Annotated in this window: 100 protein-coding genes and 1 riboswitch (1 of these 101 running past the window's edge); of the genes, 58 read left to right on the top strand and 42 right to left on the bottom strand. The window is 66.8% G+C overall.

Annotation, left to right across the window (positions count from 1 at the left end):
• Positions 1-125: the 5' portion of an EI24 domain-containing protein gene (locus tag AC6LJW_RS05935; protein WP_427984313.1), read on the bottom strand. Its footprint begins 685 nt before the window's first position; only the first 125 of its 810 coding nucleotides appear in the window; it begins with the start codon at positions 123-125; the stop codon falls past the left edge of the window.
• A gap of 63 nt (positions 126-188) precedes the next feature.
• Between AC6LJW_RS05935 and AC6LJW_RS05930 the strand changes: the two genes are divergently transcribed.
• Positions 189-572 (top strand): thioredoxin family protein, encoded by a 384-nt coding sequence (locus AC6LJW_RS05930; protein ID WP_056568796.1) that lies wholly within the window; start codon positions 189-191, stop codon positions 570-572.
• Positions 573-652: 80 nt separating this feature from the next.
• On the opposite strand, the gene AC6LJW_RS05925 is transcribed toward AC6LJW_RS05930, so the two are convergent.
• The 3 genes from AC6LJW_RS05925 to AC6LJW_RS05915 form a co-directional block, all read right to left on the bottom strand.
• Positions 653-2,140 (bottom strand): DEAD/DEAH box helicase, encoded by a 1,488-nt coding sequence (locus AC6LJW_RS05925; RefSeq protein ID WP_156395236.1) that lies wholly within the window; start codon positions 2,138-2,140, stop codon positions 653-655.
• Positions 2,141-2,423: 283 nt separating this feature from the next.
• Positions 2,424-2,759 (bottom strand): AzlD domain-containing protein, encoded by a 336-nt coding sequence (locus AC6LJW_RS05920; RefSeq protein ID WP_056568802.1) that lies wholly within the window; start codon positions 2,757-2,759, stop codon positions 2,424-2,426.
• The gene (locus tag AC6LJW_RS05915) at positions 2,756-3,505 is read right to left on the bottom strand and encodes an AzlC family ABC transporter permease (RefSeq protein WP_056568805.1); all 750 of its coding nucleotides are present in this window, start codon (positions 3,503-3,505) and stop codon (positions 2,756-2,758) included. The genes AC6LJW_RS05920 and AC6LJW_RS05915 overlap by 4 nt, the downstream gene beginning before the upstream one ends.
• Positions 3,506-3,738: 233 nt before the next feature.
• Between AC6LJW_RS05915 and AC6LJW_RS05910 the strand changes: the two genes are divergently transcribed.
• The 4 genes from AC6LJW_RS05910 (at position 3,739) to AC6LJW_RS05895 (ending at position 6,541) form a co-directional block, all read left to right on the top strand.
• A complete protein-coding gene (locus AC6LJW_RS05910) occupies positions 3,739-4,659 on the top strand; it encodes a branched-chain amino acid transaminase (protein ID WP_056568808.1) in 921 nt (306 codons plus the stop codon).
• 83 nt (positions 4,660-4,742) lie between these two features.
• Entirely contained in the window at positions 4,743-4,961 is a 219-nt protein-coding gene (locus AC6LJW_RS05905; protein WP_056568810.1) for a zinc-finger domain-containing protein, read from the top strand.
• A 39-nt stretch (positions 4,962-5,000) separates the two neighbouring features.
• Positions 5,001-5,423, top strand: coding sequence for a YybH family protein (locus AC6LJW_RS05900; RefSeq protein WP_056568813.1), 423 nt, complete (start codon positions 5,001-5,003; stop codon positions 5,421-5,423).
• A 17-nt stretch (positions 5,424-5,440) separates the two neighbouring features.
• Positions 5,441-6,541 carry a YheT family hydrolase gene (locus AC6LJW_RS05895; RefSeq protein WP_056568815.1) on the top strand — a complete coding sequence of 367 codons (1,101 nt, stop codon included), beginning with the start codon at positions 5,441-5,443 and terminating at the stop codon, positions 6,539-6,541.
• Between the two features lie 20 nt (positions 6,542-6,561).
• On the opposite strand, the gene AC6LJW_RS05890 is transcribed toward AC6LJW_RS05895, so the two are convergent.
• The gene (locus AC6LJW_RS05890; protein WP_498086765.1) at positions 6,562-8,085 is read right to left on the bottom strand and encodes a M48 family metalloprotease; all 1,524 of its coding nucleotides are present in this window, start codon (positions 8,083-8,085) and stop codon (positions 6,562-6,564) included.
• Between the two features lie 56 nt (positions 8,086-8,141).
• Between AC6LJW_RS05890 and galU the strand changes: the two genes are divergently transcribed.
• Positions 8,142-8,993, top strand: a complete 852-nt coding sequence (gene galU / locus AC6LJW_RS05885; RefSeq protein ID WP_056569515.1) for a UTP--glucose-1-phosphate uridylyltransferase GalU — start codon at positions 8,142-8,144, stop codon at positions 8,991-8,993.
• Positions 8,994-9,045: 52 nt separating this feature from the next.
• On the opposite strand, the gene AC6LJW_RS05880 is transcribed toward galU, so the two are convergent.
• The 5 genes from AC6LJW_RS05880 to AC6LJW_RS05860 all read right to left on the bottom strand — a co-directional run bounded on the left by AC6LJW_RS05880 (position 9,046) and on the right by AC6LJW_RS05860 (position 16,213).
• On the bottom strand, positions 9,046-9,918 hold the full coding sequence (locus AC6LJW_RS05880) for a cytochrome c oxidase assembly protein (RefSeq protein ID WP_156395237.1): 873 nt from the start codon (positions 9,916-9,918) through the stop codon (positions 9,046-9,048).
• Positions 9,919-10,026: 108 nt separating this feature from the next.
• Positions 10,027-11,130 (bottom strand): porin, encoded by a 1,104-nt coding sequence (locus AC6LJW_RS05875; protein WP_498086764.1) that lies wholly within the window; start codon positions 11,128-11,130, stop codon positions 10,027-10,029.
• Positions 11,131-11,181: 51 nt separating this feature from the next.
• Positions 11,182-14,010, bottom strand: coding sequence for a magnesium-translocating P-type ATPase (mgtA, locus tag AC6LJW_RS05870; RefSeq protein WP_498086763.1), 2,829 nt, complete (start codon positions 14,008-14,010; stop codon positions 11,182-11,184).
• 428 nt (positions 14,011-14,438) lie between these two features.
• Positions 14,439-14,771 (bottom strand): hypothetical protein, encoded by a 333-nt coding sequence (locus tag AC6LJW_RS05865; RefSeq protein WP_056568831.1) that lies wholly within the window; start codon positions 14,769-14,771, stop codon positions 14,439-14,441.
• A gap of 437 nt (positions 14,772-15,208) precedes the next feature.
• Complete coding sequence (locus tag AC6LJW_RS05860) at positions 15,209-16,213, bottom strand: sodium:calcium antiporter (protein WP_056568833.1); 1,005 nt, start codon at positions 16,211-16,213, stop codon at positions 15,209-15,211.
• A 43-nt stretch (positions 16,214-16,256) separates the two neighbouring features.
• Positions 16,257-16,448: riboswitch (yybP-ykoY riboswitch) on the bottom strand.
• Positions 16,449-16,595: 147 nt separating this feature from the next.
• Between AC6LJW_RS05860 and AC6LJW_RS05855 the strand changes: the two genes are divergently transcribed.
• Positions 16,596-17,939: an aminopeptidase P N-terminal domain-containing protein gene (locus AC6LJW_RS05855; protein WP_498086762.1), complete on the top strand. Its 1,344-nt coding sequence runs from the start codon at positions 16,596-16,598 to the stop codon at positions 17,937-17,939.
• A 14-nt stretch (positions 17,940-17,953) separates the two neighbouring features.
• Here AC6LJW_RS05855 and AC6LJW_RS05850 read toward each other — a convergent pair whose 3' ends face one another.
• A complete protein-coding gene (locus AC6LJW_RS05850; protein ID WP_498086761.1) occupies positions 17,954-18,418 on the bottom strand; it encodes an NINE protein in 465 nt (154 codons plus the stop codon).
• A 78-nt stretch (positions 18,419-18,496) separates the two neighbouring features.
• On the opposite strand from AC6LJW_RS05850, the gene AC6LJW_RS05845 reads away from it, so the two are divergent.
• The 6 genes from AC6LJW_RS05845 to ruvA all read left to right on the top strand — a co-directional run bounded on the left by AC6LJW_RS05845 (position 18,497) and on the right by ruvA (position 23,979).
• Positions 18,497-19,678, top strand: a complete 1,182-nt coding sequence (locus AC6LJW_RS05845; protein ID WP_498086760.1) for a UbiH/UbiF/VisC/COQ6 family ubiquinone biosynthesis hydroxylase — start codon at positions 18,497-18,499, stop codon at positions 19,676-19,678.
• A 116-nt stretch (positions 19,679-19,794) separates the two neighbouring features.
• Positions 19,795-20,820: a tRNA dihydrouridine synthase DusB gene (gene dusB / locus AC6LJW_RS05840; RefSeq protein WP_056568844.1), complete on the top strand. Its 1,026-nt coding sequence runs from the start codon at positions 19,795-19,797 to the stop codon at positions 20,818-20,820.
• A gap of 36 nt (positions 20,821-20,856) precedes the next feature.
• Positions 20,857-21,096: a helix-turn-helix domain-containing protein gene (locus tag AC6LJW_RS05835; protein ID WP_006217670.1), complete on the top strand. Its 240-nt coding sequence runs from the start codon at positions 20,857-20,859 to the stop codon at positions 21,094-21,096.
• Between the two features lie 101 nt (positions 21,097-21,197).
• On the top strand, positions 21,198-22,787 hold the full coding sequence (gene purH, locus AC6LJW_RS05830) for a bifunctional phosphoribosylaminoimidazolecarboxamide formyltransferase/IMP cyclohydrolase (protein WP_498086759.1): 1,590 nt from the start codon (positions 21,198-21,200) through the stop codon (positions 22,785-22,787).
• The gene (gene ruvC / locus AC6LJW_RS05825) at positions 22,787-23,335 is read left to right on the top strand and encodes a crossover junction endodeoxyribonuclease RuvC (RefSeq protein ID WP_056568849.1); all 549 of its coding nucleotides are present in this window, start codon (positions 22,787-22,789) and stop codon (positions 23,333-23,335) included. Before purH ends, ruvC begins: the two co-directional genes overlap by 1 nt.
• 71 nt (positions 23,336-23,406) lie before the next feature.
• A complete protein-coding gene (ruvA, locus tag AC6LJW_RS05820) occupies positions 23,407-23,979 on the top strand; it encodes a Holliday junction branch migration protein RuvA (RefSeq protein WP_056568851.1) in 573 nt (190 codons plus the stop codon).
• Here ruvA and AC6LJW_RS05815 read toward each other — a convergent pair.
• From AC6LJW_RS05815 to AC6LJW_RS05795, 5 genes are all read right to left on the bottom strand, one after another.
• Positions 23,976-24,911 carry a complex I NDUFA9 subunit family protein gene (locus AC6LJW_RS05815; RefSeq protein WP_056568853.1) on the bottom strand — a complete coding sequence of 312 codons (936 nt, stop codon included), beginning with the start codon at positions 24,909-24,911 and terminating at the stop codon, positions 23,976-23,978. The two genes, ruvA and AC6LJW_RS05815, sit on opposite strands and share 4 nt — an antisense overlap.
• Before the next feature lie 104 nt (positions 24,912-25,015).
• The gene (locus tag AC6LJW_RS05810; protein ID WP_056568855.1) at positions 25,016-25,981 is read right to left on the bottom strand and encodes a threo-3-hydroxy-L-aspartate ammonia-lyase; all 966 of its coding nucleotides are present in this window, start codon (positions 25,979-25,981) and stop codon (positions 25,016-25,018) included.
• A 103-nt stretch (positions 25,982-26,084) separates the two neighbouring features.
• On the bottom strand, positions 26,085-27,158 hold the full coding sequence (gene ruvB / locus AC6LJW_RS05805; protein ID WP_056568858.1) for a Holliday junction branch migration DNA helicase RuvB: 1,074 nt from the start codon (positions 27,156-27,158) through the stop codon (positions 26,085-26,087).
• A 100-nt stretch (positions 27,159-27,258) separates the two neighbouring features.
• Positions 27,259-28,845, bottom strand: a complete 1,587-nt coding sequence (locus AC6LJW_RS05800; RefSeq protein WP_056568861.1) for a sensor histidine kinase — start codon at positions 28,843-28,845, stop codon at positions 27,259-27,261.
• Positions 28,845-29,546 (bottom strand): response regulator, encoded by a 702-nt coding sequence (locus AC6LJW_RS05795; protein WP_008158717.1) that lies wholly within the window; start codon positions 29,544-29,546, stop codon positions 28,845-28,847. Before AC6LJW_RS05795 ends, AC6LJW_RS05800 begins: the two co-directional genes overlap by 1 nt.
• Positions 29,547-29,765: 219 nt before the next feature.
• Between AC6LJW_RS05795 and AC6LJW_RS05790 the strand changes: the two genes are divergently transcribed.
• Together AC6LJW_RS05790 and recQ are read left to right on the top strand one after the other, a co-directional pair.
• Positions 29,766-31,103 (top strand): fimbrial protein, encoded by a 1,338-nt coding sequence (locus tag AC6LJW_RS05790; protein ID WP_498086758.1) that lies wholly within the window; start codon positions 29,766-29,768, stop codon positions 31,101-31,103.
• Positions 31,104-31,195: 92 nt separating this feature from the next.
• Positions 31,196-33,025 (top strand): DNA helicase RecQ, encoded by a 1,830-nt coding sequence (gene recQ / locus AC6LJW_RS05785; protein ID WP_056568865.1) that lies wholly within the window; start codon positions 31,196-31,198, stop codon positions 33,023-33,025.
• Here the strand turns inward: recQ and AC6LJW_RS05780 are convergent.
• Positions 33,022-34,077, bottom strand: a complete 1,056-nt coding sequence (locus tag AC6LJW_RS05780) for a cytochrome d ubiquinol oxidase subunit II (protein ID WP_056568868.1) — start codon at positions 34,075-34,077, stop codon at positions 33,022-33,024. The genes recQ and AC6LJW_RS05780 overlap by 4 nt on opposite strands.
• Entirely contained in the window at positions 34,074-35,417 is a 1,344-nt protein-coding gene (locus AC6LJW_RS05775; protein WP_498086757.1) for a cytochrome ubiquinol oxidase subunit I, read from the bottom strand. Before AC6LJW_RS05775 ends, AC6LJW_RS05780 begins: the two co-directional genes overlap by 4 nt.
• Before the next feature lie 136 nt (positions 35,418-35,553).
• Here AC6LJW_RS05775 and AC6LJW_RS05770 point away from each other — a divergent pair, with 136 nt between their 5' ends.
• From AC6LJW_RS05770 to minE, 4 genes are all read left to right on the top strand, one after another.
• On the top strand, positions 35,554-37,320 hold the full coding sequence (locus tag AC6LJW_RS05770; RefSeq protein ID WP_056568873.1) for a glutamine--tRNA ligase/YqeY domain fusion protein: 1,767 nt from the start codon (positions 35,554-35,556) through the stop codon (positions 37,318-37,320).
• A gap of 160 nt (positions 37,321-37,480) precedes the next feature.
• Positions 37,481-38,425, top strand: coding sequence for a septum site-determining protein MinC (minC, locus tag AC6LJW_RS05765; RefSeq protein ID WP_498086756.1), 945 nt, complete (start codon positions 37,481-37,483; stop codon positions 38,423-38,425).
• A 142-nt stretch (positions 38,426-38,567) separates the two neighbouring features.
• Entirely contained in the window at positions 38,568-39,383 is an 816-nt protein-coding gene (gene minD / locus AC6LJW_RS05760) for a septum site-determining protein MinD (protein WP_056569518.1), read from the top strand.
• 3 nt (positions 39,384-39,386) lie between these two features.
• Positions 39,387-39,644 carry a cell division topological specificity factor MinE gene (gene minE, locus AC6LJW_RS05755; RefSeq protein WP_006217654.1) on the top strand — a complete coding sequence of 86 codons (258 nt, stop codon included), beginning with the start codon at positions 39,387-39,389 and terminating at the stop codon, positions 39,642-39,644.
• Positions 39,645-39,733: 89 nt separating this feature from the next.
• Here the strand turns inward: minE and AC6LJW_RS05750 are convergent, their stop codons facing one another.
• The 4 genes from AC6LJW_RS05750 to AC6LJW_RS05735 form a co-directional block, all read right to left on the bottom strand.
• Complete coding sequence (locus AC6LJW_RS05750) at positions 39,734-39,958, bottom strand: YMGG-like glycine zipper-containing protein (protein WP_056321146.1); 225 nt, start codon at positions 39,956-39,958, stop codon at positions 39,734-39,736.
• A gap of 191 nt (positions 39,959-40,149) precedes the next feature.
• The gene (locus AC6LJW_RS05745) at positions 40,150-40,683 is read right to left on the bottom strand and encodes an isochorismatase family protein (protein WP_056568878.1); all 534 of its coding nucleotides are present in this window, start codon (positions 40,681-40,683) and stop codon (positions 40,150-40,152) included.
• A 303-nt stretch (positions 40,684-40,986) separates the two neighbouring features.
• Entirely contained in the window at positions 40,987-42,660 is a 1,674-nt protein-coding gene (ettA, locus tag AC6LJW_RS05740; protein ID WP_056568880.1) for an energy-dependent translational throttle protein EttA, read from the bottom strand.
• Between the two features lie 115 nt (positions 42,661-42,775).
• Positions 42,776-43,699 carry a DMT family transporter gene (locus AC6LJW_RS05735; protein WP_427984892.1) on the bottom strand — a complete coding sequence of 308 codons (924 nt, stop codon included), beginning with the start codon at positions 43,697-43,699 and terminating at the stop codon, positions 42,776-42,778.
• 218 nt (positions 43,700-43,917) lie between these two features.
• On the opposite strand from AC6LJW_RS05735, the gene AC6LJW_RS05730 reads away from it, so the two are divergent.
• The gene (locus tag AC6LJW_RS05730; protein WP_498086755.1) at positions 43,918-44,436 is read left to right on the top strand and encodes a hypothetical protein; all 519 of its coding nucleotides are present in this window, start codon (positions 43,918-43,920) and stop codon (positions 44,434-44,436) included.
• Positions 44,437-44,485: 49 nt separating this feature from the next.
• Here AC6LJW_RS05730 and AC6LJW_RS05725 read toward each other — a convergent pair whose 3' ends face one another.
• From AC6LJW_RS05725 to AC6LJW_RS05700, 6 genes are all read right to left on the bottom strand, one after another.
• Entirely contained in the window at positions 44,486-45,481 is a 996-nt protein-coding gene (locus tag AC6LJW_RS05725) for an ABC transporter ATP-binding protein (protein ID WP_056568889.1), read from the bottom strand.
• Complete coding sequence (locus AC6LJW_RS05720; RefSeq protein WP_498086753.1) at positions 45,478-46,464, bottom strand: ABC transporter ATP-binding protein; 987 nt, start codon at positions 46,462-46,464, stop codon at positions 45,478-45,480. The genes AC6LJW_RS05725 and AC6LJW_RS05720 overlap by 4 nt, the downstream gene beginning before the upstream one ends.
• 8 nt (positions 46,465-46,472) lie before the next feature.
• Positions 46,473-47,387, bottom strand: a complete 915-nt coding sequence (locus AC6LJW_RS05715; RefSeq protein WP_056568895.1) for an ABC transporter permease — start codon at positions 47,385-47,387, stop codon at positions 46,473-46,475.
• The gene (locus tag AC6LJW_RS05710) at positions 47,387-48,376 is read right to left on the bottom strand and encodes an ABC transporter permease (protein WP_498086751.1); all 990 of its coding nucleotides are present in this window, start codon (positions 48,374-48,376) and stop codon (positions 47,387-47,389) included. The genes AC6LJW_RS05715 and AC6LJW_RS05710 overlap by 1 nt, the downstream gene beginning before the upstream one ends.
• Before the next feature lie 58 nt (positions 48,377-48,434).
• A complete protein-coding gene (locus tag AC6LJW_RS05705) occupies positions 48,435-50,006 on the bottom strand; it encodes an ABC transporter substrate-binding protein (RefSeq protein WP_056568898.1) in 1,572 nt (523 codons plus the stop codon).
• A 187-nt stretch (positions 50,007-50,193) separates the two neighbouring features.
• Complete coding sequence (locus tag AC6LJW_RS05700; protein ID WP_056569521.1) at positions 50,194-50,691, bottom strand: MarR family winged helix-turn-helix transcriptional regulator; 498 nt, start codon at positions 50,689-50,691, stop codon at positions 50,194-50,196.
• 366 nt (positions 50,692-51,057) lie between these two features.
• Between AC6LJW_RS05700 and AC6LJW_RS05695 the strand changes: the two genes are divergently transcribed.
• The 14 genes from AC6LJW_RS05695 (at position 51,058) to AC6LJW_RS05630 (ending at position 68,479) form a co-directional block, all read left to right on the top strand.
• Positions 51,058-53,289 (top strand): thiamine pyrophosphate-dependent enzyme, encoded by a 2,232-nt coding sequence (locus AC6LJW_RS05695; RefSeq protein ID WP_498086749.1) that lies wholly within the window; start codon positions 51,058-51,060, stop codon positions 53,287-53,289.
• Positions 53,290-53,302: 13 nt separating this feature from the next.
• Positions 53,303-54,847: an indolepyruvate oxidoreductase subunit beta family protein gene (locus AC6LJW_RS05690; protein ID WP_498086747.1), complete on the top strand. Its 1,545-nt coding sequence runs from the start codon at positions 53,303-53,305 to the stop codon at positions 54,845-54,847.
• Between the two features lie 27 nt (positions 54,848-54,874).
• Positions 54,875-55,852 carry a PDR/VanB family oxidoreductase gene (locus tag AC6LJW_RS05685; protein ID WP_498086745.1) on the top strand — a complete coding sequence of 326 codons (978 nt, stop codon included), beginning with the start codon at positions 54,875-54,877 and terminating at the stop codon, positions 55,850-55,852.
• 19 nt (positions 55,853-55,871) lie between these two features.
• Positions 55,872-57,191, top strand: coding sequence for an aromatic ring-hydroxylating dioxygenase subunit alpha (locus AC6LJW_RS05680; protein ID WP_056568907.1), 1,320 nt, complete (start codon positions 55,872-55,874; stop codon positions 57,189-57,191).
• A complete protein-coding gene (locus AC6LJW_RS05675) occupies positions 57,188-57,679 on the top strand; it encodes an aromatic-ring-hydroxylating dioxygenase subunit beta (protein ID WP_498086743.1) in 492 nt (163 codons plus the stop codon). Before AC6LJW_RS05680 ends, AC6LJW_RS05675 begins: the two co-directional genes overlap by 4 nt.
• Positions 57,680-57,688: 9 nt before the next feature.
• Positions 57,689-59,329, top strand: a complete 1,641-nt coding sequence (locus tag AC6LJW_RS05670) for an AMP-binding protein (RefSeq protein WP_498086741.1) — start codon at positions 57,689-57,691, stop codon at positions 59,327-59,329.
• Positions 59,326-60,495, top strand: coding sequence for a thiolase family protein (locus AC6LJW_RS05665; RefSeq protein ID WP_498086739.1), 1,170 nt, complete (start codon positions 59,326-59,328; stop codon positions 60,493-60,495). The genes AC6LJW_RS05670 and AC6LJW_RS05665 overlap by 4 nt, the downstream gene beginning before the upstream one ends.
• Positions 60,492-61,739 carry an SDR family NAD(P)-dependent oxidoreductase gene (locus AC6LJW_RS05660; RefSeq protein ID WP_498086737.1) on the top strand — a complete coding sequence of 416 codons (1,248 nt, stop codon included), beginning with the start codon at positions 60,492-60,494 and terminating at the stop codon, positions 61,737-61,739. Before AC6LJW_RS05665 ends, AC6LJW_RS05660 begins: the two co-directional genes overlap by 4 nt.
• 139 nt (positions 61,740-61,878) lie before the next feature.
• On the top strand, positions 61,879-62,664 hold the full coding sequence (locus tag AC6LJW_RS05655; RefSeq protein ID WP_498086735.1) for a cyclase family protein: 786 nt from the start codon (positions 61,879-61,881) through the stop codon (positions 62,662-62,664).
• Between the two features lie 37 nt (positions 62,665-62,701).
• Positions 62,702-63,430: an SDR family NAD(P)-dependent oxidoreductase gene (locus tag AC6LJW_RS05650; protein WP_175123223.1), complete on the top strand. Its 729-nt coding sequence runs from the start codon at positions 62,702-62,704 to the stop codon at positions 63,428-63,430.
• Positions 63,431-63,596: 166 nt separating this feature from the next.
• Positions 63,597-64,748 (top strand): ABC transporter substrate-binding protein, encoded by a 1,152-nt coding sequence (locus AC6LJW_RS05645; protein WP_056568929.1) that lies wholly within the window; start codon positions 63,597-63,599, stop codon positions 64,746-64,748.
• A 163-nt stretch (positions 64,749-64,911) separates the two neighbouring features.
• Positions 64,912-65,952: a branched-chain amino acid ABC transporter permease gene (locus AC6LJW_RS05640; protein WP_056568932.1), complete on the top strand. Its 1,041-nt coding sequence runs from the start codon at positions 64,912-64,914 to the stop codon at positions 65,950-65,952.
• Positions 65,949-67,745 (top strand): branched-chain amino acid ABC transporter ATP-binding protein/permease, encoded by a 1,797-nt coding sequence (locus tag AC6LJW_RS05635; RefSeq protein ID WP_056568933.1) that lies wholly within the window; start codon positions 65,949-65,951, stop codon positions 67,743-67,745. Before AC6LJW_RS05640 ends, AC6LJW_RS05635 begins: the two co-directional genes overlap by 4 nt.
• Positions 67,742-68,479, top strand: coding sequence for an ABC transporter ATP-binding protein (locus AC6LJW_RS05630; protein WP_498086733.1), 738 nt, complete (start codon positions 67,742-67,744; stop codon positions 68,477-68,479). The genes AC6LJW_RS05635 and AC6LJW_RS05630 overlap by 4 nt, the downstream gene beginning before the upstream one ends.
• Before the next feature lie 27 nt (positions 68,480-68,506).
• Here AC6LJW_RS05630 and AC6LJW_RS05625 read toward each other — a convergent pair whose 3' ends face one another.
• Positions 68,507-69,442: a glycosyltransferase family 2 protein gene (locus AC6LJW_RS05625; protein ID WP_427986203.1), complete on the bottom strand. Its 936-nt coding sequence runs from the start codon at positions 69,440-69,442 to the stop codon at positions 68,507-68,509.
• Between the two features lie 224 nt (positions 69,443-69,666).
• Here AC6LJW_RS05625 and AC6LJW_RS05620 point away from each other — a divergent pair, with 224 nt between their 5' ends.
• Positions 69,667-70,626 carry a LysR family transcriptional regulator gene (locus AC6LJW_RS05620; RefSeq protein WP_056568942.1) on the top strand — a complete coding sequence of 320 codons (960 nt, stop codon included), beginning with the start codon at positions 69,667-69,669 and terminating at the stop codon, positions 70,624-70,626.
• Positions 70,627-70,719: 93 nt separating this feature from the next.
• Here the strand turns inward: AC6LJW_RS05620 and AC6LJW_RS05615 are convergent, their stop codons facing one another.
• The 4 genes from AC6LJW_RS05615 to AC6LJW_RS05600 all read right to left on the bottom strand — a co-directional run bounded on the left by AC6LJW_RS05615 (position 70,720) and on the right by AC6LJW_RS05600 (position 73,362).
• Positions 70,720-70,848, bottom strand: coding sequence for a hypothetical protein (locus AC6LJW_RS05615; protein ID WP_006226408.1), 129 nt, complete (start codon positions 70,846-70,848; stop codon positions 70,720-70,722).
• A 130-nt stretch (positions 70,849-70,978) separates the two neighbouring features.
• Positions 70,979-71,911, bottom strand: coding sequence for a sugar kinase (locus tag AC6LJW_RS05610; RefSeq protein ID WP_498086731.1), 933 nt, complete (start codon positions 71,909-71,911; stop codon positions 70,979-70,981).
• Positions 71,904-72,554: a bifunctional 4-hydroxy-2-oxoglutarate aldolase/2-dehydro-3-deoxy-phosphogluconate aldolase gene (locus tag AC6LJW_RS05605; RefSeq protein ID WP_056568947.1), complete on the bottom strand. Its 651-nt coding sequence runs from the start codon at positions 72,552-72,554 to the stop codon at positions 71,904-71,906. The genes AC6LJW_RS05610 and AC6LJW_RS05605 overlap by 8 nt, the downstream gene beginning before the upstream one ends.
• Positions 72,555-72,576: 22 nt before the next feature.
• A complete protein-coding gene (locus AC6LJW_RS05600; protein WP_498086729.1) occupies positions 72,577-73,362 on the bottom strand; it encodes an IclR family transcriptional regulator in 786 nt (261 codons plus the stop codon).
• 228 nt (positions 73,363-73,590) lie between these two features.
• Here AC6LJW_RS05600 and uvrA point away from each other — a divergent pair, with 228 nt between their 5' ends.
• The 6 genes from uvrA (at position 73,591) to AC6LJW_RS05570 (ending at position 85,361) form a co-directional block, all read left to right on the top strand.
• A complete protein-coding gene (uvrA, locus tag AC6LJW_RS05595; protein ID WP_498086727.1) occupies positions 73,591-79,386 on the top strand; it encodes an excinuclease ABC subunit UvrA in 5,796 nt (1,931 codons plus the stop codon).
• Between the two features lie 6 nt (positions 79,387-79,392).
• Positions 79,393-80,529, top strand: a complete 1,137-nt coding sequence (locus tag AC6LJW_RS05590; RefSeq protein WP_498086725.1) for an aminodeoxychorismate synthase component I — start codon at positions 79,393-79,395, stop codon at positions 80,527-80,529.
• A 120-nt stretch (positions 80,530-80,649) separates the two neighbouring features.
• On the top strand, positions 80,650-81,282 hold the full coding sequence (locus AC6LJW_RS05585) for an aminotransferase class IV family protein (RefSeq protein WP_427987267.1): 633 nt from the start codon (positions 80,650-80,652) through the stop codon (positions 81,280-81,282).
• A 92-nt stretch (positions 81,283-81,374) separates the two neighbouring features.
• Positions 81,375-81,890, top strand: a complete 516-nt coding sequence (locus tag AC6LJW_RS05580; RefSeq protein WP_056568959.1) for a sigma-70 family RNA polymerase sigma factor — start codon at positions 81,375-81,377, stop codon at positions 81,888-81,890.
• Positions 81,887-82,867: a FecR domain-containing protein gene (locus tag AC6LJW_RS05575; protein ID WP_498086723.1), complete on the top strand. Its 981-nt coding sequence runs from the start codon at positions 81,887-81,889 to the stop codon at positions 82,865-82,867. The genes AC6LJW_RS05580 and AC6LJW_RS05575 overlap by 4 nt, the downstream gene beginning before the upstream one ends.
• 103 nt (positions 82,868-82,970) lie before the next feature.
• Positions 82,971-85,361 carry a TonB-dependent siderophore receptor gene (locus AC6LJW_RS05570; protein WP_498086721.1) on the top strand — a complete coding sequence of 797 codons (2,391 nt, stop codon included), beginning with the start codon at positions 82,971-82,973 and terminating at the stop codon, positions 85,359-85,361.
• Positions 85,362-85,371: 10 nt separating this feature from the next.
• Here the strand turns inward: AC6LJW_RS05570 and AC6LJW_RS05565 are convergent, their stop codons facing one another.
• A complete protein-coding gene (locus AC6LJW_RS05565) occupies positions 85,372-86,274 on the bottom strand; it encodes a LysR family transcriptional regulator (protein ID WP_498086719.1) in 903 nt (300 codons plus the stop codon).
• Positions 86,275-86,487: 213 nt separating this feature from the next.
• Between AC6LJW_RS05565 and AC6LJW_RS05560 the strand changes: the two genes are divergently transcribed.
• Genes AC6LJW_RS05560 through AC6LJW_RS05550 form a run of 3 tightly spaced genes read left to right on the top strand, consistent with a single transcriptional unit; the run spans position 86,488 to position 88,548 of the window.
• Entirely contained in the window at positions 86,488-87,747 is a 1,260-nt protein-coding gene (locus tag AC6LJW_RS05560; protein ID WP_056568967.1) for an aromatic ring-hydroxylating dioxygenase subunit alpha, read from the top strand.
• 1 nt (position 87,748) lies between these two features.
• Positions 87,749-88,222 carry an aromatic-ring-hydroxylating dioxygenase subunit beta gene (locus tag AC6LJW_RS05555; RefSeq protein WP_056568969.1) on the top strand — a complete coding sequence of 158 codons (474 nt, stop codon included), beginning with the start codon at positions 87,749-87,751 and terminating at the stop codon, positions 88,220-88,222.
• A 14-nt stretch (positions 88,223-88,236) separates the two neighbouring features.
• Entirely contained in the window at positions 88,237-88,548 is a 312-nt protein-coding gene (locus AC6LJW_RS05550) for a non-heme iron oxygenase ferredoxin subunit (protein WP_498086717.1), read from the top strand.
• 4 nt (positions 88,549-88,552) lie between these two features.
• On the opposite strand, the gene AC6LJW_RS05545 is transcribed toward AC6LJW_RS05550, so the two are convergent.
• From AC6LJW_RS05545 to AC6LJW_RS05530, 4 genes are all read right to left on the bottom strand, one after another.
• Complete coding sequence (locus AC6LJW_RS05545) at positions 88,553-89,401, bottom strand: tRNA threonylcarbamoyladenosine dehydratase (RefSeq protein ID WP_498086715.1); 849 nt, start codon at positions 89,399-89,401, stop codon at positions 88,553-88,555.
• Positions 89,402-89,813: 412 nt separating this feature from the next.
• On the bottom strand, positions 89,814-91,202 hold the full coding sequence (locus tag AC6LJW_RS05540) for an efflux transporter outer membrane subunit (protein WP_498086713.1): 1,389 nt from the start codon (positions 91,200-91,202) through the stop codon (positions 89,814-89,816).
• 5 nt (positions 91,203-91,207) lie between these two features.
• The gene (locus AC6LJW_RS05535) at positions 91,208-93,166 is read right to left on the bottom strand and encodes a MacB family efflux pump subunit (protein WP_427984056.1); all 1,959 of its coding nucleotides are present in this window, start codon (positions 93,164-93,166) and stop codon (positions 91,208-91,210) included.
• 1 nt (position 93,167) lies between these two features.
• The gene (locus AC6LJW_RS05530; RefSeq protein WP_056568980.1) at positions 93,168-94,352 is read right to left on the bottom strand and encodes an efflux RND transporter periplasmic adaptor subunit; all 1,185 of its coding nucleotides are present in this window, start codon (positions 94,350-94,352) and stop codon (positions 93,168-93,170) included.
• Between the two features lie 313 nt (positions 94,353-94,665).
• Here AC6LJW_RS05530 and AC6LJW_RS05525 point away from each other — a divergent pair, with 313 nt between their 5' ends.
• From AC6LJW_RS05525 to purU, 6 genes are all read left to right on the top strand, one after another.
• Positions 94,666-95,874: an MFS transporter gene (locus AC6LJW_RS05525; protein ID WP_498086711.1), complete on the top strand. Its 1,209-nt coding sequence runs from the start codon at positions 94,666-94,668 to the stop codon at positions 95,872-95,874.
• A 2-nt stretch (positions 95,875-95,876) separates the two neighbouring features.
• On the top strand, positions 95,877-96,533 hold the full coding sequence (locus AC6LJW_RS05520; protein ID WP_498086709.1) for a gamma-glutamylcyclotransferase: 657 nt from the start codon (positions 95,877-95,879) through the stop codon (positions 96,531-96,533).
• Between the two features lie 115 nt (positions 96,534-96,648).
• The gene (gene pdxH, locus AC6LJW_RS05515; RefSeq protein ID WP_056568987.1) at positions 96,649-97,278 is read left to right on the top strand and encodes a pyridoxamine 5'-phosphate oxidase; all 630 of its coding nucleotides are present in this window, start codon (positions 96,649-96,651) and stop codon (positions 97,276-97,278) included.
• A 68-nt stretch (positions 97,279-97,346) separates the two neighbouring features.
• Positions 97,347-97,871 carry a flavin reductase family protein gene (locus AC6LJW_RS05510; protein ID WP_056568991.1) on the top strand — a complete coding sequence of 175 codons (525 nt, stop codon included), beginning with the start codon at positions 97,347-97,349 and terminating at the stop codon, positions 97,869-97,871.
• Complete coding sequence (locus AC6LJW_RS05505) at positions 97,868-98,977, top strand: NAD(P)/FAD-dependent oxidoreductase (RefSeq protein ID WP_498086707.1); 1,110 nt, start codon at positions 97,868-97,870, stop codon at positions 98,975-98,977. Before AC6LJW_RS05510 ends, AC6LJW_RS05505 begins: the two co-directional genes overlap by 4 nt.
• Positions 98,978-99,019: 42 nt before the next feature.
• Positions 99,020-99,874, top strand: a complete 855-nt coding sequence (gene purU / locus AC6LJW_RS05500; RefSeq protein WP_056568997.1) for a formyltetrahydrofolate deformylase — start codon at positions 99,020-99,022, stop codon at positions 99,872-99,874.
• A 9-nt stretch (positions 99,875-99,883) separates the two neighbouring features.
• Here the strand turns inward: purU and AC6LJW_RS05495 are convergent, their stop codons facing one another.
• Positions 99,884-100,798, bottom strand: a complete 915-nt coding sequence (locus AC6LJW_RS05495; RefSeq protein WP_056569000.1) for a LysR family transcriptional regulator — start codon at positions 100,796-100,798, stop codon at positions 99,884-99,886.
• A gap of 121 nt (positions 100,799-100,919) precedes the next feature.
• Between AC6LJW_RS05495 and AC6LJW_RS05490 the strand changes: the two genes are divergently transcribed.
• The 4 genes from AC6LJW_RS05490 to AC6LJW_RS05475 all read left to right on the top strand — a co-directional run bounded on the left by AC6LJW_RS05490 (position 100,920) and on the right by AC6LJW_RS05475 (position 106,792).
• Positions 100,920-102,620, top strand: a complete 1,701-nt coding sequence (locus AC6LJW_RS05490) for an acyl-CoA dehydrogenase family protein (RefSeq protein WP_498086705.1) — start codon at positions 100,920-100,922, stop codon at positions 102,618-102,620.
• Positions 102,621-102,689: 69 nt separating this feature from the next.
• Positions 102,690-103,670 (top strand): Bug family tripartite tricarboxylate transporter substrate binding protein, encoded by a 981-nt coding sequence (locus AC6LJW_RS05485; RefSeq protein WP_498086703.1) that lies wholly within the window; start codon positions 102,690-102,692, stop codon positions 103,668-103,670.
• Between the two features lie 14 nt (positions 103,671-103,684).
• Entirely contained in the window at positions 103,685-104,812 is a 1,128-nt protein-coding gene (locus tag AC6LJW_RS05480; protein ID WP_498086701.1) for a CaiB/BaiF CoA transferase family protein, read from the top strand.
• A 588-nt stretch (positions 104,813-105,400) separates the two neighbouring features.
• A complete protein-coding gene (locus tag AC6LJW_RS05475) occupies positions 105,401-106,792 on the top strand; it encodes an APC family permease (RefSeq protein WP_056569012.1) in 1,392 nt (463 codons plus the stop codon).
• 77 nt (positions 106,793-106,869) lie between these two features.
• Here the strand turns inward: AC6LJW_RS05475 and ggt are convergent, their stop codons facing one another.
• A complete protein-coding gene (ggt, locus tag AC6LJW_RS05470; RefSeq protein WP_056569015.1) occupies positions 106,870-108,633 on the bottom strand; it encodes a gamma-glutamyltransferase in 1,764 nt (587 codons plus the stop codon).
• Positions 108,634-108,768: 135 nt separating this feature from the next.
• On the opposite strand from ggt, the gene AC6LJW_RS05465 reads away from it, so the two are divergent.
• On the top strand, positions 108,769-109,689 hold the full coding sequence (locus AC6LJW_RS05465; RefSeq protein WP_056569018.1) for a LysR family transcriptional regulator: 921 nt from the start codon (positions 108,769-108,771) through the stop codon (positions 109,687-109,689).
• Between the two features lie 90 nt (positions 109,690-109,779).
• On the opposite strand, the gene AC6LJW_RS05460 is transcribed toward AC6LJW_RS05465, so the two are convergent.
• On the bottom strand, positions 109,780-110,772 hold the full coding sequence (locus AC6LJW_RS05460) for a tripartite tricarboxylate transporter substrate binding protein BugE (protein WP_056569019.1): 993 nt from the start codon (positions 110,770-110,772) through the stop codon (positions 109,780-109,782).
• A 242-nt stretch (positions 110,773-111,014) separates the two neighbouring features.
• Between AC6LJW_RS05460 and AC6LJW_RS05455 the strand changes: the two genes are divergently transcribed.
• Positions 111,015-111,914, top strand: a complete 900-nt coding sequence (locus AC6LJW_RS05455) for an AEC family transporter (RefSeq protein WP_056569022.1) — start codon at positions 111,015-111,017, stop codon at positions 111,912-111,914.
• 70 nt (positions 111,915-111,984) lie between these two features.
• Here the strand turns inward: AC6LJW_RS05455 and fumC are convergent, their stop codons facing one another.
• A complete protein-coding gene (gene fumC / locus AC6LJW_RS05450; RefSeq protein ID WP_056569025.1) occupies positions 111,985-113,382 on the bottom strand; it encodes a class II fumarate hydratase in 1,398 nt (465 codons plus the stop codon).
• Between the two features lie 161 nt (positions 113,383-113,543).
• Here fumC and tsaE point away from each other — a divergent pair, with 161 nt between their 5' ends.
• Together tsaE and AC6LJW_RS05440 are read left to right on the top strand one after the other, a co-directional pair.
• Positions 113,544-114,083, top strand: coding sequence for a tRNA (adenosine(37)-N6)-threonylcarbamoyltransferase complex ATPase subunit type 1 TsaE (gene tsaE, locus AC6LJW_RS05445; protein ID WP_427987193.1), 540 nt, complete (start codon positions 113,544-113,546; stop codon positions 114,081-114,083).
• On the top strand, positions 114,011-114,623 hold a 613-nt coding region (locus tag AC6LJW_RS05440; RefSeq protein ID WP_498086699.1), incomplete at its 3' end, for an AMIN domain-containing protein. The genes tsaE and AC6LJW_RS05440, both read left to right, overlap by 73 nt.

Genomic DNA, 114,623 nt, shown 5'->3' with positions numbered 1-114,623 from the left:
ATGGTCGGGTGGCACTGCGACACGAGCGCGCGCTTGAACGCCTGCCCCACGCTTACGGCGCCCGCGCCGGCGCCGGCCAGGCGGCCGTTCCCGGGGGTGGGAGGATCAGTACGCAGAACGGTCATGGCAATCAAATTGAGGGGTGAACAACCCGGGTATGATAGTCAAACCCGCCCCGATCCGCTCACATGTCACTGCTTACCCCCGGTACTGATCTCGCCCCGCTGCGCACGCGCCTGGGCGCCACGCCCAACGCCTGGCTCATCGCGTGTTTCTGCGCCGCCTGGTGCGACACCTGCGAAGAATACAAGCCCAAATTGCAGGCACTGGCCAGCGCGTTGCCGCAACACGTCTTTGCGTGGGTCGACATCGAGGATCACGCCGAATTGCTGGGCGACGTAGACGTCGAGAACTTCCCCACGCTGCTGGTGCAGATCGGCGATCGTGTCGTGTTCTACGGCCCCATGCTGCCGCACATCGGCCACCTCGAGCGCCTGCTGGAAAGCCTTAATGAAGACAGCGCGGCCGTGAACACCGCCCTGCCCGATCTGCCGCGAATGCTGGCCGCCTGACATCGCGGCGCGCCCAACAAAAAACCCGCAACGCCTGAGAAGGCCTTGCGGGTTTTTGTTGGGATCGACGCGCGGGGCGATCAGGGCTTGCGGCTACCGCCGAGCAGGACGGCAAGCTGGCGCTTGGGCGCCGACGACGGCGACGCATTGCTGCGCGACTCCTGTTCGTCGGCGGGCGCGGCAGCCGACGAGGGCTCGTAAGGCTTAAGGAAGAAGTCATCCACCGGTTGGCGCGAGCCGCCGGCATGATGGCTGGATCGGCGGTCCGAAGAACGGCCGCGGTCGCCGCGATCGCCTCGGCTTTCGCGGCCGCCCTCGCGCCCTTCGCGCGAATGCGAGCTGCCATCGCTGCGGCGATGGCTGCGCGCAATCAGGTCGGCCGGCACATCGAGCGTGCCACGCGGCACTTCGCGCTTGATGAGCTTTTCGATGTCGAGCAGGAAGCGCTCTTCGTCGGCGGTGAACAGGGCAATGGCTTCGCCCGACGCACCCGCGCGGCCCGTGCGGCCAATGCGGTGCACGTAGTCTTCGGCGTTGTACGGCAGGTCGTAGTTGATGACGCAGGGCACGCCCGCCACGTCCAGACCGCGCGCGGCCACGTCGGTCGCGACCAGCACTTCGAGTTCGCCCGCCTTGAAGGCTTCCAGGGCCTTCATGCGATCGGCCTGGGTCTTGTCGCCGTGGATCGATTCGGCCTTGACGCCGTCGCGTTCCAGTTCGCGCGCCAGACGCGCGGTGCCAATCTTGGTGTTCGAGAAAACGATGACCTGGTTCAGGCCGCGCGACTTCACCAGATGCACGACGGCGGCACGCTTGGCGTCGCTGGTCATCTTGTAGGCGATCTGCGTGATGGTCGTGGCAGTGGCATTGCGCGCCGCCACTTCGATTTCCACAGGCTGGTTCAGGTACGAACGGCCCAGCTTGCGGATTTCGTTGCTGAACGTGGCCGAGAACAGCAGGCCCTGGCGTTGCGCGGGCAGCAGCCGGATGATGCGTTCGAGATCCGGCAGGAAACCCATGTCGAGCATGCGGTCCGCTTCGTCCAGCACCAGGATGCCGACCTGGCTGAGGTTCACGTTCTTTTGTTCGACGTGGTCGAGCAGGCGGCCCGGCGTGGCGACCAGCACCTCGCAGCCGCGGCGCAGCGCTTCTTTCTGCGGACCGATATCCACGCCCCCGAACACGACGGCTGAGCGCAGCGGCGTCTTCTTGCTGTAGCGCTTGACGCTCTCGAAGACCTGGTCCGCCAGTTCACGCGTGGGCGCCAGGATCAGCGCGCGCACCGGATGCCGGGCGGGCGAGGCACTGGTGTTGGCCAGCGGCATCAGGCGATGCAGGATCGGGACCGTGAAGGCCGCCGTCTTGCCGGTACCGGTCTGCGCGGCGCCCATGACGTCACGACCCGACACCACAACGGGAATGGCCTGCGCCTGGATGGGCGTGGGGGTGGTGTAGCCGGTTTCGGCGATGGACTGCAACAACAGAGGGTGCAATCCGAAATCGTCGAACGTCGGCGCGGGCGCGGGCGCGTCAGCGGTGGGTGCTGCGGTTTGAGTGGTTTCAGTCATCAGGGGTTAGGCAAGTACCGGGACCAGTGAAAAAGAACAAAACGAGAGTGCTGCATGCACTGCTACATAAGGCATCGGGGCATCCATGCTGGATTCGATACTTATGAGGGCAGTACCAGGCCCGGATTGCTGTGGATTGATGAATTTTAGCGCAGCCGCCTTATCACACGGTCAAACGGTCCGTTTGAGGGCCGGTCAGCCGCATGATCGAACCGCCCGTCGAGGCGAAAAAAGCTCCCGGCGTGTCCGCCAGGTGGACGAAGCAACCGTTGAATTGCGGCCGTCAGCTGGCCAGCCAGCGTAATCCCCAGAGCACCAGCATGCCCACCACGATCACCAGTACCGCGCTGCGCGTGCGCAGGAACACCAATATGGCGACCAGACCGGCGACCAGCTTGTAGTCGAAGACCGGACCGAGCCCGGCTTTCCAGGGCAGCAGGTCCGGGACCACGATGGCCGTCAGCGCCGCGGCGGGTGCGTAGCGCAAGGCGCGGCGCACATTGTCGGACAGCGGAATGTAGTCGCCAAACAGCATGAAGCCCGCGCGCGTCAATACGCTGCACAGGGCAAGCAGCAGGATGGCCGAATAGACGTAGAGTTCCCAGGACCAATCCGTCATGAACGTGCCTTGAAGAAGCGTTCGGCCCACATGCCGGCAATGACTCCGGAGATGACCGCTGCGGCCAGCCCGAGGCGCAGGGGCATTGCCTGCCCTACCCAGGCGACGACGCCGGCCGCCAGCATGGACACCAGCATGGGCTTGGAGCTGGCCAGCGGCACCGTGATGGCCAGCAGCGCCAGCACGGCGGCAAAATCCAGGGACCAATCGGTGGGGACCTGCGCGCCCAGGTAAATACCCACGATTGACGACGACTGCCAGACCAGCCAGCCCGGCACGATGGAGCCCAGGAAGAACCAGAGCTGCTCGCGCGTGCCGCGTTCGACCGAGTCGCCAAAACGGGGCATGAACAGCACGAAGCCCATGTCGGTCGTGAAATAGCCGAGCCCCAGGCGCTTGGGCCAGGACAGGTGGCGGAAATACGGCTGCAAGGCCGCGCCGAAGATGATGAAGCGCAGGTTCACGACGCAGCCGGCGGCAAAGATCAGCCAGAGCGGCGCACCGGCGGCGATGAGGGGTAACGAGGTGAGCTGGGCCGAACCGGCGTACAGGAGCAGCGTCATGGCGAGCGCCATGGATTCGGTCAGTCCGGACTTGACCATCGCCACGCCGGTGACCAGCCCCCATGTCGCCGTGGCGATCAGGGCGGGCACGATGGCATGGACGCCGGCACGGAAGGCGGTCACGCGTTCCTGGCGGACCAGGACTGGGTCTTCGGATTCAGGAAGCGCGGATTCAGAGGACAACGGCTGGCCCCTGGCGATTCAGACAGGACGACATGGATACTCGATGGGAATGAACACGCGACAGCCCGTTCGCCCGCCGGCATCAAGCTGCGCGAGGGCCTTGGCCCCGCACCGGTGCGCGAATAGGCCCGTATTGTAACCTCGACGCTTGATACAATAGCGCCCTCAAGATTCTTGGCCACCATGGCCTGGCGCGCTGCGGCAGGTCTGGCGCGCACTGTGTGGAGAAGACCATGTCGATGGCTGACCGTGACGGTTTCATCTGGTATGACGGCAAGCTCGTTCCATGGCGAGACGCGACGACGCATGTCCTGACGCATTCACTGCACTATGGGCTGTCCGTCTTCGAAGGCGTGCGCGCCTACCGCTCCACCCTTGGCACCGCCATCTTCCGCCTTGAAGACCACACCAACCGGCTCTTCAATTCGGCGCACATCTACCAGATCCCCATGCCGTTCGATCGCGACACGATCAACGAAGCCCAGCGGCTGGTCGTGCGCGAAAACCAGCTTGAGTCCGGCTATCTGCGCCCCCTCGTGTTCTACGGTCCCGAAAAAATGGGCGTGTCGCCCAAGGGCGCGCGTGTGCACGTGGCCATCGCGGCGTGGCCCTGGGGCGCCTATCTGGGCGAAGAGGCGCTCTCCGGCGGCATCCGCGTGAAGGTATCGTCGTTTGCGCGCCAGCACGTGAATGTCACGATGCCGCGCGCCAAGGTCGCCACCACCTACGCCAATTCCATCCTGGCCAATACCGAAGCTCTGCAAGACGGCTACGACGAAGCCCTGCTGCTGGACACTGACGGCTTCGTGGCCGAAGGCGCCGGCGAAAATCTTTTTCTGGTCAAGGACGGGGTGCTCTGCGAGCCCGAGATCGCTTCCGCGCTGACCGGCATCACCCGCTCGACCATTCACGCCCTGGCGGCCGACCTCGGCCTGCGCGTGGTCACCAAGCGGCTGACGCGCGACGACGTCTACATCGCGGACGAAGCGTTCTTTACCGGCACGGCCGCCGAAGTCACGCCCATCCGCGAGGTCGACAACCGCCAGATCGGCTCCGGCCGGCGCGGTCCGGTCACCGAACTATTGCAGAACGCGTTTTTTGACGTGGTGAATGGCCGCAACCCGAAGTACCATCACTGGCTAAGCAAAGTCTGAAGTCCGATTCGCGCGGTTTTGCGAAGCAAGACCGCATCATTGTTTCAACCTGCCGTATATCGGTTCTTTTTTCAGGAATATCCATGACCGCTGCTGCTCCGGCCGCCGTCTCCCGCGCTAACGAAGTCATCGAGGTCGGCGCCGAAGACCTTCCCGTTTTCTGTCCCGGCCCCAAGGCCCCGCTCTGGAGCATGCACCCCCGCGTCTTCCTGGACGTGGCTCGCACCGGATCCGCAAGCTGCGCCTACTGTGGCGCCGAGTACCGCCTGAAGGCCGGCACGGTGCTGCACGGCCACCACTGAGCCACCCCGCCCATAACACGCTTAACCGTTTCAGCAGCCATGTTCGCCACGCCCGAAGAAGCAGAACACGCGTTCTACGAAGCCCTTGAGCAGGCGGACGCTGTCCGCCTGATGCAGGTCTGGGCCGACGACGAGGAAGTCGTATGTATCCATCCGGGAGGCCTGCGTATCGTCGGCCATTCCGCGGTGCACGAGTCCTGGCAACAGGTGCTGTCCAACGGTCCGCTGCATGTGCGTCCGCTGCGCCCGCTCGTCATGCTCAGCATGATGTGCGCGGTGCACGTGCTGGTCGAACAGGTGGCGGTGCGCACACGTGAGGGCACGCAGTTCGCCAACTGCTACGCCACCAACATCTACCACAAGGGCCCCACCGGCTGGCGCATGGTCATGCACCATGCCTCGCAGGCGCCCTCTGAAGCCGGGGTGCTCGACCTGCACGACGTGCCCGACATGCTTCATTGATCGGGGTGGATTCCCAGTTGGCCGCTGCTCGTCTTGATACAACGCCCTGCCCCGTCCCTCCCTGGCTTCCCGGGGGCGACAGCCAGACGGTTTACGCCGCCCTGTTCGCGCAGTATCACCGCATCGCGTTCGTGCGCGACCGCGTCGACACGCCCGATACGGACTTCGTCGACTTCGACTGGACCGGCCCCGGACTGTTTCCGCACAAGGCCGCCGACGGGGCGCCGGTAAGCGGCCAACGCCCGGTCGGCAATGGCAAGACCGCCGCGGCCCGCTGGATGACGGACGCCGACTGGAAGTCGCTGCCGCAAACCCCCGACACCCCTGCCCTGATCCTGTTCCATGGCCTGGAAGGCGGCAGCAACAGCCGCTACGCGCAATCTGTTGCGCATTACTTCCGGGCGCGCGGCTGGATCGTGGTGATCGCGCACTTCCGGGGGTGCTCGGGCGTGCCCAACCGCCTGGCCCGAGCGTATTACTCCGGCGATTCGGCCGAGGTCGGTTTCCTGCTGAACACCGTACGCCAGCGCATCCCGCACGCGCGCTGGCATGCCGTCGGCGTATCGCTGGGCGGCAACGCGCTGCTGAAATATCTGGGGGAACACCAGGAAGACACCACGTGGCTGACCGCCTGCGCCGGCGTGTCGGCGCCGCTGGATCTGGTCGCCTGCGGCAAGACGCTATCCACCGGCATCTTCAACCGGCGCGTCTACACGGCGCACTTCCTGAAGACGCTCAAGCACAAGGTGCTGGAAAAGGCGCACCGCTTTCCGGGTTCCATCGACGTCATGCGCATCGCGCACGCACACGACCTGCGTGAGTTCGACGATACCTATACCGCGCCGATGCACGGCTTTCGCAATGCACTGGACTACTGGACGCGCGCGTCCAGCAAGCCGTGGCTGCCCAAGATCGCCGTGCCGACGCTGGTGCTGAACGCGCGCAACGATCCCTTCATCCCTGCCGCCTCGCTGCCCAAGCCCGACGAATGCGCGCCGGGCATCCTGCTGCATCAGCCTTCCGATGGCGGACATGCGGGCTTTCCGACGGGCAGCTTTCCAGGGCATCTGAACTGGCTGCCCCAGCGGCTGGGGCGGTTCTTCGAAACCGGGCTGTAAAGGCGCGGCCAGCTCTTGTATTAACCCGACTTGAAGCGCTCGAGCAGCCGCCGCTCTTCAGCCAGCTTGTCCTTCACTTCCTTGATCTGCACGTCGATCTGCGACTGCTCGTAGAAATCCTTGGACAGGCCGCGCGCCTGCTGAAGCTGCGATTCCGCGGCGGCGTACGCGCCCGTCATGACGTAGTAGCGCGCCAGGTCGCGGCGCGCCTGCACGGGCTTGCCGTTGCGCTCTTCGCTTTGCGCCAGCATCTGGTAGAGGCTGGGCTCGTCGCTGCCCCACTGCTTGATCTTGGCGCGCAGGTAGTCCTGCGCCTCGGCATGCCGCCCATTGCCCTGCAGCGCCTGGGCGTATGCGATGCCCAGCGCGCGGTGGTCCGGATAGCGTTTGGTGCCCGCCTGGGCCAACGACAGCGCCTGCGGAAAATCCTTGCGCGCCAGGGCAATGTCGACGGCCAGCTTGGTCAGCTGGGGCGAACTGCGGCCATCGGCGGACGCCAGATTCCAATAGCGTTCCGCTTCCGCAAGATTGTTGCGCTGATAGTTCTGCAGGGACAGCCCGTAATAGGCGGCAGACTGGCGCACGCCCGAGAGGGCCTGAGCTTCGTCCTGCAATTGCTGCCCGGCCGTGCGCAGACCGACCGTATCGCGGCCCTGCACCACGCGCATCTTGGCGCGGATGTACCAGAAGTCGTCGCTGTCCAGATGGCGCGTTGCCGGCAGCGCGCGGGCGCGGTTTTGCACGTCGGACATGCGCTCGATCGACAGCGGGTGAGTGCTGGCCCACGATCCACCGCCCGCGCCTTCGTTCAGGCGCGACGCGTTCATCAGGCGCGCAAACATCTGCGACATGCCGTCGGCGTCGTAGCCTGCCTTGGTCAGCATCTGCAACCCGGCACGATCGGCCTCGCGTTCGGCGTCTCGCGAAAAGCCCAACTGGCGGTTGATGGCCGCCGCCTGGCCGAAGGCGGCCACGCCCATTGACAAGTTGCCGCCGCCGCCCGCCAGCGCCGCGAGCAGCGCGCCCGCGAGGCTGGCCAGCATGAGCATGCCGTTCTGATTCTGCTGGGTCATGCCGCGCGCGATGTGACGCTGCACGACGTGGCCGATTTCGTGGGCCACCACGGCCGCAAGCTCGGACTCGCTGGCCGACGATACGATCAGGCCCGTATTGATCCCGATGAAGCCGCCCGGCATCGCGAACGCGTTGATCTCGGGATCGCGTACGCCGAACATCTCGACCTCGGGCACGCCGCCGGGCGCAAATTGCGCCAGCTTGCGCCCCATCGTGGTGAGGTACTGGCTGAGTTCGGAGTCGTCGATATAGGAAGGGTCGCGGCGGCCCTGCGACATGATCGCTTCGCCCAGCGTGCGCTCCAGCATCGGCGACAGGTCTGACGACGAGGCGGCGCCCATGGATGGCAGCCCGACCGGCTGCGCCCATGCGGTGACGGGAGCAACGGGAATGGCGAGCGCCGCACAAAGGCTTGCGATCGCGCCCCGTTTCGCAATCGAGCAAATGGATGGCATTTTCCTGCGGTTCATAAGCCTATGATAGCGATGAGCTTAAAATGTTTCATCGAATCCTCAACGAGGTCTCAATGCGTCCCGTCCGTAAAGCCGTTTTCCCTGTCGCCGGCATGGGCACACGCTTCCTGCCCGCCACCAAGGCGATGCCCAAGGAAATGCTGCCCGTGGTCGACAAGCCCCTGATTCAATATGCGGTGGAAGAAGCCGTTGCCGCGGGGATTACCGATCTCATATTCGTGACAGGCCGAAACAAGCGCGCCATCGAAGACCATTTCGATTCCGCGCCTGAGCTGGAGTCCGACCTGGAAAGCAAGGGCAAGCACGAACTCCTGGCGATGGTGCGGGGCATTCTACCCGCGCACGTCAATTGCCTCTATATCCGCCAATCCGCCCCGCTGGGCCTGGGCCATGCCGTGCTGTCGGCCGCGCCCGCCGTGGGCGATGAACCCTTTGCCGTGCTGCTGGCTGATGACCTGATCGACGCCGATACGCCCGCCATGAAGCAGCTGGTGGATGTGGCCGTGGCGCGCAACGCCAGCGTGCTCGGTGTGCAGGATGTGCCGCGCGCCGACACGCGCAAGTACGGCATCGTGGCGACCCACACGGGCGAGACGCCCGCCGACGGCCGCACCGAGCGCGTCACGCACATTGTGGAAAAGCCCGATCCCGAAGTCGCGCCGTCGACGCTGGCCGTCGTAGGCCGCTACGTGCTGGAAGCCGCGATCTTCGACCATCTGCGCTCGACCAAGATGGGCGCGGGCAATGAGATCCAGTTGACCGACGGCATCGCGTCGCTGATGCGCGAGCGCCAAGTCTACGCGCACCGCTTCGATGGCGTGCGCTACGACTGCGGCAACAAGGCGGGCATGTTCCAGGCCACCGTGGCGCTGGGCAAGAAGTATCACGGCCTGCTGCCGGAGTGACCGGCACGGCCTGACGGGAATGCGCCAATCAGCGCCGCATTTCCGGCCGGGCCTATGAAGATAGCGCCGCGCCCGATTTGGCGCGGGCGCGCGCATCGCGGTCCGCCTTGCGCAGCCGCCCCTTGGCGGAAAGACGCATCAGCGTCCCCAATGCCACCATCAGACCGATCACTTCCACCAGCGCGGCGGGGATCCACATCGTCAGCCCGCCGATCGTCTGATCGGTCTGGGCCGACATGGCGATGGCCCGGCCGCATAGTTCGAAGAGCGGATAGATGTCGCTTTCCGTGAAGGCGATGACCGCGCCCGCGACCATCTGCGGCAGCATGGTCGCCACGGGCGAGATCACCCGTCCGCCGGGCGACATGGCCGCCGGCGGCGCGGGACGGCGGTCCAGGATCAGGTTCCAGTACATGAAGCCGCTGATCACGACCGACCAGTTCATGACCCGGTACAAGCGCCAATCCAGCATCGAATAGAACTGCACCGACGGGATCAGCCAGACCAGCACGAGGAACACGAACAGGGCCGGCACGAAGATCTTGTGGGTCAGCACGGCCACCGTGGCGCGGCCCGCGCCGGTGCGCAGGAAATCACGCAGCCGTATGCGCCAGCGCATCGGCAGGCCCGCCCGCATCACCTGTCCGGGGAAGGCGGCCATGACAAGCAGCGGTCCGAGATGATGCAGGACCAGATGCTGGATGCGGTGGATGAAGAACATGCGCTCGGCGTAATAGTCGAGGCGGGTATGCAGGGACAGGTACAAGAGGACCATCCCCGTCCAGAAAAGAATGCGGCGCGCGCGCGTGACATGGTGGACCCGCTGGCCGCGTACGAACAGCACGATGGCCACCAGGAAGGAAGCCACCAGCGTGGGAGAGAACTCCCAGGGTACGAGCCATTCGAGACTATCCATGCGGGCCATCCGAGAAACGACGCGAAGACAAGGACCGGCGCGCCCGGCGCCGATCTCAGGCGATTGTAGTAGACCCCGCCGTTGTCCGCTGCCGGGCGCCGCCGGGGGCGGAAAGCGTCAGAAGCGGTGCGACAATCCCGTGCCGATGCGCGTGGTGTGGGCGTTGCCGGGGTCGAACTGGTTGTCCAGCGTGTAATTGGACGCATAGCCGGCGAAAGCGTAGAGGGTCGTGCGCGGCGACAGGTCGTAGGTATAGCCCAGCGTCGCAACCTGCGCATTGCGCGCCGTCATGCCATTGGCCCAATTCCAGTCGGGTTTGGCCAGGGACCATTGCACCAGCACGGCGCCCGGCCCGGCGGGCACGCTGACCCCGACCAGCCAGGCATCGACCGTGCCGCCCTGCACGAAGGCGGCCGGCCCCAGCCCGATGCCCAGCCCATCCGGGTCGCCGCCGTCCAGCCCCACGTAACCGTTGCGCTGGCGCGACCACGCCACCGACACCTTGGCCACCTCGAAGTCATATGAGGCGCCCAACTGCGCCGCCTGCGGACGCCCCTCGGCCGCCGCGGGTGGGCCCGCCAGGCGCAGTTGCTCCCATGTCGCAACCGCCAGCAGCGGACCGTCCTCATACTTCAGGCCCACACTGATTGCCCGGGTGTTCTGGTTGGTGCGGAAGTTGTCCTGCCCATCGGCGTCGAAGGCGTATCCGACCCCAGCCTGGAACCCGCGCCACTGCGGCGAATACCAGTTCACCATGTTGCTGAACTGGTAGTTGTCCGACGCCTTGAACGTGGCGCCCATGCCCATGTCCTTCCAGGAGGCGATCTCCAGCGCGTCGCCGTAGGTCTGGCCGACGGTGTATTGGCGGCCAATCCGCAGGTCGCCATAGTCCGCGTGGGCCAAGCCGACCCACGCGCCATAGTTGAAGAGGCGGCTGCCGTCGGCCGCGTTGCCGCTGGACGGGTCAAAGCCGCTTTCAAGCTGGAAGTTGGCGGCCCAGCCCGAGCTCAGGTCTTCCGTCCCCTGCAGCCCCCACAACGAATCCGTCAGCCCGCCGTTGAGCAGGCCGCTCTGGCTGCCCTGCCCCGACACCCGGGTCACGGCCACGCCGGCATCCACCACGCCGTACAGCTGCAATCCGGTCCCCTCGTCCGCGGCCAGCGCGGTACAGGGCGGAATCAGGCCGGCCGCCGCCAATGCGGCGCAAAATGCAATTCTCATGATCTTTCCTTGCGTTGGCGGCGGGGGCCACCCGCCACCGATTGCATCAGCCTACTGCCAACCGTAGCGGCGCACCCAGAAACCCTTCAGCGCCTGTGTCAGCACGCAGTATCCGAGCAGGATGCCGACCAGCCAGGGGAAGTAGCTCCAGGGCAGCGCCTGCAACTGAAAATACTCCGCCAGTGGCGAGAACGGCAGCACGAGGCCCAGCGCGATCACCATCAGCGTCATGCCCATCAGCGGCCACGAAGCGCGGCTTTGCAGGAAGGGAATCCGGCGCGTGCGGATCATATGCACGATCAGCGTCTGCGACAACAGGCCCTCGACAAACCAGCCGGACTGGAAGAGCGTCTGGTGCTCGGGCGCGTTGGCCTGGAAGACGTACCACATGACGGCGTACGTGGCGATATCGAAGATCGAGCTGATCGGGCCGAAGAACACCATGAAACGGCCCAAGCCGTCCGGGTCCCAGCGCTGCGGCTGCTTCAGCAGTTCCTCGTCGACGTTGTCGAACGGGATCGCGGTCTGCGAAATGTCGTACATCAGGTTCTGCAGCAGCAGATGGATGGGCAGCATCGGCAGGAACGGCAGGAAGGCGCTCGCAACCAGCACCGAAAAGACGTTGCCGAAGTTCGAGCTGGCCGTCATCTTCAGGTACTTGAGCATATTGCAGAAGGTCTTGCGGCCTTCGATCACGCCGTCCTCCAGCACCATCAGACTCTTTTCCAGCAGGATGATGTCGGCGGCCTCCTTCGAGATATCCACCGCCGAATCCACCGAGATGCCCACGTCCGCCGCCCGCAGCGCCGGCGCGTCGTTGATGCCATCGCCCATGAAGCCTACCGTGTTGCCCTGCGCCCGCAGGCTGCGGACGATGCGTTCCTTGTGGATGGGCGACAGGCGGGCAAACACGTTGGCCTCGCGCACGGCGACGGCAAGGTCGTCGTCGTCCATCGCCTCGATCTCGGCGCCCAGGTACACCTTGCGCACGTCCAGCCCCACTTCGCGGCAGACCTTGCGCGTGACCAGTTCAACATCGCCGGTCAGCACCTTGACCTCGATGCCCGAGTCCTTCAGCGCGGCCAGCGCCGGCCCCGTCGACTCCTTTGGCGGATCCAGGAACGCGATGTATCCCACCAGCACCAGATCGGATTCGTCCGCGACGCCGTAGGCCTGCTGCGTGGGCGGCAGCTCTTTGACGCCCACCGCGATTACGCGCAGGCCGTCGCGGTTCAGGCCGGCGGTCACGCGGCGGATGTCGGCCCGGCGGGCGTCGGTCAGCGGATGCACCGCATTGCCCACGCGCAGCTGCGTGCAGGCCGAGAGCATTTCCTCGAGCGCCCCCTTGCAGATCAGCTCGTGGTGGTCGCGGCCGTTCTCGGTCTCGTTCACCACGACGGACATCCGGCGGCGCGAGAAATCGAACGGAATCTCGTCGATCTTGCGGTAACGGCCCGCCAGGTCCAGGCTGCGCGCGACTTCGGCATGTTCCAGCACCGCCACGTCCAGCAGGTTCTTCAGGCCCGTCTGGTAGAAGCTGTTCAGGTACGCGTACGCCAGCACGTCGTCGCTGGCCGCGCCATAGACGTCGGTATGGCGCTCGAGCACGATGCGGTCCTGCGTCAGCGTGCCGGTCTTGTCGGTGCACAGCACGTTCATGGCGCCCAGGTTCTGAATCGCATCCAGGCGCTTGACCACAACCTTGCGGCGCGACATGCGCACGGCGCCCTTGGCGAGCGTCGCGGTGACGATCATGGGCAGCATTTCAGGCGTCAGTCCCACCGCGATGGCCAGCGCAAACAGCAGCGCTTCCAGCCAGTCGCCCTTGGTGAAGCCGTTGATCAGCATCACCACCGGCGCCATGACGAGCATGAAGCGGATCAGGATCCAGCTCACGCGGTTGATGCCCTGCTGGAACTGCGTGGGCGCGCGCGAGGTCTGCGTGACGCGCCCCGCCAGCTGGCCGAAGTACGTATCCGAACCGGTGGACACCACCAGCGCGCTGCCCGCTCCGCTGACCACATTGGTGCCCATGAAGGCCATGTTCTCCAGCTCGAGCGCATTGGCGGATGACTCGCGCGGGGACATGTGCTTTTCGACGGGCAGCGATTCGCCCGTCAGGGCGGCCTGCGCAACGAAAAGGTCCTTGGCGTTGAGGATGCGGCAGTCGGCGGGGACCATGTCGCCCGCGGACAGCAGCACCACGTCGCCCGGCACCAGGTCGGCCAGCGGCACTTCGCGCTGTTGCGAGCCGGTGGCATGCAAGGCGGCGCCGAAGAAGCGGCGACCATTTCCCGCGTCCGGCGATCCGGCGGCCGGCGACCCGGCGGCCGGCGATCCGGCGTCGCTGCGCAGCACCGTCGCGGTGTTGCGCACCATCGCCTTCAGGGCTTCGGCGGCGCGGTTCGAGCGCTGCTCCTGCACGAAGCGCAGCACGGTCGAGATCACCACCATCGAGCCGATGATCGCGACCGCCGTCCAGGACTGTTCCTCGGGCGCCGCCATGCGCACGTCGGTCAGCCACGACAGCACGGCCAGCGCGGTCAGCAGCAGATTGAACGGATTGCGGTAGGACAGCCACAGGTGAGCCGGCCAGGACAGCGGTTTTTCGTGATCGACCTCGTTCGCGCCGTGGCGTTCGCGCGCGGCCAGCGCCTGGGCGTCGGACAGGCCGCCCCAGCCGCTGCCGAACCGCTCGAATAGCGAATCGAAGCCGAGCCGCGACGTCTCGACCATGCGCTGGCTGGCGCGGCGGGCGGCCTCGGACGATGCCGCGGCGTGATCTCCGCCTTGTTCGAGGATGGGGGCGCGGCGAAAGTGCCGGCCGGTGCGGCGCAGACGCGCGGCGGAAGAAAAAAAGGACTTCAGGAAAGCAAACATGGGAGTGCTCCGCATTTATTAAAGTTGTTGCGGGAGACACGGACGACCCTGCCGATGGCGGCCGCGCGCAGGCAGCAGCGGTCCGCGGCGTTTCCAAGGAAATGCCGAGAGGCCGCCGCAAACGGGCGTGCGCAGGCGCCGGAGCAATGTTGCCGGTGTCCGGATCGCGTCTATGGCGCGCCGGGTGCAGAAAACGGAAAGGGAGCGGGCGGTGGAATCAGGACCGGGCGCCGGGGCGCGCGAGGCGCGTAGTGGGCCGGGGATTCCGTGCTGCGGGTTCCGTACGGACCGGGATGTCTATCCGGCCAGTCGGCTCGCAGGGAGATGACGGGTCAGATAGGCATGCCGGAGCCGCGCACAGGGCGCAATCGAGGCTCTGGGTCTAAGGCGCTAGGCATGATTTCTCCTGGGGTAAATGAAAGGCGCGATCAGGCCATTGCGGCCTGCGCGCCGAAATGCACGTGGCGGACGGAAGGGTTGGCGCTCAGGCGGCGTGCTTGCGTCATCAGTTCCGCCCGCAGTTCCGGGGGGCAATTGACGGTGATGCAAGCCGACGCGAGATCCGGATCCTGGCCTTGGTCGATCTGCACTTGCGCGACGTCCAGGCCAGCGGCGCTGAAGTCCAGGCAGATCTGCTTGCGCAAGGCGCCGATCTCGCCGCGAGGACAGATCACCGTCAGCCGGGACGTGCCGCGGCGGCGGCCCAGGGCGGTGGCACGGTCCACGCCGGCGCGGCGCAGGAACAAGTCGAAGAAACGCATAACGACCTCCATGACAAGAAGGCGGAGCGTAATCGCGAACACGAGCGCAGCCGGACAACGCCCTTGCGGCGGACACGACGAACGTGCACGAACGCTGGCGCTGCGACTAGCGGCGGTTCTGGCGGTTTATGTCGGGGGGAGTCCCGGCAGACCGAAGGCCTGCACTATGGGCCGGGCTGATGCCTGGCGCTTGGGATACACCGCAACCTGAATGACAGGATGCGGCAGACGGAGTTCTGCGTGGATCCTGTCAGACAGCGACGTCGATGCAAGATCGACAACTTTCGCCGGAATCGGTATTCACGAAGACTGCTCCTGGGATGGAAAACACCGCGAGTTTACGCGGGTTTGTACTGATGGACAAGGGTTGTGCGCATTTTTGACGCACAAATGACGCAAAGCCGGACAGGCGCGGGCAGCCCGTCCGGCGGACGCGTTCAGGCGTAGAAGTGCCAGCCCAGGTAGCCGGCGAAGATCGCATACAGCCCGCCCACGGCCGACAGCGCCGGCACGCTCATGGCGGCGCGGCGAAAGCGCATCCACAACAGGCCGATGGACACCATGGTGAACAGGCCGGCCGCGAGCAACGGCGCGTCCAGCAACCACGGCGTCATGAAGATGCCGAGCGCGCTGGGAATGGTGGCCTGGATCATCATGGCGCCCGAGATGTTGGCGAGCGCCAGGCGCTCCTTGCCCTGCCGCACCCAGATCAGCGCGTTCATGATCTCCGGCAATTCGGTTGCGACCGGCGCCAGCAGCAGGGCCGCCACGTGCGGCGACGCGCCCATCGCGATGCCGAGCAGTTCGATCTGGTTCACGAAGACGTGCGAGGCGCCGGCGATCACCACCAGCGCCATGATGGTCTGCGTGGCGGCCCAGAACATCGTCGGATTCTGGTCGCGCGGACGCAGCTTGAGCGGTTCGAGATCCTCGCAGTCCAGGCATTCCTCGTCGTTGCTCAGTTCGCGCTTGATGTAGAGCCCGTAGGTGGCCAGGAACACGAAACCCAGCCACGGCTTCCAGGCGAAGGCCAGCAGCCCCAGCCCCACCTTGAAGATGAAGATGCCCATGAACCAGGCCTGGTCGCGGGCCAGCCGGCGCTGGTCCGCGTTGATACAGTCGGCCTGCGCGGGCTGGCCGCGGCGCGCACGCCACAGGGCCAGGCCCACCACGGCGTACGCCAACGTGGCCAGCACGAGGGGGCCGCCCATCGCGGCGCCGACGCCAATGTCCTTCTGTTCGGGGGTATCGCCGAAGACCACGGCCATGAAGGTGACGGCGCTTTCCGGCAGCGCGGTGCCGAAGGCCGCCAGCACGGTGCCGGTGGCGGTCGCGCCCAACTGGAAGCGATGACCGACCCATTCGACGCCATTGACGAAGAACTCGCACGCGACGTAGATCACTGCCGCGGACAGGAAAAACAGAAACAGGGTGAGCAACATGGGAACACGGCCGGACGAGCAGATACCATTGGCGCGACGCAGCGGCTCGCCCGGCCAAGGGTGAACGCTACGCGGCCAAAGGTCTCGCCTGGCTGATCCACGCGGCGGCAAGCCGGACGTGGGTGCCGTCAGCGCCATGGGGTTCTAGCGGCTGCTCCGCAGCACTGAACCACCAAGTCTGTTGACGCTGACTCCTTTCGGGGAAAAGGATGGCTACTCCCCAATGACAGAGCGGCGATTGTAGCAGCGGTTCGCGCGCCGTCCAGTCATCGCCGCGCCGCCATCGCGGATTCACCGCCGGGGTGTTGCATTCGCGGGATGGCGGGTAAAGTAGGCCCCATCTTCCGCCTTTGCCGGGGCTGCCCGCTCCGGCCCGCCCGCCATGAGCCTGCCTCCCGACGACATCGCCCCTTTCGCCGCGCGGCGCCAGCGCCTGATGGAGCGCATGCGCGCAGAAGGAGGCGGCATCGCCATCCTGGCAACGGCGCAGGAAGCCATCCGCAACCGCGACGCCGAGTACCCCTACCGGCACGACAGCGACTTTTTTTACCTGACCGGCTTTACCGAACCGGACGCGTGGCTGGTGCTGGTTGCCGGCGCCACGGACCGGGCCGTGCTGTTCTGCCGGCCGCGCCATGTCGAGCACGAACTCTGGGAAGGCAAGCGCTTCGGCCCCGAGGCCGCCGCGGCCTACTTCGGCTTTGACGACGCCCACCCCATCGACGCGCTGGACGAGCTGGTGCCCGCGCTGATGCTGGACCACCCCACGCTGTACGCGCCGCTGGCCGGCGACAAGCGCACGGACGGCCGCCTGCGCCGCTGGCTGGCCGCGGCGCAGGAAAAGAGCCGCGGCGGCCACACGCCGCCGACCCGGCAGCAGGACGTGCGTCCACTGCTGGCCGGCATGCGGCTGATCAAGGACGCCTCGGAGATCGCGGCGATGCGGCGCGCGGCCAAGATATCGGCGGGCGCGCACGCGCGGGCCATGCGCGTTGCGCGGCCCGGCATGCGCGAATACGAGATCGAGGCCGAGCTGCTCTATGAGTTCCGCCGCCATGGCGCGCAGTCGGTGGCGTACAACAGCATCGTCGCGGCCGGCGCCAATGCCTGTGTCCTGCACTATCCGGCCGGCGAGGCGGTGCTGCGCGACGGCGACCTGGTGCTGGTCGATGCGGGCTGCGAGGTCGACAGCTATGCCAGCGACATCACGCGCACGTTTCCGGTGAACGGCCGCTACAGCGGCCCGCAGCGCGCGCTTTACGACCTGACCGTGGCGGCGCAGGACGCGGCGGCCCAGGCCACCGCGCCGGGCCGCGGCTTCAACGACGCGCACGAGGCCGCACTGCGGGTCCTGGCGCAGGGCATGCTGGACCTGAAACTCTTGAAGGGGTCGCTGGACGGCGTGCTGGAATCGGGCGACTACAGCCGCTTCTACATGCACCGGACCGGCCATTGGCTGGGGCTGGACGTCCACGATGTGGGCGACTACCGCGAGCCGGGCACGGCAACCGGCGCGGAGCGGCCGTGGCGCACACTGGAAACCGGGATGATGCTGACGATTGAACCGGGCATCTACGTGCGCCCGGCGGACGACGTGCCCGAGGTCTACTGGAATATCGGCATCCGCACCGAGGACGACGCGCTGGTCACGGACGAAGGGTGCGAACTGATCACCCGCGGCGTGCCGGTGCAGGCCACCGAGATCGAGGCGCTGATGCGCGAATAGCAGGGCGGCGCGATTTACAGCACGTAGCCGTCCAGCCAGCCCATGGCCACCCACACGTAGACCACGACCATGGCGATGGCGAACATGGTGACGATGGCGCCGACCAGGCAGGCCAGGATCGCAACCAGCACCGGCCCCCAGCCTGTCGATGACACCTTGCCCAGCCCCGGATTGCAGAGCCGGTCGAATTTCTCGTCCGGCATCAGCGAGTAAACCGCGCTTTCGATGAAGCCGTCGATCATCGGAATGAAGAGCAGGAAGAACGCGGGGTTGTCGTACCAGACGGAGTAGAAGCGGAACGCGCAGAACAGGCACACGGCCGCGTACAGAGTCACCAGCCAGGCGTGGCGCCGGCCCAGATACCACCAGTGCGCGCCGAAGGCGCCGAACAGGCAGGCCAGCAGCCCCACCGCGACCTTGCTGCGGGGGCGGCGGGCGGAAACGGCGGAAAGCGAAGAGGAAGCCTGGGCCTGCGTCATGTCAATCAACCGGTAAGGGAGCCGTGGCGCCGGGCTGCGGCGGCTGCCGCGATTGTAGTGGACGGGTAAAATCCGGGCATGACTTCCTCCGCCTACGACATTGCGATTCTTGGCGCCGGCCCCGTGGGCCGCGTATTGGCCCTGATGCTGGCGCGCGTGGCGCCGGACCCGGCGCGCATCGCTCTGCTCGCGGGCAGCGCGCCCGTCCCCGTCACGCCGGCCGCGGCCGTCCCCGCCGCGGATCCGCGCGTGCTGGCCATGAACCACGGCAGCCGGGTGCTGCTGGAGTCGCTGCATGCCTGGCCCGAGCGTTCGGCCGACATCCGCAACATCCATGTGTCGCAGCGCGGCAGGCTGGGCCGCACGCTGATTCAGCACAGCGATTTCAACGTGCCCCAACTGGGCAGCGTGGTGGCCTACGCCGGGCTGTATGCGAAATTGGACGAATGCGTGGCGGCGTCTGGCGTCACCGTGCTGGCGGGCCCGCCGGCGCAGATCGGCCTGCAGGACGCCGACGGCGTGCGCATCCGGCAGGGCGACGCAGAAATCCTGTGCGGCGTCGCCGTGCAGTCCGACGGCGCCGGCGCCACCGATGTGCGGCGCGACTACGACCAGCACGCCGTGCTGACCACCGCGCACGCCACGTTGCCACGGCGCGGCTGGGCCTGGGAACGATTCACCTCCGAAGGCCCGCTGGCGCTGCTGCCGCACCCGCAGATGCCGGACGCCTATTCGGTTGTCTGGTGCAGCGCGCCTGACCGTGCGGCCGAATTGGCGGCGCTGGACAACACCGCATTTTCCCACGCGCTGACGCAGGCCTTCGGCGACCGCCTGGGCCGCCTGTCCAGCCATGCCCCGCGCCACGTGTTCCCGCTGGCGCTGTCTGCGCGCCGCGCGCAGGTGCACGGCCGCGTGGCGGCCATCGGCAACGCCGCCCAGACCCTGCACCCGGTGGCGGGACAGGGTCTGAACCTGGGCCTGCGCGACGCGGCGCGGCTGGCGCAGACCCTGGCGGGCTGGCTTTCACGTCGCGCTGCCAACGCCGGCGCCAACCCCGGCCCGGCGCTCGCCGAATTCGCCAGCGCGCGCCATCTGGACCGATTCATCACCGCCGGGCTCACCGATTTCATGCCGCGCGTCTTCGCCACCGGGCTTGCGCCCGTCGAACACGCCTGCGGCGCCGCACTATTGGGGATGGACCTTGCCTCCCCGCTCCGCGCCCCGCTCGCGCAACACCTGCTGCAGGGATTCCGCGCCTGACCTCTCCCCGATCCGGCCCCGGATAGGGGTTGGATCGCCGTCTTTTATTCCCTGTTTGTTACCAGGCCCTCGCGCCCCAAAAATGGGGGTTCGATCGAGCCGGTTAAAATGTGAGCATGCGCATAGGCCAGTGGACCCTTCCCAACAACGTTCTTGTCGCGCCCATGGCGGGCGTGACGGACCGTCCATTCCGCCAGCTTTGCAAGAAGCTGGGGGCGGGTTACGCGGTGTCCGAGATGGCCGCCAGCAACCCGAAGCTGTGGGACAGCGTCAAGACCTCGCGCCGCCTGAACCACGACGGCGAGATCGCCCCCATTTCCGTGCAGATCGCCGGGGCGGACCCCGCCATGATGGCCGAGGCCGCCGCCTTCAACGCCAACAAGGGCGCCCGGATCATCGACATCAACATGGGATGTCCGGTCAAGAAGGTGTGCAACGTGGCGTCGGGCTCGGCGCTGCTGCGCCATGAAGATCTGATAGTCCGCATCCTGGACGCCGTGGTGGCCGCCTGCGCGCCGCTTGGCGTGCCGGTCACCCTGAAGACCCGCACCGGCTGGGATCGCAATAGCCGCAACGCCCTGCGCGTGGCCAAACTGGCCGAAAACGCCGGCATCGCCGCCCTCACCCTGCATGGCCGGACCCGCGCCGACCTCTATACGGGCGAGGCGGAATATGACACCATCCGCGCCGTCAAGGCCGAAATCGGCATCCCCGTGATCGCGAACGGAGATATCGACTCGCCCGCCAAAGCCCGGCACGTCCTGGATTACACTGGCGCCGATGCGGTCATGATTGGCCGGGCGGCCCAGGGCCGTCCGTGGATCTTCCGCGAAATCGACCACTTCCTGCGCACGGGCGAAACACTGGCCCCTCCCTCTCATGGGGAAATGCGCGAGCTGCTGCTCGAACATCTCGACGACCACTACCGTTTCTATGGCGAGCACACCGGCGTACGCACCGCGCGCAAGCACATAGGCTGGTATGTGGACGGCCTGCCGGGCGCGGATTCGTTTTGCGCCGGCATGAACCAGATCGACAACACCCGCGACCAATGGCGGGCGGTGGCGGACTGGTTCGATACCCTCTCACGCGACGGCGCCCCCACCCCGGCGCCGGCCGCAGAAGCCCTAATGGCGGCATGACCGCCTAAACACCAACATAAAAATATCTGTACTCAAATGAGCAAGAAAGATGTCCTGGAAGAATGCGTGCGCGCCAGCCTGGAGCGCTATTTCGAAGACTTGGGCGAGTCCGAGCCCCACGATATGTGGGACATGGTCATGCGCTGCGTGGAGCGCCCGGTGCTTGAAGTAGCGTTGGAGCGGTCGGGCGGCAACCAGTCCCGGGCCTCCGAGATGCTGGGCATCACCCGCAACACGCTGCGCAAGAAGTTGCTGGCGCACAATATCCAGGTTTAGCTTTCCCTCGCGCGGGCGGCGCCTGCGTCGCGCCGCCGCCCCCTCCAGATTTCCCATCCGACCAGAACGAGAAAGGCGCCCCCGCCCCACTCCGTCCCATCATGAAAATCGAAACCGCCCTGCTTTCGGTGTCCGACAAGACCGGCATCGTTGAATTTGCCCGCGCCCTGGCCGCGCGTGGCGTGCGCCTGCTGTCGACCGGCGGCACCGCCAAGCTGCTTGCCGATTCCGGCCTGACCGTCACCGAAGTGGCCGCCCACACCGGCTCGCCCGAAATCCTGGACGGCCGCGTGAAGACGCTGCACCCGAAGATCCACGGCGGCCTGCTGGCCCGCCGCGACAGTGCCGAGCACATGGACACGATCAAGGCGGCAGGCATCGATCGCATCGACATGCTGGTGGTCAACCTGTATCCGTTCCGTGAAACGGTCGCCAAGCCCGATTGCACGTTTGCCGACGCCGTCGAGAACATCGACATCGGCGGTCCGGCCATGCTGCGCGCCGCCGCCAAGAACCACGGCACCGAAGCCGGCGGCGTGACCGTCGTGATCGACCCGGTCGATTATTCCCGCGTCTTGTCCGAAATGGACAAGGGCGGCTCGACCTCGTACGGTCTGCGCCTGGCGCTGGCCGCCAAGGTCTACGCCCACACGGCTTCCTACGATGGCGCCATCGCCGCCTACCTGACCAGCCTGACCGACGCCGAACCCGCGCAGGAAGCCGTGCCCGCCCGCAACGAATGGCCCGGCACGCTGACGCTGCAGGTCAAGCAGGAACAGGCCCTGCGCTACGGCGAAAACCCCCATCAGAGCGCCGCCTTCTACGTGGACGCGCAGCGTCCGGCCGGCCTCTTGGGCAACTACCGCCAGCTTCAGGGCAAGGAACTGTCCTACAACAACATCGCCGACGCCGATGCGGCGTGGGAATGCGCGCGCAGCTTCGAGGCGCCCGCCTGCGTCATCGTCAAGCACGCCAACCCCTGCGGCGTGGCCGTGGCGGCCGACACGCTGGGCGCGTACCAGCAGGCCTTCAAGACCGACCCGACGTCGGCCTTTGGCGGCATCATCGCCTTCAACCGTCCGGTTGACGCCGCGACCGCCGAGGCCGTCAGCGCGCAGTTCCTGGAAGTGCTGCTGGCCCCCGCCTACGACGGCGCGGCGCTTGCCATCCTGGCTGCCAAGAAGAACGTGCGCGTACTGGAAGTGCCGATGGGCACGGGCCAGAACGCCTTCGACATCAAGCGCGTGGGCGGCGGCTGGCTGGTGCAGACCCCGGACGCCTACAACGTGCCGCGCGACGCCCTGAAGGTCGTCACCAAGCGCCAGCCCACCGAACAGGAATTGAACGACCTGTCGTTCGCCTGGAAGGTCGCCAAGTACGTCAAGTCCAACGCCATCGTGTTCGTGGGCGGCGGCATGACCCTCGGTGTTGGCGCCGGCCAGATGAGCCGCATCGACTCGGCCCGCATCGCCTCCATCAAGGCGGAAAACGCCGGCCTGACCCTCAAGGGCTCGGCCGTGGCGTCCGACGCGTTCTTCCCGTTCCGCGACGGCCTGGACGTGGTGGTGGCTGCGGGCGCGACGTGCGTGATCCAGCCGGGCGGCAGCGTGCGCGATGACGAAGTCATCGCCGCGGCCGACGAGCACGGCATCGCCATGGTGCTGACCGGCACCCGTCACTTCCGCCACTGATGCGCGTCCTCGGCATCGATCCCGGCCTGCGCCGCACTGGCTTCGGCGTGATCGATGCCGATGGCTCGCGGCTGCGTTACGTGGCCAGCGGGACCATCGTGGTCCCGCCGGCGCTGACGCTGTCCGAACGCCTGAAGGTCATCCTGGACAACCTGCGCCAGGTGGCCCGCGACACGCAACCCGACGTGGCCGCGCTGGAAATCGTCTTCCTGAACACCAATCCCGCTTCCACCCTGCTGCTCGGGCAGGCGCGCGGCGCGGCGCTGTGCGCGCTGGCCGACAGTTCGCTGGCCGTGCACGAGTACACCGCCCTGCAGATCAAGAAAGCCGTGGTCGGCACCGGCCGCGCGGCGAAAGAACAGGTGCAGATGATGGTGCAACACCTGTTGGCGCTGGACGGCGTGCCCGCCCCCGACTCGGCCGACGCGCTGGCCTGCGCCATCTGCCACGCGCACGTGGGTCCGCTGCAGGACAAGCTGGAACGCCTGGGCAGCGCGCTGCGCATGGGCGGCAAGACCCGCATCCGCAACGGCCGGCTGATCGGCTGAGCGCCCCGCGCGTATAGAATCCCCGCATTCGCCGCGCATTGCGTGGCCCCACTCTTGCCAGGCCTCTCACCATGATCGGAAGAATCACCGGAACCCTGATCGAAAAACTGCCCCCCACGATCTGCGTGGACGTCGGCGGACTGGGGTATGACATCGACGTACCCATGAGCACGCTGTATTCGCTGCCCGACACGGGCTCCCGCGTCACGCTCTACACGCATCTGACCGTGCGCGAGGACGCGCACATCCTGTATGGCTTTGCCTCGGCCGGCGAACGCAGCGCGTTCCGCGAGCTCATCAAGGTCAGCGGGATTGGGGCGCGCACCGCGCTGTCCGTGCTGTCGGGTTTGTCGGTGGCAGACCTGGCGCAGGCCATCACGCTGCAGGAGTCGGGCCGCCTGACCCGCGTGCCGGGCATCGGCAAGAAGACCGCGGAACGGCTGCTGCTGGAAATGCGCGGCAAGCTGGGCGCGGACATCGGCGCGTCGTCGCACGTCACGCACGACAACCAGTCCGACATCCTGAATGCGCTGCTGGCGCTGGGCTACTCCGAGAAGGAATCGCTGTCGGCGCTGAAGACGCTGCCCGAAGGCGTGGGCGTGTCCGACGGCATCAAACAGGCGCTGAAGGCGCTGGTGCGCTAAGGGCGCGAGGCCGCCTTGCCTTGCTGCAGGTAGCGCGGCGCCACGGCCTCCAGGCCCGTGGGCACCACGTGCAGCTCGGGCGCGATCGGCCCGCCGCAGACGTTGTCGCGGCGCAGGGAATCCAGGTTGTCGCGTGACATCAGCGGCGTGCCCGGCATGCACTCGAACAGCCGGGCCTGCATGCGCCCCACACCCATCGGAATGCTGATGACAGGGCGCGGATGGCCGCTCCAGGCGGCGCACAGCCGCGCGATCTCGCCCAGCGTGTAGACCTGCGGCCCGCCCAGTTCGTAGGTCTTGCCGCAGGTGTGGGTGTCGGCCAGCGCGTTGACCATGGCGGTCACCACATCGCCGACATAGATGGGTTGCATGCGCGCATTGGCGCCCGCCAGCGGCAATACCGGCAGCCAGCGCGCCAGCGACGCGAACATATTGGTGAAGTTGTCGTCGGGGCCAAACAGGACCGACGGACGGAAGATGGTCCAGCCGATATCGCCGCGGTCTTGGTAGGCCGCCTTGATGGCGGCTTCGCCGTCGCCTTTGGAACGTTGGTACATGCTGTCGCCGCTGGAGTCGGCGCCCAGCGCGCTGACGTGCAGCAGGCGGCGCACGCCGTGGCGCACGCAGGCCTGCGCGATGCGCTGCGGCAGATGCACGTGGGCCCGCGCGAAATCCGACCCATACGGCCGGCCCAGATTGCCATGCAGGATGCCCACCAGGTTCACGACGGCATCGCAGCCCCGGACCATGCCGTCGAGCGCGGCGTCGTCATGGATGTCCGCCTGAAGCAGAGTGACGGTGGGAAGTAATTGCAGGTCGCGTCCGCGTGCAATGAGCCGCGTGGGCACGATGATCTGATGCGGGTCCGCGCAAAGCCGTGCTACCAAGTGGCGGCCGATGAAGCCCGTGCCGCCAATGACAAGGATACGCATGGCGTAGCCTCCGGTTCGTCAGGATCGAGGTTCGATTCTGCCTTGCCAGGTCGGCAGGCGCAAGCGCGCGCGGGGCGCCCGCCGCGCGCGCCGCTTGATGCGCGTCAGCCCGCCAGCAGCCGGGCGTAGGCCGGAAGATCGACGTTGCCCCCGCTGATGATGACGCCTACCCGGGCCCCACGCACCGGCACCACGTTCTGCATGACGGCGGCCGCGGCCAGGCAACCCGTGGGTTCCACGACCATCTTCATGCGCTCGGCAAAAAACTTCATGGTCGTGACGAGCTGTTCATCCGTCACCGTGACGATATCGCGCACGTACTTCTGAATGAGGGGGAACGTGATATTGCCCAGGTGGGTAGTGGCGGCGCCGTCGGCCAGCGTCTTGGGCGCGGGGATTCGGACAATTTCACCCTTGCGCAAGGACTGCTGTCCGTCGTTGCCGGCTTCGGGCTCCACGCCGTACACCAGGCAGCGCGGGCTGAGCGCGAAGGCGGACAGGGCCGAGCCCGACAGCAGGCCGCCGCCGCCCAGGCACACGAACAGGTAATCGAGCTCGCCGACTTCCTCGAACAGCTCCTTGGCGGCGGTGCCCTGCCCCGTGATCACGTCCTCGTGGTCGTACGGCGGGATCAGCGTGGCGCCGGTTTCGGCCTGGATGCGGCGGGCGATGGTCTCGCGGTCTTCGGTGTAGCGGTCATAGGTGACGATCTTGCCGCCGTAGCCTTCGGTGGCCGCGCGCTTGGCCGCAGGCGCATCCAGCGGCATGATGATCGTGGCTTGAACGCCCTGCAGCCGGGAGGCCAGCGCGATGGCCTGTGCGTGATTGCCCGACGAGAACGTCACGACGCCGGCGGCACGCTGCTCGGGCGTGAGGCGCGCGATCGCGTTGTAGCCGCCCCGGAACTTGAAGGCGCCCATGCGCTGGAAGTTCTCGCACTTGAAGAACAGCGACGCGCCGGCGATGGCATCGGCAGTGGCCGAGGTCAGGACGGGCGTGCGGTGTGCGTTGCCGGCCAGGCGCTCGCTGGCGCGCACGACGTCATCATAGGAGGGCAATTCGGGCTGCATGGAATAAGGTCCTTAGATCGCGAGGGGGAAACGAAACCCTCGGATCATAAACCCGCAGCGCGGTTTGCGCGCCGCCCGTTGGCATGACGGCGCGCGGGGCAGCCTATTTGCCGAAGAGGTCGCCGCTGCCGCCGGTCGTGCCCGCGGGCGGCGTCAGGCCCAGATGACGCCAGGTGGTCAGCGTGGCGGTGCGGCCGCGCGGCGTGCGTTGCAGGTACCCGTGCTGGATGAGGTACGGCTCAATGACGTCTTCGATCGTGTCGCGCTCTTCGCCGATGGCGGCAGCCAGACTGTCCACGCCGACCGGGCCGCCATCGAACTTGTGGACGATGGCTTCGAGCAGCTTCCTGTCCATCAGGTCCAGGCCTTGCGGATCGACTTCAAGCATGGCGAGCGCGCGGCCCGCGACGTCGCCATCGATCGTGCCGTTCGCCTTCACCTCGGCGTAGTCGCGCACCCGGCGCAGCAGGCGGTTGGCGATACGCGGCGTGCCGCGGGCGCGGCGCGCCACCTCGGCCGCGCCATCCGGCGTGATGACGGCATTGAGCAACCCCGAGCTGCGCGTCACGATGCGGCCGAGATCGGCGGCGTTGTAGAACTCGAGCCGCGAGACGATGCCGAAGCGGTCGCGCAACGGATTGGTCAGCATCCCGGCGCGCGTCGTGGCGCCCACCAGCGTGAAGGGCTGCAGGTCCAGCTTCACGCTGCGCGCGGCCGGACCTTCGCCGATCAGGATGTCGATCTGGAAGTCTTCCAGCGCCGGATAGAGGATTTCCTCGACGACGGGCGAGAGGCGGTGGATCTCGTCGATGAAGAGGACGTCGTTCTTCTCGAGGTTGGTCAGCAACGCGGCCAGGTCGCCGGGGCGCTCAAGGACCGGACCCGAGGTCTGGCGCAACTGCACGCCCATTTCGTGGGCGATGATGTGCGCGAGCGTGGTCTTGCCCAGGCCCGGCGGGCCAAAAAGCAGGACGTGATCCAGCGCCTCGCCGCGCTTTCTGGCCGCGGCAATGAAGATCTCAAGCTGTTCGCGGGCGCGCTGTTGCCCGACATACTCTTCCAGCGCCTTGGGCCGCAGCGCGCGCTCGATCGACTCCTCGTTCGGTGACACCGGCTGCGGCGCCACGATGCGAGGGGCGTCGGGACGGGAGGAAAGCGAATCGGACTGGATGGCCATGGTGCGGGGTACGGGCAAAGGACGAAGCAGGATGAATCGTACCGTAGCGCGGGCTGCCCCGGGGGTTGCTCCCGGGGCACGCCGGTCAAGCGGCCTGCGGTCAGGCGACCTGGGACAGCGGCAGCAGGACCCGCACGCACAGGCCGCCGGATTCTGCCTCGCGCAATTCGAGAGACCCGCCGTGCGCCCGGGCGATGGCTTCGGCCAGCGCCAGGCCGAGGCCGACGCTACCGGTGCGGGTGCGCGCGTCGTCCAGCCGGCTGAACGGCCGCAAGGCCTCCAGGCGGCGCTCGGGCACGATGCCCGGGCCGTGGTCGGCCACGTCCAGCACCGCGTGCCCTTCCTCGCGGCGCAATGCAATTTCCACCGGCGGCGCACCGTGGTTCAGCGCGTTGCCGATCAGGTTGTCCAGCAGGCGGCCCAGCGCCACGGCGTCGGCCTGCACCACCAGGCCGCTGGCATCCAGGGCAGTGTCCAGGCCGATGGCGGTGCCGGCGCCCTGCCAGGCGCCCACGCGCTCGGTCAGCCATTCGGACAGCACGATGGGCGCGTAGCGGTAGGCCGCCGGATCCGTGCCGCGCACGAAACCGATGAACTGATCCACCATGTGCTGCATATCGCGCAGGTCCGTGCGCAGGCCTTCCTTCAGCGTGGAATCGTCGGCCATTTCGACGCGCAGCCACATGCGTGACAGCGGCCCCTTCAGGTCATGCGGCAGGCCGGAAAGCAGCGTGCGACGCACCGAGTCGGACTCGGACAACGCGTCCAGCATGGCGTTGAAGCGTTCGCCCAGCACGCGCGTTTCGTGCGGCCCCGAGGGCTCCACGCGTTGGGGCTGCCCCGCGGCCAACTGGTCCGCGGCGTCGGCAAGGCGCGTGATCGGCCGCGTGATGTGCCACGAAAAGCCCACGGCCAGAAGCAGCAGGAGGCCCAGGCCACCCAGCCAGGCGGCGATGAACGGCGTGGCGACGGGCGGGTCCAGCCGTTCCAGCGGAATGACCAGCCACTCGCGCAGCCGCGGCGCATCTTCGGTGGCCGGGTTGGGCGCCAGCGAAATGAAGATTTCGGGCGTGGGGCCGCGCGACAGCGCCACGCGCGTGCCGTCGTTCAGGCGTTCGTTCAGCTGCTGCACCAGCACCCGCAGGTCGCGGCGGATGTCGTCGGGCTCGGGCTTGTAGCGGCGGTTGGATTCCTCGCGGTCGCGGGCGCCGTCACCGGTGCGCTGCGCGTCGCCACGTCCGTCCGCACGCGCGGCGTCCGTGTCGCGCTCGTCGTCGCGGACCTCGGGCGGCGGGGGCGGCGGCGGCCCGTGAAACTGGGAATCCTGGGTGGACGGCGGCGGCGAAGGCGGCGGGCGCGGCGCGGCGCGCGGCGGCGGGCGGCGGCCGTTGAAGCGTTGCAGCTTGGCTTCGGCCGGCAGCACGCGCGACCACAACCGCCACTGGTTCTGGGACGCGGTCCGCACGAAATCGGCGCGATCTTCGGCCGGCACCTGGGACACGGCGGCGCGCAGTGTGCGGATGGTGGTGACGATGTAGCCGATCGCCGTGTCTTCCATGAACTTGTGCCGGAAATACGACACCGTCACCAATGTGGCGGCCTGCGTCAGCAGGACGGATCCCAGGATCAGCAGGATCAGCCGTGCCCGCAGCGAGCGGGGCACCAGAATGCCGGGGGAAAAGCGCATCAGGGCGAGAACCGGTAACCGATGCCCCAGACGGTCTGGATCCAGCGCGGCTGCTTGGGATCGTCTTCGATGACGCGGCGCAGGCGCAGGATCGCGATGTCGATCGCGCGGTCGTTGCGCTCGCCGGCGTCGTCGTCGCGGGCCAGCGCCAGCAGGCGTTCGCGCGACAGCGGCTTGCCGGCATTGCGCACCAGGGCTTCAAGCAGGTTGATCTCGCCGCCGGTCAGCTTGACGACGGTGCCGTCGCGGGAAAGCTGGCGCGTGGACGGGTCGAACACGAACGGGCCGAACGAGACCGGCGCGTCCTTCGTAAGCGCGGACGGGCCGCGCTTGCGGCGCAGCACGGCCTCGATGCGGGCCAGCAGTTCGCGGGGGTCGAAGGGCTTGCCGACGTAGTCGTCGGCGCCGGCCTCCAGGCCGATGATGCGGTCCACGGCTTCGTCGCGCGCGGTCAGCAGGATGACGGGAATGTCCTCGCCCTGCTCGCGCAGGCGGCGGCAGGCGTCGGCGCCATCGCCGCCGGGCAGCATGCGGTCGAGCACCAGCAGATCGGGCGCGTAACGGGTGATGCGCGAGGAAAGATCGGTCGCGTCCGGCGCCAGCAATGTGTCGTAGCCGTGCCGGTTCAGGTAGTCGGCCAGCAACTGGCGCAGCGCCGGATCGTCGTCGACGACCAGCAGCTTGGTGTGGGAATTGTCCATGGGCGTCATAGTGCGGCGCGTCGCCGTTGCCTGCAAGGGGCAGGAAATCATCTGAAATATACCCGTTGCACCCTGTACCACTGATGTGACGGGGTTTTTGCAACGGCGGTGTCCGCGCCCCCCAACTGGCCCTAGAATGGCGCTTCGCCTGCCGCCCTTCGTGGACTTTCCTAAAGATCGTTTACAGATGAACGGCAGGGTCCTGCCTACACTGTCCCCATGGCCGCCACAGCTAACCCCTGGCGCAGAGGGCTGTTGCACGCGGCGCTGACGGCGGGCCTGGCCTGGCCGCTGGCGCCCGCTTTTGGTGACGAGCCCGACGTGTCCCCTTTTACATTGACGCCGCCCCCGGCGGGCGAAGTCACGCGCGTGGCGCGCGGCATTGGCGTCCTGTCGCCGGTGCAATCCCTGCCGGTACGCCCTGCCCCGTCGCTGGACGAGCGCGCCGTGCCGTTGGACCCGACGCCGTGCGACCTGCATGCGACCGAACCCGGCATGGACACCACGGTGCGCGACGGCGGTCAGGACCTGGCCGACGGCTTCATTCCGGGCACGGGCTTGGGGTTGACCGGCAACGCGCCGACGGCACCCCTGTCCTGCGACCCGCTGGCAACGCCGGCTGCAGCGCAAGACATTCCGCCGGACTATTCCTTCGCGCTGGAAAACGGCGACCTCCCCCGCGTGCCGGTCATCGTGATTTCCGGCGTCTCGCGCCCCTCGCGCCCCTGGTTCTCGTCGGTCGGCGGCCAGGACGGCCTGCGCTACGGCGGCAGCCGCAACTGGGTCTATAACAACACGACCGGCCCGTCCCTCACGGTGGGCAATGTCAGCCCCAATGCACCGGCGTGGGGCAGCGGCGCGCCGGTGGGCGGGCTGCAGATCGCCAATTGGGGCGGCACCGGCCCCACGCTGCCCGAGGGCAGCTTCGGCTACTCATCATCGCTGGGCAAGCTGAACCTGATGGATCCGTCCGCCAAGTCCGGCGCGGTCGACTACGGCGCGTCCGTGGGCAGCGGCAGCGTGCGCTACGGGCTGACGCCGGTGGTGACGGTCGAAGGCCAGATGCAGAGCGCCCCGTCGCTGACCACCCGCGGCGTGGGCACCACGTACAACGCCGGGGAGTTCGGCACCTTCCGGGCCGGCGCCACGCAAAGCACGTTCGATGCGGCCAGCGGCTACCGCTATCGCTTCGGCTACAGCATCGATGTAGCCGACACCGTGACGCTGGGCTACACCAACGAGCAGATCGGCGCGGGCTACGGCGACCTGTCCACGTATTCCGACGGTGTGGCCTCCACTGCCCAGACGCGCAACACCGTGTCGGCCGGCGTCCCGCTGTCCGGCTGGGGCACGCTGAGCGGCACGTATTCCGGCCTGCGCGAGGGCTCGGTGCTGGCCGAGCAGCGCGTGGGCCTGTCCCACAGCATGTTCGTTGCCCCGAAGGTCAAGCTGGCCGTCGGCGCCGACCGCGACATCGTGACGGGCGACTACGGGTGGCGCGCCAACCTGAGCATGCCCGTGGACACCTTCATGCGCGGCACCTGGCTCAGTTGGTAAGCACTGGGTAGATGGACGAAAAAATCCCGCCGGAACGGACCCGGTGGAATTGGGGCTTAAAATCCCTGCCATGATGCTTCCGCCCTATCCCCATGTCTGACGCGCGCGCCCTCGGCGTGTTGCAGCGCGTTTTCGGTTACGAATCCTTCCGCAGCGACCAGCAAGCCATCGTCGAACAGGTGATCGGCGGCGGCGACGCGCTCGTCCTCATGCCCACCGGCGGCGGCAAGTCGCTCTGTTACCAGATCCCCTCGCTGGTGCGTGAAGGCACCGGCATCGTCGTGTCGCCCCTGATCGCGCTGATGCAGGACCAGGTCGACGCGCTGACCGAACTGGGCGTGCGCGCGGCGTTCCTGAATTCCACGCAGGAATGGCGGGTGGCCCGCGAGGTCGAGCAGGCCTTCCTGGATGGCGAGCTCGACCTGCTTTACGTCGCGCCCGAACGCCTCCTGACCGACCGCTGCCTGCAATTGCTGGACCGCGGCCGCATCGCGCTGTTCGCCATTGACGAAGCGCACTGCGTGTCCCAATGGGGTCATGACTTCCGGCCCGAATACCTCGGTCTGTCCATGTTGCACGAGCGCTGGCCGGACGTGCCGCGCATCGCGCTCACGGCCACCGCCACCGCCGTCACCCGCACCGAAATCGCGCAGCGCCTGTCGCTGGACGAAGCGCGCCACTTCGTTTCGAGCTTCGACCGTCCCAACATCCGCTACCGCATCGTCGAAAAGAACGAGGTGCGCAAGCAGTTGCTGGACATGATCCGCACCGAGCACGAAGGCGAATCCGGCGTGGTGTATTGCCTGTCGCGTGCCCGGGTCGAAGAGACGGCCGAGTTCCTCTGCAACCAGGGCATCGATGCCATGCCGTACCACGCGGGCCTCAGCGCCCAGGTGCGGGCGGCCAACCAGTCGCGCTTTTTGCGCGAGGACGGCGTGGTCATGGTCGCCACCATTGCGTTCGGCATGGGCATCGACAAGCCCGACGTTCGCTTCGTGGCGCACATCGACCTGCCCAAGTCGGTCGAGGGCTACTACCAGGAAACCGGCCGTGCCGGCCGCGATGGCCTGCCCGCCACGGCCTGGCTCGCCTATGGTTTGCAGGACGTGGTGCAGCAGCGCCGCATGATCGACGAATCTCCGGGCGACGAATCCTATCGCCGGCGCCTGGGCCAGCAGCTCGATGCCATGCTGGGCCTGTGCGAAACGGTGGAATGCCGGCGCGTGCGGCTGCTGGCTTACTTTGGCCAGCAGATCACCGCGTGCGGCAACTGCGATGTCTGCCTGGATCCGCCGCAGGCGTGGGACGGCACGGTGGCGGCGCAGAAGGTGCTGTCGGCCGTGTACCGGCTCTGGAAGGAACGCGGCCAGCGCTACGGCGCCGGCCACATCATCGACATCCTGCGCGGCAAGGTCACCGACCGCACCAAGCAGCACGGACACGAGTCGCTCAGCGTGTTCGGCGTGGGCGCCGACCTCTCCGATACCGCGTGGCGCGGCGTGCTGCGCCAGCTATTGGCGCAGGGCCTCCTGACCGTCGACAACGAAGGCTTCGGCACGCTGGCCCTGACCGAAGGCAGCCGCGCCGTGCTCAAGGGCGAACGCCAGCTCATGCTGCGGCGCGAGTCTGAAAAGAAGCCGCGGTCCAGCAAGACGGGCAGCGGACGGCCCAAGGCGGCAACGATCGACCTGCCGGCCGAATTGCAGCCGGTTTACGAGGCGTTGCGCGCCTGGCGCGGTGAAGTCGCCAAGAGCCATGGCGTGCCCGCCTACGTGATCTTCCACGACGCCACACTGCGCGAAATCGCGCTGGCGCAGCCCGAGTCCATGGACGAACTGAGCCACATCAGCGGCGTGGGGGCCCGCAAGCTGGAAGCCTACGGCGAAGAAATCCTGCAGCGGGTGGCGCGTCCCGTGGTTTAGTACGACGGCGGCGGCAGCAGCGGCACGGGGCGGCGCTCCTTGCCGAAGACCGACCGGTACGCCAGGATGTTGAACACCAGCACCACCGGAATCCCCACGACGGCGCCGGCCATCACGAGCCGCATCGAGCCCAGTGCGCCCGCGCCATCCCACAGCGTCATGTCGTCCAGGATCAGGTACGGGAACAGGCTGTACGCCAGTCCGCTCAGCATCAACAGGAACAGCGCCACCGTCAGCACAAAGGGCAGCCAGCTGAAGCGATCGGCGCGGCCCGGCAGACGCGCAAGCAGCATTTCCGCGGCGACGAAGCCGGCCAGCATCAGCACCCATACCGACGCCGCCAGGCTCAGGTGCGCGATATTGCTCCACTTGTAGAAGATGCCGGCGTTGGCCAGGCCCAGCGTGACCGCGATCGACACCATGCCCACGGCCGTCCAGCGGATCGCGTGGCGCGCCCAGTTGGCGGCGCGGCGCTGCAGGTCGCCCTCCACGCGCATGACCAGCCACGACGCGCCCAGCAATACATATGCGGCCACCGCGCACAGACCCACGAACATCGCAAACCAGCCATAGCCCGCGTCCGACTGGTAGCCCGTGGCGATGCGACCAAGCAGCATGCCTTGACCGAACGCGGTGATGATCGAGCCGGCCCAGAACGCGAAGATCCAGCGCGGCTTCATGTCGTTGCGGGCGCGGATGCGGAATTCGAAGGCGACACTGCGCAGCACCACGCCCAGCACCATGAACGTCAGCGGTCCGTAGAGCTTGCCCAGCACGGCGCCCCAGGCGAACGGGAATGCCGCCGCAAATAGCCCCATGCCCAGCAGCAGCCAGAACTCGTTGGCGTCGCGCCACGGGCTGAGCAGGCTCATCATGCGGCCGCGCTCGTGCTCCGGCGCGATCTGCAGCAGGATCCCCACGCCGAGGTCGAAGCCGTCCAGGACCATGCCCGCGGCAATCACGACAAACAGCAGCGCCATGAAGGCGAGCGGCATCCAGAACGAGGGATCGTCGGGGCTCAGGCCTTGCGAGGCCGCCAGCATGGCAATCATGGCGCACCTCCGCTCAACTTGCGCACGGGCACGACGCCGTAACGCGCCGCATGGAACAGCATGCCGGCGAACGCGGCCAGCAGCAGCGCGTACAGCAGCCCGTAGCCGGCCAGCCCGTACAGCACGGTGCTGGAGGGCGCGGAACCCAGGACCTCGGATTGCGTGACGGTGCCGTTCACGACAAAGGGTTGCAGTCCGATGATGGAAACCCACCAGCCAGCCACGACGGCGATGCCGCCGGAAAACATCATGCCGCACAGGACCCGCTGCCACCACGGTGGCAAGGCGGACGGGTCCATGCCGCGCCGGAAGGTCCACAGGAAGGTCACGCACGCCACGGCCAGCATCAGCAGGCCCAGGCCGACGGCCACGCGCAGCGACCAGAAGGTCAGCGCCACCGGCGGCAGCATGCCCGAATACTTGTCCAGGCCCTGGTAGGTGCCGTCCGCATTGCGATGCAGCCACATGCCGCCGGCGTTGTTGATCGTGAGGTCGCCCTCGTTGACGTGCGCGCGCGCGTCGGGCCAGCCGAACAGCACCAGTTGCGGCACGGGGCCGCTCTGCCAGAAGCCCGCGGCGGCGGCGGCCTTGGCCGGTTGCAGTTGCGCCATCATCTGCCCCGCGCCGGTCGCGACGGGCACCTGCAGGAACGCGGCCACCAGGGCCACCACCAGCGCCGTCTTGAACACGCTGCGCTCGCCCTCGCCCAGCGGCCGCCGCAACGCTTGCAGCGCGGTCACGCCCAGCATCAGGAACGAGGCGGCCAGCGCCGCGCCGACCATCACCACGGCCATGCGCCAGCCGACCGAGGGATTGAGCACGACCTTGTGCCAGTCGTAGACCTGGTAGCGGCCGTCGACCAGCAGCGCGCCATCCGGCGTCTGCATCCACGATTGCAGGGCCAGCACCCAGAACACGGCGACGAGCTGCCCGGCGGCGACCATCAGGACCGCCAGCGTGTGCGCGCCATCGGACACGCGGCGCTGGCCGAACAGCATGACGCCCAGGAAACAGGATTTGAGGATGAAGACGGACAGGATGCCGTAGCCCAGCAGCGGACCGGCCACATTGCCGATCTTGTCCATGAGCCCGGCCCACAGGCTGCCGATCTGGATCAGGACGGGCACGCTGGCGGCCAGCGTCAGCACAAAGGACAGCGCAAAAATGCGGACCCAGAAGCGGTAGGCCGCCGTCCAGCCGCCATGGCTGGACCAGCGGGCCCGGATCTTGAAAAACAGCAGCACCCAGGCCAGCGCGAGGGAAACGGCGAGAAAAAGCGCCAGGAAGCTAAGACTGGCCACGAACTGCGCCCGGGCCAGGGATAGGGTCGAGATATCCATAATGGCCCGTAGTGTAGAGCCAGTTACATGACTATGGGGGCCGATTGAAACCGGTTGCAGGCGTGGCAAAAATGGCTGCGCTGCGGAACGTGGCAAAATTGACGCTTTGTCGCTGCTTTTTCCTATTCTTTCAAGAATGACCACCGCCCCGACGCCGACCCCCGCCGCATCAAACTTCCTGCTCAACATCGTCCAAGACGACCTCGAAGCCAACCGCTTCCAGGGCAAGCGCTGGGCGGGCAAGCCTGGCCCGGCGGCCTTGCAGCAGCAGGGGGACGCGGACCCGGCGCGCATCCGCACGCGCTTCCCGCCGGAGCCCAACGGCTACCTGCACATCGGCCACGCCAAGAGCATCTGCGTGAACTTCGGTCTGGCGCGCGATTTCGGCGGTGTCTGTCATCTGCGTTTTGACGACACCAACCCCGAGAAGGAAGACCAGGAATACGTCGACGCCATCATCGAGGCCGTCCACTGGCTGGGCTTTGACTGGAAGGCCGACGGCCGCGAGAACCTGTACTTCGCCAGCGACTACTTCGGCTATATGTATGAGTTCGCCGAAGCGCTGGTCGAAGCGGGCCACGCTTACGTCGACGAACAAAGCGCGGAAGAAATCCGCGCCAACCGCGGCACGCTGACCGAGCCCGGCACGGATTCGCCCTGGCGCAACCGCCCGGCCGCCGAGTCCATCGCGCTGCTGCGCGAAATGCGCGACGGCAAGCATCCGGACGGCAGCCTGGTGCTGCGCGCCAAGATCAACATGGCGTCGCCCAACATCAACCTGCGCGACCCGGTCATGTACCGCGTGCGCCACGCCACGCACCATCGCACCGGCGACCAGTGGTGCATCTACCCGATGTATAGCTGGGCCCACCCGGTGGAAGACGCGCTGGAAGGCATCACGCACAGCGTCTGCACGCTGGAATTCGAAGATCAGCGCCCGTTCTACGACTGGATCCTGACCCGCCTGGCCGAACTGGGCAAGCTGGCCCAGCCGCTGCCGCACCAGTACGAATTCGCCCGCCTGAACCTGAGCTACGTAGTCACCAGCAAGCGCAAGCTGCTGCAGTTGGTCAAGGAAGGCCATGTGGACGGCTGGGACGATCCGCGCATGCCCACCATCTTCGGCCTGCGCCGCCGCGGCTACACGCCCGCGTCGATCCGCCTGTTCTGCGACCGCACCGCCGTGTCCAAGTCCGATTCGCGCATCGACTACAGCCTGCTCGAACAGGCCGTGCGCGACGACCTGGACCCCATCGCCGCGCGCTCGGTCGCCGTGCTGGACCCGATCAAGCTGGTCATCACCAACTACCCGGAAGGCCAGACCGAGACCTGCACCGCGCCGCGCAACCCGCACGACCCGGAAGCCGGCGTGCGCGAGTTCCCGCTGTCGCGCGAACTCTGGATCGAACGCGACGACTTCCGCGAGGAAGCGCCCAAGAAGTATTTCCGCCTGTTCCCCGGCAACACCGTGCGCCTGAAGTACGGCTATGTCGTGCGCTGCACCGGTTTCACCAAGAACGAGGCCGGCGAGGTCGTCGAAGTGCAGGCCGAGTATCTGCCGGACACCAAGAGCGGCACGCCGGGCGCGGACAGCGTCAAGGTCAAGGGCAACATCACCTGGGTCAGCGCGGCGCACGCGGTGCCCGCCCAGATCCACCTGTACGACCGCCTGTTTGCGGATCCGCGACCGGACGGCGGCGACAAGGACTTCCTGACCTGCCTGAACCCCAACTCCAAGCAGACCGTCACGGCCTGGCTGGAACCGGGCACCGTGGCCACGCCGGGCGCGACCTGGCAATTTGAGCGCCTGGGCTATTTCACGGCCGACCTGAAGGACTCGACGGCGGACGCGCCGGTGCTGAACCGCATCGTGACCCTGCGCGATTCCTGGGCCCAGGGCTGACGCGCCCGCGTGCGCAATACCCGGAAAAGGCGCCTTGCGGCGCCTTTTTCTTTCGCCGTGCGCCCGGCGCAGGCCGCCCCGGGCGGGTTATCATCCCCGACATCCCGCAGCCGGTTGCGCGCGCCGTTTTTCGCCGCCCGGACCGCCAGCCACAATCAAGATGAACACTGAATCCCTAGCCCTGGACTTCAAGAGCGCCACCCTGTATGCCATTCGGGTGGTTTTGCACAGCGCCGATCCCGAACGCCTGAACGCAGCGCTTGCCAAGCGCATGGCGGACGCCGGCAGCTTCTTTGAAAACGAGCCCGTCGTCATCGACGCCAGCCGGGTCGAGGAACCGATCGACTGGCCGGCACTGGTGGCGTCGCTGCGCGGCCACAACCTGCCCCCGATCGGCGTGGTGGCCGAAGGCGCCAATCTGCAGGCCGCGCGCGATGCCGGCCTGACCCCGGTCGAACTGTCTACGCCCGCCGCGCGCCCCGCCCCCGTGGTGGACACCGCGCCACCTAACGATGTCGCCACGCCCGTGCCGTCGGTGCCGGCAGCCGCGGTCGAGATCGCGCCCGCGCCCACCGACACGTCGGCAGCTGGCGCGCAGACGCCTGCCGCGGATGCCGCATCGCAAGACAAGGCTGCGGCCGCTGACGTTGCCGAAGCAAAGGCCGAAACGCAGGCCGAAAAGCCCGCAGCCGACGCCGATCCCCTGCCCGCCCGCGCCGCAAGCAGCACCACGTCCGCGCCCAGTCCGACGGCCGCGGCCCCGCACTCGTCGTCGGCGCTGGTGGTCACGCGGCCGCTGCGCTCGGGCCAGCGTGTTTACGCACGGCATACGGATCTGGTGGTGATCGGCATGGTCAGCCAAGGCGCCGAAGTCATCGCCGACGGCAACGTGCACGTTTACGGTCCGCTGCGCGGCAAGGCCATGGCCGGCGCGCGCGGCGACACGTCGGCGCGCATCTTCACGACGCATCTGGATGCGGAATTGCTGGCCGTGGCGGGTGTCTACCGCGTGGTCGAAGACAAGCTCGATGGCACGCTGCAGAACCAGCCCGCGCTGGTCCGCCTGGATGGCGACACGCTGCGCATCGAAGCGCTGAAGGCCTGATGCCGCGCCCGGTGCGCGGCATCCTGCGAGACGGCGGCGCGGCCGCGGCCCGCTCAAATCTCAACACATCCTGTAAGAAGCCTTACACGGGCTTTTTGCTTTACGATAACGCGATTTATTCGAACATAAGGGTTTGATCGTCATGACACGCATTGTTGTGGTGACTTCCGGCAAAGGCGGCGTGGGCAAGACCACGACGAGCGCCAGTTTTTCCGCGGGCCTCGCGATGCGGGGCCACAAGACCGCTGTCATCGACTTCGACGTCGGCCTGCGCAACCTCGACCTCATCATGGGTTGCGAGCGTCGCGTGGTGTATGACTTCGTCAATGTGATCCAAGGCGAGGCGACCCTCAAGCAAGCGCTCATCAAGGACAAGCAGCTCGAAAACCTTTTCATCCTGCCCGCCTCGCAAACGCGCGACAAGGATGCGCTGACGCAGGAAGGCGTGGAAAAGGTCATCAACGACCTGAAGGAAATGGGTTTCGACTATATCGTCTGCGATTCCCCCGCCGGCATCGAAACCGGTGCGCTGATGGCGGCCTACTTTGCCGATGACGCGCTGGTGGTCACCAACCCCGAAGTCTCGTCGGTGCGTGACTCGGACCGCATCCTGGGCATCCTGGCCGCCAAGTCCAAGCGCGCGGTCGATGGCGACGAGCCGGTCAAGGAATACCTGCTGCTGACCCGCTACAACCCCAAGCGCGTCTCCGACGGCGAGATGCTGTCGCTGACCGACATCGAAGACATCCTGCGCATCAAGCTCATCGGCGTGATTCCCGAATCCGAAGCCGTGCTGCAGGCGTCGAACCAGGGCCTGCCGGCCATTCACCTGAAAGACACCGACGTCTCGGAAGCCTACAAGGACGTCGTCAGCCGTTACCTTGGCGAAGACAAGGCCCTGCGCTTTACCGATTACGAAAAGCCGGGTTTCCTGAAACGCCTGTTCGGAGGCAAGTAAGCGATGTCCTTCCTGTCGTTTCTGCTCGGTCAAAAGAAGACCTCCGCATCCGTCGCCAAAGAACGGTTGCAGATCATCCTTGCCCACGAGCGTGGCCGCGGGGATTCGCCCGATTACCTGCCGCAGCTTCAGCAGGAACTGATCGCGGTCATCTCCAAGTACGTGAAGATCAATCCCGAAGACATCAAGGTGCACCTGGAACGCCAGGACACGCTGGAAGTGTTGGAAGTGAAGATCGAAATGCCGCAGAACGAGACCTGATGTCTCCGCTGTGCGCCGGCCTTGCCGGCGCGCGTCGCACATAAAAAACGCCCGGCATTGCCGGGCGTTGCTTTTGGTACGACGAAGGATTAGCGCTTGCCGACCTGGTCGCCGATCACACCGCCGATCGCCGCGCCGCCGACCGTGCCGAGCACGCCGCCGTTGGTGATCACCGCACCCGCGACGCCGCCCAGTGCGGCGCCCCCCACGGTGCTCTTCTGGCGATGGCTCATGCCATCCCACGATGAACAACCCGCCATGGTGGCAGCCAACGCCACAGCGGCACAGATCTTGGAAAGCGATGCGATTTTCATGATGTAGCTCCTGTTCTTTTACCCGGGGCCGCACCGGAGAATCAAAACGCGAGCGCGCGGACCTTTAGGGGTTTAGAGCTTTCAGGATCGCAAATTATCCGGGGACGGGGTGTTAGGTTTGCCCAGGAATTGTGTCAAAGGGAGAGCGAACTTTTGCACTCCCCAGGGAACGATGTTGCAAGGGCCAGCCGCTATTTGACCAGACGTAACACGTCACGGAAACGCGGGTGCTCGCACGTCTCCATCCACTCGAAAATCGCCATCTCTGTCGTGACGATCTCCGCGCCATGGGCGCGCGCGCGGCGCAGCGCGGCATGATGGTCCGATGGCTTGCGTGAACCGGCCGCATCCGCGACGAGCACCGTCTTGTAGCCTAGATCCACCAGACCGATCACGGTTTGCAGCACGCAGATATGCGCCTCGCAGCCGGCCACCAGCACCGTCTTGCGTGAAGCCGGCAGCCAGCCGTCGAAACCCGGTTCGCGGGCTGACGAAAAGTGCATCTTCTGGAAAGAGGCCTGCACCAGCTCGCGCAACGGGTCCACCGTGACGCCCAGCATCTTGCTGTGGTGCTCGGTGGCCACGACCGGCACATCAAGCAACCGCGCCGCCTGCGCCAGCTTGTGCGCGGCGTTGAGCACGGCGTCGCCGTCGTGGATGACAGGCATCAGGCGGCCCTGCATGTCGACGATCAGCAGGGTGGAATCGGAGGCGGACAGCAGCATGGTGAGGGACTCCTGGGGGCAAGGGGTCAGCATAACGCTGTGGGGCGGTGATGTCTCTCGGGCCGGTGTCTGACACCCTTTCTCGGGCCGGTGTCTGACACCCTTGGGAGACGCACCTGGTATGACGCGAATCTCACCAGGGTGTCAGACACCTCAAAGGATCTTTGATGCCAAAAAAAATCCCGGCGCTTGGCCGGGATTTTTGGCGGTGTTCCTACTCGGCTGGTGTCTGACACCCTTGCGGCGGCGTCTTGAATTGAAGACTGTGCCACCTGGGTGTCAGACACCAGAAGAATCGGCTGTTTACTTCAACGCCTTGTAGCGCAGGCGCTTGGGCTTGGCGCCCTCTTCGCCCAGGCGGCGCTTCTTGTCGGCTTCGTATTCCTGATAGTTGCCGTCAAAGAATACGACCTGCGAATCGCCTTCGAAGGCCATGATGTGCGTGGCGATACGGTCCAGGAACCAGCGATCGTGGCTGATGACCATGATGCTGCCGGGGAACTCGAGCAGCCCGTCTTCCAGCGCGCGCAGCGTTTCGACGTCGAGGTCGTTGGACGGTTCGTCAAGCAGCAGGACGTTGCCGCCCGCGATCAGCGTCTTGGCCATGTGCAGGCGCCCGCGTTCGCCGCCGGAAAGCTGGCCCACGACCTTGTTCTGGTCGCCGCCCTTGAAGTTGAAGCGGCCCAGATAGGCGCGCGACGACATCTCGAACTTGCCGACGGTCAGGATGTCGGCGCCATCGGACACGGCGTCGAACACCGTCTTCTTGTCTTCCAGCGCGTCGCGCGACTGGTCGACGAAGGCGAGCTTCACGGTCTGGCCGATCTTCACTTCGCCCGAATCCGGTTGCTCGCGGCCGGCGATCATGCGGAACAGCGTGGACTTACCGGCGCCGTTCGCGCCGATGATGCCGACGATGGCGCCCGGCGGCACCTTGAAGCTGAGGTTGTCGATCAGCAGGCGGTCGCCGTAGGCCTTGCTGACGTTGTTGAATTCGATGACCTCGTTGCCCAGGCGCTCGCCCACCGGAATGAAGATTTCCTGGGTTTCGTTGCGCTTCTGGTATTCGTACGAAGACAGTTCCTCGAAACGCGCCATACGCGCCTTGGCCTTGGCCTGGCGTCCCTTCGGGTTCTGGCGCACCCACTCCAGTTCCTTCTTGATGGTCTTCTGGCGCGCCGACTCCGAGGACTCTTCCTGCTTGAGGCGGTCTTCCTTCTGTTCCAGCCACGAGCTGTAGTTGCCCTTCCAAGGGATCCCGTAGCCGCGGTCCAGTTCCAGGATCCATTCGGCAGCGTTGTCCAGGAAGTAGCGATCGTGGGTCACGCCGACGACGGTGCCGGGGAACTTGTGCAGGAACTGCTCCAGCCACTCCACGCTTTCGGCGTCCAAGTGGTTGGTGGGCTCGTCGAGCAGCAGCATGTCGGGCTTGGACAGCAGCAGGCGGCACAGGGCCACGCGGCGCTTTTCACCGCCGGACAGGTTGCCGACGGTGGCATCCCAGGGCGGCAGGCGCAGCGCGTCGGCGGCGATTTCCATCTGGTGTTCGATGTCGTCCGCGCCGCTGGAGGCGGCGGCGGCGATGATGGCTTCAAGATCGGCCTGTTCAGCGGCCAGCGCGTCGAAGTCAGCGTCGGGTTCCGCGTACGCGGCGTAAACCTCGTCCAGGCGCTTCTTGGCGGTGACGACGGCGCCCAGGCCTTCCTCGACCGCTTGGCGGACCGTGTGCTCGGGGTTGAGCTGCGGTTCCTGCGGCAGGTAGCCGATGTTCAGGCCCGGCATGGGCACGGCTTCGCCTTCGATCTCGCGGTCGACGCCCGCCATGATCTTCAGCAGCGTCGACTTGCCCGAGCCGTTCAGGCCCAGCACGCCGATCTTGGCGCCAGGAAAAAACGAAAGGGAGATATCGCGCAGGATCTGCCGCTTGGGCGGCACGATCTTGCCGACGCGGTTCATGGTGTAGACGTATTGGGCCATGGGCTCGTAGGTGAGATATAGCTGAGAAACCGTTGATTGTAGGCCGGAACCCTGACCGGCGTGCGGAAGCGGTGATCCGGCCCCATCTCGCCTTGATTTGGGCCTCGGCCCGCCTTCAGTGGGTCTTCGCGGCGCGGCCCGGCAGACCAGGCGTGCGCATCTGGGCCAGCATCACACCGGCCAGCGCCAGCGCCCCGCCGGCAATGTGAAAGAGATGCGGCTTTTCATCGAGGAACAGCGCCGCGATGGCCACGGTGAACACGGGCATGACGTTCAGGAAGATGCTGGCACGATTGGGACCCAGGTGGCGCACGCCCTGCATCCACAGATACGGCGCGAACAGCGACGGAAACACCGCGGCATAAAGCACCAGCGGCACGTTGGCGGCATTGAGCGGCGACGGCGCCGCCAGCAGGAAGGCGGGAAGCTGGAACAGGATGCCGAACGCGACCTGCACGTACAGCGACTGCCACGGCCCCACGGGCAGCGCCCAGCGCCGCAACAGCACGCCATACAGCGCATAGGCCAGCGCGCCCAGCCCCATCAGCACGTCGCCGTGGTTGGCGCCCACGGACAGGAGCCGGGCCGGATCGCCCTCGCCGATCAGCAGCGCCAGGCCGGCCAGCGACACCAGGCTGCCCAACAGCGCCATGGCCGAAGGACGCTCGCGCATGATCACCGCCATGACGGCGATGGTCATGAGCGGGATCATCGCGGTGATGAAACCCATGTTGGTGGCGGTGGTGGAGGCGGCGGCCACATACGCCAGGCCCTGGTACAACGCCATGCCCAGGCCGCCCAGCACGGCGAACTTCGGCAGATGCGCCAGCACCTGGCGGCGTTGCGACCATACGCCCGGCAACGCAAAGGGGGTCAGCACGATGCCCGCCAGCGCCCAGCGGTAAAAGCCGATGGCGGCCGGCGCGATGACGCCAGCGGCCATCTTGGTCACGATCATGTTGACCGACCAGATCAGCGCCGCCAGAAGCGGAAACAGGAGAAAGCGGAGGGGAAGCTGCGGGGCGTCGGAGCGCATCATTGAAACGGCAAGGCAGAAATACGGAAAGCACGCCAGTGTAGGCCCCGTCCGACTCGCTGTATATGTCACTTATAAGTTGGCGCACTAGCACGCCATCCGGATACCGCCCGCGTTTCTTCGTAATCCAAGCGCCCGATGCACCGCAACGCCGTTCGCGCGACAATAGCGCCTGACGTATCTGCCGTGCCGTCGCGGCTTCATCGCGCCCAGGAACCTTCATGTCCGCCTCTGCCACCCCCCCCGCTTCCTTGACCCATTTCAGCCCTCCCGAACTGGACATGCTGGCCAAGACCGCGGATGCACTCAGCGCCTATCTGGGCAAACCCGTGCTGGCGGAAGTGGTGCTGGGCGACGAAGGCACCGAATGGGTGACCTACGGCGTCCCAATGGACGAGAAGGCCGAGACGGACGAGGAACAGACACACGTGCAGATGGGCGGGCCGGGCGCGCGCCTGCTCGGCAATCGCGGCGGCCTGCCGCAGTCCGACGACGACACCTACGACTGCCTGTACCTGTGGGCGATCCAGATTTCGCTGAACGACGGCGAGCGCTTCATCAAGCTGGACCACGATGGCGAAGAGTCCGCCTGGTCCGACAACCTGGAAGACGTGCTGCCCTTTGCGCTGACCGAGGAACCGCAGCCGGATCCCGCTGAGCAAGAGGAAGACGAGGAAGAAGAGGAAGACGACGCGGACGACGACACGCCGTACGACGAGGTCCACAACCACCGCCACTGAGCGGCGCGCCGCGGCCCGGGCAGGCGCCCGGTCCACGGCGTTTGCAGGATCACACGGTGATCCGGCCTTCCTCGACAGCGTGGCAGGCCACGATCGACACCCCCGCCAGCTTCGCGACCGGCGCCTCGGCCTTGCAACGGTCGTTGGCGTGCGGGCAGCGCGGATGGAACGTGCATCCGGACGGCGGATTCAGGGGATTTGGCACCTCGCCCGCCACTGCGGTACGCGGCTTGCCCGCGCCGTTGATGTCCGGAATCGCCTCGAGCAGCATCCGCGTGTAGGGATGCCGCGGCCGCGCGAAGAGTTCGTCGCGCGGCGCGACTTCCACCATGCGGCCCAGGTACATCACCCCCACGCGATCCGCCACGTGGTGCACGACGGCCAGGTTGTGCGAGATGAACAGGTACGTCAGGCCCAGCTTGCGCTGCAGGTCCTTCATCAGGTTCAGCACCTGCGCCTGCACGGACACGTCCAGCGCCGAGGTGGGCTCGTCGCACACCAGGAATTCCGGATTGACCGCCAGCGCGCGCGCGATCGAGATGCGCTGGCGCTGCCCGCCCGAGAACTGGTGCGGATAGCGGCTCTGGTCAGCGGGATCCAGACCCACCTGCCGGAGCAGTTCGCCGACGCGCGCCACGCGGTCTGCGGGCGACATCTGTGTGTGCGTCAGCATCGGCTCGGCAATGATGCGGCCCACGCGCCAGCGCGGATTCAGGCTGGCATAGGGATCCTGGAAAATCATCTGCAGGCGCTTGCGCAGGGCGCGCCCGCCGGGCTCGGACATGCGCGACAGCGGCTGCCCATCGAAGCTGATGTCGCCGCGCGTCAGGCCATACAGCCCGACCAGCATGCGCGCGACCGTGGACTTGCCACAGCCGGATTCGCCCACCAGCGCCAGCGTTTCGCCGCGGGCGATGTCGAACGACACACCGTCCACCGCGCGCAGCATCACTTTGGGCTTGCGTGCCAACGCGCGCTCCAGCCAGGGCGGCGATACGTCGAACCAGCGGGCCGCGTCCTTTACTTGAACCAAGGGCGTGCTCATGCGGCCACCTCCAACGTATTGCCTTTGTCATGCAGCCAACAGGCCGCGCGCGACGTGCCTGCGGGCATCAGCTCGGGACGGTCGTGCGCGCAGCGCGGCAGGCGCTGGCCGCAGCGCGGATTGAACGCACAGCCCGGCGGAATGGCGTTCAGGCGCGGCATGCTGCCGTCGATCTGCACCAGCCGTTCGGTGTGGCCTTCGAGCGTGGGAATGGAGCCCATCAGCCCCGACGTGTAAGGATGGCGCGGCTTGTGGATCACGTCTGCCACCGGGCCGATCTCGGCCACGCGGCCGGCGTACATCACCGCCACGCGGTCGGCGGTCTCGGCGATCACGCCCATGTCATGCGTGATCAGCATGACGGCCGTGCCGTTTTCGCGGCACAGACGCTTGAGCAGCTCGATGATCTGCGCCTGGATCGAGACGTCGAGCGCGGTCGTGGGCTCGTCCGCCACCACCAGCTTGGGCTCGGCGGCCAGGGCCAGCGCAATCACGACGCGCTGTCGCATGCCGCCGGAAAACTGATGCGGATAGTGGTCGATGCGTTCGCGCGCGGCGGGAATGCCCGTGGACGCCAGCAGCTCGACCGCGCGGTTGCGCGCCTGCGACCACGTCATGTCCAGATGGGTGACGATGGTTTCAGCCAGTTGCCGGCCCACCGTGTACAGCGGGTTCAGCGACGTCAGCGGGTCCTGGAACACCGCCCCGATCTCGCGGCCGCGCACACGGCGCATCTGCTCGTCGGGCAGGTTGTCGATGCGCCGGCCGTCCAGCAGGATCTCGCCGGCCGCGATGCGGCCCGGGGGTTCGAGCAGGCCGATGATGGAGGCGCCGGTCAGCGATTTGCCGGCGCCGGATTCGCCTACCACGCCCAGGACTTCGCCAGCCTGGATGGAAAAGGACACGTCGTCCAGGGCGCGTAGCGTGCCGCGGCGCGTGGGAAACTCCACGCGCAGGTTGCGGACTTCGAGTAATGCGCTCATGGTTACCCTCAGTTCAGACGCGGGTTGAGTGCGTCGCGCAGCCAGTCACCCAGCAGGTTGACCGACAGCACCAGCAGCACCAGGGCCGCGCCCGGGAAAATGGTGATCCACCACTCTCCGGAAAACAGGAAATCGTTGCCGATCCGGATCAGCGTGCCGAGCGACGGCGCGGTCGGCGGCACCCCCACCCCCAGGAACGACAGCGTCGCCTCGGTGATGATGGCGGTGGCCAGGTGAACCGTGGCCAGCACCAGCACCGGACCCAGCACGTTGGGCAGCACGTGGCGGAACATGATGACGGGCGAGGCCACGCCGATCACGCGGGCGGCCTGCACGTATTCACGGTTCTTTTCCACCAGCGTCGAACCGCGCACCGTGCGGGCGTACTGCGGCCAGCCGGCCAGCGCGATCGCGCCGATCAGCACAGGGAAGGCGATGATCTCGTGCATCTCGCGCGGTACCGCCGCGCGGGCCACGCCGTCGATCAGAAGTGCGATCAGGATGGCAGGGAACGAGAGTTGCACGTCGGCGACACGCATGATGAACGCGTCGACGCGGCCGCCGGCATAACCGGACACCAGCCCGAGCACGATGCCGATCACCATCGACAGCAGCACCGAGGCCAGGCCGATCAGCAGCGACACGCGCGTGCCGTACAGGATGGCCGAATACAGATCGCGGCCCTGGCTGTCGGTGCCAAGCAGGTATGTGGCCTGCCCGTTGGGTTCCCAGGCCGGCGGCAGCAACGCGTCCAGCAGTTCGACCTTGGTCAGGTCGAACGGATTGTGCGGCGCGACCCAGCCGGCCCCGAAGGAGCCGATCAACAGGGCTGCGAGCAGCAGCGTGGCGACGATGGCCACGGGCGCCCGGCGCCAGGCCCAAGCGATGTCGCTGTCCCACCAGCGTTTGAGTACGGCACGCATCAGTGACCCCCCCCGCCGCGAGTCAGCCCGGAACGCAGCCGCGGGTCCACGACGAAATACAGAAGATCGACGATCAGGTTGATCACCACGAACACCAGCGCGATCAGGCACAGGTACGCGGCCATCACCGGCACGTCGGCGAATTGGACCGCCTGGATGAAGAGCAGGCCCATGCCCGGCCACTGGAACACGGTCTCGGTCACGATGGCGAAGGCGATGATGCCGCCCAATTGCAGGCCCGTGATGGTGATGACGGGCACCATCGTGTTCTTGAGCGCGTGACCAAAGTGGATGGCGCGGCGCTTCAGGCCCCGGGCGCGCGCGAACTTGATGTAGTCCGAGCGCAGGACCTCCAGCATTTCGGAGCGCACCAGCCGCAGCACCAGCGTCATCTGGAAGAGCGACAGCGTGATGGACGGCAGGATGAGGTGCTTCCAGCCCGTGGCGGTGAACAGGCCCGAGGTCCACCAGCCCAGGCTGACGGTATCGCCGCGCCCATAGCTGGGCAGCCAGCCCAGTTGCACCGAGAACACCAGGATCAGCAGGATGCCGATCAGGAAGGTCGGCAGCGACACGCCCAGCAGCGACCCGGCCAGCAGCATCTGCGAGACCAGGCTGTTGCGCTTGAGCGCCGTGTACACGCCCAGCGGCACGCCCACGACGAGCGCCAGCAAGGCGGCCACCATGGACAGCTCAAGGGTGGCGGGCAGGCGGGATTTCAGCAGCGTTGAAACGGGTTCGCTCTGGCGCAGGGAGATACCGAAATTGCCCTGCACGGCGTTGGCCACGAAGTGGCCGAATTGAACGATGGCGGGCTCGTTCAGGCCCAGGCGTTCACGCAGTTCGATGCGCTCGGCATCGGTGGCGTCCTGCCCCAGCATGATGGTGACAGGGTCGCCGACGTATTGGAAAAGCACAAAGGCCAGTAGCGCGACGGTGAGCATCACCGCTACGGCCTGCAACAGGCGACGCAGTATGAAAGCGAACATAGGCGAAAAAAAGCAAGACGGCGGAACCGGGTAGGTCCCGCCGTCTGGTTAGCCTGGATCAGTCAACCTTGACCCAATCGGCAACGAGGCGATTGTCGGCACGGTGGATGACCGTGACGTTCTTGCGCATGGCCCAGGGGATGACCTGGTCGTGCAGCGGGATGTGCCCGAAGTCCTTGGCGTGCCCTTCCAGCACGGTGATGATGTCGGCGTCGCGCTTCTTCGCATCGGTCTCGGTCTTGATCCGGTCGATGATGACGTCGAGTTCCTTGTTGCTGTAGTTGCCCAGGTTGTACATGCCGTCAGCGCCTTCGCCCTTGGTGCGGATCAGGTTTTGCAGCGTGTACATGGCGTCGAACGTGGGCACGCCCCAGCCGAACAGATAGGCGCTGGTGTCGAACGACTGCACCTTCGGGAAGTACGTGGAGCGCGGCATGGCGTTCATGGTGGCCTTGACGCCGACCTTGGCCCACATGCCGACGACGGCCTGACAGATGGCTTCGTCGTTGATGTAGCGGTTGTTCGGGCAGTCCAGCGTGAAGTTCAGCGTGCCGTCATAGCCGGCTTCCTTCAGCAGGGCGCGGGCCTTTTCGGGATCGTAGGGCACGCGCTTGTGCACCGATTCAGCCCAGCCATGCACCTGCGGGGCGATCATCGTGCCGGTGGGCGCCGACAGGCCGCGCATCACGGCGCGCTTGATGGCGTCCACGTCGATGGCGCGGTACAGCGCTTCGCGCACGCGGATGTCCTGGAAGGGGTTCTTGCCCTTGATGTTGGAGTACTGCAGCTCGGGACGCTTCTGGTCCAGGCCCAGGTAGATGGTGCGGTATTCGTTGCCTTCGACGACCTTCTGCTGCTGGCGCAGGCGCTCCAGATCCTGGGCGGCAGGGTCCAGCACGAAGTCGATTTCGCCCGAGAGCAGCGCGGCGGTGCGGGTGGCGTTCTGCTTGATCGGCGTGAAGATGACTTCGGTCACGTTGCCGACCTTGTCAGCCTTGTTCCACCAGTCCTTGTTTTCCTCGAAGACGGTGCGCACGTCGACTTCGCGGCTCTTGAGCTTGTAGGGGCCCGTGCCGTTGGTGTTGCGCGCGCCGTAGGTTTCTTCTTTGTTGACGAAGTCCTGCGGCTTGGGGATGTTGTTCTTTTCGGACCAGGCCTTGTTCATGATGAACACGTTGGTCAGCTGGCGCAGCAGCACGGGATTGGGCGCCGAGGTTTCGATCTCGACCGTCAGGTCGTCGATCTTGCGCGCTTCCTTGATGCCGGTGGTGTAGGCCTTGTAGTTCGACGTGGGCGCCATGGCGCGGTGGATCGAGAACACCACGTCGTCAGCCGTGAACGCGGCGCCGTCATGGAACTTGACGTTGGGACGCAGCTTGAAGCGGTACAGCGTGGGCGATACCTGTTCCCATTCGGTGGCCAGGCGCGGCGACACCTTGAAAGACTTGTCGTAGTCGACCAGGGGCTCGTAGATGTAGCTGTTGGCGGCGATCGTCATGCCTTCGTTCTGCGAGTGCGGATCGAACGTGAGGATGTCGCCCTGGGCGGCCCAGCGGAAGGTCTTGGCTTGCCCGATCGAGGGCACTGCCACGGCGGCGGCGATCGCGATAGCAATCAAAGTGCGGCGCATAAGTGTCAACTCCTGACAGTAGTCTGAATACCGGCGCGAGTGTGCCTACCCGCGAGACCCGCGTCAATTCAGGGTTTGCGCGTACCGGGGATTGTTTTCACAGAGAAACGACAATCGGGGACGCATAAGCATGTAACCAAATAATCGGACCGAACGATGTTCGAGTGCGCGCTTGCAACGGTTGAAGCTATTCGTCCGGGTCGATGGGCAGTTCCAGTGGAACGTGCTCGGTCATCAGCACATCGAGCATGTCGATGAGCAGCGCGGCCTTTTCTTCGCCGAAGGGCGCCAGCACTGCCTTCTGGTGCTGCAAGGCTTGATCGCACAGGCCGCCGATGAGGTTGGAGCCCTTGGCCGTGATGCAGACCCTTGTCTGGCGGCGGTCCGCGCGCACGCCGGTGCGGGCCACCAGGCCGTCGGCCTCCATGCGCTGCACGACCTTGCTGAGGGTGGGCTGCTTGGTGATGGCCAGCACCGCCAGGCTGCCGATGGTTTCGCCGGCGCTGCCCTGCAGGCTGGCGAGCACGCGCCATTCGGTCACGGATAGTCCGGCGGCTTTGACCTGTTGATGGAATTCCGCCGAGATGCGTTGGCTGGCCTGCGCAAGCAGATAGGCCAGGTAGCCATCGACGAACCGCGGGCCCGTTGCGGCGGCGCGCGTGCCGCGTGGCTTATCTGCCTGCATGTTGGTTTGCTCCCACGCGCCCATTTCGAAGGCCCGCCCCGTTTCCGAAAGGCGCATTGCACCACGACGGCGCGGCCGTGCGCCATGATGTACCGCAATGCTGTTGCGCAGCACAGGGTATACCCCAAATCGCAACCCGTTTTTGCACCATTGCAGCGCTCCGAAACCGTCAAAATGCTAGAGGACAACCAGTATATACACCCTTGTTTTTGCGTGATATTTTTTAATTTCCATGAAATTTCATCTTTTTTATTGACAGCTAAAACGTTGACTCCTAAAGTATTTTTCAGGCGATGTTTTCGTGGCAAGACGATGCTGCACGGCAGCACGGATTAAGGACCCGCTGGGTCCGCGAAAGGGAACCAGATGGCGGAAAGGTCTTTCAAGAAAGAAGTCCAGCAACTGCGCATCGGCGCAGGCGAGGAATTTCGCGGCGAAGGGATTCTTGCCGTCACGAAGGCACTGCTGCAATCCGGCGTGGGTTACGTGGCCGGCTATCAGGGCTCGCCCATTTCGCATCTGATGGACGTGCTGGCCGACGCCAACGACATCCTGCAGGAACTGGGCGTGCACTTCGAGGCGAGCGCCTCGGAAGCCACCGCCGCGGCGACGCTGGCGGCGTCCGTCATGTATCCCATCCGTGGCGCCGTGACGTGGAAGTCGACGGTGGGCACCAACGTCGCCTCCGACGCGCTGGCCAACCTGGCCTCGGGCGGCGTCACCGGCGGCGCGCTCGTCATCGTGGGCGAAGACTACGGCGAAGGCTCGTCGATCATGCAGGAACGCTCGCACGCGTTCGCCATGAAGTCGCAGATCTGGCTGCTGGACCCGCGTCCCAATCTGGAAAGCATGGTCAAGGCGGTGGAAGACGGCTTTGCGCTGTCGGAAGCCAGCAAGACGCCCGTGATGCTGCAACTGCGCATCCGCGGCTGCCATGTGCACGGGCGCTTTATCGCCAAGGAAAACAAGCGTCCGGCGTTCAGCCTGGCGCAGGCGCTGGAAAGCCCGGCGCGCGACACCAGCCGCATTGTGCTGCCGCCGGCCTCGTTCCTGCATGAACAGGAAAAGATCAAGGAGCGCTGGCCCGCCGCCATCCGCTACATCAAGGAACACCAGCTCAACGAGCACTTTGACGGCGACCAGGACGACATCGGCCTGATCCTGCAGGGCGGCCTGTACAACGGCGTCATCCGCGCGCTGCAATTGCTGGGACTGGCCGACAACTTCGGCAACAGCCGCATCCCGCTGTACGTGATGAACGTGACCTACCCCGTCATCGAGGACGAGGTCATCGGCTTCTGCCGCGGCAAGCGCGCGGTGCTGCTGCTGGAGGAAGGCCAGCCGGACTACATCGAGCAGAACCTGCACGCAGTGCTGCGCCGCGCGGGTGTGAACACGCAGTTGTCCGGCAAGGACGTGCTGCCGATGGCGGGCGAATACACGACCCAGGTCATGCGCGACGGCCTGCGTGAATTCCTCAAGCGCAACCGGCCGGAGTCGCTGCAGACGCATCCTGCCGTGGCGGTGGATGCGCAGGCTGAAGTACAGCCCGAGCCCCAGCTCACCATCACCGAGGTCTCGCGGCCCAAGCCAGCCCGCCCCGCCGAGCAACCCATCACCTTCCACAAGCACGTCGACAGCCTGTCCGCCGTGGTGCCGCCACGGCCCGCGGGCTTCTGTACGGGCTGTCCGGAGCGGCCCATCTTTTCCGCGCTGACGCTGGCGCAGGAAACGCTGGGCCAGCACCACATCTCGTGCGACATCGGCTGCCACCTCTTTTCCATCCTGCCGCCCTTCAACCTGGGCGCTACGACGATGGGCTACGGCCTGGGCGCTTCCAGCGCGGCGGCCTTCAACGTGCCGGCGGCCAAGCGGCCCATCTCCATCATGGGCGACGGCGGCTTCTGGCATAACGGGCTGGCGTCGGGCATCGGCAACGCCGTGTTCAACAAGTACGACGGCGTCATCGTCATCGTCGACAACTTCTACGCGTCGGCCACCGGCGGACAGGACATCCTGTCCTCGCGCGCCGACAACCCCGACCGTTCGACCAACAACCCGATCGACCAGGCCGTGCGCGGCGTGGGCGTGAAGTGGGTGCGCACGCTGGACCGGACCTACGACGTGGCCAAGGTGCGCGCCACCATCGAAGAGGCGCTGACCACCGACATCAAGGGCCCGAAGGTCATCATCGCGCAGTCCGAGTGCATGCTGAACAAGCAGCGGCGCGTGAAGCCGCTCTTCAACAAGGCGGTCAAGGAAGGCCGCCGCGTGGTCAAGGAGCGCTTTGGCGTGGACCCCGACGTCTGTACCGGCGACCACGCCTGTATCCGGCTGTCCGGCTGCCCGTCGCTGACGGTCAAGGACAGCGGCGATCCGCTCAAGGAAGACCCCGTGGCGCACGTGGAAAGCAGCTGCGTGGGCTGCGGCAACTGCGGCGAGGTCGCGCATGCCGCCGTGCTCTGCCCGTCCTTCTACCGCGCCGACATCATCCACAACCCGACCGGCGCCGATCGCTTCCTGGCGCGCATGCGCGGCGCGGTGATCGGCTTCCTGCAACGGCGCCGCGCGGCGCGTCTGGCGCACAACGCGCTTTGAGGAACCCAGCAACATGAACGCGGCGGTGATGCAGCAAGGCAACCCCATCAAGATCGCGATCCTGGCCATGGGCGGCCAGGGCGGCGGCGTGCTGGCCGACTGGATCGTCGACATGGCCGAGCACGCGGGCTGGTGGGCACAGACCACTTCGGTGCCCGGCGTGGCGCAGCGCACTGGCGCCACGATCTACTACCTGGAGCTGCTGCCCGAGGCCGATGTGCAGCGCGCCGGCCGCCAGCCCGCGCTGGCGCTGATGCCCACGCCGGGCGACGTGGACCTGGTGGTGGCCGCCGAATTGATGGAAGGCGGCCGGGCCATCCAGCGCGGCCTCGTGACACCGGACCGCACGGTCCTGATCGCGTCGTCGCACCGCAGTTTTGCGGTCAGCGAAAAGTCCGCGCCCGGCAACGGCATCGCCGATCCCAACAAGGTGCTGGAAGCGGGGCGCGCGGCGGCCCGGCGCTTCATGTGCTTCGACCTGCAGGACCTGGCCGACCGCGCGGGCAGCGTCATCAGCGCCAGCCTGTTTGGCGCGGTGGCCGGCAGCGGCTCCCTGCCCTTCACCCGCGACGACTTCGAGGCCACCGTGCGACGCGCGGGCCTGGGCGTCGACGCCAGCCTGCGCGCCTTCGCGCTGGGTTTCGAATCGGCCAACAAGGCGCCGGAACAGCCCGCGGCCATCGACCTCACGCGGCCCGAGCCGGTGGTGCCCGAACGTGCCGCCAGCCCGCGCTCGCAGGCCCTGCTGGACGCCATCCGGCGCGATTTTCCCACCTGTGCGCAGCCGATGCTGACCGCAGGCGTGCGCCGCCAGATCGAATTCCAGGACCAGGCTTACGCTGAAGACTACCTGCGCCGCATGAAGGCGATCCGTGACCTGGACGCGCAGCACGGCGGTGACGCGCATCAATGGGCGCTGACCTGTGCCGCGGCGCGCTACGTGGCCACCGCCATGGCCTACGACGACGTGATCCGCGTGGCGGACCTGAAGACCCGCGGCACGCGCTTTGACCGCGTGCGAACGGAAGTCGGCGCGCGGCCCGGCCAGCTCGTCGACACGACCGAATTCATGCATCCCCGGCTGGAAGAAATCTGCGGCACATTGCCGGTTCGGCTGGGCCGCTGGCTGGAGGGCTCCAAGGCCTTCGGCGGCTTCGTCGAGCGCCGGCTTGGCAAGGGCCGCCGCCTGCGCAGCGGCACGCTGGGCGGATTCCTGATGCTGTACACGCTGGCCGGCATGCGGCGGTTCCGGCGCAGCACGCTGCGCCATCAGATCGAGACCGAATCGCTGGATTCCTGGCTGGCGCTGGTGGCGCGGCTGGCCCCGCGCGACTACGCGCTGGCCGTCGAGACCGTCAACTGCCGCCGCCTGGTCAAGGGCTACAGCGACACCCATACGCGCGGCGGCGGCAAATACCGGCAGCTCATCGCGGCCGCGGACCAGCTGGCTGGCCGCCCAGATGCCGCCGACGCGCTGCGCGCGCTTCGCGACACGGCGCTCGCCAACGTGAAATGCGAGCCCATGGAACGCCAGATCGCGGAAAAACTGGCCGCCTGAGGCCGCCCCCAGAAAGAGACAGACATCGTGCAGACACTCAAACTGATCGTCCGGGAAGTCCGGCAGGAATCACCGCTGATCCGCTCGTTCCGCCTGGCGCGCGAAGACGGCGGTACGCTGCCCGCGTTTGGCCCCGGCGCGCACCTGAAGGTGACGGTGCCGGGCCTGCGAGATCCGCGCTGCTATTCGCTGGTGCAGCTGGCGCCCGAAGCGGGCCGCTTTGCCGAGCCGGCGGAATATCGTCTGGGCGTGCGGCTGGAAGACCCCAGCCAGGGCGGATCGCGCCACATGCATGCGCTGGCCGAGGGCGACGCGCTGACCGTGGAAGGCCCCAAAAACGACTTTCCGCTGCATGAATCGCCCGCGGGCGACGAGCCGGTGGTGCTGATTGCGGGCGGCATCGGCATCACGCCCATCGCGTCCATGGCCGCCGCGCTCAAGTCCGCCGGCCGCGCCTTCCATCTGCACTACTGCGGCCGCAGCAAGGACCAGCTTGCCTTCCTGCCTGAACTGCAGGCGCTGGCGGGCGGCGACCTGACGCTGCACGCCGACGACGATCCGTCCTGCCGCTTTGATCTGCAGGCGCTGCTTGCCGCGTCGAACCCGCGCCAGCACCTGTACGTCTGTGGCCCGAAGGGCCTGATCGATGCCGTCATCCAGGGCGCCCACGCGCGCCACTGGCCCGACGCCCACATCCATTTCGAACTCTTCACGACGGCCGCCGCGCTGGCCGGCGACCAGGCCTTCGAGGTCGAGCTGCGCCAGTCCGGCCGCGTGCTGACGATACCCGCCGACAAGACCATAGTCGAGGTGATGGAGGACGAGGGCTGCGACCCGATGTACGACTGCAAGCGCGGCGAATGCGGCGTCTGCCAAGCCACCGTGCTGGAAGGCGAGCCCGACCACCGCGACTACTACCTGTCCGACACCGAGAAGGCCAGCGGCAAGATCATTCAGATCTGCATCTCGCGCGCCAAGTCCGCGCGCCTGGTGCTGGATCTGTAAGCTCGACGAGGAATCCATCATGGCCAAATACCGCGACAATCCCGACGCCATCCGTGCGCTGTTGCGCGACACCGAGGTGCACAAGGACCTCTTCATCGACCAGGAACTGTTCGACCTGGAAATGGAGCGCCTGTATGCCAATACCTGGGTCTTCGTCGGCCACGACAGCCAGGTTCCGAATCCCGGCGACTACGTGACGACGACTGTGGGCAACCAGCCCGTGGTGATGGTGCGCCACAGCGACAAGACGGTTCGCGTGCTGCACAACCGCTGCCCGCACAAAGGCACCATGGTGGCAGGCGAGGCCTGCGGCAACACGGGCAAGTTCTTCCGCTGCCCTTATCACGCCTGGACCTTCAAGACCGACGGCAGCCTGCTGTCGATTCCGCTGAAAAAGGGCTACGAAAACACCGGCCTGGAAAACTGCGAAGCCAGCCAGGGCATGGCCGCCGTCAAAGACGTGCGTAACCATCGCGGTTTTGTGTTCTGCCGCCTGAATCCCGAGGGCCAGTCGTTCGAGGAATTCTTCGGCGACTCGCTTTCCACGCTGGACAACATGGTGGACCGGTCGCCGGAAGGCCGCCTGGAAGTCGCCGGCGGCGTGCTGCGCTACATGCACCGCTGCAACTGGAAGATGCTGGTCGACAACCAGACCGACACTTGCCATCCGATGGTCGCGCACGAATCGTCGGCGGGCACGGCCGTCAAGGTCTGGGAACAGGCGCCGGAAGGCACGCCCAAGCCGATGGCGGTGGAGCTGTTCGCGCCGTTCATTTCGCCGTACGAGTTCTTCGAGAACATGGGGATCCGGGTCTGGGAAAACGGCCACGGGCACACGGGCGTGTCGGACTCGATCCACGCCTCGTATTCCGGCATTCCCGGTTACTGGGAGTCGATGGTCGAGGCTTACGGTGAGGATCGCGCCAAGCAGATCCTGGGCGACGTGCGCCACAACACCGTCTACTTCCCCAACATCATGGTCAAGGGTCCGATCCAGACGCTACGGATCTTCAAGCCGATTGCCGCCGACCGCACGCTGGTGGAGTCCTGGACCTTCCGCCTGGTGGGCGCGCCGGACCTGCTGCTGGAACGCACCCTCATGTACAACCGGCTCATCAATGCGCCGACGTCCGTGGTGGGCCACGACGACCTCGAAATGTACGAACGCGCGCAGGACGGCCTGCATTCGCGTGCGCGGGACTGGGTAAACGTTGGACGGCTCTACGCGCCCGGCGAAGCGGACCAGAAGAACGTCGTCACCAATGGCACCAACGAATGGCAGATGCGCAACCAGTACCGCGCATGGGGCCGCTACATGACCGGACCGGAGTCGGTATGAGCGCAAGCGACCGCGAGTTGATCGATTTTGTCTACACCGAGGCGCGCCTGCTGGACGAACTGCGCTTCGAGGACTGGCTGGACCTGTACACCGAGGACGGCCACTACTGGATGCCGCTGGCGCACGGCCAGACCGACGCGAAGCTGCATGCGTCGCTGATGTACGAGGACAAGCTGCTGCTGCGCGTGCGCGTGGAACGGCTGGCGGGCCAGCGCACCTTTTCGCAGCAGCCCAAGAGCCGCTGCCATCATTTGCTGCAAGCGCCCACGGTCGAACATGACCATCCGGGGGCCGCGCCCGCCGAGGGACGTCACGTGGTGCGCACCGCCTTCCATTACGTCGAGACGCGGCAGGACGCGCAGACGCTGTATGCCGGCTGGGCCACGCATCACCTGGTGGAACAGGACGGCGCGCTGCGCATCCGCTTAAAGCGCGTGGACCTCGTCAATTGCGACGCGGCCTTCGGCAATATCCAACTGTTCATGTAGGAGCGGACCGTGACCGCCACTGTCCACCAGGCCTTTGCCGACACCGCCGCCCGCCACGGCGGCCAGCCGTTCCTGTGCATCCTGCCCGAAACGGCGAAGGCGTATGACATCGCGGCGGGTGAGCTGACCTACGCCGGGGCGGCCGATGCCATCGCCACGCTGCGCGCCGCGTATGCCAGCGCCGGCTATGGCCATGGCCACCGCGCGGGCCTGCTGCTGGAGAACCGGCCCGCCTTCTTCCTGCACTGGTTCGCGCTGAACGCGCTGGGCGTGTCGGTCGTGCCGATCAACCCGGACCTGCGCGCCGCCGAACTGGAATACCTGGCCGGTCACTCCGAGATCGCGCTGGCGGTCGCCCTGCCCGGACGTCACGCGGACCTGCTGGCCGCCGCGCAACGCGCGGGCCGCGAGCTGCGCGTGATGGGACCGGACGACGCGCCGCCCGCCGCGCCGTTCCCCGCACCGTTGCAAGGTACGGCGCTGTCGGAACTGACCGAGTGCGCGCTGCTCTACACGTCCGGCACCACCGGCCGGCCCAAGGGCTGCATTCTGCCCAACCGCTATTTCCTGCACGCGGGCGGCTGGTATGCGCGCATCGGCGGGCTTGCTGCCCTGCGGCCGGGACAGGAACGCATGCTGACGCCGCTGCCCTTGGTGCACATGAACGCCATGGCATATTCGGCGATGGCGATGGTGCTGACGGGCGGCTGCCTGATTCCGCTGGACCGTTTTCACCCCCGTTCATGGTGGGACAGCGTGCGCGCATCGCGCGCCACCGTGCTGCACTATCTGGGCGTCATGCCCGCCATCCTGATGAAGGCCGAGCCTACCCCGAAGGATCTGCAGCCGGCCATCCGCTTCGGCTTCGGCGCGGGCGTGGACCGCAAGCTGCATGCGCCGTTCGAGGCGCGCTTCGGCTTTCCGCTGTTGGAAGCCTGGGCCATGACCGAGACCGGCGCGGGCGCCGTCATCATCGCCAACCAGGAACCGCGCCACGTCGGCACCAGCAGCTTCGGCAGCGAGGAAGCCGACGTGGAGGTGCGCATCGTGACCGACGCGGGCGAACCGGCCGTCATTGGCGAACCGGGCGAGCTGCTGGTGCGCCATGCCGGGGAAGATCCGCGATATGGCTTCTTTGCCGGCTACCTGAAGGACGAGGCCGCCACCGACGAAGCCTGGGAAGGCGGCTGGTTCCACACCGGCGACATCGTGCGCCGCGAAGCCGACGGCGCGCTGCGTTTCGTGGACCGCAAGAAGAACGTGATCCGGCGCAGCGGCGAGAACATCTCGGCCGTGGAAGTGGAAAGCGTGCTGATGCAGCACCCGCTGGTCAAGGCCGTGGCGGTGGCCGCCGTGCCGGACCCGGTGCGCGGCGACGAGGTGCTGGCGTGCGTGGTGCCCGAGGCCGCGCCTGCCGATGCGGACGCGATGGCCGAGGCCGCGCGCAGCATCGTGCAATGGTCGCTGTCGCAGCTGGCGTATTACAAGGCGCCCGGCTATGTCGCGTTCGTGGACAGCCTGCCGCTCACCACCACCAACAAGATCCAGCGCGGCGAGATGAAGGCGCTGGCACCCGGCCTGCCGGGCACGGCGCGCTGCGTGGACACGTGCCATCTGAAGAAGCGTCCGGCCGAAGGGGCCCACCAATGAGCCGCCTGGGCTACGACGGCGTCGTGGCGGCCCTGCCCGTCACGATTCCGTACGAACGCTACTCCACGCACGCCGCGCACTGGTGGCTGGGCCGCGCGCTGGGCGCGCTGATCCGGCAGTCCGGCCTGGCCAAGACCGACGTGGACGGCCTGTGCGTATCCAGCTTCACGCTGGCGCCCGACACTGCGGTCGGTCTGGTCCAGCACCTGGGCATGACACCGAGCTGGCTCGATCACATCCCGATGGGCGGGGCGAGCGGCGTGGCCGCGCTGCGCCGTGCCGCGCGGGCCGTGCAGGCGGGTGACGCCAACGTCGTGGCCTGCCTGGCCGGCGACACGAATCACGTGGACTCGTTCCGCAACACGGTCAGCCAGTTCTCGCGCTTTGCGCAGGACGCCGTCTACCCGTACGGCGCGGGCGGCCCGAACGCCAGCTTCGCGCTGCTGACCACCAACTACATGCGCGAGACGGGCGCCACCCGCGAGGATTTCGGCAAGCTCTGCGTGGCCCAGCGCGACAACGCCCTGCGCTACCCGCACGCGCTGATGAAAAAGCCGCTGACGCTGGCGCAGTATCTGGATGCGCGCGTCATCACCGAGCCGATCCACCTGTTCGACTGCGTCATGCCGTGCGCCGGCGCGGACGCATTTCTGGTGATGAGCGAGGACCGCGCCCGCGCGCTGAAGCTGCCGTATGCGCGCATCCTGTCCACCATCGAGCGACACAACGCCTGGATCGATGACCCGATCCAGACCCGGGGCGGCTGGACCATGGACGTGGACGAGCTGTACGGGCTGGCCAACGCCGCGCCGGCCGACATGGATTTCCTGCAGGCCTACGACGACTATCCCGTCATCAACCTGATGCAGATGGAAGACCTGGGCTTTTGCGGCAAGGGCGCCGCGCCGCAATTCGTGCGCGACAACACCTTTACCGTGGACGGCAGCTTTCCGTTCAACACCAATGGCGGCCAGTTGTCGGTCGGCCAGGCGGGCGCGGCCGGCGGCTATCTGGGCATGGTCGAGGCCTTGCGGCAGTTGACCGGCACGGCCGGCGGCACGCAGGTCAGTGGCGCCCGGCTGGGCATGGTGAGCGGCTTCGGCATGATCAATTACGACCGCGGGCTGTGCACGGCCGCGGCCATCCTGGCAAGGAGCGACGCATGACCGAGCCGCTGGCCAAGCCGCCTCGCAAGAATCCGGTTGCGCGCACGCGCCAGCCCACGCTGCCGCCGGGCTCGCGCAGCCGCAGCGCGCTGGGACTGACCGCTGCCGCCGCCGAAGGACGCTTCGATCTGCAGACCTGCGCCGAGTGCGGCACGGTGCAATACCCGCCGCGCGAAGTCTGCGGCCATTGCCTGTCCGAACACCTGCCGTGGCGGCCCGCCGATCCGAACGGCGTGCTGCTGGTCAGCACTACGCTGCATCACAGCAACGACCTGTATTTCCGCGAACGCCTGCCCTGGCGCGTGGGCACGGTGCGGATGGACGCCGGACCGTCCGTCGTGGCGCACGTCCACCAGGACTGCGCCGACCGCGAGCGCGTACGCCTGGCCCTGAAGCTGGACCGCAGCGGCCAGGCCGTGATGATCGCCCTGCCCGAAAGGAATACGCCAAACATGGAAGACGACAAGACACTACGCGAGACCTCGTGCGATCCGAAATTCCGCCGCGTGCTGGTCACTGATGGCAAGTCGGCCGTCGGCCAGGCCGTGGCGCGCGCGCTGCTGGATGCGGGCAGCCCGATGATCTTTCTGGGGGATCCGCAGGCCTGGAAGCGCGACGCCGCATTTGATGCGCTGGCGGCGGACCCGCGCGTGCAGGCTGTGACGCTGGACGTGACCGATACCGACTCCGTCGAACGCGTGGCCGCTTCGATCGGCGGCAAGGTCGAAATCCTGGTGAACACGGCCGATCTGGAACGCGAGGGCGGACTGCTGAACCGCAAGGACGTGAACACCGCGCGCGACGCGATGGACGTCAACGTGCTGGGCCTGATGCGGCTGGCGCAGAGCTTCGGCCCCGCGCTGTGCGGGCGCGCGGCAGACGGCGTGAACAGCGCGGCGGCGTGGGTCAACGTGCTGTCCATCTATGCGCAGATGAATCTGCCGACGCGCGGCATGTGGTCCGCGTCAAAGGCTGCGGCGCTGTCGCTGGCGCAATGCCTTCGCGCCGAGATGCGCGGCGCGGGCGTGCGGGTGGTGAACGTGTTTCCCGGCCCGGTCGACCACGAATGGGAGCAGCGCACGCCGCCGCCCCGCGTGGCGCCGGCCGCCATCGCCGCCGCGATTGTGCGGGCGCTGAAGGACGGCATTGAAGACGTGTATGTGGGCGACGTCGCGCAGGAGTTTCGGGCGCGGCTGGCGGAGAACCCGAAGGGGCTGGAAAGAGAGCTGGGCTTGGGCGGGTGACCGCAGAAGAACCCGGTGTCTGACACCCTGGAGAGACAGTCGGCAACTTGGCGCGGCGTCTCAGCGGGTGTCAGACACCTACGCAGCAGCAAGGATGCAGGGGTGTCTGACACCCTGCAGGAACCAACAGGAGAGCACCGTGAGTCAACCCATTCTTGCCCAATTCATGACCGAGCTGGTGTCCGGCCGCATTCGCCTGGTGGACCTGACCGAAACCCTGACGCCGGAATTCCCGACCATCGTGCTGCCGCCCGAATTCGGCCAAGCCTGGCCGTTCCGGATCGAGGAAATCTCCCGCTACGACGAGCGCGGTCCGGCCTGGTACTGGAACAACTTCTCGTGTTCTGAGCACACTGGCACACACTTCGACGCGCCCGCGCACTGGGTCACGGGCAAGGACCAGCCCGACAACACGGTGGACACGATTCCCGTCGACGCCTTCATCGCCAGCGCCTGCGTGATCGACTGTTCGGCGGAAGCGGCGGGCAACCCGGACTTTCTCCTGACCATCGACTTCGTGAAGAAATGGGAGGAACAGCACGGCCGCATCCCCGCGCGGTCGTGGGTGCTGATGCGCACCGACTGGTCCAAGCGCGCCAAGCCCGCCGAATACCTGAACATGCAGGCCGACGGCGCGCATTCGCCGGGTCCCGATGCCGAGGTCGTGCCCTGGCTCATCAAGGAGCGTGACGTGCACGGGTTCGGCACCGAGTCGGTGGGCACGGACGCCGGACAAGCCCAGCATCTGGACCCGCCCTACCCCTGCCACTACTACATGCACGGCAACAACCGCTACGGCTTGCAGTGCCTGACCAACCTGGATCAACTGCCGGCCACCGGCGCGGTGATCTTCTCGGCGCCGCTCAAGATCCGCAGCGGCTCGGGCAGCCCGCTGCGCGTACTGGCGCTGGCGCCCACGGCCTGATCGCGGCCGGACCATACCAATAAATCAAGGGGGAACCATGACGCAAACCCATGTGGCCATCGTGACCGGCGGCAGCGCCGGCATCGGGGCGGAAATCTGCCGCAGCATGCTGGACGCGGGCTACGAGGTGATCTCGATGGCACGCCGCGCCGCGGACTTCTCGCATCCGCGCCTGCACAACGTGCAGGTCGACCTGCTGGACGCCACGGCGACCGCGCAAGCCGGCGCCGAGGCCGCCGCCCAATTTCCGATCAGCCACGTTATCCACAACGCCGGTGTGATCTGGCCGAATCTGCTGCCGCAGGTCACGCAGGAAGAGCTGCATGGCCTGACGCAGATCCACCTGGGCGCTGCCATCAGCCTGGTTCAAGCCGCCCTGCCCGGCATGCAGGAACGCAAGTTCGGCCGCATCGTGATGATGTCGTCGCGCGGCGCGCTGGGCCTGCCCACGCGCACCGCCTACTCGGCCACCAAGGCCGGCATGGTGGGCATGGCGCGCACCTGGTCGCTGGAGCTTGCGCCGTACGGCATCACGGTCAACGTCGTGGCGCCCGGCCCGATCCAGACCGACATGTTCTACGAAGTGATCGAGGCCGGCAGCGAACGCGAACGCCAGCTTGCCGAGGGCATTCCGGTCAAGCGCCTGGGCCGCTCGGACGACGTGGCGCGCGCCGTCATGTTCTTCGCGGATCCCGCCAACAGCTTCGTGACCGGCCAGACGCTGTTCGTCTGCGGCGGCGCCAGCGTCAGCTCCATCACCATCTGACCGCCCCGCGCTTCGGGTTTTGACGGATAGGTAAGCACCGGGCCCCGGGTCTACAGTGCTGATCCTTGAAGGTAAGAAATTTTAAGCAACAAGTATTCCCGCAGTTCCCGTTTTCTCCGCTTTCCAGCCGCACTCCCACTCTGCTCCCTACCCCGGAGGTTTTGCCATGCTGTCGAAGAAACTCCCCCTGGCCGCTGCCGCCGCCATCGCCGCCCTGTTCGCCCTGCCCGCTTTGGCGCAAGTCAAGGTCGGCGTGGTCACCTCGTCCACCGGCCCCACCGCGCTGGTCGGGATTCCGCAGAAGAACACGGTGCCGCTGCTGCCCAAGAAGATCGGCGACCTGACCGTGGAATACATCTCGCTGGACGACGCCAGCGATTCCACAAACTCGGTCACGGCTTTCAAGAAGCTGATCTCGGAGCAGAACGTGGACGCGCTGATCGGGCCGTCGGGCTCGCCCAACGCCATGGGCGTGATCCAGTTCGCCGCCGAGGCCGGCGTGCCGATGCTGGCGCCGGTCGGCACCGCCGCGGTGGTGCTGCCGATGAACGACCAGAAGAAGTGGGTGTTCAAGACCACGCAGAACGACGACATCATCGCGCGCGCGCTGGTGGACCACATGGCCAAGACCGGCATCAAGACGGTCGGCTTCATCGGCCTGAACGATCCCTATGGCGAGAATTGGTACAAGGTGTTCTCGGGCCTGGCCGCGGAAAAGGGCATCAAGATCGCCGCCAATGAACGCTACCTGCGCTTTGACAGCTCGGTCACCGGCCAGGCGCTGAAGATCCTGGCCGCCAAGCCCGACGCCGTGCTGGTCGCCGCCCCCGGCGCCGCCAGCGTGCTGCCGCAGACGACGCTGTTCGATCAGGGCTACAAGGGCAAGTTCTACCAGACCCACGGCGCCGCGCTGCCCGACTTCCTGAAGCTGGGCGGCAAGAAGGTTGAAGGCACGGTGTTGGCCGCCAGCCTGATGCTGGTGCTGCCGGAAATGCCGGACAGCAACCCGTCCAAGAAGGTCGCCACCGAGTACATCGCCGCCTACGAAAAGCTCAACGGCTCCAAGCCCGCCACCTTCGGCGCCAACGTCTATGACGCCGGCCTGCTGCTGGAAAAGGCCGTGCCGATCGCCGAAAAAGCCGGCAAGCCCGGCACCAAGGAGTTCCGCAGCGCCCTGCGCGACGCGCTGGAGCAAACCAAGGAGCTGGTGGGCACGCAAGGCGTCTACAACATGAGCGCCGCCGACCACAGCGGCTTTGACGAACGCGGCCGCGAACTCATCACCGTCAAAGACGGCAACTGGACGCTAGTCAAGTAAAAGGATCTCCCCCCACGCTCACATGCGCTGCGGGCGTCGCCAGAAAGCAGACTCCGCGCGTCCCATCGGGATGCCGCGGATCCGGCTCCGCCGGTCCGCAGGCATGCCCCTGGGGGAACGCGCGCAGCGCTTCGGGGGGGAAATCAGCTTATTGGAATTTCGCATGAATGCTCAGATTGCCTTGATACTCGGGCAGGACGGCATCACCAACGGCGCCATCTACGCGCTCTTGGCGTTGTCCATCCTGCTGGTCTTCACCGTCACACGCGTCCTGTTCATCCCGCAGGGTGAGTTCGTCGCCTTCGGCGCGCTCACCATGGCCGCCATGCAGGCCGGCAAGCCCATCCTGCTGGTGTGGCTGCTGCTCGCGTTCGCGCTGGCCGAGGCCGCCGCCGACCTGATGGCGCGCCGCAAACGGCCCGCCCGGCGCGGCGCCCACTGGCGCATGGCGGCCAAGGTGATCTATCCGCTGGCGCTGGCGCTGCTGCTGTACCGCCTGCCGCTCGCGCAACTGCCGATGGCGGTGCAGGCGCTGCTGACGCTGCTGTTGCTGGTGCCAATGGGTCCGCAGCTCTATCGCCTGTTCTATCAGCCGATCGCATCGGCCTCGACGCTGGTGCTGCTGATCGTCTCGATCGCGGTCCACCTGGCGCTGGTCGGCCTGGGCCTGCTGGCCTTCGGCGCGGAGGGCGCGCGCACCGCGCCGTTCAGCGACGCCAGCATGACGCTCGGTCCGGTCAACGTGAACAGCCAGGCGCTGTGGGTGGTGGCGGTGTCGGTGGTGCTGATCGTCGTGCTGTACCAGTTCTTTGAACGCTCGATGTACGGCAAGGCGCTGCGCGCCGCGGCGTTCAACCGCATCGGCGCGCGCCTGATGGGCATCTCGCCCGTGTTCGCGGGCAAGGCCACATTCTTCCTTGCGGCGCTGATCGGCACCGTGTCCGGCATCCTCATTGCACCGATCACCACCATGTATTTCGATTCGGGCTTCATGGTCAGCCTGAAAGGCTTTGTGGGCGCCATCATCGGCGGGCTGGTGAGCTATCCGCTGGCCGCGGCGGGCGCCGTGCTGGTCGGCTTGATCGAAGCCTTCTCGTCTTTCTGGGCCAGCGCCTACAAAGAAATCATCGTGTTCACGCTGATCATCCCCGTGCTGCTCTGGCGTTCACTCAACAGCCATCACGTCGAGGAAGAAGACGAATGACCCCGCGCCACATCCTCCTCGCCTTCCTGGCCCTGCTGGCGCTCGGCCCCCTGGTGCTGCCGCCGTTCTACGTCACGCTGCTGAACTACATCGGCCTGTATGCGCTGGTGGCGCTGGGCCTGGTGCTGCTGACCGGCGTCGGCGGGCTCACCAGTTTCGGCCAGGCCGCCTTCGTGGGCGTGGGCGCCTACACCACGGCGCTCCTTACCACCCGCGCGGACACCCTGCCATCGTGGCTAGGCTGGCTGGGCGCATCGCCCTGGCTCACGCTGCTCGCCGGCCTGGCGCTGACGCTGGCGCTGGCCTACCTGCTGGGCGCGATCACGCTGAAGCTGTCCGGCCACTTCCTGCCGCTGGGCACCATTGCCTGGGGCCTGTCGCTGTATTTCGTCTTCGGCTCGGTCGAAGGGCTGGGCGGCCACACCGGCATTCCGGACATTCCGGCCATCAGCCTGTTCGGCTGGACGCTCAACCAGGGCGGCAACATCTACTACCTGATCTGGGCTTTCCTGCTTGTCGCCGTCTGGTCCACGCAGAACCTGCTGGACTCGCGCGAAGGCCGCGCCATCCGCGCGCTCAAGGGCGGCCGCGTGATGGCCGAATCCATGGGCGTGGACACGGCGCGCTCGCGCATGGTGATCTTCGTCATCGCGGCGCTGCAGGCCTGCGCGTCGGGCTGGCTGTACGCGCACATGCAGCGCTTCGTGAACCCCAATCCGTTCGGCCTGCAGATGGGCATCGAATACCTGTTCATGACCGTCATCGGCGGCGCCGGACAGGTGTGGGGCGCGCTCGTTGGCGCGGGCGTCTTCACGGTGCTCAAGCAATGGCTGCAAGACCTCTTGCCCAAGGTGCTGGGACAGACCGGCAACTTCGAAGTGATCGTCTTCGGCTTCGGCATGGTGCTGCTGCTGCACCGCGCCCGCAGCGGCCTGTGGCCGGTGCTGACGCGCTGGGTGCCGGTCAAGCGCAAGCCGCGTCATGTCGACATGACGGCGGACCCGCTGCCCCGGCGCACCATGCCGCCGCGCGGCGAGGTGGTGCTGAAAGCCGTGGACGTGACGCGCAAGTTTGGCGGCCTGGTGGCCAACAACGCCATGAACCTGGAGATCCGCGCGGGCGAAGTGCTGGCGCTGATCGGCCCGAATGGCGCGGGCAAGAGCACGATGTTCAACCAGATCTCGGGCGTGGACACGCCGACCTCGGGACAGGTCACGCTGCTGGGCCAGCCGGTTGCCGGCGTGGGTGCGCGCAAGATTGCGCGCCTGGGCCTGTCGCGCACGTTCCAGCACGTGCGGCTGCTGGGCCGCATGAGCGTGCTGGAAAACGTCGCGATCGGCGCGCACCTGCGCGGGCATCGCGGCGTGCTGCCGGCCGCCTGGCGGCTGGACCGGGCCGAAGAGGCGCGCCTGCTGGCCGAAGCCGCGCGCCAGGTCGAGCGCGTGGGACTGGGCAAGCATCTGCACGACGAAGCGGGCTCGCTGGCCCTTGGCCAGCAGCGCATCCTGGAGATCGCGCGCGCGCTGGCGTCCGACCCGTGCATCCTGCTGCTGGACGAACCCGCAGCCGGCCTGCGCTATCAGGAGAAATGCGAGCTGGCCGAGCTGCTCAAGCGCCTGCGCGCCGAAGGCATGGCCATCCTGCTCGTCGAACACGACATGGATTTCGTGATGGGCCTGGTGGATCGCGTGGTGGTCATGGACTTCGGCGAAAAGATCGCCGAAGGCCTGCCGGCCGAGATCCAGCAGAATCCCGCGGTGCTTGAAGCGTATCTGGGCGGAGTGGAAGAATGAGCGCGAAACTGCTGCAAGTGCGCGACCTGCGCGTGGCCTACGACAAGGTCGAGGCCGTCTCGGGCGTCAGCCTGGACGTGGGCGAAGGCCAGATCGTCACCGTCATCGGCCCCAACGGCGCGGGCAAGACCACGCTGCTGTCGGCCATCATGGGCGTGCTGCCGTCGCAGGGTGGCATCGTCTTCGGTGGCAAGGCGCAGGAACAGGCCGAGATCGAGGAGATGGTCGCGGCAGGCATGAACCTGGTGCCGGAAAAGCGCGAGCTCTTCGCGGAAATGACGGTCGAGGACAACCTAATGCTGGGCGCCTTCGACCGCTATCGCCGCGGCCTGCGCGACCAGGACCAGACGCTGGCCGAGGTCTATGACCTGTTTCCCCGCCTGCAGGAACGCCGCGCGCAATTGGCCGGCACGCTGTCGGGAGGCGAACGCCAGATGCTGGCCGTGGGCCGCGCACTGATGGCCAAGCCCCGCCTGCTGATGCTGGACGAACCCAGCCTGGGATTGGCGCCGCGCATCGTGCGCGAAGTGTTCCGCATCGTCGCGCGGCTGCGCGAGATGGGCGTGTCCATCCTGCTGATCGAACAGAACGCGCGCGCCGCGCTGCAGGTGGCCGACTACGCGTACGTGCTGGAAACCGGCACGATCACGCTGGAAGGGCCGGCGGCCGAGGTGGCGCAGGATCCGCGCGTCGTGGAGGTCTATCTGGGGCTGGGGCACGGCGCGCCTGCCTGACGCAGGCCGCCGTGACGGCCGGCTGGGTCAGGCCACGCCGCGCCGCCGGTCGCGGCGGTACAGCGCGTAACCCAGCGGGTACATGATGGCCACGAGAAACGTCGCGACCGGATGGGTCAGCCGGTAGGCCTGCACGGCCGTCGGCACGCCCGAATGCTTCAGGTGCAGGCGAAAGCGCGTATAGCGCGCCGCCGCCATCATGAATTCGCGCGGACGGTAGCGGAAGAATTCCAGGTGATGCTGCAGCATGTCCCAGGCCAGCAGATACAGGCCCTGGGCGTTGTTCGCCACCGACACCGCGCCTTGGCTAAGGCCACCCGGCGTGTCGTGATAGGTGCGCACGACGCGGTTGATGAAGCGGCTGAGATACCCGGCCCGCGCGACCGCCCACCAGACCAGGCTCTCGGGCACGAAGCCCGCCACGTCCTCGGGAAACGGATATTTGCGCAGGATGTCGGTGCGCATGCAGCCGAATTTCTCGCCCTTGATGCGGTAGCGGAAATACACGTCGACCGCGGTGCTGTCGAAAACGTCTTGCGGATAGCGGTCCCCGACGATGGTGCCGTCGGGCCGCGCACACAGCCCGGTGATGGCGAAGTACGAGTCGCGGCGCGCGGGCGGGATCGCATTCCAGGCCTCATGAAAAATGGCCAGCGCGTCGGGCGGCATCTCGTCGTCGCTGTCCAGGCCCACGATCATCTGGCCGCGCGCCTCGCGCACGCCGCGATTGAAGGCAGTCTTCTTGTGCTGGTTGTTCTGCCAGACATAGCGGATCGGAAAATCCGCCAGCGACTGCCAATGCAGGATGGACTCGTGCGTGTTGTCGGTGGAACCATCGTCCACCACCACCCATTCAAAATCCCGGAAAGTCTGCTGGCAGAGCGATTCGTAGACGCGGTGCAGGGTCCCTGCCCGGTTGTAGGTCGGCGTCAGAACGGTGAAAAACATCGGTGTATCGGTCATGCCTGCTGTGCCCCTTGCGATCTTCCAGAAACCGCTGCGGTCTTGGTTCTTATGATTTCGCCTGAAGTGTAGGGGATATGCCCCGGGGAACCGATTCCACGGCTTTGGAATTTGCAATCAAATCTGACAAACGGTTCGGTAATTTTTTTGATGCCGGGCCTGGCGCCGCATGCTGGCCGCGGCGCATCGTGGCGTAAACTCGGGCGGCCCAATTCGGAACGCCTATGGAAGCCTCGCCCGTCCAGCTCAATGACATCGCCTTGTTCGTGGAGGTTGCCAAGCGCAAAAGCTTCAGCCAGGCGGCGCGCGCGCTGGATATGCCGACGTCGACGCTGTCGCGGCGGATCAACGAACTTGAGCGCGCGATCGGCCTGCGGCTCATCAACCGCAACACGCGCCGGTTGGATCTGACCGACGCGGGCGCAGCCTACATGCGCCGGTGCCAGGGCCTCATTGACGAAGCGCGGCTGGCGCACGAACAGCTGCTGTCGCTGTCGGGCGGCCCGTCGGGCAATCTGCGCGTCTCCATGCCGTACAGCCTGGCCATCTGGCTGCTGCCGGAGACCATCAGCGATTTCACCGACCGCTATCCCGAGGTGGAGTGCGAATTCGACCTGAGCATGATGACGGCCTCCGACGCGCAGGGCACGCCGTTCGACATCGTGCTGCGCTTCGGCCGCGAAGCCGACTATCCGGGCGCCGCCGCCGACAACGGCAACGGCACGCCGCATCGCGCCATCGAGGGCGCCGTGGTGCACGAGCTGGTTTCGCTGGAAACGCACCTGTACGCGTCCGACCGCTATATAGAACGCCATGGCACCCCGCAGACGCCCGCCGACCTCGCCCAGCACCAGTGCCTGCGCACGACCATCGACGAGGAACATTCGTACTGGACGCTGAATAACGGCGCGATCTCGCAACGCGTTGCCGTGCACGGTCACCTGGCCGCCAACAACATGAGCATCGCGGGCACGCTGGCCGGCCTGGACCTGGCCATCACGCGCATGCCGCATTGCCTGGCGCTGGAACCGATCATCCAGCGCAACTCGCTGCGCCGCGTGCTGCCGGGCTGGTCGGTCGATCCGATCTCGATCTACGTCGTGTACCCGTCCAGCATCCAGCCGGCCAAGACCCGCGCGTTCATGGATTTCATCCGGCCCAAGCTCGGTCCCCCGCCGGCCTGACGCTGACGAAAAAAAACCGCAGGGCTCGCGCCTTGCGGTTTTTTATCGATCAGGCCAGGCGTGTCCGAAGACCCTGCCGGCCGCACACGTCATTTAGACGCGCTTGATCTTTTCCAGCATCTTGAACACACCCTTGGGCGACTTGACGAACAAGCGCTTGAAAGCCTTGCCCAGGCAACGACGTTCCAGGGTGTTACGACGCACGCGTTTGCGTTCAGCCATGTTGATTTCTCCTGTTGAATTTGCGGAAAGTGGCCCGCACAACCGGAAACCGGACTGGCGGAAAAAATTCGGATAACTTGGCATTTTAGCCTGAAATCCGAATCGGACGCCAATGGGCTGGTTTTGGGGGTCAGGCGGAGGGCTCTTTCAACCGTTCCCACACCTGTTCCGCCCGCGGCAACGGATCGACCGCGCCGTAGCCCAGCGTGGACAACGCCGCCGCCGCGTTGGCATAACGCACGGCGTCTTCCCAGGAATCGCCCTGGCAACGGCGAGCCAGCAGGCTGCCGGCAAAGCAGTCGCCCGCGCCGGTCGCATCCACGGCCTGCACGCGCAACGCCGGCATCGCCGTGCGGCTGCGGCCGTCGTCGATGATGGAGCCGTCCTTGCCCAGCTTCAGCACGACCACGCCCGACGCGCCCCCATCGCGGATCCAGTCCAGCGTGCGCTCGGGATCGTCGTTGCCGGTCAGGTGCTGCATGTCGTCCATGCTGGGCAGAAACACGTCCGCCGCGCGCATGGCCTCGCGCAGGATGGCGCGGGCGCGGTCCACGGGCCACAGGCGCAGCCGCAGGTTGGAGTCCAGGCTGACCTGCGTGCCGGCGGCATGCGCGCGCTCGATGGCGGCGAAGACCGTGTCGCAGGCGGTGGTGCTGATCGCCATGCTGATGCCCGACACGTGCAGGAAACGCGCGCGTTCGATGAGGCCCGCGTCCAGGCTGGCGGGCGTCATCAGGCTGGCGGCCGACCCGCGCCGCAGATAGCTGAAGGCGTGGCCGTCCGGTCCATGCTGCACGAAATACAGGCCGGTGTGCGCATCGTCGTCGGCCTCTACGCCGGACGTGTCGACGCCCTCGGCCTGCCACAGGTCCAGGAACTGCTTGCCGAAGGCGTCGTTGCCGACCCGGGTCAGATACGCGCAGCGCGCGCCCTGGCGGGCCGCCGCGATCACCGCGTTGGAAGTGTCGCCGCCGAATCCCTGCAGGTATTGCCGCTGGCCTTCGTGCGTCTGGTTCAGCTCTACCAGCGGCTCGCCCAGCGCAACGATGTCGAAATCAGCCATGTGCGGCCTCGCGGGTCCGGGTGATCTGCGCCACCAGCGCGGCGGTGTCGCGCGACGCAAAGGCGGCCTTGTCGTAGAGATTGCTGCCGATGCCGACCAGGCCGGCGCCCGCCGCGAAGTAAGTGCCCATGTTTTCCTGCGTGATGCCGCCCGTCGGGCAGAAGATCGTGTCCGGGTACACCGACTTCAGCGCGGCCAGATGCTTTGGGCCGCCGGTGTCTGCCGGGAACACCTTCACCACGTCCACGCCGGCGCGGCGCGCGGCCAGGACCTCGGTCGGGGTGAACGCGCCCAGCATGCACAGCGCGTCGGCGGCGTGGGCCATGTCCACGATATCGTGGGCCAGCGCGGGCGACACCAGGAAGTCCGCGCCCGCCACCAGCGCCTCGCGCGCCTGCGACTCGTCCAGCACAGTGCCCACGCCCAGGAGCAGGCTGGCGCCGTGCTTGTCGCGCAGCGCGCGCACGAGGTCGGTGACGTTCGGGATGGTCCAGGTCAGTTCGAGGGTGGTGCAGCCGGCCGACACCGCGACTTCCGCGGCATAGGCCGCGGCAGCCGCGTCGGTGTAGCGCAGCACGGGCACGACGCGGGCGGCCAGCAGGGCGGCAAGCTTGGAGGCGGTGGGAGCAGCGGTTGCGGTCATGGATTTCCTCTGGGGCTGACGGTCAGGCGCCGCCGGACGATACCGGCAGGACGGCGAGTTTGGCTGCGGCGGCGTCGCGCAGCCGCAGCAAGGGGTCGATATAGGCGGACTGCGGATCGCCGCGGCGGCGGAACAGCAAAGTGCTGACGCTGACGCCCGCGACGGGACGCCCTGCCCCGTCGCACAGCGCGACGCCGTAGCAGACGATGCCGGGTTCGTTTTCCTCGTTGTCGACAGCGTATCCCTGCTGGGCCGCCACGCCCAGCGCCTCGCGCAGCGCGGGCAGGCTGGTCAACGTGGCGGGCAGCCGGGCCGGCATGGGCAACGCGTGCAGCAGGCGCTCGCGCGCCGGTTCGTCCAACGCGGCCAGATAGGCCTTGCCGACGGCGCTGGAATGCAGCGCGACGGACGCCCCCACGCGCGACACCATCCGCACGGGGCCGGGGCTTTCGAGTTTGTCGATGTAGATCATTTCTTGGCCGGCGGGCACGGCCAGGTGGACGGTTTCGCCGGTCTGGTCGCGCAGCGCCTGCAGTTCGGGCGCCAGCGCGGCGCGCAGATCGAACTGGGACCACGCCTTGCTGGCCAGCGACATCAGGCGCGGCCCCAGGCGATACGCGCCGCCCGATTCCATGACCATGCCCTGTTCGGCCAGCGCGGCCAGGATGCGGTAGACGGTGGGACGGGGATAACCGCAGTCACGGGCGAGCACGGCGGCCGTCGGCGGCTGCGGCGCGTCGGCCACGGCCTGAAGCACCGCCATGAATTTTCCGAACGCCGCCGCGCCCGCGACCTTGGATTCCTGCACTCACGTCCCCAAATAAATGCCCACGGCCCAAGCAGATGCGCCGCGCGGCCAGCGCGATTTTCAGACGAATCTGCGATACTGTTTATTTGTACAGCTGCCGAGACGCCGGTTGTCCATATTATGGACATGCGCCTCACAATATAGTCAATTATTCCATATCGACGCGCCCGGAACCAGCGATGGCTCACCGCGCCGGCATGCTCCCTACGTCAGGCTACGATACCGTCCATGAGCTCCCATATCCGCATCGTTGGCGCCCGCCAGAACAATCTCAAAAACCTGGATCTGACCATCGCCACGGGCGAACTGGTCGTCGTCACCGGTGTTTCGGGGTCCGGCAAAAGTTCGCTGGCCTTCGACACGCTGTACGCCGAGGGACAGCGGCGCTACGTGGAAACCTTCTCGCCCTATGCGCGCCAGTTCCTGGACCGCATGGACAAGCCGCAGGTGGACCGCATCGAAGGCATCCTGCCGGCCATCGCCATCGACCAGACCAACCCGGTGCGCAGCTCGCGCAGCACGGTCGGCACGATGACCGAACTGAACGATCACCTGAAACTGCTGTTCGCGCGCGGCGCCAAGCTGTATTGCCGCGGCTGCGGCAAGCTGGTGCGCCGCGACACGCCGGAATCCGTCTATCACTCGCTGGCCGAGCGCGCCGCCACCGCGGGCGACCCGCGCCTGGTCGTGACGTTCCCGATCGCCGTGCCGGCCAACTTCACCGAAGACGAAGTCCGCGGCTTCCTTGAGCAGCAGGGCTACACCCGCGTGCACGCCGAGGAAACCGCCGTGCCCCGCGCCGCCGCCCCCGCCAAGGGCGCCAAGAAGGCCAAGGCCACGAAGACCGCCAAGGCCGCCACCGAGGAACGCCGCATCCTGCATGTCATCCAGGATCGCTTCCGCTTCGCCGGCACCGAGCGCGAACGCATCATGGAAGCGCTGGACACCGCGCTGCGCATGGGCGCCGGCCACATCGCCGTCTATGCCGTGGACGCCGACGGCGGCAACGCGCACATCTGGAAGTACAGCGACCGGCTGCACTGCGCCGATTGCGACATCGAATACACCGACCCCCTGCCCAGCAGCTTCTCGTTCAATTCCCCGCTGGGCGCCTGCGAAGCCTGCCGCGGCTTCGGCCGTGTGATCGGCATCGACTTCGGCCTGGTCATTCCCGACGAGAAAAAGACCCTGCTCGAAGGCGCCATCAAGCCGTGGACCACGCCGTCCTACAAGGAATGCCAGGACGACCTGCAAAAGTACGCCCCGCGCGCAGGCGTGCCGCTGGGTGTGCCCTGGAAGGACATGAGCGACGAGCACAAGCGCTGGGTGCTGTACGGCACGCCCGACTGGAAGGGCGGCAACGACGCCTGGAAGCATCAGTGGTACGGCGTGCAGCGCTTCTTCGACTGGCTGGAAACCAAGGCCTACAAGATGCACGTGCGCGTGCTGCTGTCCAAGTACCGCAGCTACACGCCCTGCCCCACCTGCAACGGCGCGCGCCTGAAGCCCGATGCCCTGCTCTGGCGCCTGGGCAACAAGGACGAAGCCGATGCCGTGCTGCCGCCGGAAGACGGCCGCTACAAGCGCTTCATGCCCGTCGGCACCACCTGGAGCCGCGAACAGCTCAATGGCCTGGACGGGCTGTGCCTGCATGACGTGATGCTGCTGCCGATCGAACGCGTTCGTAAATTCTTCGACACGCTGTCGTTCTCGGGCGCGCTGGACGCCGCCACCGACCTGCTCATGACCGAAGTGCGCGCGCGCCTGAAGTTTCTGTGCGACGTGGGCCTGGGCTACCTGACGCTGGACCGCCAGAGCCGCACGCTGTCGGGCGGCGAGGTCCAGCGGATCAACCTGACCACGGCACTGGGCACCTCGCTGGTGAACACGCTGTTCGTGCTGGACGAGCCCTCCATCGGCCTGCACCCGCGCGACATGCACCGCGTCGTCGAGGTCATGCACCGCCTGCGCAACGCCGGCAATACGCTGGTGGTCGTGGAACATGATCCGCAGGTCATGGTGGCCGCGGACCGCATCATCGACATCGGCCCCGGTCCCGGCGAACGGGGCGGCCGCATCGTCTTCGACGGCACGCCGGTGCAACTGCGCGCCGCCCCCTCGCTGACGGGCGACTATCTCGGCGGCCGCCTGCGCGTGGAAGCGCCGCGCCCGATGCCGGTGGCGGCCAACACGCCGCGCCTGCTGCTTGAAGGCGTCAACGCGCACAACCTGAAGAACGTCTCGGTCGAGCTGCCACTGGGCCGCCTGGTCTGCGTGACCGGCGTGTCCGGTTCCGGCAAATCCACACTCGTGCAGGACGTGCTGTACCCCGCGCTGCTCAAGCAGAAGGGCAAGCCGTCGGAAGCGCCGGGCGCCTTCGACCGTCTGCTCGGCGCCGAGCAGATCGCCGACGTCGTCATGGTGGACCAGACCCCCATCGGCAAAACCGCGCGCTCCAATCCGGCCAGCTACGTGGGCGCGTTCGACGCCATCCGCAAGCTGTTTGCCCAGGCCCCGCTGGCGCGCGAACGCGCCTACACGGCCGGCACGTTCAGCTTCAACGGCGGCGACGGCCGCTGCCCGACCTGCGGCGGCACCGGCTTCGAACACGTCGAAATGCAGTTCCTGTCCGACGTGTACCTGCGCTGCCCCGATTGCGACGGCAAGCGCTTCCGCCCCGAAGTCCTGGAAGTGCGCGTCGAGCACCTGGGCAAGAGCGCCTCGATCGACGAGGTGCTGGAAATGACGGTCAGCGAGGCGCTGGACTTCTTCAAGGGCCTGCGCGACGTGCAGACCGGTCTTGCGCCGCTGGCCGACGTGGGCCTGGAATACGTGCGGCTGGGGCAACCCGTGCCGACCCTGTCGGGCGGCGAGGCGCAGCGACTGAAGCTGGCCGGCCACCTGGCCGAGGCCGCGCGCAGTGGCATCTCCACCGCCAAGGTCGCAAAGAAGGGCAGCCTGTTCCTATTCGACGAACCCACCACCGGCCTGCACTTTGACGACGTCGCGCGCCTGATGCGGGCGTTCCGCAAGCTGCTGGCCGCCGGCCACACGCTGCTCGTCATCGAACACAACCTGGACGTCATCCGCGCGGCGGACTGGCTGATCGACCTGGGTCCGGAAGGCGGCGACGCCGGCGGCCTGGTCCTCGGCACGGGCACGCCGCAGGACCTGATGGACAACCCCAAATCGCACACGGGCGCCGCGCTGCGCGACTACGAAGTCAGCATCCTGCCGGCCGACGTCGTGGCGGGCGGTGTGGCCGACGTGGTGGTCAGCAGCGACGCGGACGCGCAGGAGGCCGAGCAGGCCGGCCTGACCGCGCGCATCGCCGAACCGCAGGCCGAGTACGGCGCGGGCGTGGGCACGCCGCTGCAATCCTTGGTGCGCGAACGCCGCCAGGGCAGCATGGCCATCGAAATCCGCAACGCGCGCGAACACAACCTGAAGAACATCAGTGTCGAGATCCCGCACGACAAGTTCACCGTCATCACGGGCGTGTCGGGCTCGGGCAAGTCCACGCTGGCCTTCGACATCCTGTTCAACGAGGGCCAGCGCCGCTATCTGGAGTCGCTGAACGCCTATGCGCGCGCCATCGTGCAGCCGGCCGGCAAGCCGGACGTGGACGCCATCTTCGGCATCCCGCCCACCGTGGCAATCGAACAGCGCACCAGCCGCGGCGGCCGCAAGTCCACCGTGGCCACGATGACGGAAATCCACCATTTCCTGCGGCTGCTGTACGTGAAGCTGGGCACGCAATACTGCCCGGACTGCAACGTCGCGGTCGAACCGCAGAACACGGACCAGATCGTGGCGCGCCTGTTGCGCGAGCACAAGGGCGAGCACATCGGTCTGCTGGCGCCGCTGGTCACCGCGCGCAAGGGCTATTACACGGACCTGGCCAAGTGGGCCGGCTCCAAGGGCCATTCCCATCTGCGCGTGGACGGCGAATTCATTCCCGTGGCGCCGTGGCCGCGCCTGGACCGCTACAAGGAACACACCATCGAACTGCCGGTGGCGGACGTGGTGGTCGACCCGGCCAACGAGGCCGACCTGCGCGCCGCCGTCAAGAGTGCGCTGGAAAACGGCCAGGGCGTGATGTCGGTCGTCTGGCCGGTCAACAAGCTGCACGAGGCGCTGAACAGCGAATTGCAGCAGCAGCATTTCTCGGTCAAGCGCGCGTGCCCGTCCTGCGGCACCAGCTTCCCCGAACCCGATCCGCGCCTGTTCTCGTACAACTCCAAGCACGGCTGGTGCACGGGCTGCTACGGCACGGGCCTGCAATTGCAGGGCTTTGACGAAGAGCAGACCGGCGAAGAAACCGCCTGGAACGCGTGGTACGAAGGCGAGGCCAAGACCTGCACGCAGTGCGACGGCCAGCGGCTGAACCGCGTGGCGCGCGCCGTGCGCTGGCGCGACAAGTCGATTGCCGAACTGGCGTCGCTTCCGGTGTCGGACGCGCACACCTTCTTTACCGGACTGGTGGCGCGCGGCCGCGAAGGCGAGATCGCCCGCGACATCCTGGCCGAGATCCGCGGCCGCCTGAACTTCATGCAGGAAGTGGGCCTGAACTACCTGGCGCTGGACCGCGCCGCGCCCACGCTGTCGGGCGGCGAGGCGCAGCGCATCCGGCTGGCCGCGCAGTTGGGCTCCAACCTGCAGGGCGTCTGCTACGTGCTGGACGAACCCACCATCGGCTTGCATCCGCGCGACAACCGCATCCTGCTGGACGCGCTGGCGCGGCTGGAAGGCAACGGCAACACGTTGGTGGTGGTCGAGCACGACGACGACACCATCCGCCGCGCCTCGCACGTCATCGACATCGGGCCGGGCGCGGGCATCCGGGGCGGCCGCGTGGTGGCGCAAGGCACCGTGCAGGACGTGATCGACGCGCCCGAATCCGTGACCGGCCGCTACCTGAAGACGCCGCTTGCGCATCCGCTGCAAGGCCGCCGTCCGGTCGAGGCCGACACGCCCATGATCGAGATCCGCGGCGCGCGCCTGCACAATCTGCGCAGCGTTGACGCGCGCATCCCGGTGGGCCGCCTGAGCGTGGTGACCGGGGTGTCCGGTTCCGGCAAGTCCACGCTCGCGCGCGAAGTGCTGCTGGACAACCTGACGCAGGCCGTCTCGCAAGGCAAGGCGCCGGGCTGGGCGGGCTGCGAAAGCATCACGGGCTGGGAAGCCATCGACCGCGTGCTGGAAGTCGACCAGACGCCCATCGGCAAGACGCCGCGCTCGTGCCCGGCGACCTACGTGGGCTTCTGGGACGATGTGCGCAAGCAGTTCGCCGACACCCGCGAGGCCCGCATGCGCGGCTGGACGGCGGCGCGCTTCTCGTTCAATACCGGCGATGGCCGCTGCCCGATCTGCGAAGGCCAGGGCATGCGCACCATCGAAATGAACTTCCTGCCCGACGTGAAGGTGCCGTGCGACGCCTGCAACGGCGCGCGCTTCAACAACGACACGCTCAGCGTGCAGATGCGCGGCAAGAACGCCGGCGAGCTGCTGTCCATGGAAGTGGACGACGCCATCGGCTACTTTGCCGCCCATCCCAAGATCCATCGTCCGCTTCAACTGATGCAGGACGTGGGGCTGGGTTATCTGACGCTGGGCCAGCCGTCGCCGACGCTGTCGGGCGGCGAGGCGCAGCGCATCAAGCTGGTGACCGAGCTGTCCAAGGCGCGTCTGACCGACGGCCTGATCAAGACCGGCCGCGCCTCGCGCATCCCGCACACGCTGTACGTGCTGGACGAGCCGACGGTGGGCCTGTCGATGGCCGACGTCGAAAAGCTGATCCATGTGCTGCACCGGCTGGTCGAAGCGGGCAACACGGTGGTGGTGATCGAGCACAACCTGGACGTCATCGCCGAAGCCGACTGGCTGCTGGACCTGGGCCCCGAAGGCGGCACGGGCGGCGGGCAACTGGTGGGCGAAGGGTCGCCCGAGCACGTGATGACGCTGGCCGATCATTCCCACACTGGCCGGGTCCTGACGGAGTTCCTTGCGCAACAACAGCCGTAACGCACCATGGATTGCCGTTTTGAAGACCGGCTTGCCGGACGCGCGCTGCGCCTCAGCGGGTTCCGCGCCCGCATCGAGGCACGCGCCGCCGCCGAGGTAGGCCCGGCGCTGGAAGCCATCGAGGCCGCGCGGCGCGACGGCCGCTGGATTGCCCTGCTGCTGGATTACGAGCTGGGTGAGTGGCTGCTGCCCGAAGCCACCCGGCCCGCGCCGGCCGGCCCGTGGACGCCGCCGCGCGACGACGGGCGTCCCCGCCTGACCGCGCTGGTGTTTGACCACAAGATCGACGAAGCGCCGTGGGATGCGCCGGCCGCCGATGCCCCCGCCGCGTCCATCAGCCTGCCCGCGCCGCGCATGACCGAGCCCGCCTATGTGCGCCAGATCGACGCCATACGCGGCCTGATCCGGGACGGCGAGCTGTATCAGGTCAATTTCACGCAGCCGCTCGACGTCGGCTTCCAGGGCGATCCGGCCACGCTGTACCGCCGCATCGCGGCGCGCAACCCGGTCGCCCACGCCGCCTACATCCAGGACGGCGAGCGCACGGTGCTGTCGTTTTCGCCCGAGCTGTTCGTGCGGCGCGACGGAGCCAGGCTGACGACCCGGCCCATGAAAGGCACCGCGCCGCGCCATGCCGATCCGGCCGAGGACGAACGCCTGGGCCAGGAGCTGCTGGCCAGCGACAAGAACCGCGCCGAAAACCTGATGATCGTGGACCTGCTGCGCAACGACCTCGGGCGGCTGGCCGAGCCCGGTTCGGTCAAGGTGGACGCGCTGTTCTCGCTGGAACGCTATCCCACGGTCTGGACGATGACGTCCACCGTGTCGGCCACGGCGCCACACGCCACGCTGTCGGACGTGCTGCACGCGCTCTTTCCCTGCGGATCGATCACCGGCGCACCGAAAGTCGCAGCCATGCGCCGCATCCGCCAAATGGAAACCGCCCCGCGCGGCCTGTATTGCGGCAGCATCGGCTGGCTGGCCCCGGATGGCGACTTTTCGTTGAATGTCGCGATCCGAACCCTCGTCCTGGACCCGCACGGCCACGGCGTCTACAGCGTCGGCGGCGGCATCGTTTACGATTCGGACCCCGCAGGCGAATGGCAGGAATGCCACTGGAAGGCCCGCATCCTGCGCGCCTGACGGCGCAAACCTTACGGCCGGTAGTAGCATAGAGCGCGGCGCGGCCTGGGCGGCCCCACCTAGGCGGCCCCGCCCAGGCCGCGCACCTAGGCGGCCCCCGCCTTATTCCAGGAGAGTCCCATGCAGCCCGAATTGATCGAGACCATCCTGGTTGAAGCCTCCGGCAACGTGCCCCTGCTGGCGCGCCACCTCCACCGCCTGGAAGCGTCGTGCAAGGCGCTGGGCTATGTCTGGGGCGGCCGCGACGTCGAAGGCGACATCCTCGTCGCCGTCATGTCGCTGGGCTCTGCCGGCCCGCACCGCCTGCGCCTCCTGGTTGCCCGCGACGGCAGCCGCCACATCCAGACCGCCGTCCTGCCGTCCCTGCCCGCGCACCAGGAAGTCATGCTGGCGCCAGAGGCGCTGCGCTCTTCCGAACCGCTGCTGCGCTACAAGACCACGCACCGCCCCTGGTACACCAAGACGATCGAATGGCTGCCCTCGCACCCGCACATCTTCGATCTGCTGTATCTGAACGAGCGCGGCGAACTCTGTGAGGGCAGCCGCAGCAACGTCTATCTGCGCATGGGCGACGTCTGGTACACCCCGCCCGTGGACAGCGGCTGCCTGCCCGGCGTGCAGCGCGCGCAACTGCTCAACGACGGCAAGACGAAGGAACGCGTCCTGACGCTGGCCGACCTGCATGCCGCCGACGAGATCCGATTGTCGAACGCGCTGCGCGGGTGGTTCACCGTGACGTTCCGCGACACCTGACAGCCGCTCGGGGCGAACGCGCATTGCAAAAGCCGCGCCGCTGAAGAATAATTGCGACTGATTCTTATTGGCATCATGTCAGCGGCTTCATCGTGTCTTCCACCCGCCCCGGGGCGCCCGCCTGCATCGAATCCCTGTATTGCGACCACCACGGCTGGCTGCAGGAATGGTTACGGCGCCGCCTGGGCAACACCTTCGACGCCGCCGACATCGCGCACGACACGTTCGTGCGCCTGTTCCGCAACCAGGAACCCATCCGCGAACCGCGCGCGTTCCTGACCACCATTGCCCGCGGCCTGGTCATCAACCATTGGCGGCGGCAGGATCTGGAACGCGCCTACCGCGACACGCTGGCCACCGTCGCCGACACCCTGCATCCGTCGCCTGAGGACCGCGCCCTGCTGATGGATGCGCTGTCCGAACTGGACGCATTGCTGAACCAGCTCAACCCCAAGGCCCGCACGGCCTTTCTGCTGGCGCACCTGGAAGGCCTGGGCTACGTCGAGATCGCCGCGCGCCTGGCAGTGTCCGAACGCATGGTCAAGAAGTACATGGCGCAGGCGATGCTGCACTGCCTGACGTCCAGCATGGCGGCCGCCGCGCCATGACGCCCGCCGCCAGCGCGCCCAGCTTCAAGGTGCTGCAAGAGGCCGCCGAGTGGTTTGCCGTGCTGCGCGCCCCCGCAGTGCCGTCCGGCGAGCGCCAGCGCTGGCGCCAATGGCACGACGCCGATCCTTCGCACCAGATTGCCTGGCGGCGCGTGGAGGCGATCAGCGGCAAGTTCGACGACCTGCCGGGCGTGGACAAGCCCACCGCGCACCGCATGCTGGACGCCGCGGCGGCCAAACGCACGCAGCGCCGCAGCGCCCTGAAGATGCTGACGCTGCTCTGCGGCACCGGGCTGGGCGCGTGGGCCGCCACCCAAAGCACCCCGTGGCGCGCGTGGACGGCGGCCCATCACACCAGCGTGGGCGAGCGCCGCCAGATCCAGTTGGCCGACGGCGGCACCCTCTGGCTCAACACCGGCAGCGCGGTCGACGTGGACTACGGCCCGCAGTTGCGCCGCGTGGTGCTGGTGGCCGGAGAGATCCTGGTCAGCACCGCGCCGGACACGCAGTCCCCCGCGCGGCCCTTCGTCGTGGACACCGCCGAGGCGCGGCTGCGCGCGATCGGCACGCGCTACGCGGTCTACCAGGACGACGACGCCAGCCGGGTCGCCGTCTTCGAGGGTGCCGTGGAAGTGCGCCCCAAAGCCGCCGGCGCGCCCCCCCTGATCGTGCTCGCCGGCCAGCAATCCTGCGTCACCCGGGCGGCCGCCGCGCCGCCCGAGCCCGCCGAACCCGCGCGCGAATCCTGGTCGCGCGGCCTGCTGATCGCCGAGAACATGCGTCTGGCGGACTTCATCGCCGAACTGTCCCGCCACCGGCGCGGCTATCTGGCCTGTGCGCCGGAGGTGGCCGACCTGCGCATCGTGGGCGCCTATGCGCTGCCGGACACGGACCGGGTGCTGAGCGCGCTGGCCGCCACGCTGCCCGTGCGCATCCAGGCACCCATGCCGTGGTGGGTGACGGTGGTGCCGCGCTGAGACCACACGGCGCAAAAAAATTCAGGACCGAGGTTCCCTTTTCGGATGCCGCGTTTGGCATACGGGGTGAAGACCCTCTTCTTTCCCCCACGAAAGGCTTTCCATGCACTCCTCGTCCCTTACCCGCCGCACCGCGCTGTCGCTGGCGATTTCCGCGGCCCTCCTGGGCATTGCTGTCTCCACGACCTCGCCCGTGCACGCGCAGCCCGCGCCGGCCGCCTCAGCCAGCCGCGACTTCGACATCGCGCCCGGCGCGTTGAGCCGCGTCGTCACCCAGTTCGCGGCGCAGGCCGGCATCCAGGTGTCCGTCGACGCCGCCATGACCGCCGGCCGCGACAGCCCCGGCCTGCGCGGCCGTCATTCCGTGGCGAGCGGCTTCGGCGCCCTGCTGGCCGGCACCGGCCTTGAGGCGGTCCACAGGGGCGGCGGCGAGTACACCCTGCGCCCCAGCCCAGCGGCGCCGGGGGTGGTGACGCTGCCCGGCGTCACGGTGACCGGCTCCACCAACGCCGCCCTGCAGCAGGACGGCTTGGCCAGCGACGGCTACCGCGCCTCGCTCGTGCAGTCGGTCGGCGCCCTGGGCGGCATGGATCTGCAGCGCGCGCCCTTCGCCATCAACGTCGTGCCCCGTGAACTGCTGCAGAACGTGCAGGCCCAGTCGCCCGACGACGTCTACAAGATCAGCCCGTCCGCCATGACGCAGACGCCCCAGATCAGCGGCTGGGCGCCCATGGTGAAGATTCGCGGGTTCAACAGCTACGACCGCGCCGAAGAAGGCCTGCGCCGCTCCTTCGGCTTTGCGGCATCCATCGAAGACAAGGAACGGGTCGAGATCCTGAGCGGGCTGTCGGGCTTCCTGTTCGGCGCGGCCTCGCCCGGCGGGATGGTGAACTACGTCTACAAGCGCCCCACGCATGAGCGTCTGAACAGCGTCACGGTCGGCAACTACGGCGGCGGCCAGTATTACGTGCACGGCGACTTCGGCGGTCCGGTCGACAGCAATGGCAAGGTCGGCTACCGCGTCAACCTGGTGCGCCAGGACGGCGACACCGCCGTCGACGACCAGAAGATCGACCGCAGCCTGGCCAGCGCCGCGCTCGACTTCAACATCACCGACCGCTTCAAGCTGGAGCTGGGCGCCTCCTACGGCGACTACAAGATGGACGCGCCCAACTCCTACTGGTTCTTCCGCGACGGCGTATCCCGCCCCACACTGGACACGAAGAAGAACTGGAGCCAGCCCTGGATCCGCGATGAAACCGAAACGCGCAAGTGGATGGCCCGGGCCACGTATGAAGCCAGCGACCACCTGACGCTGCGCGTGGCCCACCTGCGCGAATACCAGGACCGGCCGGTGCAGTACCACACGATGAATTCGGTTCGGTCCGCGGGCGAATACTTCCAGCTACGCCAGAAGGTCGGGCCCACGCGCACGGAATCCGAGGCATGGCAGGCGCTGGCCGACATCTCGTTCGCCACGGGCCCGGTTGATCACAAGATCACCATGGGGTACTACGGCTACACCGACCGGCAATGGCAGAACACGTGGTTCCCCAGCACCGGCTACCAGGGCCCGTACAGCCTGGATTCGCCCACGCACGTGCCGGAACCGGACTGGGCCACGACGCCGGCCAAGTCGATGTACTTCTCCAGCCGCATCCGCAACGACAACTTCATGATCGGCGACCTGGTGCGCTTCAACGATCAATGGTCCGCGCTGGTCGGCATCAACCGCAGCACCATCCAGACCACCGACCGCAACGCCGACGGCAGCCTCAGCCAGCCCGACTATGACCGCGGCAGGAACTCGCCCAACGCGTCGCTGATCTTCACGCCCGTGCCGTGGATGACGGCCTATGCGACCTACATCGAAGGTCTGGAACAAGGCGGCGTGGCGCCCGAAGACGCCGCGAATGCGCTGCAGGTCATGGCGCCCATGCGCAGCAAGCAGAAGGAATTGGGCCTGAAGGCCGAGGTCGGCGGCGTGCTGGTGAGCGGCGCGCTGTTCGATATCGAAAAGGCCTACGAATACACCAACGATTCCAATGTCTACGGCCAGGACGGCGTGCAGCGCCACCGCGGCGCGGAGGTGTCGGCCATCGGGAAGGTGACGCCGGCATGGACGGTCGTGGGGGGCGCCACGTGGCTGCATGCCCGCGTCGAAGGCGGCGCCAACGATGGCAAGGATCCCTTGAACGTGCCGAAGTTCATGGCCAAGCTCTACTCCGAATACGCCCTGCCCTTCGCGCCCGGCCTCAGCGTCACGGGCGGCGTCTACCACGTCGGCAAGCAGTGGTCCTCTGCCACCAACGTCAGCCGCCTGCCGTCCTACACCACGTTCGACGTCGGCCTGCGCTATGCGGCCCAGGTCTCGGGCCGGCCGCTGACGCTGCGCCTGAACGTGAACAACGTCACCGGCCGCGACTATTGGCTGAACAGCTATTACCTCGGCAGTCCGCGCAGCGTCGCGCTGTCTGCGCAGATGCAGTTCTGAAGGCGCGGACTCAGTCCGCGAACACGTCCACCACCACCTGCCGGAGCCACTGGTTGGCGGCTTCGCGGTGGTTGCGGGCGTGCCAGAACACGTTGATGACGGACTCTGGAATCTTCACCGGACAGGGCGCGGCGGCCAGGCCAAAGGGGCCGCACGCGCAGTCGGCAAAGCGCTGCGGCACCACCGCGATCATGTCGGTGGCCTGCAGCACCGGCCCCACCGCCATGAAGTGCGGCACCGTCAGCCGCAGCCGGCGGCGGATGCCCGCGCGCGCGATCACCTCGTCCACCACGCCGTGGCCGGTGCCTTCGGACACGATCGCCACGTGTTCGGCCGCGCGAAACTGCCTGGCCGACACGCCCGAACGCGCCAGCGGATGGTCCTGCCGGAAGATGCACACATAGGGCTGGCGAAACAGCCGGCGCTGAAAGAACCCGCCTTTCAATCCGGGCAGAAAGCCCATGGCCAGATCCATTCGGCCCCGTTCCATCTCGTCACGCACGTCGATCGACGTCGTGCGCACCGTGCGGATGGTCACGCCCGGCGCGACCTGATCCAGCGCCCGCATCAGGCGCGGCAGGAAGTAGGTCTCGCCCACGTCGTTCACCCCGATCACAAACGCGCGCTCGCTGCGCGCCGGATCGAACGCCACGCGCGCGTTCAGCGTGCCTTGCAGCGCGGCAAGCGCATCGGCAATCGGCTGGGCCAGGCTCTCGGCATACGGCGTCGGCACCATGCCGCGTGAGGTCCGCAGGAACAATTCGTCGCCCAGCAGCTTGCGCAGCCGGCTCAGCGCATTGCTGACGCCCGGCTGCGAAATCCCCAGGCTTTCCGCCGCCGCCGACACCCGGCCATGCTTGTGCAATTCATTGAAGACGACGAGCAGATTCAGATCCACGTCTTTCAGGTTCATGCGGCTGTCTCCACCAATATTGATTCTGGTGATTTATGTAATAAGCCAAATTCTATTTATTAATTTCGTGCCCTGCCCGAAGATGCGAAAAAAACCGCCTGCGCCAATGCCGCGCTAGGCGCTGCCCGGCCGCCACGCGGCCAGCTGAAAATGGAGACAAATCATGCGCGTCCGCACGCATTGCATCGCCTCGTCCTGTAGCAGGGGCCGTCCATGAACGCCCCCGAACACCCCATCCAATTCGTCCCGCCCTGGCAAGGCGACGGTTCCCATCGCATTCCGTTCGGCGTTTACACCGACGCCGCGCTGCACCAGCGGGAACTGGAGCGCTTCTTCTACCGCGGTCATTGGAGTTACGTGGGCCTCACGGCCGAAATCCCGAATCCCGGCGACTTCAAGCGCACGGTCGTGGGCGAGCGGTCCGTCATCCTGCTGCGCGACAACGATGGTGAAGTGCGCGTCGTGGAAAACGTCTGCGCCCATCGCGGCGTGCAATTCTGCCGCGAACGCGCCGGCAACCGCACCGAGTTCGTCTGTCCGTACCACCAGTGGAACTACGACCTGCAGGGCAACCTGATCGGCGTGCCCTTCCGCCGCGGCGTCAAGCAGGACGGCAAGATCAACGGCGGCATGCCGCCCGACTTCAAGCCCGAGGAACATGGCCTGACGAAGCTGGCGGTCGCCTGCCGCAACGGCGTGGTCTTCGCGTCCTTTGACCATGACGTCGAGCCGCTGGCAGACTACCTGGGGCCCGACATCGCGCATTACTTCGACCGCGTCTTCGACGGCCGCGAACTGGTGATCCACGGCTACAGCCGCCAGCGCATTCCGGGCAACTGGAAGCTGATGCAGGAGAACATCAAGGACCCCTATCACCCGGGCCTCCTGCACACCTGGTTCGTCACCTTCGGGTTATGGCGCGCGGACAACCGGTCCGAACTGAAGATGGACCGACACTTCCGCCACGCCGCCATGATCTCCACGCGCGGCCAGGGCGGCAAAAGCACCGTCACCAGCGGCGTGTCCAGCTTCAAGGAGCAGATGTCGCTGAACGACGACCGCTTCCTGGACATCGTGCAGGAACCCTGGTGGAACGGCCCCACCGCCGTACTCATGACGCTGTTCCCCAGCGTCATCATCCAGCAGCAGGTGAACTCGCTGTCCACCCGCCACATCCAGCCGGTCGGCCACGATGCCTTCGACTTCGTCTGGACCCATTTCGGCTTCGCCGACGACACCCCCGAAATGACCCAGCGCCGGCTGCGCCAGGCCAACCTCTTCGGCCCCGCCGGCTTCGTGTCGGCCGACGACGGCGAAGTCATCGAATTCTCGCAGTCCGGCTTCGAACAAAAGCCCTGGCACCGCAGCGTCGCCGAACTGGGCGGCAAGACCGCCGAAAACACCGATCACATGGTCACCGAAACGCTGATACGCGGCATGTACGCGTACTGGCGCCGCGTGATGGAGGCGTGACATGCTGGACTTTCCGCTCTACTACCAGCTCACCCGCCTGTACTCCGACTACGCCGCCGCGCTGGACGCCGGCGAATGGGAAAAGTGGCCAGACTTCTTCATCGAGGACTGCGTCTACAAGGTGCTGCCGCGCGAAAACTACGAACGCGGCTTTCCGCTGGCGACCATGGCCTTCGAGAGCCGCGGGATGCTGAAGGACCGCATCTACGGGGCCACCGAAACCATCTTCCACGATCCCTACTACCAGCGCCACGTCGTCGGCGCCCCGCGCGTGCTGCTGGTGCAGGACGGCCGCATCGAATCCGAGGCCAACTACGCCATCTTCCGCACCAAACCCAGCCAGCTCACCACCGTCTTCAACGTCGGCCGCTATCTGGACGTCATCCGACAGACGCCCGACGGCCTGAAATTCGAATCGCGGCTATGCATTTTCGACAGCGAGCTGATACCGAACTCGCTGATCTATCCCATCTGACCAGGAGACGAATCATGCGTGTGCAATGGATCAAGGCCATCGGACGCGATGAAGTCCCCGAAGAGGACGTCATCGCCGTCGAGGCGGGCGGAAAGGAAATCGCGCTATACGGCGTCGACGGCGAGGTCTACGCGACCGACAACCTCTGTACGCACGGCAATGCCAGACTGTGCGAAGGCTTCCTGACCGGCCACGAAATCGAATGCCCGCTGCACCAGGGCCGCTTCGACGTGCGCGACGGCCGCGCGCTGTGCTCGCCGCTGCGGGAAAACATCGCGACGTATCCCGTGCGGATTGAGGACGGCGTGGTGTTTGTGGCGATTTAAGGGGTCACACCGCCAGCCGCAAAGCCTCGTTCGCCGCCGCCATGCCCATGGCGGCGGTCACGGTAACCACCGACCCATAACCCGCGCACGACAGGCCCTGCGGCGCCAGGTTCAGACCCGACGCGCCCATATCATCTTCACCTTCACGAGGCTTGGTCCACGCATCCGGCAAAATCGCCGGCTGGTCGAACCACAACGCATGCACGCCCATCTTCGGCACCCGCTTGAGCGCCTTGCCGTTCTTGTCGGACGCCCGTGGAAACCCATGCTCGCGCCGCAACTTGTTGCGCAGCTTGGCCAGCAGCGCATCATTGACCGCCCCCGACAAATCACCCGCCCGCAACGCCAACGGATCCGTCTTCCCGCCCGCACCGCCGCACAGCAGCATCGGCACCCCAAGCGCCCGCGCATGCAAAATCATCGCAATCTTCGCGGCCGCCTGATCCGTGCAATCGATGATGACCGTATAAGGCCCCGGCAGCACCTCGCCCACGTTTTCCGGCGACACAAAGTCGTCCACCCGGGTGATGCGGCATTCCGGATTGATCGCCAACACCCGCTCGGCCATCGCGTCGACCTTGGACTGTCCGAGCGTCGAACTCAATGCATGGATCTGCCGGTTCACGTTGGATTCGGCAATGTGATCCAGATCGATCAGCGTCAACGCCCCCACCCCGCAACGAGCAAGCGCCTCCACGGTCCACGAGCCGACGCCGCCCAGGCCGGCAACGGCAACATGGGCATTACGGATGCGCGAGGGCGCTTCGGGACCATAGAGGCGCGACAGCGCGCCAAAACGACGGTCGAGATCGGCGGGTTCAGGAATGAGTTCGGGCGAGTTCATGGACCGCATTTTATGGCAGCGGCCGCCAACCCACCCTCCCCATTCCTGCAGTCAAGGTGACAAGGTGTCTGACACCCTGCAAAGACTGCCGTCATATCAAGGATGTGCCCCAAGGGTGTCAGACACCGGAAGCAGCGGCGGCCAACCGGGCGCGGGCCCCGCAAAATGCTTCAAAGCCGCGCAAGCCCGGGCAAGAACCTTAAGAACTCACCCCGCCCCAGCGCCCGCCAAGCTGAAACCACCCGAGCCCGGCGTGGCGGCGGCCTGGGGTGCGCGGGGCGTGTAGATGCGCCCGAGGGAATCTGAAGGCAGCGTCAAAAGAACCAAGATCGATGCCTGCACCCGGCTGCCGACGCAAAACGACGCGCCGGACTGCTGCAAACCTCACATCCGCAGCCCATCCCCATCAACAGCCACCACATCATCCCCCCCCCAACGCCTGATAAACCGTCACCTGATTCACCAACCGGTTCAGCATATTCTCGTCCCGCGCCACCTCAGCCACCCGGCGCTTTTCCTGCGCATCCAGCCAATCCCGCAACGGCACCGCCCCCGCCCGATACCGTACTTCGTATAGCCGCTCAGCCTCCCGAGCCGCCCGCAAAGACAGATCCAGCTGCTCCGCCCGAACCCCCAACTGCGTCCGGTTCGACAACGCATTCTCCACATCCGCCATCGCCTGATACAGCGCCTGCCGGAACGTCACCACCCGCTCCTCGAAATCCGTCTTCGAAATCCGGATATTGAGCTGCATCTGATTCCACTGCAGGAACGGCAGCGTCAACCCCGCCCCCAACGTCCCTATCGGATTCTTCAGCACATCCGACAACGTCGGGCTCGAAGTGCCCAACGCCCCCGTCAACGTCACCGGCGGATAAAAGCTCGCCCGCGTCGCATCCACGGTAGCCAGCGACTCCCGCAACCGCATCTCAGCCGCACGCAGATCCGGACGCCGCCCCAGCAACTCCGCTGGCACACCCGCCCGCGCCTCCGGCAACGCACTCGACGGCAACCGCATCGGATCCGCCGTAATGCGATCCGGCGGCCCATCGAACAGAATCGTCAACGCATTGATGTATTCCACGCGCTGCTGCACCAGCAACGCATGCGCCGCCTGCTGGCTCGCCACCGTCTGCTCTGCCTCCGCCAGCTCCAGCGCCGACGCTCCGCCCGCCGCATACTGCGCCCGCACCAGATCCTGCGTGCGCCGCGCGTAGGCGATGCTCTCCTCGCTGCTAGCGATGCGTTGGTTGATGAACGCCGTCTGCCAGTACAACGTCGCCGTCGTCCCCACCAGCGACAGCGCCGCGCTCTGGCGGTCCTGCTCCGTCGCCAGCGCCTCCCACTGCGCCGCATCCCGCTGGCGCGCCAGCTTGCCCCACAGGTCCACCTGATAGCTCACCGTCAGCTCGGCCGAATTGGCCCGCGTGATCGAACGATCCCCATACAGATTGCGCACCCGCGACACGTTCGCGTCCCCGCCGAATTGCGGCATCAGTTGATCGTCCGCCAGACCCGCCTGATACTGCGCTCGCCGGACGCGGATCGCCGCCGCGGCCAGATCGTTATTGCGCGCAAGCGCCGTCTCCACCAGCCCGTTCAGCACCGGATCATCGAAATTGCGCCACCAGTCGCCACCGTCAGCCAGCGAAGCCTGCGCGCCTGCATCGGCGCCTGCCCCCGCATAAGTCCAGGACCCCGGCACACTCACCGCCGGCCGCTCGTAATCCGTACGCAGCAGACCGCACCCGCCCAGCGCCAATACCAGCACCACGCCCAGCGGTTTGCACAAAAGAGAAACTGCTTTCATCTTCCTCATTCCCGGGCCAACGCCTCGACGGGATCCAGGCGCGCCGCGTTGCGCGCCGGCAGATAGCCAAAAATCACACCGATCAGCGTCGAGCACGTAAATGCCGCCACCATCGATGTCGTGGAATAGATCATCTGGAACGAGCCGCCCGTCGCCTTGCTGACCAGCACGCCCAAGCCCAGCGACAACAGGATGCCCACCGCCCCGCCGATCAGGCACACCAGCACCGCCTCGATCAGGAACTGCTGCATGATGTCGCTGCGCCGCGCGCCCACCGCCATCCGCACCCCGATCTCGCGCGTACGCTCGGTCACCGACACCAGCATGATGTTCATCACCCCGATGCCGCCCACCATCAGCGAAATCAGCGCGATCAGCGACACCAGCAGCGTCATCGTTGCCGTCGTGCGCTCGATCGTCTTGCGCACCGCATCCGTGTTGAACACGAAAAAGTCCTTCACCACATGCCGGCGCGTCAGCACCCGCACGATGGCCTGCTCCGCCGCGGCCGGCGGCGTCGCGTCGTTCACGCGCACCGTGATGCTCTTCAGGTGCTGCTGCCCCAGCACCCGCGACAGCGCCGTCGTGTAAGGAATCCACACGTTCAGCGAATCATTGCTGCCAAACACCGTGTCCTTCTTCTGCGTCACCCCGATCACGCGCGCCGGCATTGATCCCAGGAAAATCACCTGCCCGATGGGCTCCGTGTGCGACCCGAACAGCGCACGCCGCGTGCCCTCGTCGATCACCACTTCCTGCGCGCGGCGCGCCACGCTCGTCTCGTCAAAGAACTTGCCCTCGGCCAGCTTGATCGCACGCACCCGGAAGTATTGATCGCCCACGCCCTGGATCGACCCATTCACCGACACGTTGCGATAGCGCAGCGTATTGCTCGTGCCCACTTCCGGTGTCACGCTGTCCACATAGGACTCGCGCGCCAGCGCCTCCGCGTCGGCCGCCACCAGCGTGCGGATGTTCACCGCCTTCTCGTCGCCGAAATCCTTGCCCGGGAAGACCTCCACCGTGTTCGTGCCGATCGCGCTGATGTCTTCCAGGATCTTGCGCCGCGAGCCCTCGCCCAGCGCCACCACCGACACCACCGCCGCAATGCCGATGATGATGCCCAGCATCGTCAGCGACGTGCGCAGGCGGTGCGCGTTCATCGCCAGCAACGCCATGCGCAGCGCCTCGCCGCAGCGGTCAAGATAGGCCTGCCAGGCCGGCCGCTGGGCCATCGCCGGCGCCTCGTCCAGCGCCGTCTGATGGCGGGGCGCCTCCGGATTGCGCTTGTCCGCGACGATCTCGCCGTCACTGATCTCGATGATGCGCTGCGCGTGGCGCGCCACATTCATATCGTGCGTGACGATGATGATCGTGTGCCCCGCCGCATTCAGCTCTTCCAGGATGCGCAGCACTTCCTGGCCCGTATGCGTGTCCAGCGCGCCGGTGGGTTCGTCGGCCAGGATGATGTCCCCGCCGTTCATCAGCGCGCGCGCGATACTCACGCGCTGCTGCTGACCCCCAGAAAGCTGACCGGGCCGATGTTCGGACCGATCGGCCAGGCCCAGCCGCGCCAGCAAGGCCGAGGCCCGCTCCAGCCGCGCCTCGCGGCGCTTGCCCGCGTAGACCGCCGGCACCTCCACGTTGCCCTGCGCGCTCAGGTCCGCCAGCAGGTGATAGCGCTGGAAGATGAACCCGAAGTGCTCCCGGCGCAGCTCCGCCAGTTCGTCGGGATCCAGCTCCCCCGTGCTGCGGCCATCGACCCTGTAGTCGCCGCGCGTGGGCCGGTCCAGGCAGCCCAGGATGTTCATCAACGTCGACTTGCCCGAGCCGGACGCCCCCACGATGGCGACCATCTCGCCCGCCTCGATCGTGAGGTTGACGTCCTTCAGGACCGCAATCGTCTGGTCGCCCGCCGGAAACTCGCGGCGCACGCCCGACAAGGAAATGAGCGGACCGCTCATGTCAGGCTCCCGGCTTGGCGGCGGCCGGCGACGAATCCGCCGACACGACGCGTTCGCCCACCTCCAGGCCTTCCAGCACCTGCGCCTGCACATTGTTGTTCATGCCGATGCGGACCTGACGCGTCTCGGTCTTGTTGCCTTCCCCCACCACGCGCACTTCGTAGCGCCCGTCCGCGCCGCGCTTGCCCAGCGCCGACGCCGGCACCACCACCGCTCCCTTGGCCTCGCCCAGCACGATGAAGACCTGCGCCGTCATCGAGATGCGCAGCTTCTCGTCGGGGTTCGGTACATCGAAGAGACCGTTGTAATAGACCGCGGCGCTGGTGGACGTGCTGGTCGAGGACGTCAGCGACGACGCCGCGTCATCCTTCTGAATGGAGTCCGGGGCCGGTTCCACCGCGCGCAGTGTGGCGCGGTAGCGCTCGTCCGGTTCGCCCAGGATGGTGAAGTAGACCGGCAGCCCGGGCTTGACCCGCGTCACGTCTGCCTCGGAGATCTGCGCCTTGATCGTCATGGTGTCCACCTGCGCCACCTTGATGATGGTGGGCGCGCTCTGGATGGAATTGACCGTCTGGCCTTCCTTGGTGACCACCGCCACCACCATGCCGTCGATCGGCGAGACGATGCGCGTGTAGCCCAGGTTGACCCGGGCCGTGTCCACCTGGATCTCCGCCTGCGCGATCTGCGCGTCCAGCGACGCGATTTCGGCGCGCGTCACGGCCAGCGTGGCCTCGGCGGTTTCATAGGCCTCGCGCGAGCTGGCGTCGGCCGCCAGCATCATGCGCTGGCGCTTGAACGCCAGTTCGGCCTGCTTCAGCGTGGCGACCTTGGCCGCCCGTTCGGCCCGCCGCGTCTGCAACGCCGCCTCGGCGTTGCGCAGCTCATTCTGCTGGGTCAGGTCGTCGATCTCGGCGACCAACTGTCCCTTCTTGACGCGATCGCCCAGTTCCACCTTCAGGGACTTGAGCTGGCCCGTGGCCTGCGCGCCCACGCTGACGCGTTCGATGGCGTCGATGGTGCCGCTGGCAAGAACGCTGTCTTCCAGGTCCGCGCGGGACACCTCGGCCACGGCGAAGGTCGGCGGCGGCGGGGCCGAAAAGAAGGCGGCGCGCGCGCCAAACACGAGAAGCAGGAGGATGACGGCTATCAGGACGTAGCGCTTGAACTTGCTGCGGGACTTTTTCATTGAACCTGGACGATGGGGACAGCTAGGCGCCACGGGCGGCGCTGGTAATGCTGCAAACAAGCGGTGCAAAGCGTAGGCGGATTGCACCGCGCGGAGGGTTCCGTTGCGTGAACGATACAACGATCCCAAGGCTGTTGCGGAACCGTTTTACCGCACCTGCCGCGAACGTGCCGTCATCTTGCCGAATAAGCGCAAGACTTGTCCGGTAGAGACCGTTAACTTCGCAAAGTGACTAGACACTGTCCGCTGCAGCGCAAAAACGCCTCGCCTCGACATAGCCGGATGTTACGAACAGAATGACTGCAGTTAAGCCGTGTCTACCTCCAACAGATCCCCCTCCTCGCCATCCAGTTCCCCGGAGTTTTCCGGGGCGGTGCTTTTGTGCCTGCTGGCAATGATGAATCACGTTGCACTGACCGGGGGACGGATCACCGTTTCCCTGACAGCGCTGCAGATGGGGCTGTCCACATTCACGGTCGGGACGCTGGTCGCGGTGTTTGCCGTGTTGCCGATGCTGTTTTCGGTGCGCGCGGGACGGTGGGTGGACCGGGTCGGCATCGTGCGCCCGCTCGTCATCGGCACCACTTTGGTCGCCTTCGGCACGCTATTGCCCTCCATCTCCCAGACGCAGTCCGCACTGCTGGTCGCGTCCTGCTGCATTGGCATCGGCTTCATGCTGCATCAGGTCGCCACGCAGGACCTGCTAGGCCACGCCGAACCTGAGCAGCGGCTACGCAATTTCTCGTTCATGTCTCTGGCCCTGGCGGGCTCGGGCTTTTCCGGTCCGCTGATCGCCGGCCTGGCCATCGACCACCTGGGCACGCGCACGGCATTTGGCATCCTCGCCGTCGGTCCCTTGCTCTCCGGAGTCGGGCTGTACGCGCTGCGGCATCAGTTGAAGGCCGTCGACGCGGCCATCACCGGCGTGCGCGAGGCCCAGCGCCGCCGTGTGACCGAATTGCTGGCCGTGCCCGCGCTGCGCCGCATCCTGATGGTGAACACCATTTTGTCCGGCGCGTGGGATACCCATCTGTTCGTCGTGCCGATCTTCGGCGTCGCGATCGGGTTGTCCGCCACCACGATCGGCGTCATTCTTGCCTCGTTCGCGGCGGCAACCTTCGTCATCCGGCTAGCTTTGCCGCTTATTCAGCGCCGGGTGCGGTCGTGGACGCTGGTGCGTGTGGCCATGGCAACGGCGGCCATCGACTTCATGCTTTACCCGCTGTTCACCGACGTTACCGTGCTGATCGTGCTGTCTTTCATCCTGGGACTGGCGTTGGGCTGTTGCCAACCCAGCATGCTGTCCCTGCTGCACCAATACTCGCCGCCGGGCCGCGCCGCCGAGGCCGTGGGCCTGCGCATGGCGCTGATCAACGGCTCGCAGGTGTCCCTGCCGTTGACCTTCGGCGCGCTGGGTGCGGTAATTGGCGTTGCCCCGCTTTTCTGGGCCTACTCCGTGGCGCTGATGGCCGGGGGCTGGGCCAATCGAAATCCTCCGCACGAGCCTGAACGGAAAACGTAGTTGTGAACAAGCAGTCCTCCCCCACCGACATCTCCGGCGCGTCCCTGCCCTTCCGGCTCTGGACGGCAGAAGAACGCCAAGCCTCGCTCGACGACGCGCTCAAACACTGGCAGGCCGGGGAAGACGTGTGGGTATTCGGGTACGGATCCCTGATCTGGCGGCCGGATTTCGACTTCCAGGAACGGCGCCTGGCCACCCTGCGCGGCCACCATCGGGCGCTTTGCCTGTGGTCGCGGGTGAACCGGGGTACGCCCGAATGCCCGGGCCTGGTGTTCGGCCTGGACCGCGGCGGTTCCTGCCGGGGCGTGGTCTATCGCCTGGCCGGCAACCAGGTCCCCAATTACTTTCCCGCCCTCTGGGAACGCGAGATGTCCACGGGCGCCTATCTGCCCCGCTGGATCAACTGCGCCACGGACGAAGGGGTCGTCCGCGCGCTGGTCTTCATCATGAACCGCAGCAATCCGGCTTATATCCGCGCCCTGCCCGAGCCCGAACTGCTGGAGATCGTGCGCCGCGCGGCAGGCCGCTACGGCCCCTGCACGGATTACGTGGTGCAGACCGCCCAGGCCCTGCGGTCCGCCGGCATTCACGACGCCCGGCTCGACGCGATCGCCCGCCGGCTGGAACTGGACGGCCACCCGTTGCCCGAGGGCCCCTGACGCCAGGCGGGCAGGCAGGCGCGGCGAACTTGCCCGGGGCCTGCGCGGGGTCAATGAGGGGCCGGTCTCCCAGGCGGTATAAACTCCCTGTTATCAACGCTGAACCCCTAAGACCATGTCCGTCTCTGATCTGCGTCAAAGCTACGAAAAGAATGTGCTCCTGGAAAGCCAGGCCGCCCCCTCTCCGTTCGAGCAATTCACCCGTTGGTTCGACGAGGCCCTGGCGGCCAAGGTGCCAGAACCCAACGCCATGACCCTGGCGACGGTGGATGCCAGCGGCCAGCCCAGTGCCCGCATTGTCCTCATCAAGGGCTTTGACGACCAAGGCTTCACGTTCTTCACCAATTACGAATCGCGCAAGGGCCTGGACCTGCAAGCCGAGCCGCGCGCCGGCCTGCTGTTCTTCTGGCAGCCGCTCGAGCGCCAGGTCCGCATCGAAGGCGTGGTGGAAAAGGTGGCGGCCGAAGAATCGGACGCCTACTACCATAGCCGCCCGGCCGGATCGCGCATCGGCGCCTGGGCCTCGCGCCAAAGCCAGCCCATCACCCGTGAAGAGCTGGAAGCCCGCGAAAAGGAATTCCGCGAGCGTTTCGGCGAACAGCCGCCGCGTCCGCCACACTGGGGCGGCTATCGCCTGAAGCCCACCGCCTTTGAATTCTGGCAGGGCCGGCCGTCCCGCCTGCACGACCGCCTGCGCTACGTCGCAGACGGTGCGGGCTGGAAGATCGAACGCCTGTCTCCCTGATACAGGCGCCCCGACGCGGGGCGTCCCCACGCCGGGCGCCTCCCGCGCCCGACCGAACTGTCTACTGCATGTCCGCCTCCTCCCCTGATTTCGATTCCGTCTTCTTTCGCACCGCTTTAGGCCGTTACGCCACCGGCGTGACGGTCGTGACGACCGCCGGCCTGGACGGCGCCCCCATCGGCCTGACGGTCAGCTCGTTCAATTCGGTCTCGTTGAACCCGCCGCTGGTGCTGTGGAGCCTGTCGCTGGGCTCGTCGTCGCTAGAGGCTTTCGAACAGTGCGAGCGCTACGTCGTGAACGTGCTGAGTGCGGACCAGATCGCATTGGCCCGGCGTTTTGCAACCGGCAAGACGCCGGACCGCTATGCCGGGCTGCAGGTGCACTACGCACCGGGCGGCACGCCCATGCTGGACGGCCACTGCGCCGCCTGGTTCGAATGCCGCAGCCGCAGCCGATACGTCGAGGGAGATCACGTCATCATGGTCGGAGAAGTCGAACGTTGCGGACATAGTGGCGAGCCGCCGCTGGTGTTTCACGCCGGCGGCTTCGACCTGACGCCGGCCGGCACCCGCGCCGAAAAGGCCAAATCATGAGCGTCGATGTCGATTGCGTCGTCATCGGCGCCGGCGTGGTCGGGCTGGCAATTGCCCGCGCGCTGGCCCAATCCGGCCGCGAGGTGCTGGTGGCCGAGGCCACCGAGGCCATCGGGACCGGCACCAGCTCGCGCAACTCCGAAGTCATCCACGCCGGCATCTATTACCCCGCCGGCAGCCTGAAGGCGCGGCTCTGCGTACGCGGCAAGCATCTGCTGTATGCGTATTGCGCCGAGCGGGGCGTGCCGCACAAGCGCCTGGGCAAGCTCATCGTCGCCACCAGCCCCGACCAGGCTACGCAACTGGAAGGCATCGCCCAGCGCGCCCGCGCCAACGGCGTAGACGACCTGCAATACATCTCGGGCGAAGAAGCCATGCGCCTGGAGCCCGCGCTGCAATGCACCGCCGCGCTGGTGTCGCCGTCCACCGGCATCGTCGACAGCCACGCGCTGATGCTGTCCTTTCAGGGCGACGCCGAAAACGCGGGCGCCCAATGCGTCTTCCATACGCCGCTCGTGTCGGGGCGTGTGCGTTCTGAAGGCGGCTTCGAACTGCAATTCGGCGGCGATGACGCCATGCAACTGACGTGCAACGTGCTGATCAACTCGGCCGGCCTGCAGGCGCCGGCCCTGGCGCGGCGCATCGAGGGCGTGCCCGCCGACAGCATCCCCACCGATTACCTGTGCAAGGGCAGCTATTTCACGCTGTCCGGGCGCGCGCCGTTCTCGCGGCTGATCTACCCCGTGCCCCAGCATGCCGGCCTGGGCGTGCACCTGACGCTGGACATGGGCGGCCAGGCCAAGTTCGGCCCCGACACCGAATGGGTCGGGACCGAGGACTACACGCTGGACCCATCCCGCGCCGAGGTGTTCTACGAAGCCGTCCGCACCTATTGGCCGGCCTTGCCGGACGACGCGTTGGCGCCGGGTTACACGGGCATCCGGCCCAAGATATCGGGTCCGCACGAGCCGGCCGCCGACTTTGTCATCGCGGGTCCCGCCGTGCACGGCGTGCCGGGCCTCGTGAACCTGTTCGGCATTGAATCCCCCGGGCTGACCTCCAGCCTGGCCCTGGCGGAAGAAACCCTGGCGCGCCTGTCCGCCTGATCACCGCCCGCTCCCCCTTTCTCTCATTCAGCCATTTCCGCCATGCAGCACAACGACTACATCCTGACCCTGTCCTGCCCTGACCGCACCGGCATCGTCTACCGCGTCAGCGGCCTGTTGTTCGAACTGGGTTGCAACATCCTGGATTCGCAGCAGTTCGGCGACGAAGAGACCGGCCGCTTCTTCCTGCGCGTGCACTTCGACCTGCCGGTCAGCGTGGCCGCCGACGACCTGCGCGCCCGACTGGACGCGATGTCCGCCGACTACGGCATGGAGCTCAAGCTGCACGATGCGCGCCGCAAGGAACGCCTGCTCATCATGGTCAGCAAGCAGGGCCACTGCCTGAACGACCTGCTGTTCCGCGTGCATAGCGGCCATCTGCATGCCGAAGTGGCCGCCATCGTCTCCAATCACAACGATTACGCCGGCCTTGCCGCCACCTACAACATCCCGTTCCACTACCTGCCGGTCACGCCCGACACCAAGCTGGAGCAGGAAAAGCAGGTGCTCAAGATCGTCGACGAGGCGAACATCGACCTGGTCGTGCTGGCCCGCTACATGCAGATCCTGTCGGCGGATATGTGCCGCGCCCTGACGGGCCGCGCGATCAACATCCACCACAGCTTCCTGCCCAGCTTCAAGGGTGCGCGCCCCTACCACCAGGCGCATGCGCGCGGCGTGAAGATCATCGGCGCCACGGCCCACTACGTGACCTCGGATCTGGACGAAGGCCCGATCATCGACCAGGACATCGAGCGCGTCGACCACACGATGACCGCGCAGGACCTGACGCAGGTGGGCAGCGACATCGAATCCCTGGTGCTGTCGCGCGCCGTGCGCAGCCACGTCGAGCACCGCATCCTGCTGAACCGCAACAAGACCGTCGTGTTCCGCTGATCCTCACGCCTATGACAGGACCGCGGCGGGCGGTTGCAACGGCGGAAATGCCTGCGCCACCAAGGCCACCGCGCGCTCCTGCAAGGGCGAACGCGCCGCATCGGGCCAGATCACCTGGCTGATCGAGCGCGCTTCGTGTTCAAACGCAATGAACCGCGTGCCCGCCAGCCCGCTACGCGACAGGCACGCTGGCACGATCGACACCCCCAGTCCCTGCGACACCAACGACGCCACGCTCAGCCAGTGGCGCACCTCATGCCGGATCGCCGGCATGAAGCCGGCCGACACGCACATGGCCAGCACCGTCTCGTAATAGCTGGGCGAGGCCGCCCGCGCGAAAAAGACGAAGTCATCCTCTGCCAGCTCCGACAGCCGCAGCGAGGTGCGCTGCGCCAGCGGATGCCCGTCAGGCAGGCATACGACAAAGGGCTCGGCCATCAGGTCGCGCGCCTGCACACCGTCCGGCACCGGATTGGCATGGATGAAGCCCAGGTCCTGCTCGCCGCGCCGTACCGCCTCGATCTGGTCATGCGAGTTCAATTCGGTCAGCACGTGTTCCACGTCCGGCAGTTCGGTCCGCATCACGGCCAGCAGCGCGGGCAGGCCCCGGTACAGCATCGACCCCACGAAGCCGATGCGCAGCCGGCCGCGCAGGCCCGCATCCACCTGGCGCACCAGCGTGCGGACCTCCTCGGCCTGGCGCAGAAGGATCAGGGCCTCGTGGTAAAGCGCCTGGCCGGCATCGGTCAGCTCGACGTGCCGGCTGGTGCGGGCCAAGAGGCGCGCGCCGATGTTCTCCTCCAGTTGGCGGATCGCATAGCTGAGCGGCGGTTGCGAGATGTGCAGGCGCGCCGCCGCACGGCTGAAATGGCGCTCTTCGGCCACGGCGATGAAGTAGCGCAGCAGCCGGGGTTCCAAGTCCATATGTCCCTCCTTACGGCCCATCTATATTTGTTTTGGATTGATCTACATCAAAACAGTATTTGAGTAGATGAATCAAGCCCCGCACCATAGGACACCTTCCCGTCTCGACCCGGATGCCGCCATGGATACCCCCGTCTTGCCCGTTGCCGCCACCGCCACGCCCGTCCCGGATTCCCGCGGGCTGAACCTGTTCAGCGCCGACCCGTACGCCGATGCGCTGAGCCGCCGCTACCTGCCGCCCGCCCTGCACGCACACCTGCTGCCGCACCTGAGCCGGCTGGGCGAACTGGCGGGCGGGGTGATGGACGAACTGGCTTCCGTGGCCGACAAGCATCCGCCCACGCTGTCCGTGCGCAGCCGCGCCGGCACGGACGAGTCCCGCATCGACAAGCATCCCGCGTATGTCGAACTGGAACGCCTGGCCTATAGCGAATTCGGCCTGGCCGCGCTGTCCCACCGGGGCGGCGTGCTCGGCTGGCCCGAGCCCATGCCCGCAGCAGCCAAGTACGCGCTCAGCCATCTTTTCGTGCAGGCGGAGTTCGGCCTGTGCTGCCCGGTCAGCATGACGGACTCGCTGGCGCGCACGCTGCGCAAGTTCGGCGACCCCGCACTGGTCGAGCGCGTGCTGCCGCAGGTGACATCGCAGGATTTCGACACGCTGCGCCAGGGCGCCATGTTCATGACCGAACAGGGCGCGGGCTCGGATGTCAGCGCCACGGAGGTCACGGCCGAGGCTCAGGACGACGGCACGTGGCGCATTCACGGCGACAAGTGGTTCTGCTCGAATCCCGACGCCGGCTTTGCGATGGTGCTGGCCCGCAGCGAAACGGTCCCCGGCCTGAAGGGCGTGTCGCTCTTTCTGCTGCCGCGCGACCTGGCGGACGGCACGCATAACCACTACCGCATCCTGCGCCTGAAGGACAAGCTGGGCACGCGCTCCATGGCCAGCGGCGAAATCCGCCTGGAAGGCGCGGTGGCGTGGCTGGTGGGCGAACGCGGCCGCGGCTTCAAGCACATGGCCGACATGATCAACAACTCGCGCCTGTCCAACGGCATGCGTGCAGCGGGCCTGATGCGCCGTGCCGTCACAGAAGCCGTCTACGTGTCGCAGCACCGACGCGCCTTTGGCAAGCGGCTGATCGACATGCCGCTGATGCAGCGCCAGCTTGTCAAGATGATCGTGTGGGCCGAACAGGCGCGCAGCGTCATGTTCCAGACGGCGCGCGCGCTGGCCGATGCCGATCAGGGTGCGGCCGACCCCGCGCTGGCGCGCATCCTGACGCCGCTGATCAAGTTCCGCGCCTGCCGCGATGCGCGCAAGGTCACCGGCGACGCGATGGAAGTGCGCGGCGGTTGCGGCTACATCGAGGAGTTCACCGACCCCCGCCTGGTGCGCGACGCGCATCTGGGCTCCATCTGGGAAGGCACCAGCAACATTGTCGCGCTGGACGTGCTGCGCGCCATCAAGAAAGAGAATTCCCTGCCGGCGCTGCGCAGCCACATCGACCGCCTGCTGGCTGATGGCGCGCCTTGCCCGCCCGAACTGGCCGATCTGCAGGCCAGCGCCCTGGAAAAGACCTACGCGCTGGCGGAGCATGCCGCGCAAGGCGACCATGCGCAGCTGGCCCGCCAAGCCGCATCGCTGCTGTATCACGCGGTGTCGATGGCTGCGCTTCGCTGGGAAGCCACCGGCACGGGTCTGGAAAGCCGCGCGCGGCTGGCCGACCAGGTGCTGCTGCACCGCCTGGCCCCGCGCGATCCCTATGCCATCCCGCCTGACGAAAGCGCGGCCAGCCAGGCCATCCTGCAGTACGCGCTGTAGCCCCGTCAGACATCCCGCAGTTACCCGACGCCGGCGGCACAGCCGGCGCGCCATCCACTGGAGACATGCATGAAACGCTATTTCACCCCCCTGTTCCTGGCGGCCGCCGCCGCCATAGCGGCCACCCCCGCCGTTGCCGCAGACGCCTACCCCACCGCGCGGCCGGTCACACTGGTCGTTCCCTTCCCGCCCGGCGGCCCCACCGACGCGCTGGCACGCCGCCTGGCCGAGAAGCTGCGCGAGCCGCTCAAGCAGAACGTCATCGTCGAAAACCGCAGCGGCGCGGGCGGCAACATCGGCTCTGAATACGTGGCCTCCGCCAAGCCCGACGGCTACACCATCCTGTTCGGCACGTCCGGCCCGCTGGCCATCAACGTCAGCCTGTACAAGAAGCAGAACTACAACCCCGAGACCAGCTTCGCGCCCATCATCCGCATCGGCCACCTGCCCAACATCCTGGTGGTGAATCCGTCGGTGCCTGCCAACAACATGCAGGAGCTGATCGCCTACGCGCAGAAGAATCCGGACAAGCTGAGCTACGCCTCGTCCGGCAACGGCGCGTCGTCGCACCTGGCGGGCATCCTGTTCAACCGCATGGCCGGCACCAAGATCATGCACATCCCGTACAAGGGCACGGGCCCCGCGCTGAACGACCTGCTGGGCGGCCAGGTGTCGATGTCGTTCACTGACATCCTGACCGCGCTGCCCTACATCAAGGCGGGCAAGCTGCGCGCCATCGGTCTGGCCAGCGCGCAGCGTTCCGATGCGCTGCCCGAGCTGCCGACACTGTCCGAGCAAGGCCTGAACGGCTATGACGTCAGCGTCTTCTTCGGCATCGTCGCGCCCAAGGACACGCCGGCCGACGTGGTGAACACGCTGAACCAGGCCTTCAAGACGGCGCTGTCCGATCCCGCGATCGAACAGACGCTGCGCATGCAGGGCATCGTCGAAGCGCAGGACAAGACGCCGCAGGGCCTGTCCACCTTCATCACCACCGAAGTCCCCAAGTGGCGCGAGCTGATCCAGAGCGCCAACGTTTCCATCGACTGACGCGAAGAATGCCCATGGCTCACACCCTACCCAATGCCGGCGCCCTCGCAGGCTGCAAGGTGATCGATCTGTCGCGCGTGCTGGGCGGTCCGTACTGCACGCAGATCCTGGCCGACCACGGCGCCGACGTGCTGAAGATCGAGCCCCCCGGCGGCGACGAGACGCGCGGCTGGGGCCCGCCCTTTCTGGGCGAGACGGCCTCGTATTTTGTCGGCGTGAACCGCAACAAGGACGGCATGACGCTGGACTTGTCGCAGCCCGCCGGGCAGGACCTGCTGCGCCACCTGCTGGCCGACGCCGACGTGCTGGTCGAAAACTTCAAGCCCGGCACGCTGGAAAAGTGGGGCCTGGGCTACGAAGATCTGAAGGCGGCCTTCCCCTCGCTGATCCATTGCCGCGTCAGCGGGTTCGGCTCGGACGGCCCGCTGGGCGGGTTGCCCGGCTACGACGCCTGCGCGCAGGCGATGTGCGGGCTGATGAGCGTGAACGGCGATGCGGACGGCGAAGCGACCCGCGTGGGCCTGCCGGTCGTGGACATGGTGACGGGGCTGAACGCAGCGGTGGCGATCCTGCTGGCGCTCAACGAACGCACGCGCAGCGGCCTGGGGCAATTCCTGGACATCACGCTGTACGACTGCGCGCTGTCGCTGCTGCACCCGCATGCGCCGAATTATTTCTACAGCGGCAAGGTGCCGCAGCGCAGCGGCAACGCGCACCCGAACATTGCGCCGTACGAAACGTTGCCCACCGCCAGCGGCCCGATCTTCCTGGCCGTGGGCAACAACCGCCAGTTTGCGATGCTGGCGCAGACGCTGGACGCCCCGGCGCTGTCGGCGGATGCACGCTACGCCACGAACGCGGACCGCCTGCGCCATCGCCAGGCCCTGCGCGACGATCTCACCGCCCTGCTGGCCCGCCACGAGGCCGCCGCGCTTGCCGACCAGCTGCTGCGCGCCGGCGTGCCTGCCGCCGCCGTGCAGACGGTTGACCAGGCGCTCGCGCACCCGCATACGCGGCACCGTGGCATGGTGCTGGAACAGGGCGACTACAAGGGCGTTGGCTCGCCCATCAAGCTGTCGCGCACGCCCGCCACGCTGCGCAAGCTGCCGCCAGACTTGGCGCCGCCTGCCGGCCAGGACTGACCCCGCACCAATGACCCGCCCGGCGCCCGCCGGGCTTTTTTTTGAGACAGCGTTTCCACTTGGCCAGGTGTCAGACACCCTCGTGACGCCGTATCAGCTTAGCGGCCTTTTCGAACGGGTGTCAGACACCTTCAGGTCAGGCTCGCCCAGACACGCCCAGGTGTCAGACACCCTCGTGGCGCCGTATCAGCTAAGCGGCCTTTCCGAACGGGTGTCAGACACCTTCAGGGCAGGCTTGCCCAGGCACGCCCAGGTGTCTGACACCCACAAAACCGCTGCCACAGGCTGACGGCCCTCTCCCCCGGGTGTCTGACACCGTCCCACGCCCAGGTGTCTGACACCCACAAAACCGCTGTCACACGCCCAGGTGTCTGACACCCACAAAACCGCTGTCACAGGCTGACGGCCCTCTCCCCCGGGTGTCTGACACCGTCCCAAGAACGCCGCCGCCCCGCGAGCAACAACTTAGACATTTGGTTTCAGCAAGCCGCCCGATTGCCGCCTTAGACTTTTTTGCACCTCGCGTTGCATCTGCACGCTGTCCCGAGCCACATAAAAGGCGAGCCACATAAGAGGAAATAAAAGACTATGGCCACGAACGACTCACAAGACCACGGTCAGCTCAAACGGGTGATGGGCCCGAAGCTGCTGCTGCTATTCATCGTTGGCGACATCCTGGGCACCGGCGTCTACGCGCTGACAGGGCAAGTGGCCGCGGAAGTCGGCGGGGCGGCCTGGCTGCCGTTCCTGGTCGCCTTCGGCGTGGCGCTGCTGACCGCCCTGTCCTACCTGGAACTTGTCACGAAATACCCGCGCGCCGCGGGGGCCGCACTCTACGTCCACAAGGCGTTCGGCGTGCATTTCCTGACGTTCATCGTCTGCTTCACCGTCATGTGTTCCGGCCTGACGTCCGCGGCCACAGCTTCGCAGGCCTTTGCCGCGAACCTCTTCGCCGCCATGGGCATCGAAGCCGACAAGCGCTGGATCACGATCGGCGCGCTGGGCTTCATGCTGCTGGTCATGCTGGTGAACCTGCGCGGCGCGGCCGAAAGCGTCCGGGCCAACGTGGTCCTCACGCTGATCGAGCTGTCCGGCCTCTTGATGGTCATCGTGCTGGGCTTTTACGCCATCTCCGGCGGCCAGGCGGACTTCTCGCGCGTCGTCGCGTTCGACACGCCCGAGGACAAGAGCGTCTTCCTGGCGGTGACCTCGGCCACGGCGCTCGCGTTCTTCGCCATGGTGGGCTTCGAGGACTCGGTCAACATGGCCGAAGAGACGCACGATCCCAGCCGCATCTTTCCGAAGGTCATGCTGACCGGCCTGGGCATCACGGCCGTCATCTACGTGCTGGTGTCGATCTGCGCCGTCGCGCTGGTGCCGGTGGGCGAGCTTGCCAAAAGCAGCACGCCGCTGGTGCTGGTGGTCAAGCGCGCCGCGCCCGGCCTGCCGGTGGAGTACATCATGCCGATCATCTCGATGTTTGCGGTCGCGAACTCCGCGCTGATCAACATGATGATGGCCAGCCGCCTGCTGTACGGCATGTCGCGCCAGGGCGTGCTGCCGTCCTTTCTGGCCCACGTGCACCGCAAGAACCAGACGCCGTGGACCGCCATCCTGTTCACGACGGCGTTGGCCTTCGGCCTGATCATCCTGGTCGCCCTGGCCGATTCGCAGGCGATCCGCGCGCTGGGCGGCACCACCGCGTTGCTGCTGCTAGGCGTGTTCGCGTTCGTGAACGTTGCCGTGCTGGTGCTGCGGCGCGACAAGGTCGAACACCGCCACTTCTCCATCAACCGCATCGTCCCGTGGCTGGGCGCCGCGGCGTGCCTGTTTCTTGTCACGCCGCTGACGGGCCGTGACGTCATCCAGTACCAGGTCGCAGGCTGGCTGCTGCTGCTGGGCGTGGTGATGTGGTTCGTGACCTGGCTGGCGCGGCGCCGCGAGGCCAAGATGGAACTGGACCCGTCGGCGCTGGAATGATGCGTGGCGCCACGGCCGAGGCGCCTTAGCCGAGGCGTCTCAGCCGGGCTCAGCTTGACGTCTTGGCCGCAGCGCCGTCAGCCGCCCACCGCCAGCCCTTCGCGGCGCGGGTCCGCGCCGCCTTGCAGGCCCTTCGAATCAATGACGATGCCGTGGATGCCGCTGGGAAACTCGGTGATGCGCACCGGGTGTCCCATGCGCTCCAGTTCCGGCGCCAGCGCTTCCAGCGCCGTGCCCTTCTCCAATTCGGTTTCCTTGTTGCGGCTGCCGAAGTTGGGCAGGTCGATCGCCGACTGGATATCAAGATTCCAGTCCAGCACGCCCACGAGCGTCTTGGCGACGTAGTTGATGATCGCGCTGCCGCCCGGTGAGCCCACCAGCAGGTAGGGCTTGCCATCGCGTAGCACCATCATCGGCGCCATCGAACTGCGCGGCCGCTTGCCCGGTTCGATGCGGTTGGCGACGAGCCGGCCTTCGGGATCCTTGAACGACGACGAAAAGTCCGTCATCTCGTTGTTCAGCAGAAAACCCCGCACGAAGATCTTGCTGCCGAATTCGCTTTCGATGGTGGTCGTCATGGTGAGCGCGTTGCCTTGCGCGTCGACGGCCACGAGGTGACTGGTGGACGGCAATTCCAGCGCGTTGTCCTTGCCCAGCGACAGCAGCTTGCCTTCCGGGTCGCCCGGCAGCGCGACCTTCATGCTGCGATCCGGCTGGATCAGCGCGCCGCGCGCGCGCAGGTAGGCGGGGTCCAGCAAGGCGCGCACCGGCACGCGCACGAAGTCCGGGTCGGCCACGTAGAAGTCGCGGTCGGCGAAGGCCAGCCGGCCGGCTTCCGAAAAATAATGCACCGCCTGCGCCGTGCCCGGTGCGTAACGGCTTAGCGGAAACTGCTCCAGCTCGCCCAGGATCTGCAACACGGCGATGGGTCCGCTGCTTGGAGGTCCCATGCCGCAGAGCTGGTAGCCGCGATACGCGCCGCAGACGGGGTCGCGCGGCTTGGCGCGATAACCCGCCAGGTCCGCCAGAGTGAGGTCGCCCGGCTTCTCGTGCCCCTGCACGGCGGCCACGATATCGCGCGCGATGTCGCCCTGGTAGAACGCATCGGCGCCTTGCGTGGCGACCGCGCGCAGCGTGCGTGCGAATTCCGGGTTCTTCAGCACGTGGCCCACCGGCCAGGGCATCCCGTCCGGCGCATAGAAAAACGCGGCCGCCGCGGCCTGCTGCGGCAACGCCTTGTTGCCGGCCAGCAGTGAATGCAAACGCGGCGACACCGCAAAGCCCGCTTCCGCCAATTCAATGGCCGGCTGGAACAGGTCGGCCCACGGCAGCTTGCCGTGCGCCTTGTGCGCCAGTTCGAGACCGCGCAGGAGGCCAGGCACCGCCACCGACATGCCGTTGTTGACGGCCTGCGCAAACGGTAGCGGCTTGCCCTCGGCATCCAGGAAGCGGTCGGGCCGCGCGGCCGCGGGCGCGGTCTCGCGGCTGTCGATGGTGCGGATCTGGCCGTCCGCTGCGGAGTACAGCACCATGAACGCGCCCCCGCCGATGCCCGACGATTGCGGCTCGACCAGGTTCAGCACCAGTTGCGTCGCAATGGCGGCGTCCACCACGCTGCCGCCGCGCCGCAGCATGGCTTCGCCCGCGCGGCTGGCCAGCGGATTGGCGGACACCATCATGAAGTGCGGCGCGCGCACGAGCTGGCGCGCCTGGACGCCGCTGGCAGCCTCGGGATTGATGTCCTCGGCCGCGGGCGGCGTGCGCGCCCAACTGGCGGAAACGAACGGCAGGCCGGCTATCGCGGCGGCGAGCAGCAGGGCGGCGTGGCGGCGTAGGCGCATGGAGGGCTCCGGTGATCGCCGGACACCCGGCTGGCGTCCATGATAGTCAAAGGGCCGCGCCGCTGTCGCGCGGCAGGCGCCCGGTGCGCGCCATCCGGCTTAGAATCGCGGTTTCGGATCCCCCCCATCTGCGCCATGCGCCTGCGCCACATCGAGATATTCGAAGCGATCCGCCGCACCGGATCCCTGACCGAAGCCGCCGCCGCGCTGCACATTTCGCAGCCCGCCGCCAGCAAGCTGCTGGCGCATGCGGAAAGCCAGCTGGGCTTCAAGCTGTTTGACCGCGTAAAGGGCCGGCTGGTCGCCACGCGCGAGGCCGAGATCCTCACGCCCGAGATCGCGCGGCTGAGCCAGGACCTGAACAGCGTGCGCAGGCTGGCGACCAACCTGCGCGACCGTCCCAACGGCCATCTGCGCCTGGGCTGCGCGCCCGCGCTCGGCCTTGGCCTGTTGCCCGGCGTCGTGCGCGACAGCCGCAATGCGCAGCCCGGCATCACCTTCGACATCCACACGCACCACAGCGCCGAACTGGTGCAAGGGCTGCTGACGCGCGAGCTGGACCTGGCGATCACGTTCGACACGAACGACTATCCCGGCCTCACACGCATGGGGCTGGGGCACACGGAACTCGTACACCTGAGCCGCAAGCCCGGGCAGGGGCCGCTAAGGCTGTCGGACTTGTCTGACCCGGCAGACGCCACCGACTCCGGCGACACGCTCATCGTGCTGGACGCGGGCGACGCATCGGGCGCCCTGCTGCAACTGGCGCTGGACGCGCAGGGCCTGGCGCCGCAGGTCGCGATCCAGGTGCAGACGCATTACGTCGCCTGCGCGCTGGTCGACGCAGGCTGCGGCGACGCCATCGTCGACGCCATCACCGCGCGTGCCATGCTGCGTCCCGGCATGACCCTGCGCCGCCTGGAACCCGCGCTGCGCGTGCCGATCAGCATCATGACGCGCAACCAGGATCCGCTGTCGGCGTTGCACCGTGACCTGATCGAGCGCCTGCGCGCGGCGTGCACCGCATTGCTGGAAGGACTGGACGCGCCCGCCTGACAAGCCGCGCGCGGCCCGCAAAGCACAACGGGCGCCCGAAGGCGCCCGTTGTTGTGTCGATGGGGGCAGACTGGGCCGCCCCGCGCAGCATCAGTCCAGCTTGATGTTCTGCTTTTTCACGACGTCCTGGGCCCAGTTGAACTGTTCCTGGATTTCCTTGGCGAACTCTTCCGGCGTGTTGCCCGACGGCGCCGAGCCTTGCTCGTCCAGCGCCTTGATGACCTTCGGGTCCTTCAGGGCCACGACGGCGGCGTCACGCAGCTTGTTCACAACTTCCATCGGCGTGCCCTTGGGGGCCAGCAGGCCGTACCAGACGGGCTGGTTCAGCACCGGGAAGCCGGCGTCCTTGAAGGTCGGCACGCCCTTGACGGCGGCGATCTGCTCGGGCCATGCGATGGCCATGGCGTTCAGCTTGCCCGCCTGGATCTGCGGCATCGAGGACGGCAGGTTGTCGAACAGGATTTCGATCTGGCCGCCGACGGCATCAGCCAGCGCCGGGCCCGAACCCTTGTAGGGCACGTGCACGATGTCGGTGCCGGTGGCCATCTTGAACGATTCGCCCATCAGGTGCAGCACGCCGCACGTGCCCGAGCTGCCGTACGAGTACTTGCCCGGGTTCTTCTTCAGCTCTTCGATGAAGCCCTTGAAGTCCTTGGCGGGGAACTTGGGGTTCACGGCCACGACGTTGGCGGTGTTGGCAAAGTTGGTGACCGGCTGGAAGTCCTTGATCGGATCGTACGGCAGGTCCTTCGGACGGCAGGCGGGGTTCACGGCCATCGTGGAGACGGTGGCGATGGACAGCGTGTAGCCGTCGGCAGGCGCGCGTGCGGCTTCGGCCGCACCGATGGCGCCGCCAGCGCCGCCCTTGTTTTCAACGACCATCGGCTGGCCGAGTTCCTGGCTCATGCGCTGCGTCACGAGGCGCGCAATGATGTCCGTGGAACCGCCAGGCGCGAACGGAACGATCACGCGGATGGCCTTGCTGGGGTACTTGTCTGCGGCGTGCGCGACCGAAGCGCCCAACGTGCCGGCAGCACCGGTAGCAAGGGCGATGGCCACTGCCAGGGAGCGGACCTTATTCATAGTTGTGTTTCCTCCAAGATTGCGAGCCCGTGTGTAGACGGACCGTTGTGTGATGTGCCCGCCTGTAGACGGACCAGCAGATAACGGTGCGGGCGCATTGCTTGTGCGCAGCGTGTCTACGCCGCATTTATAGGTTGCTTGTGGCACACGCGCCCGCCAGAATGACGGAGAATAGCAGCAAATGCTTACACCCGCATAGCGCGCCGGACGCCTCCCGGCGCCAGACGAAAACCCACGCCTTTATGTCTGTAGCACTCCTGGTTCTCCCCGATTTCATGCTGGTCGCGCTGGGTTGGGCGCTACGTCACAAATTGGGTTTCTCACGCGAGTTCTTTGCCGGCACGGAACGCCTCGTCTACTTCGTGCTGTTCCCCGCGCTGCTGTTCCAATCGATCCTGCGCACGCCCATCACGGCGGGCAACGCGGCGCTGCTGCTGCAGGCCACCGCGGCGGTCGTGGCGGCCGGCGTGGCAATGGCGTGGCTGGCGGGCCTGGCGCTACGGCCCTCGTCGCTGGGCCTGGCCTCCTCCGCGCAATGCGGATACCGCTTCAACACCTATATCGGCCTGGCGCTGGCAGCCAGCCTGGCGGGCGCGCAGGGTCAGACCGTCATGGCGCTGATCGTCGGCTTCGCAGTGCCCATGGCCAACGTCGCCGCCGTCTACGGCCTGGCTCGCCACAGCGGCGGCAACCTCCTGCGCGAGCTCGCGCGCAATCCGCTGGTAACGTCCACCTTGCTCGGCCTGGCCTGCAATCTGGCGGGATTGCAGCTACCCGGCCCCGTCGACACGGTGTTCGCGCGGTTGGGCGCGGCGGCGCTTGCGCTGGGCATCATCTGCGTGGGCGCCAGCCTGGCCTGGGAGGGCGGCAAGGGCTACGGCACGCTGATCGCGTGGATGCTGGCGGTCAAATTGGTCGCGCTGCCCGCAGTCGCCCTGCTGGTGGCGAACCTGCTCAACCTGCCCCCGCTCGAAGCGCGCATGCTGCTGCTGTTTGCGGCGCTGCCCACAGCGTCGGCCGCGTACGTGCTGGCGATGCGCATGGGCGGTGACGGCCGCATGGTGGCCGTGCTCATCTCACTGGGCACGTTGTTCTCGGCGGTCACGATCCCGATGTGGCTGCTGCTGGCCGGCCGCATCTAGCCCACGCGCAAGAAAAATGGCCGCCCCGGCAAGGGCGGCCATCTTCATGGCGTCGGTAACGCGGGACGGCTTACGACGGCTTGTGCGCGTTCGTCATCGAGCCCGGCACGACCCATTCGGCAAACTGCGCTTCGGTCACAAAACCCAGGGCCAGCGCCGATTCCTTCAGCGACAGGCCTTCCTTGTGCGCCTTCTTGGCGATCTGCGCGGCCTTGTCGTAGCCGATGTGCGGATTCAGCGCGGTCACCAGCATCAGCGAACGGTCCACCAGTTCAGCGATGCGCTCGTGGTTGGGCTCGATGCCCGCGGCGCAATGCTGGTCGAAGCTGGCCATGCCGTCCGTGAGCAAACGCACCGATTGCAGGAAATTGTGGATGACCAGGGGCTTGTAGACGTTCAATTCGAAGTTGCCGCTGGCGCCGCCGATGTTGATGGCCACGTCGTTGCCCAGGACCTGCGCGGCCAGCATCGTGATGGCTTCGCACTGCGTCGGGTTGACCTTGCCCGGCATGATCGAGCTGCCCGGCTCGTTCTCGGGAATGCTGATCTCGCCCAGGCCCGAACGCGGACCGCTCGACAGCCAGCGCACGTCATTGGCGATCTTCATGAGGCCCGCCGCCAGCGACTTCAGCGCGCCGTGCGCGAACAGCAGCGCTTCGTGGGATGCAAGCGCCTGGAACTTGTTGGGCGCCGAGACGAACGCCGTGCCGGTGGCGTGGGCCAGTTCGGCCGACACCTTGGGGCTGAATTGCGGGTGGGCGTTCAGGCCCGTGCCCACCGCAGTGCCGCCGATGGCCAGTTGGTGCAGGCCCGGCAGCGTGGCGCGGATCTGCTGCTCGGCCAGATCCAGCTGCGCCACGTAACCCGACAGTTCCTGGCCCAGCGTCAGCGGCGTGGCGTCCTGCAGGTGGGTGCGGCCGATCTTGACGATGTCGTAGTACTTGGCGCTCTTGGCCGCCAGCGTGGCGCGCAGCGCCTTCAGCGACGGCAGCAGGCGGTGCTCGACTTCCACCGCGGCCGCCACGTGCATCGCGGTCGGGAAGGTGTCGTTCGACGACTGACCGCGGTTGACGTGGTCGTTCGGGTGCACCTTGCGCTCTTCGCCACGCACGCCGCCCAGCAGTTCCGAGGCGCGGTTGGCCAGCACCTCGTTCATGTTCATGTTGCTTTGTGTGCCCGAACCGGTCTGCCAGACGGACAGCGGAAACTCGTTGGGCCACTTGCCCGCCACCACCTCGTCGGCGGCGCGCATGATCGCGTCCGCAATCTTGGAGTCCAGTTCGCCCAGGTCGGCGTTGACCTTGGCCGCCGCGCGCTTGAGCCGCGCCATCGCATTGACCAGCGGTTCCGGCATCTTCTCGGTGGAAATCGCGAAGAAATGCAGGGAGCGCTGGGTCTGGGCGCCCCAAAGGTGGTCTTCCGGCACCTCGATGGGGCCAAACGTGTCTTTTTCGATCCGGGTCTTCATGGCGCGTACAACTCCGTGGCGGCGTCAGTCGCGGGCGGCGGGAAGCCGTCAGTTGCGACATTATTGAGAATAGCAATCGTTATAGGTTAGCAGAAACCCGCATTCCTATAATTGCTCCCATCTGTGCTCCGATCCTCGTTTTTTACCACTGCTCCCGCGCCATGTCCGCCCCTCTCGCCACCCTGACCCTGCACCTGCCCGACGAAGCCGCCACCGAGGCGCTGGCACGCCAGCTTGCGCCCATGGTGACCGGCGCCCAAACCGGCCTGCCAGGCGCATGTATTCACCTTCAAGGGGACCTTGGGGCAGGAAAAACGGCCTTCTCCAGGGCATTGTTGCGGGAAAGCGGCATCACAGGCCGAATCAAGAGTCCAAGCTACGCGCTGCTTGAAACCTATAAAGTTTCTAACTTATACTTCTATCACCTTGATTTTTATAGATTTAGTGATGCGCGCGAATGGTTGGACGCAGGATTCCGAGATTTACTGCGTGACGACGCAGTCGTTTTGATCGAATGGCCGGAGCGGGCGGAAGGTCTTTTACCCCCGCCCGACCTGCTGATCTGCCTGGTTTATGCAGGCGACGGACGTGACGCCACCCTGACCGCGTACACCGCCCGAGGACAAACATGGTTGAACGCGATTGTCCCCCCGCCCCTGACGGCGCCCTCCCCGCGGCAGGCGCCACCCGCCGACGCCTGATCAGCGTCGCCGCCACCCTGCTCGTCCTGCCGGTCGTGCCTCGGCTGGCGCAGGCTGCAACGATCCTGGCCGTCCGGACCTGGCCGGCCGACGAATACACCCGGGTCACGCTGGAACTCGACAGCGAACTCAAGGCCGAACAATTCACCCTCGAAAATCCCCATCGCCTGGTGGTCGATATTGAGGGACTGACCATCAGCGCCGCGTTGAACGACCTGGTCTCCAAGGTCCGGCCCGACGATCCCTACATTCAAAGCCTGCGCGTGGCGCAGAACCGCCCGAACGTGGTGCGGCTGGTGTTCGACCTGAAGCAGCCCGTGGCGCCGCAGGTATTCACGCTCAAGCCGGTGGCCGATTACCAGTACCGCCTGGTGCTCGACCTCTATCCCAAGATCGCGCAGGATCCGCTGATCGCGATCCTGAACAAGTCCAGCGGTCCCGACGTGGACGATCCGCTGGCGCGCATCCTTGAAGACATCCAGCGCAACCCGGTGACCCGCGCGGACCCGCCCGAACCGCCGCGCGTGCGCGGCCAGCAGC

It is taken from the genome of Achromobacter sp. 1012554356, from assembly GCF_059760815.1.
The sequence above is the reverse complement of the archived record's forward strand: the minus strand, read 5'-3'. Positions and strand labels throughout refer to the sequence as shown.

Bases quoted from the DNA above. Each gene is read 5' to 3' on its own strand.
- AC6LJW_RS05800 (WP_056568861.1), bottom strand. From the start codon at position 28,845: ATGCGCTTTTCCCCCGGCATTCTGGTGCCCCGCTCGCTGCGGGCACGG.
- AC6LJW_RS05575 (WP_498086723.1), top strand. From the start codon at position 81,887: ATGACGCCCGCCGCCAGCGCGCCCAGCTTCAAGGTGCTGCAAGAGGCC.
- AC6LJW_RS05695 (WP_498086749.1), top strand. From the start codon at position 51,058: ATGGCGGAAAGGTCTTTCAAGAAAGAAGTCCAGCAACTGCGCATCGGC.
- AC6LJW_RS05485 (WP_498086703.1), top strand. From the start codon at position 102,690: ATGAAACGCTATTTCACCCCCCTGTTCCTGGCGGCCGCCGCCGCCATA.
- AC6LJW_RS05905 (WP_056568810.1), top strand. From the start codon at position 4,743: ATGACCGCTGCTGCTCCGGCCGCCGTCTCCCGCGCTAACGAAGTCATC.
- AC6LJW_RS05900 (WP_056568813.1), top strand. From the start codon at position 5,001: ATGTTCGCCACGCCCGAAGAAGCAGAACACGCGTTCTACGAAGCCCTT.
- AC6LJW_RS05725 (WP_056568889.1), bottom strand. From the start codon at position 45,481: ATGAGCACGCCCTTGGTTCAAGTAAAGGACGCGGCCCGCTGGTTCGAC.
- AC6LJW_RS05910 (WP_056568808.1), top strand. From the start codon at position 3,739: ATGTCGATGGCTGACCGTGACGGTTTCATCTGGTATGACGGCAAGCTC.
- AC6LJW_RS05795 (WP_008158717.1), bottom strand. From the start codon at position 29,546: ATGGACAATTCCCACACCAAGCTGCTGGTCGTCGACGACGATCCGGCG.
- AC6LJW_RS05750 (WP_056321146.1), bottom strand. From the start codon at position 39,958: ATGAAAATCGCATCGCTTTCCAAGATCTGTGCCGCTGTGGCGTTGGCT.
- AC6LJW_RS05465 (WP_056569018.1), top strand. From the start codon at position 108,769: ATGCGCCTGCGCCACATCGAGATATTCGAAGCGATCCGCCGCACCGGA.
- AC6LJW_RS05635 (WP_056568933.1), top strand. From the start codon at position 65,949: ATGACCCCGCGCCACATCCTCCTCGCCTTCCTGGCCCTGCTGGCGCTC.
- AC6LJW_RS05745 (WP_056568878.1), bottom strand. From the start codon at position 40,683: ATGCTGCTGTCCGCCTCCGATTCCACCCTGCTGATCGTCGACATGCAG.
- AC6LJW_RS05475 (WP_056569012.1), top strand. From the start codon at position 105,401: ATGGCCACGAACGACTCACAAGACCACGGTCAGCTCAAACGGGTGATG.
- AC6LJW_RS05715 (WP_056568895.1), bottom strand. From the start codon at position 47,387: ATGCGTGCCGTACTCAAACGCTGGTGGGACAGCGACATCGCTTGGGCC.
- AC6LJW_RS05775 (WP_498086757.1), bottom strand. From the start codon at position 35,417: ATGGATATCTCGACCCTATCCCTGGCCCGGGCGCAGTTCGTGGCCAGT.
- AC6LJW_RS05845 (WP_498086760.1), top strand. From the start codon at position 18,497: ATGACTTCCTCCGCCTACGACATTGCGATTCTTGGCGCCGGCCCCGTG.
- AC6LJW_RS05720 (WP_498086753.1), bottom strand. From the start codon at position 46,464: ATGAGCGCATTACTCGAAGTCCGCAACCTGCGCGTGGAGTTTCCCACG.
- AC6LJW_RS05530 (WP_056568980.1), bottom strand. From the start codon at position 94,352: ATGAAAAAGTCCCGCAGCAAGTTCAAGCGCTACGTCCTGATAGCCGTC.
- AC6LJW_RS05835 (WP_006217670.1), top strand. From the start codon at position 20,857: ATGAGCAAGAAAGATGTCCTGGAAGAATGCGTGCGCGCCAGCCTGGAG.
- AC6LJW_RS05710 (WP_498086751.1), bottom strand. From the start codon at position 48,376: ATGTTCGCTTTCATACTGCGTCGCCTGTTGCAGGCCGTAGCGGTGATG.
- AC6LJW_RS05780 (WP_056568868.1), bottom strand. From the start codon at position 34,077: ATGATTGCCATGCTGGCGGCCTCGCAAGGCCTGAGCCCCGACGATCCC.
- AC6LJW_RS05610 (WP_498086731.1), bottom strand. From the start codon at position 71,911: ATGGCTGATTTCGACATCGTTGCGCTGGGCGAGCCGCTGGTAGAGCTG.
- AC6LJW_RS05615 (WP_006226408.1), bottom strand. From the start codon at position 70,848: ATGGCTGAACGCAAACGCGTGCGTCGTAACACCCTGGAACGTCGTTGC.
- fumC (WP_056569025.1), bottom strand. From the start codon at position 113,382: ATGAAGACCCGGATCGAAAAAGACACGTTTGGCCCCATCGAGGTGCCG.
- AC6LJW_RS05555 (WP_056568969.1), top strand. From the start codon at position 87,749: ATGCTGGACTTTCCGCTCTACTACCAGCTCACCCGCCTGTACTCCGAC.
- dusB (WP_056568844.1), top strand. From the start codon at position 19,795: ATGCGCATAGGCCAGTGGACCCTTCCCAACAACGTTCTTGTCGCGCCC.
- galU (WP_056569515.1), top strand. From the start codon at position 8,142: ATGCGTCCCGTCCGTAAAGCCGTTTTCCCTGTCGCCGGCATGGGCACA.
- AC6LJW_RS05730 (WP_498086755.1), top strand. From the start codon at position 43,918: ATGTCCGCCTCTGCCACCCCCCCCGCTTCCTTGACCCATTTCAGCCCT.
- AC6LJW_RS05570 (WP_498086721.1), top strand. From the start codon at position 82,971: ATGCACTCCTCGTCCCTTACCCGCCGCACCGCGCTGTCGCTGGCGATT.
- AC6LJW_RS05815 (WP_056568853.1), bottom strand. From the start codon at position 24,911: ATGCGTATCCTTGTCATTGGCGGCACGGGCTTCATCGGCCGCCACTTG.
- recQ (WP_056568865.1), top strand. From the start codon at position 31,196: ATGTCTGACGCGCGCGCCCTCGGCGTGTTGCAGCGCGTTTTCGGTTAC.
- AC6LJW_RS05625 (WP_427986203.1), bottom strand. From the start codon at position 69,442: ATGACCGATACACCGATGTTTTTCACCGTTCTGACGCCGACCTACAAC.
- ggt (WP_056569015.1), bottom strand. From the start codon at position 108,633: ATGCGCCTACGCCGCCACGCCGCCCTGCTGCTCGCCGCCGCGATAGCC.
- ruvA (WP_056568851.1), top strand. From the start codon at position 23,407: ATGATCGGAAGAATCACCGGAACCCTGATCGAAAAACTGCCCCCCACG.
- AC6LJW_RS05770 (WP_056568873.1), top strand. From the start codon at position 35,554: ATGACCACCGCCCCGACGCCGACCCCCGCCGCATCAAACTTCCTGCTC.
- mgtA (WP_498086763.1), bottom strand. From the start codon at position 14,010: ATGTTTGCTTTCCTGAAGTCCTTTTTTTCTTCCGCCGCGCGTCTGCGC.
- AC6LJW_RS05565 (WP_498086719.1), bottom strand. From the start codon at position 86,274: ATGAACCTGAAAGACGTGGATCTGAATCTGCTCGTCGTCTTCAATGAA.
- AC6LJW_RS05550 (WP_498086717.1), top strand. From the start codon at position 88,237: ATGCGTGTGCAATGGATCAAGGCCATCGGACGCGATGAAGTCCCCGAA.
- AC6LJW_RS05680 (WP_056568907.1), top strand. From the start codon at position 55,872: ATGGCCAAATACCGCGACAATCCCGACGCCATCCGTGCGCTGTTGCGC.
- purH (WP_498086759.1), top strand. From the start codon at position 21,198: ATGAAAATCGAAACCGCCCTGCTTTCGGTGTCCGACAAGACCGGCATC.
- AC6LJW_RS05875 (WP_498086764.1), bottom strand. From the start codon at position 11,130: ATGAGAATTGCATTTTGCGCCGCATTGGCGGCGGCCGGCCTGATTCCG.
- minC (WP_498086756.1), top strand. From the start codon at position 37,481: ATGAACACTGAATCCCTAGCCCTGGACTTCAAGAGCGCCACCCTGTAT.
- AC6LJW_RS05855 (WP_498086762.1), top strand. From the start codon at position 16,596: ATGAGCCTGCCTCCCGACGACATCGCCCCTTTCGCCGCGCGGCGCCAG.
- AC6LJW_RS05455 (WP_056569022.1), top strand. From the start codon at position 111,015: ATGTCTGTAGCACTCCTGGTTCTCCCCGATTTCATGCTGGTCGCGCTG.
- minD (WP_056569518.1), top strand. From the start codon at position 38,568: ATGACACGCATTGTTGTGGTGACTTCCGGCAAAGGCGGCGTGGGCAAG.
- AC6LJW_RS05650 (WP_175123223.1), top strand. From the start codon at position 62,702: ATGACGCAAACCCATGTGGCCATCGTGACCGGCGGCAGCGCCGGCATC.
- AC6LJW_RS05920 (WP_056568802.1), bottom strand. From the start codon at position 2,759: ATGACGGATTGGTCCTGGGAACTCTACGTCTATTCGGCCATCCTGCTG.
- AC6LJW_RS05620 (WP_056568942.1), top strand. From the start codon at position 69,667: ATGGAAGCCTCGCCCGTCCAGCTCAATGACATCGCCTTGTTCGTGGAG.
- ruvB (WP_056568858.1), bottom strand. From the start codon at position 27,158: ATGGCCATCCAGTCCGATTCGCTTTCCTCCCGTCCCGACGCCCCTCGC.
- tsaE (WP_427987193.1), top strand. From the start codon at position 113,544: ATGTCCGCCCCTCTCGCCACCCTGACCCTGCACCTGCCCGACGAAGCC.
- minE (WP_006217654.1), top strand. From the start codon at position 39,387: ATGTCCTTCCTGTCGTTTCTGCTCGGTCAAAAGAAGACCTCCGCATCC.
- AC6LJW_RS05700 (WP_056569521.1), bottom strand. From the start codon at position 50,691: ATGCAGGCAGATAAGCCACGCGGCACGCGCGCCGCCGCAACGGGCCCG.
- AC6LJW_RS05690 (WP_498086747.1), top strand. From the start codon at position 53,303: ATGAACGCGGCGGTGATGCAGCAAGGCAACCCCATCAAGATCGCGATC.
- AC6LJW_RS05630 (WP_498086733.1), top strand. From the start codon at position 67,742: ATGAGCGCGAAACTGCTGCAAGTGCGCGACCTGCGCGTGGCCTACGAC.
- AC6LJW_RS05605 (WP_056568947.1), bottom strand. From the start codon at position 72,554: ATGACCGCAACCGCTGCTCCCACCGCCTCCAAGCTTGCCGCCCTGCTG.
- uvrA (WP_498086727.1), top strand. From the start codon at position 73,591: ATGAGCTCCCATATCCGCATCGTTGGCGCCCGCCAGAACAATCTCAAA.
- AC6LJW_RS05480 (WP_498086701.1), top strand. From the start codon at position 103,685: ATGGCTCACACCCTACCCAATGCCGGCGCCCTCGCAGGCTGCAAGGTG.
- AC6LJW_RS05925 (WP_156395236.1), bottom strand. From the start codon at position 2,140: ATGACTGAAACCACTCAAACCGCAGCACCCACCGCTGACGCGCCCGCG.
- AC6LJW_RS05660 (WP_498086737.1), top strand. From the start codon at position 60,492: ATGACCGAGCCGCTGGCCAAGCCGCCTCGCAAGAATCCGGTTGCGCGC.
- AC6LJW_RS05535 (WP_427984056.1), bottom strand. From the start codon at position 93,166: ATGAGCGGTCCGCTCATTTCCTTGTCGGGCGTGCGCCGCGAGTTTCCG.
- AC6LJW_RS05495 (WP_056569000.1), bottom strand. From the start codon at position 100,798: ATGGACTTGGAACCCCGGCTGCTGCGCTACTTCATCGCCGTGGCCGAA.
- ruvC (WP_056568849.1), top strand. From the start codon at position 22,787: ATGCGCGTCCTCGGCATCGATCCCGGCCTGCGCCGCACTGGCTTCGGC.
- AC6LJW_RS05590 (WP_498086725.1), top strand. From the start codon at position 79,393: ATGGATTGCCGTTTTGAAGACCGGCTTGCCGGACGCGCGCTGCGCCTC.
- AC6LJW_RS05850 (WP_498086761.1), bottom strand. From the start codon at position 18,418: ATGACGCAGGCCCAGGCTTCCTCTTCGCTTTCCGCCGTTTCCGCCCGC.
- AC6LJW_RS05675 (WP_498086743.1), top strand. From the start codon at position 57,188: ATGAGCGCAAGCGACCGCGAGTTGATCGATTTTGTCTACACCGAGGCG.
- AC6LJW_RS05585 (WP_427987267.1), top strand. From the start codon at position 80,650: ATGCAGCCCGAATTGATCGAGACCATCCTGGTTGAAGCCTCCGGCAAC.
- AC6LJW_RS05560 (WP_056568967.1), top strand. From the start codon at position 86,488: ATGAACGCCCCCGAACACCCCATCCAATTCGTCCCGCCCTGGCAAGGC.
- AC6LJW_RS05665 (WP_498086739.1), top strand. From the start codon at position 59,326: ATGAGCCGCCTGGGCTACGACGGCGTCGTGGCGGCCCTGCCCGTCACG.
- AC6LJW_RS05930 (WP_056568796.1), top strand. From the start codon at position 189: ATGTCACTGCTTACCCCCGGTACTGATCTCGCCCCGCTGCGCACGCGC.
- AC6LJW_RS05540 (WP_498086713.1), bottom strand. From the start codon at position 91,202: ATGAAAGCAGTTTCTCTTTTGTGCAAACCGCTGGGCGTGGTGCTGGTA.
- AC6LJW_RS05810 (WP_056568855.1), bottom strand. From the start codon at position 25,981: ATGCAGCCCGAATTGCCCTCCTATGATGACGTCGTGCGCGCCAGCGAG.
- AC6LJW_RS05735 (WP_427984892.1), bottom strand. From the start codon at position 43,699: ATGATGCGCTCCGACGCCCCGCAGCTTCCCCTCCGCTTTCTCCTGTTT.
- AC6LJW_RS05490 (WP_498086705.1), top strand. From the start codon at position 100,920: ATGGATACCCCCGTCTTGCCCGTTGCCGCCACCGCCACGCCCGTCCCG.
- AC6LJW_RS05460 (WP_056569019.1), bottom strand. From the start codon at position 110,772: ATGAATAAGGTCCGCTCCCTGGCAGTGGCCATCGCCCTTGCTACCGGT.
- purU (WP_056568997.1), top strand. From the start codon at position 99,020: ATGCAGCACAACGACTACATCCTGACCCTGTCCTGCCCTGACCGCACC.
- AC6LJW_RS05890 (WP_498086765.1), bottom strand. From the start codon at position 8,085: ATGAACCGCAGGAAAATGCCATCCATTTGCTCGATTGCGAAACGGGGC.
- AC6LJW_RS05865 (WP_056568831.1), bottom strand. From the start codon at position 14,771: ATGCGTTTCTTCGACTTGTTCCTGCGCCGCGCCGGCGTGGACCGTGCC.
- pdxH (WP_056568987.1), top strand. From the start codon at position 96,649: ATGTCCGTCTCTGATCTGCGTCAAAGCTACGAAAAGAATGTGCTCCTG.
- ettA (WP_056568880.1), bottom strand. From the start codon at position 42,660: ATGGCCCAATACGTCTACACCATGAACCGCGTCGGCAAGATCGTGCCG.
- AC6LJW_RS05705 (WP_056568898.1), bottom strand. From the start codon at position 50,006: ATGCGCCGCACTTTGATTGCTATCGCGATCGCCGCCGCCGTGGCAGTG.
- AC6LJW_RS05790 (WP_498086758.1), top strand. From the start codon at position 29,766: ATGGCCGCCACAGCTAACCCCTGGCGCAGAGGGCTGTTGCACGCGGCG.
- AC6LJW_RS05545 (WP_498086715.1), bottom strand. From the start codon at position 89,401: ATGCGGTCCATGAACTCGCCCGAACTCATTCCTGAACCCGCCGATCTC.
- AC6LJW_RS05880 (WP_156395237.1), bottom strand. From the start codon at position 9,918: ATGGCCCGCATGGATAGTCTCGAATGGCTCGTACCCTGGGAGTTCTCT.
- AC6LJW_RS05640 (WP_056568932.1), top strand. From the start codon at position 64,912: ATGAATGCTCAGATTGCCTTGATACTCGGGCAGGACGGCATCACCAAC.
- AC6LJW_RS05860 (WP_056568833.1), bottom strand. From the start codon at position 16,213: ATGTTGCTCACCCTGTTTCTGTTTTTCCTGTCCGCGGCAGTGATCTAC.
- AC6LJW_RS05645 (WP_056568929.1), top strand. From the start codon at position 63,597: ATGCTGTCGAAGAAACTCCCCCTGGCCGCTGCCGCCGCCATCGCCGCC.
- AC6LJW_RS05510 (WP_056568991.1), top strand. From the start codon at position 97,347: ATGTCCGCCTCCTCCCCTGATTTCGATTCCGTCTTCTTTCGCACCGCT.
- AC6LJW_RS05505 (WP_498086707.1), top strand. From the start codon at position 97,868: ATGAGCGTCGATGTCGATTGCGTCGTCATCGGCGCCGGCGTGGTCGGG.